Source organism: Mesorhizobium sp. B4-1-1, from assembly GCF_006439375.1.
GTDB lineage: Bacteria > Pseudomonadota > Alphaproteobacteria > Rhizobiales > Rhizobiaceae > Mesorhizobium.
The window spans coordinates 1-109,118 of sequence record NZ_VFTH01000014.1 but is presented as its reverse complement, the minus strand read 5'-3'; the positions used below and the strand labels follow the sequence as shown (position 1 = coordinate 109,118).

Here is a 109,118-nt window from a genome sequence, read left to right as displayed (position 1 = left end):
GGCGACGGCGCTGAGGTCGTATTGGCCCTCGGCCTGGGCGATGAAGCGGATCGCCTCGCCGAGCGGCCTCGAATGGAAGATCGGATCGGCCTGGCCCCGGCCCAGGCTGCGAACGCCCGAAATGCTTGCAGGTACATGCCGCATCCGAAAGACGGATGCCATGGCAGGTCTGTCCATGCCGCTCTCCGCGATTCCCCAAGGGAATGATCCCATAAGCTCCGGCTAATGACCAGCCCGGGGACAACCGCCCACAGCAAGAGAGCGACCAAGAGCGGCAAGACACAATTTCGAAACGAAAAGAGCTGGAAAGAAAAGGCCGGGCGCAGTGGCCCGGCCTTTCTTTCTGCGCGGCCGTCGCAAGCAGCCTGGCTCACTACTTTGGACGGTCGCGGCTGGGGTGCAGCCGGACCGGAAATGTCTACCTGTGCCAGCGATGCAGCCAGTCCGGCTCGGGGTCGGAATTCCTGCTGATTGCCATGCCGGCCAGCAAGCCGACCAGCCCGCCGATCAACATCGCGGTCGAGAAGGTGCCGGGGTTCTGCTGCACCGTTTCTGAAACGCTATGCGCCTGGCTGCGCAACTGGCTTGCGGCGCGCGACGCGCGGTCGGAGGCGCCGCTGTAGAGGTTCGAAGCGCGGTCGGCCGCGCCTCGGTACCAGCCATGCGCGGTCTCGGCGGCCTCCTCGGCCTGTTCGGAAAGCGCGCGGTTCAGACGGCTCACCTCGCGCTTCAACTCGGCGATCTGCTTCTTCATCGCGTCGTCCGATGCACGCGTGGCTCGCGCGCTGCTACGTGACGCGGGACGGTTGCGCGCGGCGGTGGCTTTCGCGTTGCCGTTGGCTGAATTGGTGGTGCTGGTGTCATTGTCTGCCATTCGGTCTCTCCTTTTTGCATCCTGGAACGGCCATGACGCCTCATTGTTCCCGCGAGCGCGCCGCGCGGCCAAAACACCGGGGCCGCGGAGCGTGCTCCACGGCCCCGTGCCGCAAGCCCGATGCCCTTACTTGCCGCAGTTCTTGTCGTTCACGTTCGGCTGCATCGTGCCGGCGGTGCTGTTGTTGGCATCGCCCACCGCGCCTTGCGGACTGTCCGGGCAGTTCTTGTCGGCGTTTGAATTCATGTCGCCGCCGGTAACGCTGCCGGTCGTGCCGGTATCGGGCGCGGCCTGGTCGGGCGGCGGGCTGCCCGGCGTCTTCGGGTCGACGGTGATCGTCTGACCGCTGCCGCCACCCTCATTTCCGGCGGTGCCGGCGGTCTGGGCCATCGCCGCCGTGGCGAGGCCGATGGTCAGGGCCGAAGCCGCAAGAATCCTCGTAAGCATGATTTTCTCCTCTTTTAGAGACGGTCGTCTGTCGCGTTGCGACTAAGGGTGGAACCCATCGGACCAAGGTTGGTTCCGGCAAAAATTTGCTATGCCCTGGCCCGGCGTTTCAATTTATGAGTGTGGCGCGCCGGGCGCTGCGGTTTTGAGGAATGTAGGAAAATATACCTATAAGCTATTGCCCGGTGAAGGCAGCTATGCTACTATTTTGTCCATGGTGCTGATTTGCGCCAACGACCCGCCGCCCGGCGGGTTTTTTTCTCACCGTCCATTCTTTCGAAGCGCTAGCGGGGCGGCGCTCCTCTCTCCTGCGGCGCTTTCAACATTCTGCTCGAGGCCCAGATGCCACGCTATGCCACCATCGTCACCGCCGATGACGGCGCCGAGATCGTCAGCGCGATCGGCGAATTCGAGGGCTCGAGCCTGCCGCGCAACTCGGGCCGCGTCGAGCAGGTCGCGCCGGGCGTGCGCATCGGGATGGTGCGTGGCGGGCCGATCGACGCCGTCGCCGGTTTCGGCTTTCCGGGCCACGGCCTCGGCCCGTCCTCAGTCCGCGCCGCGACGGCGAAGCTGAAAGCAATGGCCGCACCTGCCGCCGATGCCCGGGCCGCCAAGCAGGCCAGCGCCAAGCCACGCAGGAAACCGGCGCGCAAGGTCCGCAAGGTCAAGGCGGCGAAAGCCGCGCCATCGCAAGCGGCCATCCATGGCTGACGAAAGCAGGCGCCGCGCCGGCGCGAAGCGGGCAAGCCGAAAGCCGAAGGGCCCCCAAGCCGGGGCCGCTCTGGCCACTCGCCCGAAGCGCCCGCGAAAAACGCTCGTCGACGATTTCGCGGCAGCCCTTCGCGCCGACTTCCGCGCCCATGGCGCCGGCGTCATCGCCGCGGTGCGGGCCGAAAAACCGGAGCAGTATCTGAAGGTCGTGCTGACGATGCTGCCCAAGGATTTTTCGGCCAAGGAATTCTCGGACGGTGTCGATGCCAATCAAAACAGTCTCGGGCAGTTGAGCGATGAGGAGATCCGCAAGCGCATCCGCGGCCTCGAAGCGAACATCCGCCCGCTCCTTGAAGGCGTTACAGACCTATCTGGCCTTGCTGGAGGAACTGGACCGCAGGCGTCGTCGTAATCGCCTTGCGTCCTATGCGCCGTACGAGCGGCAGGCTGATTTTCACGCGGCAGGGGCAACGAACCGCGAGCGCCTGTTCATGGCCGGCAACCAGCTCGGCAAGACCAGGGCAGGGGGCGCGGAATGGGCCATGCATCTCACCGGCCGCTATCCGGACTGGTGGGCAGGCAAGGTGTTCGACCAGCCTGTCAGGCTCTGGGCCGCCGGCGTCACCGGCGAAGGCACGCGCGACAATCCGCAGCGCGTGCTGGTCGGCCCGCCGCAGCAACAGGCCGAATGGGGCACCGGCATGATCCCGGCCGATGCCATCACCGATACGGTGATGGGGCGCGGCGCGCCGGGAGCGCTGGACAGCGTCGTCGTGCGCTGGGGCGGTGGCGGCGACGTGCAGGCCGGCGAAAGCGTGCTCTCGTTCAAGAGTTACGAAAAAGGTCGCGAGAAATGGCAGGGCGAGACGCTGCACGGCGTGTGGTTCGACGAGGAACCGCCGCTGGACATTTATTCGGAGGGCCTCACCCGCACCAACGCGACCGACGGCATAACGATCGTGACGTTCACGCCGCTGTTGGGGATGAGCGATGTGGTGCTCAGGTTTTTGAGCGCGGAGGCGGTTCAAGGCTTGGGTTCCTCGCCCCCGCAAGGCGGGGGAGAGGTGGCCGCGCAGCGGCCGGAGAGGGGGACTTCGTAGGGCGACAGGCCTTGCGAGTTGCTGTCCGCTCCTTCACCAAAGCCGGCGCTGCCCCCTCTCCGTCACAGCTTCGCCGCACCACCTCTCCCCCACTCACGTGGGGGCGAGGAACTGGAGCTTTCAAAACGATTTCCACCGCTTATGGTGCGCGAATGCGCGGTCGCGGGATTTGCATGCCGTAAGGGATTTCAGGAATGTATGTAGGCCGTTCTTACCGGTTGCTGGACTTCGCGCTCTGGTCGCGGCGCAGCGTCATCTACATGGTCGTGGTGAGCGGGCTGGCGATCGCCGCCTACCGCCTTCCGGCGACAGCTGGGTTCTCGGTGCCATGGTCGGTCGTGCTGGTGCTCGGCACCACGGTGTCGTTGGTCGCCGGGTTCAAGAATTCGCAGGTCTTCACCCGCGCCAACGAGGCCCTGCAAGCCTTTTCACAGATCACCGCCAGCAGCCGGATGCTGTCCGGCTTCTGCCGCGATTTCATGGATGCTGCCGCCGCCCGGCAGCTGATCTATCGCCATCTTGCCTGGCTGACGGCGCTGCGCTTTTCGCTGCGGCGGCCCATGCCTTGGGAATCGCTGGCGAAAGCAGCCAACATCGAGTTCCGGCGGCGCCGCTATCACATCCAGGAGGATAAGACGTCGCTTGCCGAGGAACTGCGTAGGCTGCTGGGCGAGGAAGCCGAAAGCGTGCTGAAATCGCCGCACCCGGCGATAGAACTCCTCGATTTGCAATTGGCCGAGGTCAACGGCTTGCTGAAGAGTTCAGCCGTTCCGACGCAGGTCTACTCCGAACTGGTCAAGCTGATACGCGACTTTCAGGACCAGCAGGCCCGTTGCGATCGCATCAAGAACAATCCCTATCCCCGGCAATACGCGATCGTGAGCTCGATGTTCATGATCATCTTCTGCACCTTGCTGCCCTTCGGGGTCGTTCCGGTCTTTGCCGATATGGCCAAGCTGGGCGGCGTGCTCGGCTGGATTTCGATCTGGCTGACCATCCCTTTCAGCGCGCTGCTGGGCTGGGTCTACATGTCGCTCGACCTGGTCGGCGAAAGCAGCGCCAATCCGTTCGAAGGCAACGCCAACGACGTGCCGATCTCGCAAATCTGCCGCGACATCGAGATCGAGCTGCGCCGGGGGCTTGGCGAGACCGCGCTTCCAGCGCCGCTGGCGCCGGTGAACAACATCGCGACGTGATGGCTCCAGTTCCTCGCCCCGCGAGAGCGGGGAGAGGTGGCCGCGCAGCGGCCGGAGAGGGGCCTTCGTAGGGCGTTTAGCCTCCCGTTCTTCTGTCGAAAGCCGGCGCCGTCCCCTCTCCGTCGCGGCTTCGCCGCGCCACCTCTCCCCGCTCTCGCGGGGCGAGGAAGTGGAGTTGCCATGTCCCAACACGTCACCTTCATGACCATCGATGATGCCGGGCACTACAGCCCAGAGCAGCGCGCTGCGATCGTCGCCGCCTATCCCGAGCATGAGCGAGTGGCCCGCGCGAAAGGCATTCCAGTGCTGGGCTCCGGTCGCATCTTTCCTGTGCCGGAGGAGATGATCGCCTGCGAGCCTTTCAAGTTGCCGCGCTGGTGGCCACGGATCGGCGCGCTCGATTTCGGCTGGGACCATCCTTCCGCCGCGGTCGAGCTCGCCTGGGATACCGAGGCCGATGTCGTCTACGTCACGAACGCGAACCCGTGCGCCTGGCGACGACCGCGAACATCAGCCTTTACGGCCTGCAGACCATCGACAGCGTGCTGACGGAAGTCGGCGTCCGCGTGCTGGTCAAGGACCAGGCCGACCCGACCGAGAACGGCATCTACACCGCAAGCGAGGGCCAGTGGTTCCGCGCCGCCGATGCCCGCACCGCGCGCACGATGCAAAAGGGCACGACCGTGCATGTGCAGGAGGGTGCCGTCTCGGCCGATCGCGTCTATGCCTTCGAGACGCAGGATCCAGCGATCGGCGCCGACCCGATTGTGCTTAGCTTCTATCTCTCGCAGGACACGCTCGGCGACGCCGTGAATGCCGCCAATGCCGCCGCCGCGAGCGCGGCCGCAGCACTGACTTCCAAGAATGCCGCCGCCACCAGCGCCACCAATGCGGCAGGCTCGGCGACCGGGGCGGCCGGCTCCGCCACCGCCGCGTCCACTTCCGCCACCAATGCCGCGACCAGCGCCACCAATGCCGGCAATTCGGCGACGGCGGCGGCCGGCTCCGCTTCCGCGGCCTCAGGTTCGTCCACCAGCGCCGGCACATCGGCAAGCGCAGCTGCCGGCTCGGCTTCCGCCGCATCGAGCTCCGCCACCGCCGCTTCCGGATCCGCCACCAGCGCCGCGACGTCGGCCACCAACGCGGCGGCGAGCGCCGTTGCGGCGGCCAATGCGGTGGCGGCTTTTGGCTACACCTTTTCCACCAGCACCGCCGACGCCGATCCCGGCAACGGCACGCTGCGGCTGAACAACGCCAGCGCCGCCTCCGCCACTGCGGCCTATATTGACAACCTGGACTCCGGCGGCGCCACGGTGAGCGGCGTGGTCGACGGCTTCGACGACAGCACCAACGTCATCAAGGGCCAACTGACGCTGCGCTCAAAAGCGTCAGCCGCCATCGCCTACGTCTACAACGTCACCGGCTCGGTGGTGGATGGGACGGGCTATCGAAAACTGACCCTGGCCTATGTCAGCGGCGCCGGCACCTTGCCGACGACCACCGACGGCATCTGGCTGATTTTCGCCCGCGCCGGCGACAAGGGCGCGGACGGCCTGGGCAGCGGTGACTTCACCGGCCCGGCCTCCTCGGCGACTGACAATATCGTGACCTTCGCCGGTACCACGGGCAAGACCGGAAAGGATAGCGGTGTTGCGGTGGCAAGCCTGGTCGTCGGGCCGGCCTCGGCCGCGACCGACAACATCGCCACGTTCAACGGCACGACCGGGAAGGTGGTGAAGGACAGCGGCGTGGCGGTGGCTAGCCTGGCGCCGAAGGCCAATGCATCCTTCACCGGCACATTTAGCCCGCCAACCAATGCCATTGCATTGAACACCCTCGCTGATAGCACCGCTGTGTCGGTCCTTGGTCGTTCGGCCAATTCGATCGGCGCACGGGCGGACATCGCGGCTGGCTCCGATGACACGATCCTGCGGCGCGTGTCCTCGGCACTCGGCTTTGGGCAGCTCACCGCCGGCATGGTGCCGGCCGGGCTGGTGACCTATGCCATGCTCGCGTCCGGTGCCATCGCATCCAACAGCGAGTTCCAGCTTGGAACGGCAAGCAAGCTTCTGACGGCGGCCGCATTAAAGTCGGCCGTAGCCTATCAGACGCTTACGTCCGGCGCATCCGTCTCTTGGGATATGTCGCTCGGCAACAATGCTTCGTTGGCGGCTGGCACGAACGTGACGATCGGCAATCCGACAAATGCGGTGCCGCAGTTCGGCTTCGTGCTCAAGATCACCGCGGTGACGTCCGCTCGCACCGTGAGCCTGAGCGCGAATCTCGTGCCCGCTGCGGGCGTCGAGAGCTTTCCGATCACCATCCAGACAACGGAAACCGTCTTCCTGGCCGGCTTTGTCGATACGACGAGCCGCCTTGTCATCACCAGTGTTTTAAGAACCTAACAGGAGAACTCGATGTCCATTCTCGTCCGCAAGATCAATGACGTTTGGCAGGAGTGGCACGGCTCCTCGATCGTGACCCAGACGGTCGGCACCTACACTGCTGTCTATGGTGACGGCCGGCAGGTGGAGACGCCATGCGATCCCTATCCTGTCGAAATCCAGATGAACGGCGACAGCCTGCGCGGCTTCTACGACCAGGGCCTTTGGACGATCGACGAAGTCGAGGCGGTGGGCGGCAGGATTGCTGTGCCCTTCGAAGCGCCGGAAGGAAAACAGGTCGTCGGCGCACCGTCCTATGTGGAAACCGGTGAAGTGATCCAACAGGTCTATCAGGTCGAGGATACCCCGCCGCCACCGGAACCGCCGACGGCAGAGGAGAAGGTCGGTGCTATGCTGGCTGGCTACGATCTTTCGATCAGCGAATTGAAGTCGATCCTCGGGCTGGGCATCTAATGTATCCCGGTATCATCCCAAAGATCGTCGCGCCGCCGCAGAAGAAGGCGACCATGCTTCTGCATTTCGACGGGGCCAACGGCTCGCAGGTTTTTGTCGATAGCTCGCTCAACAATCTCGCCATGGGGTTTGGAGGTAACGTGCAAATCGACACGTCTACGTCGGTCTTCGGAGGAAGTTGCTGCACCTTTGATGGGGTTGGCGACTACCTTTACTGCGACCATCCGACGGCACTCAAATTGCCGGGGGATTTCACGTGTGAGGGTCGCATGCGATGCACTGCGGAAACTACAAACTCGCGCCCGGTATTCGATATGCGAGGCGGCACGAACAATGCCGGGTTCTTCGTCAATCTCAATCCGAGTGAGCAGTTAGATATCTACATTGATGCAAATGATGGCGCCGGTGGCGTCAAGCGCGCCACGTCCGGCACGCTCACCGCTGGCACTTGGTATCATTGGGCAATCTGCCGCGCCTCGGGTGTGATCCGCTGCTTTCTCAACGGCACGCAATTTGGAAGCAATTTCTCCACCTCGGTTGCCTGGGATAGCACGTCGCTGAACATCGGAACTTTCGTCGGTGAGCGGGACATCGGCGGGCCGGATCACAAATACAAAGGGAATATGGACGAGATTCGGATCTCGAACAATCTTGCCCGCTACACCGCCAACTTCACACCGGGCGGTTCTGCATTTGATCGCTACGACTAATTGTTCATCTGGACATCTGGCATCGGCCGCGCGTACTAACGTCGGCGGTTTGCGCGGGACATAATCAGAATGGGATTTGCTACGGGCGACAGACAGCGTTTGTTGGCGCTCGATGGCCTTCGCGCCTACGCGGCAATCGCGGTCATCTTCTATCACGGTATCCTTCATTTTGATGAGGGGTTGATCCAGCGCGCTTTGTTCAAGACGTTCTGGGAGGTAACTGCAACGGACCAGTGGCCCAAGCTCTGGCTCTCGATTTTCAACGGCACGGCGGCGGTCGAGTTGTTCTTCCTCCTAAGTGGTTGCGTCTTGATCCGTTCCCTTTCTGACATTGGTAATCCGTGGCGTGCTGGCGCATCGTTTGCTGTGAAGCGCGTGTTTCGCATCTATCCAGGGCTCATAGCCTGTGTGCTGGCCGCGGCATTGCTTCAGGCATGGCCTATCTCGTGGTCGGAAGCCTGTGCGAACATGGCCCTGTGGTCCTATGCAGTCATCCAACCAAGTTGGACACTGCAGGTGGAAATGCTCGCCGTCCCACTGATGTTGCTGGCTGGAGTGTTTACGCTTCGGTGGGGCATGTGGGGCACTCTTGCAGTGCTCGTTTACACATGCATCGCTCGGAAAAATCCCGAACTGCTCGGAGTACAATTGCTCTCAGATTACGGGTATCTGTTCATCTTTGGTGCCTTGGTGCCGAGCGGGCTGGGTGCCTTTGCTGCCAAGTTGGCAAGGCCGATAGGATGGGCGCTACTTCTCGTCGCTTTCCTGTTGCTTAGGCAATTCGTGCACGGCCTTGAGCTTCTGACGGCAGCGTTAGGTTTTGTGCTGCTCGCGCTGTTGTACCACGATGACAGGGTGGCTTCGTCACCGGTCTTAGTTTCGCCTCTTCCCGCATTTCTCGGGCGTGTGAGCTTCGGCCTCTACCTGTGGAATGTCCTCTTTCTCAACGCACTTCACAATGTGCCGCCAAGTTGGCTTCCGTCGGATGCAGTGCTGGCGGGCATTCTGGTATCTCTCGTCATTATCCCCCCGAGCGTCTTCTTGGCAGCCGTCAGCTACCGATTGATTGAGCTGCCCGGAATTGCGCTCGGGCGAAAACTCTCTCGCGCCATAGTTAAAGGCGCACCGCGTTTAGAAGCCGCGTAGTTCTCGCCACTGCACCTTTAGTTTTGGTCGCTGACCGGAGTGCGCGAGCGCTTCGTCTCGCCGCATGTTCCTTCGCACCCCTGAATCCTCAAGAATCTGCCCCCCCGGGCGGAAAGGAACACCCATGGACCGCAACTTCGCGCGTGCCCTTTCGCTCGTCCTCTCGTCCGAAGGCGGCTGGTCGGACAATCCCGCCGATCCGGGCGGCGCGACCATGAAGGGCGTCACGCTCGCCAATTTCCGCCGCTACGTCAAAGCCGACGCCACCAAGGCCGATCTTCGCAAGATCAGTGATGATCAGGTGGCCACGGTTTACCGTCGTTTCTATTGGGATGCGGTCGTCGGCGCCGGCCTTCCTGCCGGCGTCGACTATGCCGTCTTCGACTTTGCCGTGAACAGTGGGCCGGGCAGGGCGGCGAAATATCTTCAAGCTGTTCTCGGCGTTGCCCAGGACGGCCGCATCGGCCCGGCCACGCTCGCCGCGGCAAGGGGAAAACCCGCCGGTGTCGTCATCGACGCGCTCTGCGATGCGCGGCTTGCCTTCCTCGAAAGGCTGCCGACGTGGCCGAGCTTCGGCCGGGGCTGGAGCGCGCGTGTCGCCTCGGTGCGCCGGCAGGCGCTGCTGATGTCGGCCACGCCGCTGACGACGACGATATCCGTGCCGACGGCGCCAGCATCCGCCGATGGTGCGGGGCCAACCGCGGCGCCCGCGCACGCAGGGTCGCATGCCGGCGGTGAGGCGCCCGCCGCGCCACCCAAATCCGCATCGCCCACCAAAGCAACCGGCATCCTTGCGCTGATCGCGCTGGCGTTCGGCGCCCTGGCTGCCTGGGCCATGCATCTTCTCTGCAATCTCTTCGGAGTGCTCTGCCAATGATTGCCGTCATCATCCGCATCGCCCTGCGCTATGGCGCGGGCGTGCTTGTCGCCCGCGGCCTTCTGGGAGCCGACGAAGCCTCGGCGTTCTCCGCCGATCCCGACATTCAGATGGCGCTGGAGACCGGTCTCGGTCTTGCCATCGCCGCCGCGGCCGAATGGTGGCACCTGCTCGCGCGCCGGTGCGGCTGGGAGCACTGATAATGGAAAATCTCAAGTCTGTCCTCGCCCAACTGCTCGAGCAGACGAGGTCGTATGTGATCGTCGGCGCCATCTGCTTCGTCGCCGGTCTTCTCATCGGAGCGCTGCTATGAGTGCGCTGCTGGCATGGCTTCTCACTAACCCGACAATCCTGGCCATCGGCGCCGGCCTTGTCGGCGCCCTCGGCTGGGGCTTCCACCAGCGCCTCGCCGGCGCGCGGGCCGAGCGCGGCAAGCAGGCTGAAGCCGAGGTCGCGGCCCGCAATGTCGCCGACCAGGTCGACAACGATATCGGCGCTTTGCCGGCTGAGGCGGTCAGAAAGGAGCTGAAGTCATGGGCAAGGGACTGATCGTCGCCGCCATCGCCGCCGCGCTTGCCGGCTGCACGACGGCCAGGGGCGGCTTCTGCGTCGTCGCCTCGCCGATGCGCCTCTCCGCGAGCGCGGTCGACAGCCTGTCTGACCAGGAGGCGAGGGCGCTGCTCGCCCACAACCGCAAGGGCGAAGAACTCTGCGGCTGGAGGCCGTGATGCACGACATTTTCGATCTTCTGGGCATCAAAGGCCAGGTCGTGGCGGCGGGGCTCGCCGGCGGCGTGCTGCGGGCGCTGTCGCGCCATCGCTATAAGCTGCGCGAAATGGTTGCCTCGCCGATCTGCGGCGCCCTGGCCGCCGCCTATCTGACATTGCCTGTCGTCGCCTGGGTCCGGGCAAGCAGCCTGCCGATACCCGATACAGCCGATGACACCACCACGCTTGCCGCCGCTTTCCTCATCGGCGTTTGTGCGATGTGAATTTCGGATATCGTCTTCGAGGTGGTGGTGCGGAGATTCAGGCAAACGCCGGATTCGTGATCGCGACAGCGTCGAAGCCGTGCAAGCATATATTTTCGAAACAGACAGGGGCAGACCGTCCACGCCGGATACTTCGATGCCGGTGTCAGCGATTAGCCGCTCGAACCGCTGGAAGAACCCGGCCGCAACGCCTATCTATGGAGCAATCCAAAGGAGGTGTGACATGGCTTCTTCCACCGAACGCGCGGTCCTTGCGGGCGGCTGCTTCTGGGGCATGCAGGATCTGATCCGGCGCCTGCCCGGCGTGATCTCAACGCGAGTGGGCTACAGCGGCGGCGATGTACCGAACGCCACCTACCGCAACCACGGCACCCACGCCGAGGCGATCGAGATCAACTTCGATCCGGCCAGGACAAGCTTTCGCACATTGCTCGAATTCTTCTTCCAGATCCACGATCCGACGACAAGGAACCGCCAGGGCAACGATATCGGCATGAGCTACCGCTCGGCAATTTTCTACACCAGCGATGAACAGAAGCGGATCGCCGAGGACACGATAGCCGACGTCGACGCGTCCGGCCTGTGGCCTGGCAAGGTCGTCACCGAACTCGCCCCGGTCGGGCCTTTCTGGGAAGCAGAGCCCGAGCATCAGGACTATCTCGAGCGCTATCCCAACGGCTACACCTGCCATTTCGCGCGGCCGGGCTGGAAGCTTCCGGCCCGCCAACAGGCGGTCGCGTCATAGTCAGAGGCCAGGCTGTTTCATACAGTCTTTACGCGCTTTGATCCGCCCGCCGTGCCGGAAGGCATGGCGGGCTTTTTTGCGTTCCGGCCGCCGTCCCGGGCGGGCAACCTCAGCCCTTGGCGCGGCGGCCTTCGTGTTCGTGGCTGCCGATCCAGTGGGCGCGGATGCGGTCACTGGCTTCGAGATAAGCCATGTCGATCAGATAGGTCAGAAGCTTCTCGCCATCGGCCTCCGCCTTCTGGCGAAGTTCTCGCAAGATCCCCTGCGCAAACTGCAGGTTTTCCATTTTGCTAGGCTGGTCCATGGATGCCCCCAATGTCTGTGCGGTAAGTTTGGCTCACTATGCTTGTACGAACATTGTCACCACGCTCGCGGCGAAGCTGTACTCGGTTGCACTGATGCCCGATCAACGAACCTGTTGGACAGTGCGCGGAAATGTCGATATTTTACGCGCCCAATCGGATGGCGACCATGCACGAAGACGAGGGCAGCACTGCTGATAAGTTGCAAGCCATGCTTGACGTGATTGCCAGGAGCGAGCCCTCGAGCGAGAGCGGGCAGGCGGATTTCGGCCGGTTGAGGGCGGACGCCGCCAAGGCCGCCGGCGTGCTGATCGAATTTTACGGCGATGCGGCCCTGGAACGGGCCAAGCTCATCGAGCGCCGATCGCCCCAGTCGCATTTCGCGCGTATGGTCGCGGCTGAAGTCGGCAGGCGCGGCAAGCGGCCTGGAAGCTAGCCCGGAAACGATCGGCGAAAGCCTCTTCAGGATGATCTTCGCCTCCTCAGCCTTGCACCGAGCCGCTGCTCCACCTCTTCCTCGATGTTGTCCAGAAGATAGGACAGCATATCGTGTCCGATCGATCGCGCTATGTCCTTGGCTTGCCCAACATGGTTTTGGATATCGCGCAACGCCTGCTCCTCGCATGCGGCATCCTTCGTCAAGTCGACGAACCAGCCAGGATAAAGCGCCGCCTCGCCCACCCCGTCGACGTGACATTGGCCGACGGCCAGGATCTTGCGCAACCCCATCTTTTCGGAATGGACCCTATAGACCTCCCTGAAGCCGGCCCTGCGCTCCACGGCCTTGCGGATAGCCAGCCGAACCCTTGAGCGGTCGTCCTGATCGATGCTTTGCATGCATCGTTCAAACGAGGCGCCGTGGCAGAACTCATCAAGTGTCAGGCCGAAATAATCTGAAAGATTGGCATCGCCATAGACGCGGTCGCGCTTGATGTCCCAGGTCCAGAACCCGTCGATCGGTGGATACCGCATATGCATGTTGCGGCCGTGTTCAATCGCCGACGTCATGAAAACCGCCCCGTCCGGTTTCAAGATTCGCCGGCACTATGTAGCAAAAACCGAAAGAAACAAAGATGGCCTTTTGTACAAGGCCGGAAGTCATAAGGCCTGTTATCAATGGCATTTCGGGATGTCATATTTGATATACCAGAAAGAGGGTGCGAAGAAAATTTCTTGAGCCGAAGGAATTTTCACTTTGGTATTGCAACTGGAGTTTGGTATTTTACGTGGTAAGCGCGGCGGACAGGCGGGAAAAACAATCCCGGAGGTTGTATTTCCGCAAGAAGCATGGCTGAAAATTCTTATATTTTGTAAAACGATAAAACTCTTTGCGTGCTGCTGGAGCCCGGTCGGCTTACGGCCTCATGTTCGCCGCCTAGCAGAATGCTGACGCTGATTGGCCGGCAAACCGACCGGTGGTTGAAAATGCGAAACTTCCAGAAAAGCCGCGCATATCAGTCCAAGGCCGGGCGTTTTCCGAACGCGCCGGAGGCACCGTTGGACTGAAGATCGTCGTTCCGACTAAAGTCCTCCAAGAACCTGGGCCGACCTTTGCAGTGGCTCCGGGCCGGCTTCAGCGCCTGCCGCTGGATCATCGGCGATCCGGTCATGCTCGAACTGGCGCGCCGCGGGGAGGGCCTGCAACCAGGGCTCGCGGCGTCCGATCCACAGCTCGTAGCTCGGCGCCAGCCCTTCGGTTGGCGCAACGTCCAAGCTACCGATCGTGACCTCGGCCTCGTCATCGCCGATGAACGGAACGCGGCTTCCGCAGGTGGGGCAAAAACTCCGAGCGCCATACTTGCTGGTGATGCCCGTGGTTTCGAACGCTCTTAGCGGCCATACGGCGTAGGCATGGAAGGCCGATCCGCTTGTCTTGCGGCAGTCCTTACAGTGACAGAGGCCGACTCGAAGCGGCTCGCCGGTGACGCGGAACTGCACACCGCCACACAGGCAACTGCCGCTGCGCACGATTTCAGCCATTGCCGTTCCTCCCGCGGTGGTGCACGGAGCCGCGTTTCTCTCGCGCCCGGCAAGTCCCGCTGCCGGCTGCTAAAACCCGCAGGAGCTGGCAATGGTTCCGCCGGCGCGCAAGAAGCATCGGTCAGTCGGGAAGGTTGATCGGCTCCTCGCACCGATAGACGCGGCACTCGCCATCTTTGGCCGGAACCGTCGTCGAGACAGGCACTTCCGGCCAGTCGCACTCATTGCCGAATTGCCGAACGAACCTGTCATAGGTGTTCGGGCCCGTGGTCAAGACCACGGCATGGTCGCTTTTGATCAGCGCCTGCGTCCGCGCGCAAGTCATGGCGCGCGTATCTGGCCGGGCATAGGCAACGCTCGCGGCGCACAACATTGTGCCGGCCAACAATATCTTGCCTGCGGCAAGTGCGATCGACCGGGTTCTCATGGGACACCGGGTTTTTGACGTTTCCGGGTGCCGAATATGGATCGCGGCTAGAACACCGCAAGATATTTGAGCAGCGAGATGATGCCGATGATGATGACGATGATCTGCGCGATTTGCCGCGCGCGGGCATCGAGCGGCAGCCGTTGCACGAGGTAGAGCACCAGGATCACCACCAGGAAGGTGATCAATATGCCGACAAGAACCGACGCGCCCATATGCCTGCCTCCGTTTTATCCCAAGGTTGCCCAGATCGGGCTGCCTCAAACGTTGCGGACGGGAGAATGGTTCCACGAAGGTCAAGTGGAACAGGAGACTTGGCGGAGACGTTGTTCAGCATCTTTGAATATTAAGGATGAGAACATGAAAGACGTATTCTGCACCGCTACCGTTATCGCTTCGATCGCGATCGCCGTCGCGCTTATGCTTTTGGTTCCCATCAAACTTGAGGCCAACCCCGGGCAGCCTATGGTGTCGGCTCACTCGGCCAGGTCCGAATAGCATCGGCCCAGAGGTGAGCGGAACATGCGTGCCGCTTGCGAGTTGACTTGGTCATAACGGCGCTGGGTTCGAGCTTCAGAGAGAGGAAAAGTCCATGGGTCTCGGCACAATTCTTATCATCATTCTTATCCTTGCCCTGCTTGGCGGCTTCAGCGGCTTGGGCGGCGGGCCGTTCTACGGCACGGGCTACTATGGCGGCGGTGGTCTGGGCCTGGTTCTTGTAATTGTTATCATTCTGGTTGTGCTCGGACGGATCTGATAGCCGCCCAGCAATCAAGCCAGCGCATCCTTCAGCTTTGCCGCCAGTTGTTCCAGCGTGAACGGCTTGGCGATGAAGTGCACATCATGGTCGAGCACGCCATTGTGCACGACCGCGTTGCGGGTGAAGCCGGTCATGAACACCACTTTCAGCGATTGGGAATGCTTGCGTGCCTGTTCGGCCAACTGGCGGCCGTTCATGCCCGGCATAACGATATCCGTCAGCATCAGTGCGATGGCCGCATTCTCGCCGAGATTGCGCAGCGCCTCCTCACCGCTGGCAGCCTCGACGACCGTGTAGCCGAGCTCCAGCAGCGCGGCGGCCGTCGAAAAGCGCACGCGAGCGTCATCCTCGACGAGCAGGACGGTTTCGGTTGCCGGAGTATCGCTCCGGCTGCCTACCTTTGCCGGCATCGTCGCTTCTTCTGAACCGGTGAAACGTGGAAGATAGATCTTGACCGTCGTGCCTTCGCCGGGCTCCGAATAGATTTTGACGTGACCGCCGGATTGCTTGACGAAGCCGAACACCTGGCTGAGCCCCAGCCCTGTGCCTTTGGCCGCGGGCTTGGTGGTGAAGAACGGCTCGAAAGCCTTGGTCATGATATCGGGTGACATGCCAGCGCCGGTGTCGGTCACCGCGATCATCACATACTGGCCAGCCTTCACCTCCGGATGCGCCACCGCATAGGCTTCATCGAGATAGCAATTGGCCGTCTCGATGGTGAGCTTGCCCTTTTCGTCCATCGCGTCGCGCGCGTTGACCGCCAGGTTGATGATCGCGTTCTCGACCTGGCTCGGGTCGGCATGCGTTTTCCAGAGTCCGCCCGCCAGCACCGTTTCGATCTCGACCGCATGGCCGAGCGCTCGGTGCAAAAGGTCCGACATGCCAGCGACGAGGCGATTGGCGTCGACGATCTGCGGCGCCAGTGGCTGCTGCCTGGAAAAGGCAAGCAGCCTGGCCGTGAGATTGGCGGCGCGCGCCGCGGCGTCGGCGGCAGCCTCGACGAAGCTCTGCACGTCATGCTCGCCGCGGGCGAGCTTGCGCTGCGCGAGGTTCATGGCGCTGGTAATGACGGCCAGCATATTGTTGAAATCATGCGCAATGCCGCCCGTGAGCTGGCCAACCGCTTCCATCTTCTGCACTTGGCGAAGTTGCGACTCCGCCTTTTCACGCGTCTCGATTTCGTTGAGCAGCGCAGCGTTCTTCGCCCTCAAGGCGTCTTGCGCCGTAGCCACCTCGTGGAAGCGGCGGCTGGATTGGCGGATCGTGTAGATGCCGAGCAGGAAGATGCCCAGCAGCGCGGCGAACGAGCCGGCGCGCAACCAGCCTTCGATTTGCTCCATGCGCTCCGCGCGGGAAGCGAGGTTTGCGCCGTCGATGCGCCGGATCGCGTCGATATTGGCGCGGATCTGCTCCATATCCAGCTTGCCCCGGCCGCCGCGCACGATGTCCAGGGCCTTGGCCGTGTTGCCCGTGTCGTAGAGCCTGATCGTCTCCGCGAGTTCGGCCTGCTTGCGGGTAATCGCATCCTTGATGCCGACGACCTGCTGCGCCCTGTCGCTACCGGCCGGAAACATCTCGTCGATGCGCCTGAGCAACGCCGGCAGCGCATCGACCGCATGCTGATATGGCAGTAGGTAACTCTTCTCGCCCGTCAGCAGATAGCCACGCTGGCCGGTCTCGGTGTCCTGGGCGAGCGATAGCAGGCTCGAGAGCAATTGCTGGGCTTCGATCGCTTCGCGGCTGGCGTCGCGGTCTGCAATCTGCGCCTCGGCGAGGATGGCGCGCAAGACGATGATCAGCGCGACGACCGCAAAGCCGGCAAGGAGCGGAAGCGCTTGCCATCGCAGGGCGCGTCGCAGTCGGACAATCATTGCTTTGCAGGCCTGAGGAAATCATGAAATTCGCCAAGTCGTAGGCGGCGGCAAAGCGCAAGGCAATAGCCAGGTCCATAAGGTAATGATTGCAGCAGGCAAGGCAGGCCTGGCTATGTTAAACTTTAATGAAAGCGGCCCCGGCCGATGCCATTAAATGGAATTCCGCGGCGTTGCGGTCGACCGGCGGCAGATGCTTGAATCCCGCTAGCTCTCGCGCCCATTGCATTGGAGGCAGACGATGCTGTGTCCCGGACAGTTCAGCCGGTGCGTGCCCCCTGGGCAGCAATGGCCGTTCGAGCTCAGCCAGCGCGCGCAAACGAAAACCTTCTTGGCTCCGTGACAGCGGGAGCATTCCTGCGGACGCATCAATTCCTCCCCTGACGGGACACGATGTTCCGCTTCAACGACCGTGTTCATCCGTTTAGTCCCCACCGCCTGGATTATCGGTCATATATGTTAATTCACTATTCTTTACATTAGGGTTTATGAATGTGAAAGGCATGAAAGCGAACTAAGGCTTTCACGCGCTTGCGCGCTTTCCCTTTGCGCTGGCCTTGTTAAATGTGGTGCCGCCCGATGCGTCGACGGATTCTGGCGGGGACAGGGCAGGCAACGGGAACCTTCTTGCAATGACTTGGACTGGCGCCGGCGCGCTTTTCATCCTCGTGCTCACCTATGCCGGCGTCGCTGTCGGCCGTGTCCCGGGCCTGCGCCTCGACCGCGCCGGCATTGCGCTGCTGGGCGGCGCCGCCATGATCGCCATCGGCGCGATCGGCATTGAGGATGCCTACAAAGCCATCAATTTCGACACCATCACATTGCTGCTCGGCATGATGATCGTCGTGGCGCATCTGAAGGTCTCGGGCGCGTTTCGGGCGCTCGGCGGCTTTGCCATCGAGCATGCCCATGCACCCTTCATGCTTTTGGTGATGGTGACGCTGTTGACCGGCTTGCTCTCGGCCTTCCTGGTCAACGACGCGATCTGCCTGGTGATGGCGCCGATCGTCGTCCACGTCACACGGGTCATCAACCGCAACCCGGTGCCCTACCTCATCGCCACTTGCACGGCCTCGAACTGCGGCAGCGTCGGCACTATCACCGGCAATCCGCAGAACATGGTGATCGGCGCGCTGTCCGGCATTTCCTATCCGGCTTTCACGCTGGCGCTCGCGCCGGTGGCGCTGTTCGGCCTGCTCTGCGTCATCGTCATCGTGCGCATCGTCTACCGCACCGAATTCTCCCGCCCCGCCGAACTCAGCCCGGAAGTCTATCGCGGCCGCATGCTGCCCGGGCAGGTGTTGAAGGCCACCATCGTCTGCGTGTTGCTGGCGCTCGCCTTCTTTGCCGGCGTTCCCGTTGCCAAGGCAGCACTGATTGCCGGCGCCTTCCTGCTGGTCACCCGGGCAATCAAGCCGCGGCGCATCTACCGCGAGATCGACGGGCCGCTGCTCTTCATGTTCGCCGGCCTGTTCGTGGTGGTGGCCGGAGCCGAGCGCACGTTGCTCACGCCCGATATGATCGCTTGGGCGAAGAGCATCGGCCTCGACGATGTCTGGCGGCTCTCCGGCTTCACCGCGGTGCTTTCCAACATCATGAGCAATGTGCCGGCGGTGCTGGCGCTCCGGCCCTTCATCCCCGGGTTGGAAAACCCGGAGCGAGCCTGGCTGGTCGTGGCGATGAGCTCGACGCTTGCCGGTAATTTCACGTTACTCGGCTCGGTCGCCAATCTGATTGTCGCCGAGCAGGCAAAGGCGGCCGGCAAGGAGCTTTCCTTCTCCGCTTTCTTCAAGGTCGGCCTGCCGCTGACGTTGGTGACGCTCCTGGTCGGCACGGCCTGGCTGGCCTGGGCCTGAGGTCCCTTCGGAGCGCCTTATCCGGCCGCAGGGAGCGCTAAAGTCCGGCTTAGCCTTTGCCCGTCATCCTTACCCGTATCAGCGTCGCGGCGGCATGACCGGCGGCAGCGATGTAGTCGGGATTGTGATGGATCAGCATGCTGGAAAAGGCGCCGTCTATCAAAAGCACGATCTCGCGCGCCAGCATTTTCGCCTCGGCGACATCGTGGCCTGAAAGCGCGCTTGCCAGCCACTTTTCGAAATTGGTCTTGTGGCGTGCTCCAGCTTTCACAGCCGGATGTCCGGGTGTCGCCGCCAGCTCGGCGGCCGTGCGCAGGAAGCCACAGCCCTTCCATTTGGGATGGCGGGCCACCCGCGCCAGGTTGGTGAAGATCGCCTCGACCTTTTTATCCGTGCCGCCCTCCGCCGCTTCGAACCAGCCGGCCATCTGCTCGAGATTGGGCTGGTCGCGGCCGTCGAGATAGGCCGCGATCAGGTCGTCCTTGCTCTTGAAATGGTAGTAGAGCGTGCGCTTGGTAAGCCCCGCTTTTTCGGCCACTGCGTCGACGCTTACGCGGCCGATGCCTTCGGCATAGAACAGCTTGGTAGCCGCGTCGACAAGGCGTTTTCGAGTAGGGTTGGCTTCTTCGCTCATCGCGTAAGTATACCGACTAGTGAATATACAAGCAATCGAAAGCCTGCTCCTTATCCCGCCGAACCGCCGGAAAGGAAAAGCCATGACCGAACTTGTGCTGAGCGAGACGCGCGACCGTGTCGCCATCCTCACCCTCAACCGTCCCGACAAGCTGAACGCGCTGAATTACGCGCTGATCGACCGCCTGCTTTCGCTTCTCGATCTGATCGAGACGGACGATGGCGTGCGCGCCGTCATCCTTACCGGGGCAGGGGAGCGCGCCTTCTCCGCCGGCGCCGATATCCACGAATTCTCGTTGAGCGTGGCCGAAGGCACCGATGTCGCGCTGCGCGATTTCGTGACGCGCGGCCAGCGCCTGACGGCGCGGCTGGAGGCATTTCGCAAGCCGGTCATCGCCGCCGTCAACGGTGTGGCCTTTGGTGGCGGCTGCGAAATCACCGAAGCGGTGCCGCTGGCGATTGCCAGTGATCGCGCCCTGTTTGCAAAGCCCGAGATAAAACTCGCCATGCCGCCGACGTTCGGCGGCACGCAGCGCTTGCCGAGACTGGCCGGCCGCAAGCGCGCGCTGGAGCTGCTGCTCACCGGTGATGCGTTCTCACCCACCCGGGCACTAGAGCTCGGCCTCGTCAACCAGGTTGTGCCGCACGGTCAGTTGATGCCGGCCGCGCTCGACCTCGCACGGCGCATCGTCAGCCACTCGCGCGCGGCAGTGGCGAGCATCCTCACCGCTGTCGCGCGCGGCCTCGATCACAGCATTGCCGAAGGCCTGCTCGTCGAGGCCGAGCAGTTCGCGCGCATGGCTCCCACGGCCGATCTGCGCGAAGGCATGAGTGCCTGGATGGAGCGACGCAAGCCGATCTATGACGGCACATGGATGCATATCACCCGGCCGGCCGGGGCAAGACGAGCGGCGCGGTAACGCGATCGAACGGTGAGCGGGAGGCATGCCAGGTGATTGGTCCAGCGCTATGCCACCGCTTTGAACTGCGCCGGCGCCTGTACGCGTGCTGCCGCAGCCAGGAGGTCGGTCTGGGTGATCAGCCCTAGTATATGGCGGCTGCTATCGACGATCACCACGGCATGGCTGCGCCCGTCGGTCAGCACGGGCAGCAAGCTCATCGCCGGCGTCTCGGGTGAGGCGGTGCCGGCCTTCGACATCACCCCTTTCACCGTATCGGTGGCTCTCGTCAGCTCGCGCAGGCCTACCGCGCCAGTGAGCCTGCCGTCCGTGTCGACCACCGGCAGAGTGCGGATGTTGTGATCGATCAGCTGTTTGCGTGCTTCGTCGGCCAAGGCGGTTTCCGGCACGGAGATCACATCGCGGGACATGATATCTTTGCACAGCAGCGTGCGCTGCGAGCGCACCATCGCCTGCAACTCGACCTGGCGCAGCAGGCGTTCCAGGTCGTCGCGGTCGATGTCGAAAGTCTCGTCCAGCGCGGACAGCGCCGCATCGACATCCTCGGGCCGGAAACCGACACGCTCGGCCGGCGGCCGGTCGGCGGTGCCGTGGCCGGCCGCGGGTTGATGCACGTGCGGATAGCTGCGTCGTGACAGCTTGTGGAACAGAAAACCGAGCGTCACCAATATGATTGAGTTCAGCGCCACCGGCACAAAAGGAAACAGGAAGCCGGCGGCGGCAACGGCCGGCCCCCCGAGTACACCGGTAAGCGCTGCCGCGCCGCCCGGCGGATGCAATGAGCGCGAGAATGACATGGCGGCGATTGCCAGCGCCACCGCAAGGCCAGAGGCGATCACCGTGTCGTGCACAAAATGCGCCACCGTCACGCCGACCAGCGCCGAGATCGTGTTGCCGCCGATGATCGACCAGGGCTGCGCCAGCGGGCTCGAGGGAACGGCAAAGAGCAACACCGCCGAAGCACCCATCGGTGCCACCAGCATTGCTACATCCGCGCCCTTGCCCATCGCAAGCCCGCTGATCACGCCGGTCAGCGCGATGCCGATCACGGCACCGATGCAGGCGATCAACCGTTCGCGCAACGTGGCGCCAGCTAGGATCGGAACAAAGAGGCGGAACGCCATGGCAGGTCCTGGATCGATTGGGGTGGAATTGCGTTGCTCGCAATGCCGTTGAAACCACGGATTTGGAAGCCAAGCCAATCCGTATATTCGCAGCCTGGGAGAATATTATTGCGCCGCCAACTGCATAGGACATGTCGCCAGCGGCCTCGGCTTTCTCAATCGCGCCAAGGCGTTACGGCCGTTTGCGGAATCGGCCCGGCAATCGCCGGCCACGCAAAGGGCGGCCGCGGCGTCGTTGCGCACGACGCCGCGCGCGATGCGAGGCTTGTCTGCCGTTCGGAATCTTGCGCCGATCAGCCTGTCATCCGGCTGCAGCCGCCGCGGCCAGCCCGCGCAGAATATCGGCCTTGAGGTCTCCGACATCCTCGAGCCCGACCTGCAGGCGGATCAGCGAGCCGGCGTACGAACCTTTGGCAAGCATGCGGTCGCCGAGAAAGACCGGAACGGCGAGGCTCTCATAGCCGCCCCAGGAATAGCCGAGGCCGAAGGTCTTGAGCGCATCGAGGAAGGCGTGCTGCGCCTTTTGCCCACCGCCCTTGAGCACGATCGAGAAGACGCCGGTCGAGCCGCAGAAATCGCGCTTCCAAAGCGCGTGGTCGGGATGGCTTTCCAGAGCCGGGTGCAGCACCTGGGCGACGCCCGGCTGCTCCTCAAGCCACCGCGCGATATCGAGCGCGCTCTTGCGGTGATGCTCAAGGCGCACTCCCATGGTGCGCAGGCCGCGCAGCACCTGATAGATGTCGTCGGGTCCCGAACAACAGCCCAGCGTGCAGAAGCCCTCGTAGAGCTGTTTCCAATGGGTCTCGTTGGCCGAAACCAGGCCGAGCAGCACGTCGGAGTGGCCGGCCGGATACTTCGTCGCCGCGTGGATCGAGATGTCGACGCCATGGTCGAGCGGCTTGAAATAGAGCGGGGTCGCCCAGGTGTTGTCCATCATCACGATGGCGTTCGCCGCATGTGCAGCCTTCGCGATCGCCGGGATGTCCTGCACCTCATAGGTGTTCGATCCCGGCGATTCGGTGAACACTACCTTTGTGTTTGGTTTGATCAGCGACGCGATGCCGGCGCCGACGCGCGGCTCGTAATATTCGACCTTGACGCCGAGCCGCTTCAGCATCGTGTCGGCGAAGTGGCGCGTCGGGTGGTAGACGCTGTCGACGATCAACAGGTGATCGCCAGCGGCAAGGAAGGTGAGCAGCGGCACCGTCACCGCCGCCAGCCCGGAAGGCACCGCGATCGTGCCGGCCGAACCTTCCAGCGCATCGACGGCGAGCGTCAGCGCGTCCATCGTCGGCGTGCCGCGCGTGCCGTAAGTGTATTTCTGGCTGCGCCCTGCCATCGAAGCGGCGTCCGGATAGAGCACCGTCGAGGCATGCACGACTGGCGGGTTGACGAAGCCGAAATAGTCGCGTGGGTTGTTGCCGGAATGGGCAAGCAGCGTGTTGATGCCCATTTCGATGCCGTCTCTAGCCATGGTTGGTCGCCCGTCGAAGGATGTCAGGGGACCAGCCATAAAGCGGCGGCAATGCCGACGCAACCGCGCCGGGCCCACCAAAAGCCGATCTTCCGCTGGGCCAATGCAAAGGCGCGCAAGCCCAGTAAAGCACCGCTATCGCCGCTGCGGATTCTGGCGCCGGACCACGGATTCGCGGCGGCGCAACTTGGCTGATTTGTTCGCATCGCCTGCCGGTTTCATGTGCTCTTGTCCGCAATTCAGGCATTTGCGGCAATTGCTTTTCAAACCTCTCTGGAATCGGTCATTTCCCTTGACCTCACAGGAATAATCGCCTTCGATGCGTTTCGTGAATGGGAGGCAGCGCATCGGCAACCGATGCGGGTCCGGGAGTGGGCCTTGAAGTGGGAGCTGCATTCACAAACGAAAAAAGATCAAGCGTCGCCTGGCGATAGGGGCGCCTGTAACAGAAAAGGGTCTGTGGGTCATGAAACACATTGCAATCGGCATTCTTGGCGCCGCCGCGCTCGGGTTCATGGCGTCCGCCGCTTCGGCCGGCACGCTCGATACCGTGAAGCAGAAGGGCTTTATCCAGTGCGGCGTCTCGACCGGCCTCGCTGGCTTCTCGGCGCCGGACGACAAGGGTGACTGGAAGGGCATCGACGCGGACTTCTGTCGCGCCGTTGCGGCCGCCGTCTTCGGTGACGGCTCCAAGGTCAAGTTCACGCCGCTCAGTGCCAAGGAGCGTTTCACCGCCCTGCAGTCGGGCGAGATCGACATCCTGTCGCGCAACACCACCTGGACCAGCAACCGCGACAGCGCGCTCGGCCTAGATTTCGTCGGCGTCACCTACTATGACGGTCAGGGCTTCATGATCAACGCCAAGAAGCTGCCCGGCGTGAACTCCGCGCTGCAGCTTTCGGGCGCCGCCGTCTGCGTGCAGAGCGGCACCACCACCGAGCTCAACCTCGCCGACTACTTCAAGAAGAACAAGATGGAGTACAACCCCGTCGTGTTCGAGAAACTGGAAGAGGTCAACGCCGCCTATGATGCAGGCCGCTGCGACGCCTATACCACCGACCAGTCCGGCCTCTATGGCATCCGTCTGACGCTCTCCTCGCCGGCCGACCATGTCGTGCTGCCCGAGATCATCTCCAAGGAGCCGCTCGGCCCGGCCGTGCGCCAGGGCGACGACCAGTGGGCGCATATCGCGCGCTGGACGTATTTCGCGCTGCTCAATGCCGAGGAAGCCGGCATCACGCAGGCCAATGTCGACGAGATGAAGACGTCGACCGACCCGAACATCCAGCGCCTCCTCGGCACTGAACCCGACGGCAAGTACGGCGCCGATCTCGGCCTCTCCAACGACTTCGTTGTCAACATCGTCAAGGCTGTCGGCAACTACGGTGAAATGTTCGAGCGCAATGTCGGCTCGGGCAGCCCGCTCAAGATCGCGCGCGGCATCAACGCGCTGTGGACCAAGGGCGGCCTGCAATACGGTCCGCCGATCCGCTGATTGAAACGTGATCCGGGAGGCAGGTCGTCTGCCTCCCGGTTTCTCTTTCCAGGGGACGGTCCATGGCTTCGCAGGAAATTCTTCGCGGGGAGCCGAGTCGCGGCTCCTTCATCAATGACCCGAGAATACGCAGCCTGTTCTTTCAGACGCTGGTCGTGATCCTCCTCTTTGGCTCGATCTGGTGGATCGTCGACAACGTCATCGAGAACCTTCAGCGCCTCCACATCGCTTCAGGCTTCCAATTCCTCAGAAGCAGGGCCGGCTTCGACATTTCCGACACGCCGATCGCCTATACGTCGGACTCGACCTATTTCCGCGCGCTGGTCGTCGGTTTGCTCAACACGATCATCGTTGCCGTCGCCGGCATCGTGCTTGCGACCATCGTGGGCTTCGCCATCGGCATCGGCCGCCTGTCGCAGAACTGGCTGATCCGCAAGATCTGCACCGTCTATGTCGAGATATTCCGCAACATCCCGCCGCTGCTGGTCATCTTCTTCTGGTATTCCGGCGTGCTGGCCGTGCTGCCGCCGCCACGCGAGAGCATCCATCTGCCTTTCGGCTCCTTCCTCAACCAGCGCGGCTTCTATTTTCCGCGCGCCGTTTGGGGGGATGGCTCCTGGCTGATCGGCGTCGCACTGCTGCTCGCCATTGCAATGGCCTGGTTCGTCGCCCACAGGGCGCGACAGCGGCAGAAGGCGACCGGTCAGCAATTTCCGGTCTTCTGGACATCGGTCACGCTTATCGTCGGCCTGCCGGTGCTGGCCTACCTGCTTAGCGGCATGCCGCTCACCTTCGATTTTCCGAAGCAGTCGACCTTCAACCTGACCGGTGGCTTCTGGGTCAAGCCGGAATTCCTGTCGCTCTTGCTGGCGCTCTCCTTCTACACGGCGGCCTTCATCGCCGAGATCGTGCGCGCCGGCATCAGGGGCGTCAGCAAAGGCCAGAGCGAAGCAGCGGCGGCACTCGGCCTCCGCTCCGGTCCGATCCTGCGGCTTGTGGTCATCCCGCAGGCGATGCGCATAGTCATCCCGCCGCTCACCAGCCAGTATCTCAACCTGACCAAGAACTCCTCGCTGGCGATCGCCATCGGCTATCCGGACCTTACCGCGACCGCCGGCACGGTCCTCAACCAGACCGGCCAGGCGGTGGAGGGCGTGTTCATCATGATGATCGCCTATCTGGTGCTGAGCCTGGTGACGTCCTTTGTCATGAACATCGTCAACGCCAGAATGGCGCTGGTGGAGAGGTAGGGCCATGCAGGAACACGACATGTCCTGGGTGCGCACCGAGATGGCGCTTGCGCAGCCGGCCCCGCCTACCGAACGCGGCGCCTATGCCTGGGTGCGCAAGAACCTGGTCGGTTCGGTCGGCGACACCGTCCTCACAATTCTCGGTATTGCCATCGTGCTCTGGGTCCTGCCGCAGGTGATCAACTGGGCTTTCCTCAATGCCCAGTGGACCGGGCCCGACCGCACGGTCTGCACCACCGTCACGCAAGGCGGCATCCAGCCCGACGGTTGGACCGGCGCCTGCTGGGCTTTCGTCAACGCCAAGTTCGGCCAGTTCATGTTCGGCACCTATCCGATCGAGGAGCGCTGGCGGCCGATCCTGGTCGCCATCCTGTTCGTGGCGCTGTTGGTGCCGATGCTGATCCCGCGCGTGCCGGGCAAAAGACTGAACGCGATCCTGCTTTTCGCGGGATTGCCGGTCGTCGCCTTCTTCCTGCTGCTCGGCGGTGTGTTCGGCCTGCCGGCTGTCGAGACTGCGCGCTGGGGTGGGTTGCTGGTCACGCTCAGCCTTTCTTTTGTCGGCATTGCGGTGTCGTTGCCGCTCGGTGTGATCCTGGCGCTCGGCCGGCGCTCGAAGATGCCGATCATCAAGGTGCTTAGTGTCATATTTATCGAGACGGTGCGTGGCATCCCGTTGATCGTGGTGCTGTTCTTCGCCAGCGTCATGCTGCCGCTGTTCCTGCCCGTGGGCGTCACCTTCGACAAATATCTGCGTGCGTTGATCGGCGTGTCGCTGTTTGCCGCCGCCTATATGGCCGAAGTGATTCGTGGTGGCCTGCAGGCGATCCCGAAGGGCCAGTATGAGGGTGCCGACTCGCTCGGCCTCGGCTACTGGCAGAAAATGGGCCTGATCGTGCTGCCGCAGGCGCTGAAGCTGGTCATCCCCGGCATCGTCAACACCTTCATCGGCATGTTCAAGGACACCAGCCTGGTGCTGATCATCTCGATGTTCGACCTGCTCGGCGTGGTGAAGCAGAATTTCGCCGATGCCAACTGGGCGACCCCGCAGACCGCGAAGTCCGGCCTGATCTTTGCCGCCTTCGTTTTCTGGCTGTTCTGCTTCGGCATGTCGCGCTATTCAATGTACACCGAACGCCGGCTCGATACCGGTTATAAACGATAAAAAGGGAACAGGTTATGGCCACCGAAAACGCCGTCAGCGCGGAAGAAATCAAGGTCAACGCCGCCAAGATGCACATCTCCACCACCGATGTCGCCATCGACATCGTCGGGATGCACAAATGGTATGGCGAGTTCCATGTGCTGAAGGACATCAACCTCAAGGTGATGCGCGGCGAGCGCATCGTCATCTGCGGTCCGTCCGGTTCCGGCAAGTCGACCATGATCCGCTGCATCAATCGGCTGGAGGAGCACCAGAAGGGCAAGATCATCGTCGACGGCAAAGAACTCACCAACGATCTGAAGAAGATCGACGAGGTGCGCCGCGAGGTCGGCATGGTGTTCCAGCATTTCAACCTGTTCCCGCATCTCACCATCCTCGAGAACTGCACGCTGGCGCCGATCTGGGTGCGCAAAATGCCGAAGAAGCAGGCCGAGGAGATTGCCATGCATTTCCTCAAGCGCGTCAAGATCCCGGAGCAGGCCAACAAATATCCGGGCCAGCTCTCGGGCGGTCAGCAGCAGCGCGTGGCGATCGCGCGCTCGCTGTGCATGAACCCGCGCATCATGCTCTTCGACGAACCGACCTCGGCGCTCGATCCGGAGATGATCAAGGAAGTGCTGGAGACGATGGTGGGGCTGGCGGAAGAGGGCATGACCATGCTCTGCGTCACCCACGAGATGGGCTTTGCCCGCAAGGTCGCCAATCGCGTGATCTTCATGGATCAGGGCCAGATCGTCGAGCAGAACACGCCGGCCGAGTTCTTCGACCATCCGCGCCATGAGCGCACGAAGCTCTTCCTCAGCCAGATCCTGCACTGAGGCGGAGCCCGGTAACAGGTTGCTCGGAGGTTGCTCGAACCACCCCTCGGCTTCGTCATTCTAGGGCGAAGCAAGGAGCGAAGCGACGCGGCGCAGACCCTAGAATCCATGCCGTGACATCGAGGTGTTGCTGCGGTTCAGAATTCTGCACCGTCGCGCCCTCCGGCAGAGGGCACGGCATGGACTCTCGGGTCAAGCCCGAGGATGACGAAGTCACGAACGGGTTCGGCCAATCTCGAGAGCTGCGACAAATGCGGCCAGCTTACCGCGCCTGATGCGAAAATTCCTGCGATATCTGGCAATGCTCGTCGCAGCGGTGGTGCTTGCCGCCGCGCTCGGCACGCTGGTGCCGCGCCCGCTCTGGCCAGCCGCCGCCCGAGGCGAGGGGACGCGGCACATATTGGTGCTGAGGAACCCGATCCACACCGACATCGCTGTGCCCCTCGATGATGGCGTACGCCGGCGCTTCGACTTCCTGGCCGATGCCGGCCTGCCGATCGAAGCGCCGGAGGCGCGCTACATCGTCTTCGGCTGGGGCGGCCGCGCCTTCTATCTGCAGACGCCGACATGGTCGCAGGTGAAGGCCGCGCCGGTGTTGAAAGCGCTCACCATCGACGCTTCGGTGATGCATGTCGATGTCGCCGGCGCGATCAAGGAGCCGCATCCCGCCGTCGCCGGCTTCGACATCGACGAAGCGCATTTTGCGGCGCTGCTCGACCATATCGCGGCGAGTTTTCGGCAGGGGCCGGGTGGCCCGATGGCGATCGAGAATGCTGGGTATTCAACCTACGACCGCTTCTACGACGCCAACGGCCATTTCAACGCCCTGGTCGGCTGCAATACTTGGACGGCAGCTGCGCTGCGCGCCGCAGGTCTGCGCACGGGATGGTGGAACCCGCTGCCGGTGACGCTGTGGTGGTCGTTGCGGTTGTATGATTAATGCATGTCGCGCAAAAGTGTGCAGCGGTTTTGCGATAACGACATGCATGGAAACAAAGGCTAAAGCGCGTCGCCTGAATCCGCTTCAGCGCGACGCGCTTTAGTAGCAATTGGCGAGCGCCTCGTTCCTTCGCGCCAGCCTATCCGGTCGTCCGCCTCCTACCGCCTGACCACCTTCCGCTCCTCCCAGCCATACAGCCAGTCCAAGTCCGCGGCGAGCCGCTCAGCCGGCCGGGTCGCCAGCACCAGGTTGCGGGCGATCGCCACCGGTCCGCTGGCATGCCAGGCCAGGCGATTGAGCGCGCCGCGTTTCAGCACCTTTTCGACGCGCGGCCGTCTGAGATCCTCCCAAACCGTCAGGCCCTGCTTCGGATCGCCGGGAAAATGGGCGACCAGATTGGCGAGCATCGAGGCGTCCTCAATCCCCATCGCCGCGCCCTGGGCCGCGAACGGCGTCATGGCATGCGCGGCGTCACCGATCAGCGCGACGCCGTCCGGCGTCGTCCAGCGGCGCTGCTCGACCGTGTGGATGGGGAACGCCGTCCAGGGGCCGGCGAGCGCCACCAGGTTCGACAGCGTTGCCGCCGTGCCGCGCATGGCATCGGAAAGAAGGGCGGGGTCTGCATGACCGGACCAGCCTTCGGCGATGCGCTCGCCCTTGGTGAAGGCCGCAAGGTTGAAGGCGCGGCCCTTGCTCACCGGATAGGCGACCATGTGGAAGCCGGGATGCAGGAAGGTGGTGACGCTGTCGGTAGCGCCGATTTGCGCGAAGGCCTTGCCGGCCGCGCTTTCCGCAGGAACCGTCGCGCGCCAGGCGAGCTCGCCCGAAAAGCGGCTCGCCACAAAGCCGGCCGTCCTGGCAAGCCCCGCGCGAAGCGAAGACCAAACACCGTCCGCTCCGATAAGCAGGCCGCCTGTGACACTTGTCGCTTTGCCGTCGATCTCGACCGCTGCGGCAACACTTTGCGGGTCGAGGGCGATGCCGGTCACGCGCGCCCCGGTGACAAGCTCTATATCTGGCCGGTCCGCCGCCGTGGCCATCAGCGCTGCCTGCAGGTCGGCGCGGTGCGCCACCAGATAGGGCGCGCCCCAGCGCCTTTCTCCGGCTTCCCCAAGCGGCACGCGCGCCAGCTCGCGCAGGCTTCTTGCGTCCTTCAGCACCACCGCTTGCGGCCGGATCGCGTTTGGCAGCAGGCGGTCGAGCACGCCGAGCCGGCGCAGGATGCGGGTCGCGTTGGGGGAAAGCTGGAGGCCGGCGCCGGCCGCTTCGAGTTGCTTTGCCTGCTCGAACAACTTTACCGGGAAACCGCGCTCGGCAAAGGCAAGCGCCGCCGTCAGTCCGGCAATGCCAGCCCCGGCGATGACGATTTGCCGGGACCGTGTTTCAGCCATGATCTAGCAGTCATTCATGATCTGCAGGGTCAGGCGGCCTGGTCGATATAGAGGCAGCCGGCCGGCTGCGTCTCCGTCGCCTTCAGCGACGGCGAATAGCGATAGAGCGTCGAGCAGTAGGGGCAGACCTTTTCATTGTCGTCGCCCATGTCGAGGAACACATGCGGATGGTCGAAAGGCGGATTGGCGCCGGTGCACATGAATTCCCTGACGCCGATCTCGATGACCGGATGGCCCGCGTCGTTCTGGAAATGGGGAATGCTACCGCCTGCCATCGTCGTCTCCAATTGGGTTCGGCCAGTGGGTGTGACCCGTCTGCATCTGGAGCATAACAGGCCAGTTTGCAAGATCGATGAAATCAAACTGTCGCAAAAGGCTGGCAGAGGATAAGTTGAGCCGGTTAAGCGCATGGGACTGGCACGGATCGATTCCGTGACGATCATGCGTCACAAAGACGTGTTAGAGCGTCGCCTGACGGCAATATGCGGCGTTCCGTGGGACGGTTGCGGGCAAGAGCGGGAAACCATGAACGAATTGAAGCCTGTGCAGAGCGAGTTCATCACCGTCGAGGCGGCCAGCCCGGACGGCGGCAATCCCGACCGTTTCGTCAACCGCGAGTTCTCCTGGCTGCAATTCAACCGCCGCGTGCTGGAGGAATCGCTGAACGAGCACCACCCGCTGCTCGAACGCGTCCGCTTCCTGTCGATCTCGGCCGCCAATCTCGACGAGTTCTTCATGGTCCGCGTCGCCGGCCTTGCCGGCCAGGTGCGCGAGGGCATCGCCTTGAAAAGCCCGGACGGCCGCACGCCCGAGCAGCAGCTCGAGCAATTGCTGCGCGAGGTCGAGCGCCTGCAGGAGGACCAGCAGAAGAGCCTCTCGGCGCTGATGGTCCTGCTCAACAAGGAAGGCATCGAAAGCATCACCCGCGATGCGCTCACCAAGGACGAGAAGGCCTGGCTGGAAGAGCATTTCCAGGAGCAGGTTTTCCCGGTGCTGACGCCGCTGTCGATCGACCCGGCGCATCCGTTTCCGTTCATTCCCAATCTGGGCTTCTCGATCGCGCTGCAACTGCGCCATCGCAAGAACGGCGAGGAGATGAGCGCGCTGCTTCGCCTGCCGGTGGCGCTCAGGCGGTTCATCCGCCTGCCCGACCGCAAGAACCATGTCCGCTTCATTCCGCTGGAGGAAGTGGTCGGCATTTATATCGGCAAGCTTTTCCCCGGCTACGAGGTCAAGGGCTCCGGCACGTTCCGCATCATCCGCGACAGCGACATCGAGGTCGAGGAAGAGTCGGAAGACCTGGTGCGCCTGTTCGAAACGGCGCTGAAGCGGCGCCGCCGCGGCTCGGTGATCCGCATCGAGTTCGACACGCTGATGCCGGCCGCGTTGCGGGACTTCGTCGCCGGCGAGCTCGGCGTCTCGTCGAGCCGCATCAGCGTGCTCACCGGTCCGCTGGCGCTCAACCAGATCTCCGAGATCGTCGCCATTCCGCGCGACGATCTCAAATTCACGCCCTACAATCCGCGCTTTCCCGAGCGCATCCGCGAGCATGGCGGCGACTGCTTCGCCGCCATCCGCGAGAAGGACATCGTCGTCCATCACCCATACGAGTCCTTCGACGTGGTGGTGCAGTTCCTGCGCCAGGCCGCCGCCGACCCGGAAGTGGTGGCGATCAAGCAGACGCTCTACCGCACCTCCAACGACAGCCCGATCGTGCGCGCTCTGATCGATGCCGCCGAGGCCGGCAAGTCGGTCACGGCACTGGTCGAGCTCAAGGCGCGTTTCGACGAAGAGGCCAACATCCGCTGGGCGCGCGACCTCGAGCGCGCCGGCGTCCAGGTCGTGTTCGGCTTCCTGGAGCTGAAGACACACGCCAAGATGTCGCTGGTGGTGCGCCGCGAGGACGGCAAACTGCGCAACTATGTGCATCTCGGCACCGGCAACTACCACCCGGTTACCGCCCGCATCTATACTGACCTGTCCTTCTTCACCACCGACCCGACGATTGCGCGCGATGTCGCGCAGCTCTTCAACTTCATCACCGGCTATGCCGAGCCCGCCGAGGAGATGCGCCTTGCCGTATCGCCCTTCACGCTGCGCAACCGCATCCTGAAACACATCTCGGACGAGATCGTCCATGCCCGCGAAGGACGGCCGGCGCGCATTTGGATGAAGATGAACGCGCTGGTCGATCCGACCATCATCGACGCGCTTTACGACGCCAGCCGCGCCGGCGTCGAGGTCGACCTCGTCGTGCGCGGCATCTGTTGTCTGCGGCCGCAGGTGCCGGGTCTTTCCGAGAATATCAGGGTGAAATCGATCGTCGGCCGCTTCCTCGAGCACAGCCGCATCTTCTGCTTCGGCAACGGCCACGGTCTGCCGTCGGACGAGGCGGTCGTCTACATCTCGTCGGCCGACATGATGCCGCGCAATCTCGACCGCCGCGTCGAGACCCTGGTGCCGATCACCAATCCAACTGTGCATGAACAGGTGCTTGGTCAGATCATGCTGGGCAATATCATGGACAACCAGCAAAGTTTCGACGTATTGGCTGACGGCACCTCCCGGCGCGTTGTGCTGGAGGAAGGCGAAGAACCGTTCAACGCGCAGGAATATTTCATGACCAATCCGAGCCTCTCCGGACGGGGCGACGCGCTGAAATCGCATGCGCCCAAACGCATCGCTCAGTTCAAGCGCCGCAAGAAGAACGGCGCCGCGTGATTGCAGTTTCCCAGGGCCGGCTTCAGGACCGGCGACCGCTGTCGATCATCGACATCGGATCGAACTCGATCCGCCTCGTCGTCTATGAGGGGCTGGCACGCTCGCCCACGCTTCTGTTCAACGAAAAGATGCTGGCCGGCCTCGGCCGCGGCATCGTTTCGACGGGCAAGCTCGACCCCGAGGCGGTGACGCGGTCGATGGAGGAATTCCGCCGTTTTCGCGCGCTTTCGGATCAAGCTGGAGCCGAGCATATGTATGTGCTGGCCACCGCGGCGGCGCGCGAGGCAGGCAACGGCCCCGATTTCATCCATCGCGCCGAGGACGTTCTGAAGACCGAGATCCGTGTGCTCACCGGTCGTCAGGAAGCCTATTATTCGGCGCTCGGCGTAATTTCCGGCTTCCATCCGGCCAACGGTATCGCCGGTGACCTTGGCGGCGGCAGCCTCGAACTGATCGACATCAATCGCGAAACGATCGGCGAGGGCATCACGCTGCCGCTCGGCGGCCTGCGCCTGCAGGATATGGCCAGGAACTCGCTCGTCCAGGCGCAGAAGATCGCGCGCCAGGAACTGGCGCGGGCAAAGCTGCTCAAGGGCGGGCAGGGTAGGGTCTTCTACGCCGTCGGCGGCACCTGGCGAAACCTCGCCAGGCTGCACATGGAGATGACCAACTACCCGCTTGGCGTCATGCACCACTACGAGATTTCGGCCGACAGCGCGCAGGCTTTCCTGAAGCAGGTGGCCAAGGGCGAGGTCGAGAAGGTGAGGGGCATCGAGGGCGTCTCCAAGAACCGCCGCTCGCTGCTGCCCTACGGCGCGGTCGTGCTGCAGGAGATCATGACGGCGATGCAGCCCTCGAAGATCATCGTCTCGGCGCAAGGCGTGCGCGAAGGGTTCCTCTATTCGCTGCTCGACGCCGAGGAGCAGAAATCCGATCCGCTAATCTCGGCCGCGGAGGAACTGGCGCTTTTGCGCTCGCGCTCGGTGCACCATGCGCATGACCTGGTCGAATGGACCGGCAAGGCGTTCAAGGCCTTCGGCATCGACGAGACCGAGGACGAGGCGCGCTACCGCCATGCTGCCTGCCTGCTAGCCGATATCGGCTGGCGTGCGCATCCCGAATATCGCGGCAGGCAGTCGCTCAACATCATCGCGCACGCTTCCTTCATCGGCGTCGACCATCCCGGCCGCGCCTATCTGGCCCTGGCCAACGCCTATCGCCATGACGGCATCTTCAACGACGGCATCGCGCCGGAGATCAAAGCACTGGCGCCGCCCAGGCTGCTCGAGCGCGCCCGCGTCCTGGCGGCGATGATGCGCGTGGTCTATCTGCTCACCGCGGCGATGCCCGGCGTGATGCCGCGGCTGAAGTGGGAAAGCCGCGGCAACGGCGCGCTGGCCCTGGTGTTGCCGGCCTCGCTTTCCGATCTCTATGGCGAGCGCCCGGCCGGCCGGCTGGCGCAACTGGCACGTATCACCAACCGCCGGCTCATGCTGGCGGTCGAGGGCGGGCCGAGCGTTTCCGTGAAGTAACAGATCAGGTGACGTCGGCGCCGATCCCGAACCCACGCCCGTCAGCCGACCATGCGCCGGCGCCGGCCATGGCGAGCGCCAGGAAGCCGCCGGCAATGGCGATATCCTTCATCAGCATCTGCTGGTGCAGGAAGGCGAGGGTCGCATCTTCACTGCCTTGGCCGTAATGGCCGATGAAACCTGCAACCACACAGAAGGCCGCAAGCAAAAGCGCCACGATCCGCGTCTGAAAACCGACAAGGATCAAAAGCCCGGCAATCAGCTCGAACAGGCCTGTGCCCCAGGCTGCTAAAGTCGGCAGCGGCAGGCCGAGTCCCATGAAATAGTTGATCGTGCCGCCGATATTGGTGAGCGCCTGGAAGCCCGACGGCACGAAGAGCGCGGCCAACAGGAGCCGTGAGACCAGAAGCAATGCGTTGCGAAACATGGTCAAACCTCCCTTGCCGGCGCATGACGCCGGCCGCCGCTGCAGTCTACGCCTGCAACGAAAAAGCGGCGCGGAAAATTCCGCGCCGCTTGCATTTAAGGCTTGGGAGGGGAGCAATTCCAGGAAAAGTGTGATGCGGTCAGGCGCGGCGACTTCGCCGTCGCCTTCCCTCTGGAATTGCGTCAAACAACAGTGCTTCAGGCGCGCTTGGCGTCGATCGAATAGGCGCCGGCGCCGGACGAGGCGAGCAGGACGAAGCCGCCGGTGATGGCCAGGTTCTTGAGGAACTGGATCATCTGCATCTGGTCGGCCCAGCCGGTGTGGGCGACGAGGCCAGTGGCAATCGTGAAGATCGCGAGCACCCAGGCGGCGATCCGGGTCTGGAAGCCGATGAGGATGGCAAGGCCGCCAAGCAGCTCGATCAGGCCGACGACAACGGCCGTCACGGTCGGCACGGGCAAGCCGAGGGCGCCGAAGTATCCAGCGGTGCCTGAAATGGCGGTCAACTTGCCGAAGCCGGAAAGCAAGAAAATGACCGCGAGCAGGATGCGGCCGAGCAGGATCGTGGTGGAGCTGTTGGACGCGGTGCCGGCGTTAGCGGTGGAAGTGTTGATTGACATGGCGAGTCTCCGAATGGGTTGAATGCCCAGTCAGATAGACGATGGATATTGTTCACCAAAGCCGCTTATGTGGCGACACATTGTTCACAGAACCTATATTTTCGCGATTGCGCAAGCAGCGCAAAATTGATGTCGTCAGATCTGGCGGCAAGAGCAATTTGTCCCGCCGCCAAATATCAGCCCGGGTGCGTCATGTCCTCCGGCCGGACCAGCCGATCGTAATCGGCTTCGCTGACCAAGCCGGTGGCCAAGGCTTCTTCGCGTAGCGTGGTGCCGTTCTTGTGCGCGGTCTTGGCGATCTTGGCGGCGTTGTCGTAGCCGATGGTCGGCGCCAGCGCCGTCACGAGCATCAGCGAGCGCTCGAGTGCTGCCTTGATGTTGTCCTCGCGTGCCTCGATGCCGATCACGCAATTGTCGGTGAACGAGACGGAAGCGTCGGCCAGCAGCTGCACCGACTGCAGGAAGTTGTAGGCCATCAGCGGATTGTAGACATTGAGCTCGAAATGGCCCTGGCTGCCGGCGAAGGTGAGCGCTGCATTGTTGCCGAACACCTGCACGCAGACCTGTGTCAGCGCCTCGCACTGGGTCGGGTTGACCTTGCCGGGCATGATCGAGGAACCCGGCTCGTTTTCCGGTAGCGACAGCTCGCCGAGGCCCGAGCGCGGTCCGGAGCCGAGCAGGCGGATGTCGTTGGCGATCTTGAACAGCGCCGCCGCCGCCGCGTTGATCGCGCCATGCGAGAACACCATGGAATCGTGTGCTGCGAGCGCCTCGAACTTGTTCGGCGCGGTCACGAAGGCGATGCCGGTGATCGAAGCGATGCGGTCCGCCACCTTTTCCGCGAAGCCGACCGGCGCGTTGAGGCCGGTGCCGACGGCGGTGCCGCCCTGCGCCAGTTCCTGCAGCCCGGGCAGCGTCTGCTCGATGCGCTTGATCGAGGAGGCGACCTGCGCGGCATAGCCGGAAAATTCCTGGCCAAGGGTCAGCGGCGTGGCGTCCTGCGTGTGCGTGCGGCCGATCTTGATGATGTGATTGAAGGCGCGGGCCTTGGCGTCGAGCGCCTTGTGCAGATGATGCAGCGCAGGGATCAGGTGATGCGCGACCCGCTCGGCGCAGGCGATGTGCATGGCCGTCGGATAGGTGTCGTTGGACGACTGGCTCATGTTGACGTGGTCGTTGGGGTGCACCGGCTTCTTCGAACCCATGACACCGCCGAGCATCTCGATCGCCCGGTTGGAGATCACCTCATTGGCGTTCATGTTGGATTGCGTGCCCGAGCCGGTCTGCCAGACAACCAGCGGGAAATGATCGTTGAGCTTGCCGTCGATGACTTCCTGCGCCGCGTCGACGATCGCCTTGCCGATGGCCGGATCGAGCCGCTTCATCTCCATGTTCACTTCCGCCGCGGCACGCTTGACGATGCCGAGCGCGCGCACGATCGAGGCCGGCTGCTTCTCCCAGCCGATCTTGAAATTGCCCAGCGAACGCTGTGCCTGCGCGCCCCAATAGCGGTCGGCCGCCACCTCGACGGGGCCGAACGTATCGGTTTCGGTTCTGGTCTTTTCAGCGCTCACGGCAAGTCTCCGTCTGTCGATTTGGGCAAGGGCGTATCGCGTTGCACAAACCGCATCAAGCGGAGATTGCGGGCGGGGAAGATGCAAATCGGTTGAAGGGCGCGCCTCTTCCTTCTCGCTCTGGGCGAGACGGCGGTGACGGCCAATCTCCCCTCGTGGGAGATGCCCGGCAGGTCAGAGGGGGGCGCGAAGGATCACGGCGTTTGGAAATCCTTCGGACTGTTTCGAACAGGAGCGAAAGGCTGGCGGGACAGCGCCCTCTCTGGCCTGCCGGCCATCTCCCCCACAAGGGGGGAGATCAGCACCCCAGCAGCGGCCCGACAATATCGATGCCGTTCTCGGCGCACAGGCTCGTCAACACCTCAATCATCTCCGGCGTCGGCGCTGCCGCCGGCGGCAGTTCGGCTCGCTCCGCAGGGCGACTAGCCTTGCGCACCATCGTCTCGAAATCCGAACCGCGCGTGACGGTGAGCGTATGGGCGCCTTCGAGAGACTCGACCTTGTAAGTGTGCGGCAGGCCTTTCGGAGCGAGCACCGTTTCGCCGGCGCCGGCAAGCCGCTCGCGGCCGTCGACGACAAAACGTATCCGGCCTTCAAGGATATGAAACACCTCGTCCTCATTGCGGTGCACGTGCAGCGGCGCGGAATCGCCGTAGGGCTGGCGGTGCTCGATGATGCAGATGCCGTCCTCGCCGTCGGCCGACGAAACCTGGATGGCAACGAGCGTGTTGTTGAACCAGAGGAGTTCCTTGCCTGCGATCGTCGTGTTGATCATTGTCATCATTGCTCTCCCTTGTTGAGTGCCGACAAAGCGGCTTCGACGGCGACCTAAGCAAGGACGAGCCGGCGATGGAAATCGAATGATCGTATGGGGCGGATTGATGCGATGAATTTGAACGCGCTCGACCTCAATCTGGTGAGGGTGCTCGACGCGCTGCTGCGCGAGAAGAGCGTGACGCGCGCCGGCGAGCAGATCGGCCTCAGCCAGCCGGCTGTGAGCGCCGCGCTCAACCGCCTGCGCCATGCGCTCAACGACCAGCTCTTCGTGCGCCGCGGCAACGACATGGTGCCGACGCCTCGCGCCGAAAGCCTGGCGGAGCCGGTGCGCGCGGCGCTGCGCGAGATCGAGCGCGCCTTTCAGCCGGCGACCGATTTCGATCCGGCAAGGCTGGAACGGACATTCACCTTCATGGGGGCGGATTTCTTCTCAATGCTGCTTATGCCGCCCTTCGCCGCGCGCATTGCGGCGGTGGCGCCCGGCGTATCGTTCCGTTTCCTCGACAGCGCCATCGGCGACGTCTCGAAGCTGTTGCAGGACGATCGGGTCGACCTTGCGCTGGAGCGCCCGCTGGAGGTCGCGGAGTGGGTCTCAAGCGTGGCGCTGTTCGGCTCGCCCTTCGCCATTGTCGCGGCGAAGGACAATGCGGCGCTCGGCCAGGCCGGCATCGCCGAGGGCGAAGAGGTGCCACTCGACCTGTTCTGCGCGCTGCCGCATGCGCTGCGCTCCATCGATGGATCGATGTCGGGCTTCACCGATGATGCGCTGGGCAGAATGGGCCGGGCGCGTCGCGTCATGCTTGCTTTGCCGCACTTCCAGGCCGTCGCGCTGGCCGTGGCGAGCGGGCCTTATCTGGCTGCGGTTCCAACGCAGTTCGCTGTAGCGGCGGCAAAATCCCTGCCGATCGGCATCTATCGGGCGCCGATCCCGATACCATCGCCGGCGGTCAGAATGTACTGGCACGCCCGCCGCGATGATGAGCCACCGCATCGCTGGATCCGCGAGCAGATACTCGATGAGGTGGGAACGCTCGGCTTCAAGGACTGGGACGGCACCGCTAGTGCTCTCCCGGGGGTATGAACCTTATCCGGCTGAGGCTAACCCGACCGGCGCGGGCTGGCGCAGGCCCAGCCGCCCCGCGACGAAATCCTTGACCTGGCGCACCGCCTGCTCGCGCGTGACGCTGCCCGGCTGCAGGCCGAGCCTGAGCCACAACCCGTCGATCAAAGCGGTGACGCCGAGCACGATCTCGTCGGCCACTTCCGGCGCAGCGAGGCCGCGCAGGCCGGATAAGAGGTTTGAGCGCATGCGGGCGTGGATGACCTTCTGGATGCGCGCCAATTTCTCGTCGCGCGGCACCTCGGCGCAGAGTGACAGCCAGGCATGGCAGAGCGGCGGCAGGAACAAATGCTCCTCGAAATTGCCTTCGATCACCGCATCCAGCCGTTCCATCGGCGTCCGCGCCCGCTGAAGCCTGGCGACCACCGCGTGACAGAGCACGGCGTTGGCCTCGCGCATGGCGTGCTCGAACAGCTCCTGCTTGTTGCGGAAATAATGCAGCACGATGCCCTTCGACGCGCCGGCCTGGGCGGCGACCTTTTCCAGCGTCGCGCCGGCGATGCCTTCGCGCTCCAGAACGGCGAAGGCCGCCTGCCGCAGCTCCTTGCGGCGTATGTCGCTGAGGCGCGTGAGTTTCACGGGACCGATCCATGCATGACGAATCCATGTTGACATTTTCGTCCGCTCAGATCAACAATTGACCAATGGGACAATAATATGACCAAATGGTCAATAACCGATATGAGGAGAACCGGAATGTTGCGCATGCTTGCGAATGGCGTCTGTGTCGCGGCCCTGATGCTGGCTTCCCAGGCGGCCCGGGCCGCCGAGGCCGAGAGCTGCAAAACGGTCCGCATGGCCGAGCCCGGCTGGAACGATCTCGCCTTCACCACCGGCGTGGCCAAGGTGCTGCTCCAGGCGCTCGGCTACGAGCCGCAGAGCGAAGTGCTCGGCATCAACGTCATCTACGAGGGGATTAAGAACAAGGACCTCGACCTGTTCCTCGGCTACTGGGATCCGGCGATGGTCACCTATTACGAGCCCTACAAGAAGGACGGCTCGATCGAGAATGTGCGCGTCAACCTGGTCGGCGCCAAATACACCTTCGCCGTGCCGACTTATGTCTGGGACGCCGGCGTCAAGGACCTGTCGGACCTGCACAAATTCGCCGACAAGTTCGGCAGGAAGATGTACGGCATCGAGCCCGGATCCAATCAGCTCATGATGGATGCCATTGCCGATCCGCAATATGGTCTGGATGGCTGGCAAGTAGTGGAGTCGAGCGAAGCCGGCATGCTCTCGGAGGTCGGCTACGAGATCAAGGAGAAGCAGTTCATCGTCTTCCAGGGTTGGGCGCCGCATCCGATGAACACGATGTACGACTTCAAGTACCTGACCGGCGGCGACAAGTTCTTCGGCCCGAATTTCGGCGCCGCCACCGTGACCACCCAGGTGCGCAAGGGTTTCCTGCAGGAATGCTCCAACGTCGCAAAGTTTCTGAAGAACCTTGCCTTCGACATCGACATGGAAAATGTCGGCATGGGCTATCTCATCAATGACGGCATGAAGCCGGAGGACGGGGCTCTGAAGTCGATCGACCAGCACAAGGATCGTCTCGATGCGTGGCTTGCCGGCGTCACCACCTTCGATGGCAAGCCCGGCCTTGCCGCGGTCAAGGAAAAGCTCGGACTGTGAGGCCGGCGCTATCGGAGTCTGAGGAGCAGGAGGTAGAGCAGGCCGCCTGGGTCGACCGCAAGCGTATCGCCGAGGTCGGCGGTCTCGATCTTGCCTATGTCGAGGTCGCCGGTTCGGAGCCGCCGCTTGTCCTCGTGCATGGCTTCACCGACACCAGCCGCAGCTTCTCTTTGTTGGCGCCGCATCTTCCCGGCCGCCGGCTGATCATGCCGGACTTGCGTGGCCACGGTGGCTCGCAGGCGGTTGAGGGTTTTGGCATCGCCGGTTTCGCCGACGATATGGCCGGGCTGGTTCGGCGCCTGCGGCTCGACCGGCCGGTCGTCGTCGGGCATTCGCTGGGCGGCATGGTGTCGATCGCGCTGGCCGCACGGCATCCGGAACTGGCCGGTGGGCTGGTGATCGTGGCCAGCACGCTGAGGCCCGATTTCGGATCGCATCACCAACTGATCGATGGCGTGGCAGCGCTTCGTGATCCGATCTCGCCGTCCGATCCTTTCTATGACTGGTGGCATGCCTGCCGGCCGGGTGTGCCGCGGGCCTTTCTCGCCGGCCTCGCGCAGGACGCGTCCGCGATTCCCGCGGCGCGCTGGCGCGCCATTCTCGAAGAGGTCCGCCGCACCGATCTGACCGCCGCGGCGCGGGCCGTTCATGTTCCAACGCTGATCATCGCCGGCGGGCGCGATCCACTTTTTGGTGAAGCGCACCAGCGGTCGATGGCAGGGGCGCTGGCTGGATCGCGTCTCGTATGGGCGAGGGACTGCGGCCACAACCCGCATTGGGAAGACCCGGCCTTTGTCGCCAAGGCAATAGCGGGCATGTTGCCGGCCGCGTGACTATTGCAAAAGCGATCGGCTCGTAGGCGCCAGACGCAACGTCTCTGCCGGCTTTGTGGAAGCGGCTTGCAAGGCTTCATGGATCGCCCGCCATGCCGGCGAAGCGGCGAGGGCGGCCCGACGGCCGGCGTGGGAATCGCCATCGTCGAACCCTGTGACGATGACGAAGACGTTTTCAGCAGCACGCACCGGCAAACGCGGAAAGGTGTTTTCGGCATGCTCGCTGACGAAGGCGCCTAGCAGCCGAGCGCCGTTTGCCGCGAGCAGCGGAACCGCCTCCGTCCGGAAGCGCTCGGCAAAACCGGCCTCGGTGCCTGGTTGCAAATGATGAATCGAAATCTCAACAAAATCAGGCAAACGCCTTCCGCTGTTCATACTTTCAGCTTCGGCGGCTGTCGGCCGCTGTAAGTCTGAGACGTCGAACGCCGCACCCCGCCACGCCGGTTTGAGCAACAACACGTTGTCGGAATCGATCATCGTCGCATTGGCGGCATCCCGATGCGCCGCCCAGATGGGGCCGCCATAGAAGGCGCTCAGCGCGTCCTTTCTCGCGTCCATATCCCCGAAACCGCGCAGCCAGACGAACATGTCGGGGCGGTCGAGGTCGCGGAACTGGCCGATGACGGTCATGCCTGTCGCTTCCTGCGTCTCGACGAACTCCCTGTCGAATAGCGCGATCAGCGTTTCGCGCTGCTTTGGCTTCAGCGTGTATTGCCGGAGCTCGACGACGGGTGAGGCGAGGCGGGAAGGTCGGTTCATGGTCAGAATCTCAAAACAGGGCGATCATCCTGTTTTATAAACAGACCGGTTGTCCTGTTTTGTCAATCTGGTATCGTGGTTTTTCCCATCTCCCGTTGCGGGAGAAGGTGGATCGGCGTGCCGCGCCGAGACGGATGAAGGGTGTTCCAGCGGAGTGAGACGCTGGCTTTCCCGGGAGCACCCCTTATCCGCCCTCACTTCGTTCAGGTATCGTCTCCAACAAGCGGAGATGGGGAGATCGCCATGGCCCCGCGCAAGAAGCGCACCAACGACCCGGAAGGCATGCGCCGGCGCGTCCTCGACGTGGCGGAGGACTCCTTCCAGGCGCGCGGCTATCACGCCTCGAGCCTCGGCGATCTGATGGCCGCGGCCGGCGTCACCGGCGGCGCGCTGCATCACCATTTCCCGACCAAGAAGGCGCTGGCGCTGGCGGTGATCGAGGAACGGGTGGCGGCTGCGGTCCAGGAGACGTGGATCGACCCGGTGCTGGCTGCGTCCTCGGCCCGCGAAGGCGTGCGGGCCGTGTTCGAGGCGGTGGCTGAGGAGCTTGAGCAACAGGGCTATGTGCGCGGCTGCCCGCTCAACAACCTCGCGCATGAACTGTCGCTGGCCGACGATGAATTCCGCATGGCGCTCGCCAGGATCTTCGCCGGCTGGCGAAAGGCGATCGCCGATAAGATCCGGGCCGACCAACTGGACGGCGGAAAGGGCGTGATCGATCCCGACCACTTCGCAGCGCTTGCGGTGGCTGCTTATTCCGGCGCCATGTCGATGGCCAAGACGTCACAGGATGCAGGGGTGCTGCGGGAGTGTTTGAGGGGATTGGAAGGTTTCGAGCCATCGCAGAACGGGTTGACGGCAAAGCGGCGGCGTCGCGTGTTGCCGCGGCGGATGATCGGTTGATGCCGTCCGGGCACCGGCGTGAAGGGTCGTGTCGTTTGATAATTACGCCTCACTCCCTCAACGGCTTGATCGTCTCGAATCCCACCTCGCTCTGCGCGCTCGTCCCCTCATCATACCGCCGTGCCAGTACCGCCTGTAGTTCCGGCGAATAAAGCGCGGTGAAGGTGTCGATGACATTGCCGTTATCGCCGGTGATCGTTTCGCCGACCACGAGCACGTTGTATTTGCAGTCGCCCAGCTTGTAGGTGTCCTTGCCCTCGACGGCCAAAGCCAGTGTCTCGGTGCCCTTCGGCGCTTTCTTCGAAGACAGCCGCACGAAATCGGTCTTGCTCTTGGCGCCCGCTTTCAGCGGGAACAGCTTTTTCAAGTCGCCGAGCGGGATCATCGACAGCCGTCCGGTGTCGCTGTCGCGGAACACTTCGATCAGCCCGGCATAGAGATACTGCGTCTGCGGCGAGTCCGATTCATACTTGTTGGCGACCGCGACCATGCCGCCGGGCGCCGGCCGGAATTCGCTGCGGATGCCGGCCTTTTCCAGAACGAAGCCGGCTTTGGCGGTTTTGGCGTCCACGCAGTCCGCGGCCTGCGCGGCTCCGGCGAGCATGGCGAACGCCATGCCGGTTGTCAGGGTTTTCATGCCTTCCTCCCCTGGATGCATGTGCCAAAGCAATGACAGACCCCCGCCGCGCTGTCGACCCAAGCGCTTTTCATGCCTTGGCATGAAAAGTCTCCGGGCGCTGGCCGGCATTGAGCTGGACGAGGCGGTTCGAGGGTGTTTAATCGGGTGACGATGAATCGCACTTCGCAAACAACCGTTTCGCGCCGCATCTTCATGGCTCGGTTGGGCGGCCTCGCCGCAGCCGGCGTCTTTCCGCGCGTGGCGTCCGGCCAGACGGGCCGGCGAATCCAGCCGATCGACGCCACCTTCCTCTTCATCGCCGATATCCATGCCTGCCGCATGGCAAGCGGGCTCAGTCCCAACTGCCTGCAGGAAGGCAAGACCGATGCAGCGCTTCTGCGCAGCGTCGCGGCCCTGAACGCGATTGCGGACAAGAGGTGGCCGGCCGAGATCGACGGCGTTTCCACCGGCCTGCATTCGGCCGGGACCCGCATAGGCACGCCGCTCGGCCTCGTCACCGGCGGCGACATTACCGACGATGGCGGAGGCCAGGTCACCGAGCCCAGCGAAGGCACGCAGCTTTTGCAGTTCTCCCAGCGCTATCAGGAAGGCGTCGGGCCGGACCGCGTCCACATTCCGGTCTATGTCGGACTGGGCAACCACGATCTCGACCAGAACGGTTCGCCGCCGCATGTCGACTGGTATCGCCGCGAGCTGCGCGACTATGTCGAGGTCAACCATCGCCCCGGCGTGTTCTTCAAGCCGCCGGTGCCGGCGACCGAATATGACGTCGACACCGACTGCTATTCCTGGGACTGGGCGGCCTGCATCTTATCCAGACGCACCGCTTCGCCGGCGACACCGGCCATGGCGCGCCGAGCAGCCTGCCTTGGCTGAAGCAGGACCTCGCCACCTATGCCGGCGACGGCCGTCCCGTCGTCCTCTTCCAGCACTATGGCTGGGACAGTTTCTCGACCGAGCGCTGGGATCCGGTGAAACGCACCTATGATGACGACGGCTCCGGCCGTCCGCACTGGTGGGGCGAGGCCGACCGCCATGCGCTGCTGGCCGCGATCAAGGGCTACAATGTGATTGCCGTCTTCCACGGCCACCAGCACGAAGTGCCGATGATCTACCAGCGCGACGGGCTCGATATCGTCAAGCCGAAGGCGGCCTATATGGGAGGCTTCGCGCTGGCGCGCGTGACGGCCGACAACCTGGACGTGGTGCTGGGCGAAGCGGCCGGCGACCACGGCGAGATCGTCTTCACCAACGCCTTGGCCAGGCAATTCCAGACATGAAAAGGCCGCCTCGCGGCGATCTCCATAGCCCTGTCATCAAGGCAAACGGCTGAGAGGTCAGAACGCCTTTTTGACCTTGTCTTTCACGTCGCCATAGGCCTTCTGCACCTTGCCGGCGAGCTTGTCCGCAGCGCCTTCGACCTGGGTCCGCCGGTTGCCGGTGGCCTTGCCGGCCGCCTGTTTGACCGAACCCTTCATTTGCTTGGCAAGACCGGCGACCTGATCCCTGTTCACCATGCGCGCATCTCCTGGGTCTGGATGGAGCCTGGATGCGAGAACCGCATCTCGCGTCCAAACGGACGCGGAGTTTTTTGGTTCCGCAAACCGGCGGCGCGACAATGACTTTCGGCTCGAAGGTGAAGCGGTTAGGTTTGCGCCGCAACCAGCATCAAGAGAGGTCAATCTTGGCGGAATTCACGCTTTACATCGGCAACAAGTGCTTTTCCTCCTGGTCGCTCAGGCCATGGGTGGCGATGAAGCAGCTGGAGATACCTTTCGAGGAGGGCTTCGTGCGGCTGCGCACGCCGCAGACGGCAGCCAACCTCGCCAAGGTGTCGCCGACCGGCCTGGTGCCGGTCTTGAATCATAAGGGAAGGATCGTCTGGGAAACGCTTGCTATCCTTGAATATCTTGCTGACCTCTATCCTGGGAAAAAGCTCTGGCCGGAAGACCTCGGCGCGCGTCAACTGGCACGCTCGGTGGCGACCGAGATGCATTCCGGCTTCCGCGAGGTGCGCTACGGCTGGCCGATGAATCTGCGCCGGCCGAAATCCCACAAGCCGCTCGATGCCGAGGGCGAGGCGCAGCGGGCGAGGATCGAAGCGATCTGGCGTCGGTGTCGCGAGCAATACGGTGACGGCGGCCCCTTCCTGTTCGGTCATTTCAGCGCGGCCGATGCGATGTATGCGCCGGTGGTGACGCGCTTCGATACCTATGGCGGTGAGTTGGCGCCCGTCACCCGCGCCTATGTCGATGCGGTGTTGGCGACGCCCGCGATGCGTCGCTGGTATGCGGAAGCCGCCAGCGAGTCCTGGCCGGAGCCGGAACCGCACGAGCAGGATTAGAGCGCGGGCCGGATCCGCAAATTGCGTCGACTGCTCTGATGGGGACTTCAAGCCTTGGCGGCGCGGCCTATGTGAAGGGGCGGGCCGGACTCCTGGAGATTTCTCATGACCACCGCAAATTCAATACTCACAGGCAAGGTCGCGCTTGTCACCGGCGCTTCGTCCGGCATCGGCGAGGCCACCGCTGCGGCCCTTGCCGCGGCCGGCGTGCAAGTCGCGGTCGCTGCCCGTCGTACCGACCGCCTCGAGGCACTGGTTGCGCGCATCGAACAGGCGGGCGGCAAGGCACTCGCCATCGAAGCCGACATCGCCAAGGCCGGCGACATCACGGCGATGGTCGACAAGGTCGTATCCGAATGGGGACGCTTCGACATCCTCGTCAACAATGCCGGCGTCATGCTGCTTGCCCCCGCGGCCGAAGCCGATCTCGATGACTGGCGGCAAATGATCGAGCTCAACCTGATCGGGCTGATGGCGACCACCAAGGCGGCGCTGCCGCATTTGAAGGCTTCGAAGGGCCATATCGTCAATGTCTCCTCGGTGGCCGGTCGTGTCGCCAACCCGGGCGCGGCCGGTTACGCGGCGACCAAGTTCGGGGTGGTGGCTTTTTCGGAATCGCTGCGCCGGGAGGTCTATGCCGACAAGGTGCGCGTCACCGTCATCGAGCCGGGGCTGGTGCGTACCGAACTCGGCGATCACATCACCAACGCGCAATCCAAGGCCGGCCTCGAACACCGTCTCGCCACGATGGAAGCGCTGACCGCCGAGGATATTGCGAACGCCATTTTCTATGCCGTCAGCCAGCCGCCAAGGGTCAACGTCAATGAGATACTTATTCGTCCGACCGACCAGGAACGCTGAGCAACAGAAAACGCCTCTCGCGCTTGTTACGGCGCGGGAGGCGCTTTTGCCGTCAACCGTTCTCGATTGCTCTTGAATTGCTGACGACTAGAGTGGAAACGGCTTGCCATGACATTGGTTCCGCAGCCGACGAATTTTTTTGTCCTTTTTGCGGATAGCCCCAAACGCCCGCCACGATGTGATAAGAATGCAGCAAGGCCAGGGATGCGGGCGTCCGCAATTTAATCTGACGCCATGTTGCTTTATGCGTGGTCATGGCCGAAAGACGCTCTGCCATTTCGGCATCAGCCTCCGGGCAGGAGAAGATTTTGACCGCTAGCTCGAATGAACCATGTGGGCAGACCTTGCCGAAACCGGCAGGCACACGCTGATGGCCGCCAAACGCGTGCCATCAACGCCGATCGCCGCCGATGCGACCATCGCCGACATGGTCGGCACCCTTGACAAGCCGGTCGAATATGTTCGCCGAGTGCTGGAAAGGCTCGAACGCTGCAAGCGCGCGCATGGCGATGCCCAGGTGCGCGTTGGCGTGCGCGGCCGCGCCGAGGCCCCGAACTATCTGATCGAGTATGTGCGGGAAGACGCCAAGACCCGTCAGCGCACCAGCTATCAGGATGCCGCCTACAGCGGCAGCACGCATCGTGAACTGGCGCCGCATCACATCGAGGACGCCAGGAACTGGTCGCCCGAGGAGATGAACATCACGGCGGTCTCGGCGCTGATCGGCCGCTTGCGCAACCCGAATGCGCCATCATCGCGCTTTTCTGACGAGGACTGACATGGCCATAAAATTCTCCGCCAAGGACCAGCCGGCAGTTCCGCCCGCCACTGCCAGGCCAGCCAAGCCGGCGGCGAAGCCGAATGCGCCCGCAGACGTTGCGACCGATCTGTTCAAGTCGCCGGCCGAAGCGCCGGCGCGCAAGACCAGGAAGAAGTAGCGCCCTTGCCGCAGGACGCCGGTCGCACAGCTGGGCCGCTCGGGCTGCCCGGTCAGTCCTTTGTGTCTGTCGACGAGGATGCCGGTGCGGTCGCCGTGTTCGATTGCCAGAGCTGCGGCGCCTGCTGCTCCTATTCGGCCGACTGGCCGCGTTTTTCGACCGAGGATGACGAACAGCTCGACCGCATTCCGGCCGGGCTGGTAGCCGCGGACCAGTCCGGCATGCGCTGCGAGGGCGGCCGGTGTTCGGCGCTCACCGGCGAGGTGGGCAAGCACACGGCCTGCGGCATCTATGATCTCCGCCCCGATGTCTGCCGCGCCTGCATGCCGGGCGGTGACGACTGCCTGATGGCGAGGGCGGCGCACGGGCTCGAACTGCCTATCTCCCCTTTGCAGGGGGTTGAGGACTGGTCCGCGTAGCGGACGCGAAGCCAATTGCTTGGCTTTGCGAAGGACGAAAGCCCGGCAAGGCAGAGGGAGGCGCTGTCCCGCCGGCGTCTCAGCCGAGCTTCGATCGGACATCCGAATAGATTTCAAAGAAAAGCGACTGAGCGGCCGTGTTCCTTCGCGCCTGGCCTGCCGGCCATCTTCCCCACATTGGAGGAGATCGAGCTCTCCGCCGCTTGCCGACACCCATTCGTCCCGGTACCTTCCCGCCGGGCAGGGCTGCGGAGGAAATCCATGAGCATCGAATTCCTGTTGACGTCGCTGATCATCGTGGCTTCGCCTGGCACCGGCGTCCTTTACACGCTGAGCGCCGGCCTCGCGCGCGGCGCGCGCGCTTCAATTATCGCCGCCTTCGCCTGCACGCTGGGCATCATCCCGCATATGGCGGCCGCCATCACCGGGCTCGCAGCGGTGCTGCACACAAGCGCCATCGCCTTCGAGACGCTGAAATATCTCGGCGTCGCCTATCTGCTCTACATGGCCTGGAACACGTTGAAGGAAAAAGGCGGCCTCAGCATCGACGAGGATGCCGCGCCGCGCTCGACCGCCAGGACCATCACCTCCGGCGTCCTGGTCAACATCCTCAACCCGAAACTGTCGATCTTCTTCTTCGCCTTCCTGCCGCAATTCGTCAGCACCACCGAGCCGCATGCGCTGCCCAAGATGCTGGAGCTCTCCGGCGTCTTCATGCTGATGACCTTCGTCGTCTTCGCCATCTACGGCGTGTTCGCGGCATCGGTGCGCAGCCAGATCGTGTCGCGGCCGAAAGTGCTGACCTGGATGCGCCGCAGTTTTGCCGCCGCCTTCGTCATGCTCGGCGCCAAGCTGGCGCTGGCCGATCGCTAACGGACGGTCAGCCCTCGGTTTCGGAAGCCTCGTCGCTTCCGGAACCGGCCCCGGTCCGAACGCCGAGGCGCCAGGCCGAAGGCGGAACGCCGATCATCTTCTTGAAGGCACGGCTGAACGCGGCTTCGGATTCATAGCCTATCTCCGCAGCGACGCTGGCGACGTTGCTGTTGCCGGCGCTGAGCAGTTGCGAGGCGATCTGCATGCGCCATTTGGCAAGATAGTGCATCGGCGGCATTCCGACGATTTTGGTGAAGCGCTCCGCCAGCACGGTGCGTGACAGGGCGGACTCCCTCGCCAGCGCCTCCACTGTCCAATTGTAAGCCGGCCGGTCGTGGATCAGCGCCAGCGCCTTGCCCAGATGCGGATCACGCAGGCCCGCCAGCCAGCCGGTCTGTTGCGGCGGCAGCGATTCCACATAGCGGCGCAGCACGTCGACGAACATCAGCTCGCTGAGCTTGGTGAGCACTGTTTCGCTGCCGGCCCGCTTCTCAGCCACCTCCGAGACCGCCAGCCTGATGAACTGGCCGAGCCAGCCACCATCGCTCCTGGCGTCGCCGGCCTTGATGGCGGGGGGCAGCGCTTCGAGCAGCGGATTGAAGGGCAGGGCATCGCAGGCGAGATAGCCGCAGACCAGCCTGACCGAGCGCGAGCCGCCGCCGGCGCAGTTGATGTAGAAAGGCATTCGCCCTGCAGTCGCTATGTCGAGCACGTCGGTCGTCGGCGGGTCGGCGCGCAAGTCGGGATGACTCGACATGATGTGCGGGTCGCTTCTGGTGAAGACCACGACTTCGCCGGCTTCCATCGGGATCGGCTCGTCGCCGATGATCCGCGCGAAGCAGTGGCCGGCCGTTACCACATGATAGGAAATCAGGTGATCTGCGCCGGGAAGTACCTTGGGCAATATCGAGGCTGGCGCGGGTGAATGGACGGCCCACGGGTCGTGGCCTTCGATGTCGAAAAACGTCGCGCCGGTGAGGCGCACCGTTTTCAAAAGGTCAGACAGGGCATCCCCGGCCATTCCACCATGTTCCGCAGGCCGCGCAGCAACCCGGCGCGACATCCCTTTCCAGTTCCGGACGCGCTGTCAAGTAAGGCGGACGCCCCGTCATTCCGTTCAATGCCGGAAGCATTAAACCCGACAGAGCTGTGCGGTGCCGTCTCAACCGGCGCTGAGCAGAGTCGAACCAAAACCTGGATAAGGATCGAAAGTCATGACGGTACATAAGGGCCGGTGTTTTTGCGGCGCCGTGGAAATCGAAGTCCACGGAACCGCCGAGGCAATGGGCTATTGCCATTGCAGTTCCTGCCGATCGTGGTCGGCGTCTCCCGTGAACGCCTTCACGCTATGGAAGCCTGGGAACGTCAAGGTCACCAAGGGCGCGGAGTTTCTATCCGGCTTCAAGAAGTCCGAGATGAGCGACCGCCAGTTCTGCACGAAATGCGGCGGTCATCTGATGACGGATCATCCGCCGCTCGGACTGGTCGACGTCTATGCCGCCACCATACCGACGGTGGAATTCACGCCGGGAGTCCACGTCAACTACGCCGAGACGGTCCTGCCGATGAAGGACGGGCTGCCGAAGCTGAAGGATTTTCCCGCCGAGCTCGGCGGCTCCGGCATCGCTGTCTCGGAATAGGCCCGGACGATGGCCGACGATTTCAGACAACCGCAATTCGCGGCACAATTCGCGACAGGAGAACAGCAATGGATATCGCGACGTTTCGCGCCACGCAGGAGCCGATCAAGGATCTTTATCGCAAGGACGCGCGGGCGGCACTTCTTACCTTGAAGGCTAGGGGCAATGCCGACGACTCGAAGGTGACCTGCAAGGTTGAGACCGGACGCGGTCTTGCCTTGGCGGGCATCCATCCGAAGGCCGGTGGCAGCGGGCGGGAGCTTTGCTCCGGCGACATGCTGCTGGAGGCGCTGATCGCCTGCGCCGGCGTCTCGATGCGGGCGGCCGCGGCCGTGCTGGAGATTCCGATCAAGTCGGCGGAGATTTCCGCCGAGGGCGACGTCGATCTTCGCGGTACGCTCGGCGTCACCGAAGGTGTGCCGGTCGGCTTCAAGGAAATCCGCCTGCGCTTCGACATCGAGTCGGATGTCGAGCAAGGCCGGCTGACCCAGCTCATGGAACTCACCGATCGCTACTGCGTGATCTTCCAGACCATCCAGCGCAGCCCGAAGACCTTCGTAAAACTCAACCGGGTTGTCTCGTAGGTCGCGGCTTGCCCGGGATCCAGATCCTGGCGGGGACGGATTCCGGACTGGGCCTGAGCGCGGCTCTTCCGCGCCAGGCCCTATCCTTTCACATAGCCCATCGCCTCGACGATTTGCCCATCCGCGACACGCATCAGGTTGACGCCGCGCAGCGACCCGCCATCGGCCATCCAGAAGCGCCAGCGGATCGTGGCGCGGTCGCCGGCGACGAACGTCTCTTCGATATCGAAGCGAGTGCCGGGTCCGGTGGCGATCGCCGACCACAATTCGACGCAGGCGGCCTTGCCGATGCGGCGGGCGCCGTCCGGCGCCGGCGTGGTGTTCTCGATCACGCAATCCTGCGCCACCAGTTCGTCAAGTGCCGACGGATCGTGACGCTGGAAGACGTCGTTGTAGCGCCGCATGATTTCCGCCGTCTCGGCGGAGCGCTTGGCCGCGGCGATGTCGATGATCAATTCCTGGGTCATTGGATTTTCCTCGTTCCGTTTCAGTGGTCTGCAAGGTTCGCCTTGAGCGTGATCGAGGCGACGCCGGCCAGTGCCCGCGAGACGAGGCAGGCTGCCTTGGCCTTTTGCGCCAGCCGCTCGAAGTCCTCGGCCGAGATGCCGGCGATGCTCGCCTCGGTATCGAGCTCGATGCGGGTAATCGTCGGCCCGGCCGTGGTCGCGCCGAGATGCACCTTGGCAATGGTGTGGATGCTCTTGGCCGTGTGGCCTTCGCTGCCGAGTATGGCGGTAAGCGCCATCGAGAAGCAGCCGGCATGCGCGGCCGCTATCAGCTCTTCCGGATTGGTGCCCGGGCCGTTCTCGAAGCGCGACGGGAAGGAATAGGCGCCTTCGAACACGCCGCTGCCCAACCGCAGTCGGCCGGATCCTTCCTTGAGCGTGCCCTGCCACTGGGCCGAGGCTTCACGGATTGTCATGGCTGGTCTCCTCTCTGTTTGTGGGAAAATGTGGTGGTCACGCGCCGTCGATGACGACCTTGCCGAAGACGTCGCCCCGCTGGAAATGACGGTAGGCCTCGTGCGCCTCGGCGAAGGGGAAGACCTTGTCGAGGACAGGTTTCAGCCGGTGCGTGGCGACAGCGACAAGCATCGCCTCCAGCCCGTTGCGGCTGCCGACGAACAGCCGGCCGATGGTGACGAGGCTGCGCTGGTAGACGGCGCCCGGGATCTCGACCGATTTGCCGTTGTGATCCTGCACGGTGAGCAGCACGATGCGTCCATAAAGCGCGCTGGCGATCAGCGATTGCGTAAAAGTCGCCGGGCCGCCGGTCTCGACGACGAGATCGATCCCGCCGGTCGCCTCGCGCAATTTCACGCCCCATTCCGGCGTTCCGGCTGCTGCGATGACGAGGTCGGTGCCGAGCGCCCGCAGCCTTTCGGCTTTCTCGGCGCGCGAGGTGACGGCGGCCACGCGGCAACCCATGAGCTTGGCGAACTGCAGCGCAAACAGCGCGACGCCACCTGAGCCAATGGTGAGAACCCATTGTCCGGGCTTCGGAATCTGGGCGCCCGTCAGCGCGCTCCAGGCGGTCAGCCCGGCGCAGGTGAAGGTCGCCGCCTCTTGCCAGGAGAGGTGGTCGGGCAGCCGCACGGCCCATTGCTCGTCGAGCAGCGCGTATTCGCAGAGCATGCCGTCCAGCGTGCAGCCGAGCTGATCGACGATGCCGGGATGCACGTGGCCGTCGATCCAGCGCGCGAAATAGCTGCCGGTGACGCGGTCGCCGATGGCAAAGCGGGTCGTACCGTCGCCGACCGCGACGACTTCGCCGGCGCCGTCGCTCAGCGGCACGATGCCGGCGCGGGGTGCCAGAGGATAGGTGCCGTTGAGGATCATCGTGTCGCGGCGATTGAGCGAGGTGGCGCGCACCCGCACGACGATCTGGCGCGGACCTGGGTGCGGCATCGCCTCCTCGCGCAACGCCAGTTTCTCGATGCTGCCTTGCCCCTCGAGCCGATAGGTTTGCATTGTTGTCTCTCAAATATGTAGACCGATTTACATATTATGTAGACCGATTGTCATATTATGGGCAAGCCCTATAATGCGGGCTCCTGACAGAGGTTGACATTCAGAGGTCGACGTGGCGACGGACACACGCACCCGCATGATCGAGGCGACCGGGCTGCTCATTCGGCAGCGCGGCTATCACGGCACGTCGCTCAACGACATTTTGAGCGCCAGCGGCGCGCCCCGCGGGTCGCTCTATTTCCATTTCCCGGGCGGCAAGGACCAACTGGTCATCGAAGTGACGCGCGCCAGCGTCGCCGATGTGACCGAGCGGCTTGGCGCCGCGCTGTTGGAGGAAAGCGACCCAGCCGTTGCCGTGCACCACATCTACCAGTCGGTGGCCCGCATGCTGGAAGAAAACGAATTCTCGCTCGGCTGCCCGGTCGCGCCGTTGGTGCTCGACGCTCCGAACAATGTGCCGGACCTGGCTGAAATCTGCCGGTCGGCCTTCGAGCAGTGGATCGGACTGCTGCGCCAGGCTTTCGTCAGGGCAGGGGTGCCGGAGCGGCGCGCGCAGGCGCTGGCCCTGCTGGTCGAATCTTCGCTGGAAGGCCTTATGGTGATCGCCCGCGCCACCCGCGACCGCACGCCGGTCTTGGCTGTCGCCGACGAAGTGGCCGCGCTGGTCGAGCAAGCGGTGCTTGCCGGCAAGGTAGCCCGGGAGGCGGACGCTACCGCCTGAGGGTAAAGGGCTTTGCCGGCTCCGGAAATATCGGCTTAACTCCCCACGTCTTGCCGCGACGGGGCGGCCGGCGATGCGGTTTCGGGCGCAGGCGTTGAGGCGCAGACAGTCAGATTAGGCGGTTCGCGGACCGCTATTTGCCAGGAATCTCGACTGGAACCGCGCATTTCAAGTACAACGCCTCCGCCGAGGTGGCGCTTTCCGGCTCGGGGGAGGTGCCTGCCGGCGGCGTTGACTGGACGCCGCTGCTTTCGCGCCGGCCGCTGCAACCGGATACGCGCCATGTTTTCGCGTGGCGGAAACGAGCGGGCCGGTTTCCTGCGTCAGGCTAGATGCCTGTCCCGATGGCGGCATCTCGCGGGTGAGACTGTGGGGCAAGGTCGACCCCGCCGCGCGTCGGGCCGCTGGGCTATCGCTGGTTCAACGCACTGCCGGCGGACAGGCAGGGCAAGTGCTAGTCGAGCAAGGTATTTCGGTCGACCTCGCGGAAAGCTGATCGCTGCGCGGCCTCTAACGAATGGGCCGTCGCTTCCTTCGTTGGTGTCGACCTGGAAGGGGTGGAGGCCATGCTGGACGGACCGGGCAATGAAGGCTGAGGGAAAGCTCGCGGCCGGCCTGAAGGCGTTGCGGCGACTTATCTTCACGGCGAAGCGATTTCGTTTCGGAATGCCGATCAAACGTTGATCGCCCCGATAATCCTCGCAAAACAAGAAAGGGCGCCTCTCGGCGCCCTTTCCATATTAGCTTGGTAGCCTGGATTAGAAGTCCATGCCGCCACTCAAGCCCGTTTGCGGGCTTGAGCAATGTTAGTTTGATGGGCGTGCTTTATGGACTTCTTAGAAGTCCATGCCGCCACTCAAGCCCGTTTACGGGCTTGAGCAATGTTAGTTGATGGGCGTGCTTATGGACTTCTTAGAAGTCCATGCCGCCCATGCCACCCATGCCGCCGCCAGGCATACCGCCGGGCATGCCGCCAGCCGACTCCTTCTTCGGAGCCTCGGCGATCATGGCTTCGGTGGTGACCAGCAGGCCGGCGACCGAGGCCGCGTCCTGGAGAGCGGTGCGCACGACCTTGACCGGATCGACGATGCCCATGGCGATCATGTCGCCATATTCGCCGGTCTGGGCGTTGTAGCCGAAGGTCGCGCCCTTGTTCTCAAGGATCTTGCCGGCAACGATCGATGCTTCCGCACCGGCGTTGGACGCGATCTGACGGGCCGGAGCCTGCAGGGCGCGACGAACGATGTTGATGCCAGCGGTCTGGTCGGAGTTGGCGCCGGTTGCCTTGATGCTCAGCGAAGCGCGCAGAAGCGCGACGCCGCCGCCGGGAACGATGCCTTCTTCGACGGCCGCGCGGGTCGCGTTGAGGGCGTCATCGACGCGGTCCTTCTTTTCCTTGACTTCGATCTCGGTCGCACCGCCGACGCGGATGACGGCAACGCCGCCGGCCAGCTTGGCGAGACGTTCCTGCAGCTTCTCCTTGTCGTAGTCCGAGGTGGTCTCCTCGATCTGCTGCTTGATCTGGGCAACGCGGCCCTGGATCTCGGCCTTCTTGCCGGCGCCGTCGACAATGGTGGTGTTCTCCTTGGAGATCGACACCTTCTTGGCGCGGCCGAGCATGTTGAGGCCGACATTCTCGAGCTTGATGCCGAGGTCTTCGGAAATGACCTGGCCGCCGGTGAGGATGGCGATGTCTTCCAGCATGGCCTTGCGGCGGTCACCGAAGCCCGGCGCCTTGACGGCGGCGATCTTCAGGCCGCCACGCAGCTTGTTGACGACCAGCGTGGCCAGAGCCTCGCCTTCGACGTCTTCCGAGATGATGACCAGCGGCTTCGAGGTCTGCACGACAGCCTCGAGGATCGGCAGCATGGCCTGCAGGTTGGAGAGCTTCTTCTCGTGGAGAAGGATGTAGGCGTCCTCGAGATCGGCGACCATCTTGTCGGCGTTGGTGACGAAGTAGGGCGAGAGGTAACCGCGGTCGAACTGCATGCCTTCGACGACTTCGAGCTCGGTCTCGGCGGTCTTTGCCTCCTCGACGGTGATGACGCCTTCATTGCCGACCTTCTGCATCGCTTCGGCGATCATCGAGCCGACCGAGGCATCGCCATTGCCGGCAATGGTGCCGACCTGGGCAACTTCTTCCGAGGTCTTGATCTTCTTGGCGTTCTTGATCAGCGTGCCGACGACATCGGACACGGCGAGGTCGATGCCGCGCTTCAAGTCCATCGGGTTCATGCCGGCGGCAACCGCCTTGTGGCCTTCCTGGACGATCGACTGCGCCAGAACGGTCGCGGTCGTGGTGCCGTCGCCGGCGATGTCGTTGGTCTTCGAAGCGACTTCGCGGACCATCTGCGCGCCCATGTTCTCGAACTTGTCCTCAAGCTCGATTTCCTTGGCGACGGTGACGCCGTCCTTGGTGATGCGCGGGGCGCCGAACGACTTGTCGATGACGACGTTGCGGCCCTTGGGGCCGAGGGTGACCTTCACCGCGTCGGCGAGGATGTTGACACCGCGCAGCATGCGCTCGCGGGCGTCACGGGAGAATTTTACGTCTTTGGCAGCCATGTTTTAGCTCCTGGCAGGGGCTCGGGAAGAGCCCGAAGATGAAGATTCAGGTGAGGCCGATGATCAGCCGATGATACCCATGATGTCGGATTCCTTCATGATCAGAAGGTCTTCGCCATTGAGCTTGACTTCAGTGCCCGACCACTTGCCGAACAGGATGCGGTCGCCGGCCTTGACGTCCAGCGGCACGAGCTTGCCTGCTTCGTCGCGGGCGCCGGAACCGACGGCGATGATCTCGCCTTCCTGCGGCTTCTCCTTCGCCGTATCCGGGATGATGATCCCGCCGGCGGTCTTGGATTCGGATTCGACCCGGCGAACGACCACGCGGTCATGAAGCGGGCGGAACTTGGACTTTGCCATGTTTTCTTCCTCGAATGAGAACGGTGAGAACTGTTCCTCCATCCGGCGAGGCCGGATATGGGTTAGCACTCACCAAAGGCGAGTGCTAACGTGGCGCTGAGATAGGCCGGCGCCTTGCGAGAGTCAAGCCGCGCGCAAGGGGGAGGCGACGCGAAATTTTTCTCATGCGGAACGCCGGCCCGAAAAGCGCCGGGCGTCGCGAGGCGCCGACGAGCAATCTCGTCCGTTAGTCCCGGCCCTTCGGCGACCGCAGCACCATCAGCGGGCAGCGTTCAGCGAGCCCGTATGTGCCGGTCGAGGCAATGCCGACATCGCCGAAATACGCCTCGGCCTCTTCGACGATAGCCGCCACGGGCGCAAAACTATAGATGACGGACGAGTTCCGGTAGACGTCGATGGTTCGGATGACCGGCAGTTCCCATCCGGTTCGAGCCGACAGCTCCTCGCGGTCGGGAAACATCCTGTCGAAGTGTTCGAGGATGTCCCTCACCGGTATCGTGTAGTCAGGCGCGCCGCAGATAGCGGTCATGGCCACGCGCCATTTGAGGTCGTGGAAGGTCGAGGCGCCGCCGCTCAGCGCCAGGGCGCGGACATCCTTCGGGTCGTCTGGAGTTCCGGGGGAAGCATAAAGCCTGATGCCGGCGCGGCCGTCGGCCTTCAGCGCACGCGCGATCGACGCAAACAGTGTGCGCCTGAGGTCCGCGGCGCCGATGACTGAGAGACATCCATCGCCGATCAGCGCCTCGATGCTGGCGCCGGGAAACGGCAGATCGAACCAGTCGCCTTGCACCGCCTTGCGCATGTCCGTGTCGCCCGGCCAGATGCCGGCAATCATGTCGGCGGATTCGTCGACCGACGTCATCGTGGCGCCAAGTCCGGCGAGCTCGGGTGTCACGCCGAGCATGACGACATGCGACCGGGCAAGGTCGAGCTCGCGGTCGTAAGTTTCGACCACCTCCGCCCGCGGCCGCAGAGGTGAGCCGAGCAACTGCCAATGTTTACGAATTGCATTCCAATGCTCTGTCATGCAAACCCCAGCCCAGCAGCGCGTTGTATTCGATCAAATAATCGACGACGCTTGATAAGCCAAGTGAGGGGCGGGCATGGCGCGCATCGTGGTGATCACGCACGAGTTCGACCGCTTCCAGAGCCGGCGCGGGCTGCTGATGCGCCGCGATAGCCCATATATGCTCTTCGACCTGCTGGAAGAGCTGAAGCGCCGCGGCCATTCGGTCCAGATATTGAGAGGCACCTCGGCGAAGCCGGCCGCCGACATCGCGGTGTTGCATCTCGACGTGACCGTGACGCCGCCCGACTATGTCGATTATGCGCGGCGCTTTCCCTTCTGCCTCAACCTTGGGGCCGCCGACATTTCGAAACGCCGCATCAGCGGCGCGGTGATTGGCCAAGGCGACGACTGGCAGGGACAGGTCATCGTCAAGAGCAGCCTCAACCATTGGGGAACGCCGGAACAGCAACTGAACCAGCGCGCGCGGCGCGCCGGCAGGCCGGAGCCGTTTCCCGGCGTCGAACCTTTCGACAAATACGAGGTCCATGCCTCGCTAGCCGACGTTCCGGCCGAAGTCTTCGAACACCGGGATCTGGTCGTCGAGAAATTCATTCCCGAGCCGGAGCCGGACGGTTTTGGCGCACGCTTCTGGCTGTTCTGCGGCGAGCGCGAGCGCTGCACCCGCCATGTCTCGCCGCAGAGCCTCGTCAAGGGCGACGACACCATCCGCCGCGAGGCGGTTCCGGTGCCGGATGAGCTTCGCGCGCTAAGACGCAAGCTCGGCTTCGATTACGGAAAATTCGACTTCGTCATGCACGAGGGCAAGGCGGTGCTGCTCGATGCCAACAAGACACCCGGTCGCGCCCGCAACCTGTCGAGCTTCATCGCCGCCGGCAATGCCAACCTTGCCGACGGCTTCGAGGGACTGATCCGCCAGGTCACCTAGATGTTCATGCCGCCTGACACTTCGATCCGCTGGGCGTTGACCCAGCGATTGTCGTCCGACAGCAGCGAGGCGATCATCGGGCCGATGTCGTCGGCAACGCCGGCGCGGCCGAGCGCGGTCACGCCGGCCACCATGCGGTTGATCTCGGCGTTGTCGCGTACATGGCCGCCATTGAAGTCGGTCGCGATCGCGCCGGGCGCCACGGTGTTGGCGGTGATGCCGCGCGCGCCAAGCTCCTTGGCGAGGTAGCGCGTGAACACCTCGATGCCGCCCTTCATCATCGCGTAGGCCGACGATCCGGGCGCGGCGAAACGGGCCAGGCCGCTCGAGATGTTGATGATGCGGCCGCCATCGTTGATCAGCGGCAGCAGCGCCTGGGTGAGGAAGAACACGCCCTTGAGATGGATGTTCATCAGCGTGTCGAATTCCTCTTCCGTCGTCTCGGCGATCATCTTGCGCAGGCCGGTGCCGGCATTGTTGACGAGATAGTCGAAGCGGTCGCGCTGCCAGGTTTCGTGAAGCGTCTTCTTCAACGCCGCGACGAAAGCCGGGAAGCTGGCGATGGCGCCGGTATCGAGCTCAAGCGCTGCGGCCCGGCCCCCGGCGTCCTCGATCTCGGCGATTGCCGTCTTCGCTTCATCGGCGCGAGAGCGATAGGTGACGATGACGTCGACACCCCGGCGGGCGAGGTTGAGCGCGGTATTGCGGCCGAGGCCGCGGCTGCCGCCGGTGATGAGGGCGATGGGACGAGTGGTCATGGCGAAATCTCCTTCTTCTGGGATGGAGATGCATATACTCGCTTGATCGCCCGATATAATCGGGCATGGATTGGCAACACTATTCAGTCTATGCGAACAATTGGCGATGGATCGGTTTGACAGCATGCGGCTCTTCACCCGCGTCGTGGAACGCCACAGCTTTACCGCGGCTGCCGCCGATCTCGGCCTGCCGCGCTCCAGCGCCACCGCCGCGATCAAGCAGCTTGAGGAGCGGCTCGGCGTGCAACTGCTCAGCCGCACCACGCGCCACGTCACCACGACGCTCGACGGCGAGGCCTATTACCAGCGCTGCCTCGGCATCCTCGCCGACATCGAGGACGCCGAGGGCACCTTTGGCGCGCATGAAGTGCGCGGGCGGCTCAGCATCGACGTCAACGGCCATTTGGCCCGCACCCTGGTCATCCCGGAACTGCCGGCGCTGCTCGCGCGCCATCCCCGGCTCAGCGTGCATATCGGCGAAGGCGATCGCTTCGTCGACCTGGTGCGCGAGGGCGTCGACTGCGTGGTGCGTGCCGGAACACTGCCCGACAGCGACATGATCGCGCGCCGCATCGGCATGGCGCGCGAAGCGACACTCGCCAGCGCCGCCTATATCGAGCGTCACGGCCTGCCGCGCACCCTGGACGAGCTCGCTGTGCATATGATGATCGGCTTCGTCTCGTCGCGCACCGGCCAGGTGATGCCGCTGGAGTTCACCGTCCACGGCAAAATCCGCGAGATCCTGCTGCCATCGCGCGTCACGGTCTCCAATTCCGACACCGCCGCCACGCTGGTGCGCCAGGGTTTTGGCCTCTATCAGGCGCCGCGCCGCCGCTTCGCCGCCGACATCGAGGCCGGCCGGCTGGTCGAGGTGCTGCCCGGCAACCCGCCGACGCCGACGCCGATCTCGGTGCTCTATCCGCGCAGCCGACAATTGTCGCCCAGGGTAAGGGTGTTCGTCGACTGGCTGGTGGAGATTTTGGGGCCGAAGCTGGATGTGTCTTAGGAGATCTTCGCAATGCTGGCGGGACAGCGCCCCCTCTGGCCTGCCGGCCATCTCTCCCACGAGGGGGGAGATCAGCTGTCGCGCCGGCTTTCGCTACTCTCCGACGTTGAAGAAAGGGCGCCGCCGGCGAAGCTGCCAATCTCCCCACCTGTGGGAGAGATGTCCGGCAGGACAGAGGGGGGCGCGAAGGAACTCCACGGTTCCATTCTTCAGCAAGCCGAGACCTACAGAAACAACCGCAACTGCGTGTGAATGATCGACCGATAGTCGTCGATCGTGCGCCGGCCTTCTTCCTTGTCCTGCGTCAGCGCCAGCCGCACGACGCCGCCGGCAAGCTGGAAGATGAGGAACACGACGCGCCCGAACGCCTCGCGCCGCTCCGGCTCGATCATCGGACCGACATGGTCGCAGAACATCTTCGCCTGGTGCCGCGTCTCGGCGATGTCGAGATGTTGCAGCGCCTTGTCGGCCTGGATGGCGTTCTGCAGGTCCTGGATGGCCGGGTCGGCAGCGACGCGGGCATAATAGTCGTCGAGTAGGCGGTCGGCCGCCGCGGTCACGTCGCCCAGCCCGCCTATCTCGGCGATGGTGGCGCCGAATCGCGCCCGGCTTTCCTCGGAAAACCGCTCATAGAGCATCGCCAGGATCGCCGACTTCGACGGGAAATAGTGATAGACGGTGGCGATCGGCCCGCCGGCCAGCGCGCCGACTTCCTTCATCGTCACCGCGTCGATGCCCTTTTCGCCGATCAGCCGCATGGTGGTGGCGAGGATCGCGTCGATGCGCTCGCGGCTGCGCTCCTGCTTCGGCCTGCGCCGCGGTTCCGTCGCCCTTCGCCTGATCTGCGTCATGCACCAAATCTCGTGAAAGCCGCGAATTCGTGGTTGACAAGAAACATGATCAAGTATCAGTTTCGTGAAATACTGACAACTTGTCAGTTTTTCGATCGAGCTGCAAGGGAGGGGCACTCGTGACCGCATCGCAAGCCGCGCAGGCGGAAAATGACGACTGGCTTGTCGGCAATCCGACCGGACTGCAGCTCGCCTCGGCGCTGTGGCTCGGCTCGGTCGGCCTGCTCATCCTCGGCCTTCAGCCGGTGCTGCTCGGCGCGCTCTACACCGAAGGGCATGTCACCGGCGACGAGCTCGCGCTGGTGGCCACCGCCGAGATGATCGCGATCGCCATCGGCTCGGGCGTAGTGGCGATGCTTCTCCCTGCCAGGAACATGCGCTGGAAGAGCGCGGTGCTGCTCGTGCTGCTCGCGCTCGCCAATTTCTGGACCGCTTATGCCGGTACTCCCAATACGCTGATCGGCGCTCGCACGCTGGCCGGGCTGGCAGAGGGAGGGCTGGTCGCGGTGGCCACCGAATTGATCGCCCGCTCGCGTCGAGCCGAGCGCATCGGCGGCTATTTCGTGACGCTGCAGACCTTGGCGCAATGCGCGCTGGCGCTGATCCTCGCGCTCTATGCCGTGCCGCGAGCCGGCTCGGCCGGCGGCTTCATCGCGCTCGGCATCGTCTGCCTGCTGTCGCTGGTCGTGGCCTGGACCGTGCCGGACGACTATGCCGACCTGCCCAAGGAAGAGCAGTTCGCCAACGTGGCGACCGTGCCGGCGATCACCGCGCTCTTGTCGATCTTCTGCTATTTCATGTTCTTCGGCGCCGTCTGGGCTTTCCTCGAGCCCATCGGCGCGCAGTTCGGCATTGATGGCCGCACCGTCGGCTTGATGGTTTCGGCGAGCCTTGCCGCGCAGGTGATCGGCGCCATGACCGCGACAATCTTCGAGGCGCGCATCGACTATCGTTTTGCCATCACCGCCATCGGGGTCATCGCGGCGATCAGCTCGGTGCTGCTTGCCTCCGGCCCGGGGCTTTCGACGTTCTGGGCCGTGGTGCTGGTGATGGGCTTCATCCTGCTCTTCATCGTGCCCTACCAGATCCGCCTCGCCATCACCGCCGACGAGACGCGCACCGCGGCACTCCTGGTGCCGGCCGCGCAACTCTTCGGCCTCGCCATCGGCCCGATTGCCGCCTCGCTGCTGATTGATGGCGAAAATTTCCGGCCCGTGCCCGAATTCGCCGCCGCCACCGCCCTGGCCAGCGTGCTTTTGCTCGGCGTCTTCGTGCTGGTCGCGCGCCGGCGCGGCCGGGCCTGAGCGGGAGGATTAGGATGGCAGCCGCCTGGAGCAACTGGTCGGGCTTCGTCACGGCTTCCCCGCAATTGATCGCGACCCCGGCCGATGCCGGGGAACTGGTCGAGCTGGTGCGCTCGGCGCCCGGACCGCTGCGCGTGGCCGGCGCCGGCCATTCCTTCACGCCGCTGGTGCAGTCGGACGGCACCATCGTCTCGCTGGAGAAGATCGAAGGGCTGGTCTCGCATGAGGCGGCGGTCAACCGGGCGCGGGTGAGGGCAGGCACGCGGCTCGGCGCCCTGATGCAAATCCTGCAGGACATCGGCCAGGGTCTGCCGAACATGGGCGACATCGACCGCCAGGCGATCGGCGGCGCGCTGGGCACGGCAACGCACGGCTCGGGCTCCTCGCTCGGCGCCTATCATACGCAGCTCGAGGCGCTGCAGCTGGTGGATGGGCAAGGCAAGCTGCGCGAATACAGCCGGGCAGACGACCTTGACATGATCCACGCCACCGGCGTCGCGCTGGGCAGCTTCGGCGTGCTGACCGAAGTGACGATGAACAACATCGCTACCTATCGGCTGCGCCGCCGCAAATGGGTCCTGCCGGTCGGCGACATGCTGCGCGATTTCGAAACGATGATGGCCGCGCATCGCTCGGCCGAGTTCTATTACATCCCCTTCGCCGACTATGTGCAGTTCATTGCCAGCGATCTCAGTGACGCGCCGCCGACGCCGCGGCCGACCGAGGACGACGAGGAAGGGCTGGCGACGCTGCGCAAGCTGCGCACCACTTTGCGCTGGCTGCCGTTGCTGCGCCGCGCGCTGATCAGGGGCGCGGTGAAGAAAATGCCCTCCGAGGACTATGTGCAGGACTGGCTCAACGTCTACGCCAGCGACCGTCGCACCAAATTCAACGAGATGGAGTACCACCTGCCTTACGAGGAAGGTCCCAAGGCGTTGGCCGAGATCATCGCGCTGACGGAGAAGCACTTCCCGGAAGTCTATTTCCCGATGGAGGTGCGTTCGGTGGCGCCCGACGAATTCTGGCTTTCGCCTTTCTACAAACGGCTGACCTGCTCGATCGCCATCCACCACGATGCGGCGAACGACCCGCTGCCCTTCATGCGCGCCGCCGAGCCGATCTTCCGCAAGTATGGCGGCAGGCCGCATTGGGGAAAGATGCACGGCCTGAAGGCGGCGGACTTCAGGAAACTCTATCCGCGCTGGGATGACGCCATGGCGGTGCGCCGCGACATCGACCCCAAAAACCGTTTCGTGTCGCCCTACATGGCCGGCCTGTTCGGCATCGAACCCAGCCCTTTTGGCATCCGACGATGAGCGCCTATTTCACTGCCCTGTCCGACGCTTTGCGGGCCGCCGAGATTTTCCGGCCCTGCCTGGTGCTCGACCGCGACCGGCTGGACGGCAACATCGCGCTGGTGAAGGAGAGGCTGGCGCCGGGCTTGGCGGTGCGACTGGTCGACAAGTCGCTGCCTTGCATGCCGCTGCTCTCGCACATCGCGCGAGCACTCGAAACCAACCGCTTCATGACCTTCCATCCGCCGGTGACGCAGGCCGTGCTCGACGCTTTTCCCGAGGGCGACCTGCTCTATGGCAAGCCGATGCCGGTGCGCGCCGCCCGGGCCGCGCTGACGAGAGGCGGCGCCGGCTGGTGGTCGCGCGTCTGCTGGCTGATCGATACGCAGGAGCGGCTGGCGGAATATGGCGCGCTCGCTGCCGCGCTCGACACCGAATTGCGCTTCGCTTTCGAGGTGGACGTCGGCCTGCATCGCGGCGGTTTTTCCAGTCCTGCCGAGATTAACGCGCTCACGATTCCAAAAGGTCTGCGCTGCGAAGGCATCATGGCCTATGAGGCGCATGCGCCGGAGATACCTGGCCTGTTTGGCGGTGCGGCCAAGGCGCTGAAGCGGGCCTCTGCCAAGGCCGCCGAGTTCGCCGGCGCCCTCGACCCGGACCAGCGCCGCATCCTCAACATCGGCGGCTCGAAGACAGCGCTGCTGCACGGCTCGGGCGCCGCTAACGAAGTGTCGATCGGCTCGGCTTTCGTGCTGCCCAAGGATTTCGACACGCCCGGCCTGGGAGGCTTCCAGCCGGCGGCATTTATCGTGACGCCGATCCTCAAGGCGCTCGATCCGATGCTGCCCGGTCCACCGGCGGTGTCGCGCACGTTGCGGGCGCTCGGCCTCTTCCCGCGCAAGGGCTGCTATCTCTATGGCGGCAAGTGGATGGCCGAGCCGGTGTTTCCCGAAGGCATGAAGCCGAACGGCTTGATCGGTCTGTCCTCCAACCAGCAGTTCATGGGGCTGCCCGCGGGCGCGGACGTGAAGCCCGGCGACTACGCCTTGCTGCGGCCGACACAGAGCGAGGCGGTCCTGCAGCATTTCGGGGCGATCGGGGTGTTTTCGGCCGGGCGAATCGTGGAGTTCTGGCCGGTGCTGCCGATGGGGTGAGGGCGCGTCTCCATGCCTCGAAAGCAGGCGGCACTATCCGACTGCAGCCTCTCTGTCATCCCTTGGCCAAATGGTACGGATGGATCAGTATCTCCGCCGGAATATGCCATTCGCGATTGAGCTTGAATGCCATTTCCAGGGTGAGCGGGCGCTTGCGGCTCAGGATTTCGGAGGCGCGCGAAGCGGAACCCAGCAATTGCACGAGTGCCCCTCGATTGAGGTTGGCCATTTCCATATGGGCGACAATGGCGTCCACGGGGTCGGGCTCCTCGATAGGGTAGTGCTTGGCTTCGTAAGCCTCGACAAGAGCGGCCAGGACATCGAACCGATCGGCCTCAGGGCTGCCAATGGCGGGCTCATTGTCAAAATAGTGAGTGATCTCGGCAATCGCCCAATCGTAATCGGCCTCGGTCTTAATGGGTCGAATGTTTTCCATTACACCTTCTCCACGTCTATCTTGTCGTACTCGGCATGGGTCCCGACGAATTTGATCAGCAGCCTTTTGAATGTGTAGCTGACATGCACAACCAGCCGGTATTTGTTGCCGGCGATGTCGAATACGACGCGGTTGTCGGCTACGAAGTCCACACTCGCGCCAAACTGCGCCTTGACGTCAGCCGATGTTTTCCACTCGATCTTGCTCGAAGCGTTGAACCAAGCGGTAAGCGGCGCCTTGGCCTGTGGGTGTTTCGTCCAGAATGCCACTAGCGTTTTATTGCTGACGATTTGCATGGCCACATATAGACTTTTCCCATATTGGGAACAAGTGCTATTTACCAAAATGGGAAATCTACGGCGCCGCCCCTCGCGACATCGTAAGGTCTGACCTATTCATTGACTCAGTCAACTAAATAATTGATCCTGTCCAAGACAGGAGGAAATCCCCATGACGATCCACGACCGCCCCGGCAAGGAGCGCATCGACACGGTCCGGTCCTTCAACCGATTCTACACCCGCCAGATCGGCCTGCTCGACGAGGGCCTGTTGAGGAGCCCGTTCTCGCTGACCGAGGCGCGGGTGCTCTATGAGCTTGCGCATCGCGACGGGCTCGTCGCCAGCGACCTGATCCGCGAGCTTGGCCTCGACCCCGGCTATGTCAGCCGTCTTCTCAAGAAATTCGAGGAGCGCGGCCTGGTCGAGCGCGAAGCCACCGAGGCGGATGCGCGCCGCGCCTCGATCGCGCTGACGCCCGCGGGCAGGCAGGCCTTCGCGCCGCTCAACCAGGATTCGCACGACCAGGTGCGGGCGCTGCTCGATCGCTTGGCGCCTGTCGACCAGGAGCGGCTGGTCAAGGCCATGCGCACCGTACAGGAGCTGCTCGGCGACAAACCCGAACCGACGGAAGCCTACATCCTGCGGCCGCTGCAGGTCGGCGACATCGGTTGGATCACGCGCCGCCAGGGCATGCTCTACACGCAGGAGTATGGTTGGGACGGGACCTTCGAGGCGCTGGTCGCCGAGATCCTTGGCGAATTCGTCAAGAAGTTCGATCCGAAGTGGGAGCGTGCCTGGATCGCCGAGCGCGCGGGCGAGGTTGTCGGTTCCGTCTTCGTCGTGCGCAAGTCGCCGGAGGTGGCGAAGCTCAGGCTGCTCTATGTCGAGCCATCGGCGCGCGGCCTTGGCATCGGTGCGCGCCTGGTCGACGAAAGCATCGCCTTCGCGCGCGCCAAGGGCTACAAGACGCTGACCTTATGGACCAATGACATACTGGGCGCGGCCCGCCGCATCTATCAAGCAGTGGGTTTCAAGCTGGTCGACGAGGAACGCCACCATTCGTTCGGCAAGGACCTTGTCGGGCAGACGTGGGATCTGGAACTTTAGCTCTTTGCCTTCTCCCACAAGGTGAGGGGAAGGCGCTCACCCCTTCACCGGCAACCAGATCTCCAACCCGCCATTGCCGGTGCGCGCGTCGAATTCGGGTCCATAGCGCTCGAATTCCGGCGCGTCGGCGATTTCGTGGCCGGATGGCGGCAGCCAGCTGTTCCAGATCGTGTTGATGGTCCGGCGGATGGCCGAGATGTGCTCGCGATGCGAGAACACCGCGTATTTCCGCGCCGGCACACGCACGCGATAGAAATCCTTCGGCAGATCGGAGAAATCCGTCACCTCGACCCCGACGACATAGTCGAAATTGCCGGCATCGTCGCCATTCGTGCACACGCCGTAGAAGACGCCAGGCACTTCGCCTGGAACGTTGCCGATATAGGGTGCGAAGCGCTGCCATTGCATTGGAATGCCGGCGCTGGTCTCGCAGCTGTAGCGCTCGCCGAGACCGGCGATGAGGAAGGGGCGGCTGGTCTCGAAGCGCGGCGGCTCGAGAGTGGTGAGAAGCGAACTGTCCATCAGAATGGGCTCCACGAGGTCGAGGTTTTGGGTCGAGCCTTGCGCGCGCACCAATTCCGGCGTGGTGCCGAACGCCTCGCGAAAGGCCCGCGTGAAAGCCTCATGCGAGCCGTAGCCGGCATCGAGCGCGACCGAAAGAATATCGGGCGCGCCGCCGGCCAGCTTGCGCGCCGCTTCGCTCAAGCGGCGCGCTCGCATATAACCCATGACCGATCGTCCCGTGGCGGCGCCGAAGGCGCGCGTCACATGGAAGCGCGACACGCCGCTGCTTGCCGCTATTTCGTCGAGGCTGATCGCGTCCGGCAGATGGCTTTCGACAAACCACAGCGCTTTCTCGGTCGGGTTCATGTTTCCTCGCATCTGGCGGGGCGACACTAGTCCCCGCACCGGCGGCCAGTTTGATCGAAATTGCGCTTCGAGCGAAGTCGAATGACGTTGACAAGCCAAGGCAGCGTATTCTATTTGGTAATGTTATTACATATCAAAACGAAGCAAGCGACTTGCGGCACCGACACGAGGATCCCGCCATGTCTTTCGCGCCATGGGCGGACAGAAGCCGTTGCGACTCGCACGCGGACAACCTACGATGGCTGCGTCATGGTCCCCGAGCCGCAAGGCGAGGGGTGAAAAGGGAACACGGTGAGATCCGGTCTGGATTGAACCCGTGGCTGCCCCCGCAACTGTGAGCGGCGAGTTCCATCCGAAACGCCACTGGCCGGCAAGGCTGGGAAGGCGGATGGCGCAACGACCCGCGAGCCAGGAGACCTGCCATCGACATGAGTTGACCGGACGGGGTGTGCCGGGAGGAGACGCGGGCGCCGGTCTTGTCGGCCGGCTCGTCCAGCATCCTTCCGTCGCCATTTTGGAAAGTGACGGAAATGTTGGACGCCTCGAGAACAATTCCAGGAAAAGTGTGTAGCGGTTTTCCGTCTGGAATTGCGTCAAAACAAAGAGATAGAGCGGTTCGCCGTTTCCGTGAAACGGTGAAACGCTCGAGCCATCGCATCATCGTCTGTTCTCTGTGTCGCGATACCGTGACCGGGCTGAGGTCCGGCGAGGGTTTGTGCGCCGACCTGCGTTCCAGGCTTTCCTTGCAACCGGCGCCTTCTTTTGCCGTCGAGACCATCGACTGCATGGCGGGTTGCGCGCGGCCGCTCACCGTGGCCTTCAAGGCGCAAGGCAAAGCCACCTATCTCTTCGGTTCCATCGACAGGGGCACCGACGCCGGCGCGCTGGTGGAATTTGCCAGGCTCTATGCCTCGCTGCCCGACGGCTGGTGCAATTCCGGCCAGCGCCCGGCAAGGCTCGCCGGCAAGATACTGGCGCGCATCCCCGCCGCGGGTAAGGCCAGGGAGCAAGTCCGGTGAGCGCGCCCCTGCTTGAAGCCCGCGATCTGGGCGCCACGGCAAACGGCCGGACGCTGGTCGAGGATGTCAGCCTGTCGCTGGCGGCGGGTGAGCGCCTCGCCATCATCGGCCCGAACGGCGCCGGCAAGACGACTCTGCTGCGCATGTTGTGCGGGGCGTTGTCGCCGAGCCACGGCGAGGTTCGCCTGGCCGGGCGCCGGCTGGATAGGATCACCGCCGCCGAGCGGGCGCTCAGCATCGCCGTCGTCGGCCAGACGGACCAGCCGGATCCACGGCTGGCGCTCATCGACTATGTCGAGCTTGGCCGCGTCCCGCATGCCGGCCTGAGGCGCCGGCACGACGACCGCGACATCGTCGTCGAAGCACTGCGCCGGACCGGGCTCTTGCCACTGCTCGCGCGCAGCATCGGCTCGCTCTCCGGCGGCGAGCGCCAGCGCGCGCAGCTCGCCCGTGCCATCGCGCAAGAGCCGAAGATCCTGTTCCTCGACGAGCCGACCAACCACCTTGATCCGCGCGCCCGCGCAGAACTGCTCGAACTGGTGGCCGAATTCAGCATGACCGTGGTCGCCGTGCTGCACGATCTCGCCTTGGTGGCGCCCTTCGCCACCAACGTCGCGGTGATGAGCAACGCCCGGCTGCACGCGCTGGCGCCGCCCCGCGAGGCGCTGGCGCAGCCGCATATCCGCGAGGTTTTCGGCATCGACGTGCTGCGCCTGCGGCACCCGACCGAGGACCGCGAGCTCACCGTCTTCGAACTGCCCACGCGCGCTTCCTCGTCATCCTGAGCCTGCCCAACCCAAACAAGGAGCACCACCCCGTGAAACGCCTCGCTTTGTCGTTTGCCTTCTCGCTTCTCGCCTCGGCCGCCTTCGCCTTCCCGGTCACCGTCGACAGCTGCGGCAAGCCGCTCACCTTCGATGCACCGCCAGAACGCGCCGTCATCCAGGACCTCAACATGGCCGAGATGGCCTTCGCGCTGAAGCTGCAGCCGTCGATCGTCGGGCTTACCGGCATCACCGGCTGGTACAAGGTCGGCCCCGAGTTCAAGGCGGAGCAGGGCTCCATCCCGGAGCTGGCGCCAAAATATCCGACGCTGGAAAACCTCGTTGCCGTGCAGCCGGATTTCTTCTTCGCCGGCTGGTACTACGGCATGAAACCGGGCGGCGAGGTCACGCCCGACACGCTCGCCCCGCACGGCATCAAGACGCTGGTGCTGACCGAAAGCTGCGTCCATCTCGACAAGAACCGGCCCGCCGCCTCGATGGACTTGCTCTATGGCGACGTCGAGAAGCTCGGCAAGATCTTCGGCAAGGAGACGGAGGCCGAAAAGCTGGTCGCCGGCTGGAAGGCCGAGCTTGCCGATATCACCGCCAAGGTCGGCGACCGCAAGGGCACGCGCGTGTTCCTCTACGATTCCGGCGAGGACAAGCCCTTCACCGCCGGCAAGTTCGCCATTCCCAACGCCATGATCGCAGCCGCCGGCGGCGAAAACATCATGGCCGACATGGAGACGAGCTGGGGCAACACCGACTGGGAGACGGTCGCCTCGCGCAATCCGCAGTTCCTTATCCTGCTCGATTACCAGGATGGCGGCGGCTACAGGAAGCTGCTCGATTTCCTTAAAGTCCATCCGGCCATGAAGGAGACCGACGCTGTCAGGAACGAGCGCTTCGTCGCTCTGCGCTACGCCGAGCTGACGCCCGGACCCGCCAATATCGAGGCGATCGGCAAGATCGCCAGGGCCATGCATCCGGAAGCGTTTTAGGTCTGGGGTTCTGAAGGGGTGGGGATGGCTTCATTGACGGATCGTGTGCCTGTGAATCGACCGCTTTGGAGATTGGCCAAAACACTCGCGACTTCGTCATCCACGGGCGGAGCAAGGAGCGAAGCGAGGCGGCGCAGACCCAAGGATCCATTCCGTGACGCCGAGGCGTTGCCGCTGCTCAGAATTCCGCACCGTGGCACTTCTCGTGCCAGGTCACGGCATCTACGCGACGGAGCTTCGCGCCTGCTTCGCCCCGGAATGATGGGTGGACGGCCCCTTGCGGCATCGACGAAGTCGCGGATGCCTCGGCTAATCCCGAACGCCGGTATCGCGGCGGCAGGTCCCACGCCGTGAATCTGCGCCGCCGATCGTTCGCTTTGGCCATGATGCTTGGCGCGACGCTGCTGGTCGCGCTCGGGCTGCTTTCGATCGCCTATGGCTCGACGCTGATACCTCTGCGCCAGGTCGTTGGCGCACTGGCGCATGCGGCCGGACTGGGCAGCCAGAGCCCATCCGGCCCGGTCGGCAGCATCGTCGTCGACCTGAGGCTGCCGCGCACGTTGCTGGCGATCGCCGTCGGCGCCGGCCTTGGCGTGGTCGGCGCGCTGCTACAGACGGTCACTCGCAACGACCTCGCCGATCCGTTCCTGTTTGGCCTCTCCTCGGGCGCGGCGGCGGGCGCGGTCTCCGTCATCACCGTATTCGGCGACACGTTCGGCGTCTGGACGCTGCCGCTTGCCGCCTTCACCGGCGGCGTGCTGGCGGCGGCGATTGTGCTTCTGCTGGTGTCGCGGGTGAAGGGGCAGGGGCCCGAGCGGCTGATCCTGGCCGGCCTCGCCGTCTCATTTCTATTCACTGCCTTGACCAACTATCTCGTGTTCGCCGGCGACCAGCGCGCCGCCCACTCGGTGTTGTTCTGGACCATGGGCGGGCTCGGTCTTGCCCGCTGGGACAATATCGGCCTGGCGGCGCTTGGCGCTGGCATCATCCTCGCCTATGGCCTGTGGAACCACCGCCGCTTCGATGCTTTCCTCGCCGGCGAAAGCGCCGCCGAGAGCCTTGGCGTGTCGGTGGCGAGGATGCGCCGCGCGACATTCCTCGTCGCCGCCCTGGCGACCGCCATTCTCGTTGCCGTGGCCGGCGTCATCGGCTTCGTCGGCCTGATGATCCCGCATCTCAGCCGGCCGCTCTCCGGCCCCTTGCATCGCAATCTGGTCATCGCCTGCGCGCTGTTCGGCGCCATCCTGCTGTTGGCGAGCGATCTGCTGGCCCGCACGCTTTTGCCACCGCAGGAACTGCCGATCGGCATCATCACCAGCTCGCTCGGCGCGTTCTTCGTCGTCATCTTGCTGATGCGTAACCGGCTCTGACCGGTTATTAAACCGTCCAGAAATGGTGCACGATGTGGAATAAGATCGGCGCAGCGAAGACCAAGCTGTCGGTGCGGTCGAGCATGCCGCCATGACCTTCGATCAGGTGGCCCCAATCCTTGACGCCCTGGTCGCGCTTGATCGCCGAGGCGACGAGTCCGCCGAGAAATCCCATCGTGCAGGCGACGAAGGCATCGGAGCTATCTTCACCGGACGCTAACCATCGACGCATCGGATCCCTGATATCTCGATTTGCCGGCTTCTTGCACAAAGCATCCACTTGAATAGTAAGCACGCTTATTATATGTATCGCTCATGGTTTCAGATGGTATCGACAGATTGGGGTTTTTGATCCACGACGTGCAGCGCCTGATGCGCAAGCGTTTCGAGGTGCGTGCCAGTGGGTTGGGCCTTTCCTCGGCGCAATGGCGGCTGATGGTGCGCGTTGCCAAGGAAGAAGGCATCACCCAGGCGCGGCTGGCCGAGCTGCTCGAAATCGAGCCGATCAGCGTCTCGCGCCTCGTCGACCGCATGGAGGAGGGCGGCTGGATCGAGCGCCGCCAGGACGCCACCGACCGGCGCGTGCGCATGATCTTCCCGACCGACAAGGCGAGCGCCGCTTACGCCGATGTCAAAAGCCTTGCCGGCGAGGTCTATGAGGAGTCGTTGACCGGTGTTTCGCCCGAAGAGCGGCGCATCCTGATCCGGGTGTTGGACACCATCGTGCGGAACCTGACGGACGGCGAGGCATCGTCCCTCGAAAAGATAAAGAGCAGGGAAGGGGCAGCGGCATGAGCGCGGTAGCCAAGCGGGAAGACGACAACGTCACGAAGCTGAGTGCGCCGGCGCAGCCGGTCGCTGAGGCGCCCGCACAGCCGGCGGCCACTCCTGTCGCGGTGGCGCCTGCGCCGCAGCCGGCCCCGGTCGCGCCGACGAAGAAGCGCCGCCCCGGTCGCTTCCTGTTGATGGTCGCGCTGCCGCTGGCCCTGCTCGCCGGCGGCGCGTATGTCTGGGTGACGGGTGGGCGCTATCAGGAAACCGAGAACGCCAATCTGCAGCAGGCCAGGATTTCGGTCGCCTCCGACACGGCCGGTCGTATCGTCCAGGTCGGCATTGCCGACAACCAGATGGTCAAGCAGGGCGACCTTCTCTTCGTCATCGATCCCGAGCCTTACAGGATCGCGCTGGCCCAGGCCGATGCGGCGGTCGCCGCCGCGCGCCTCAACGTCGAGCAGCTGCGCGCCGCCTACAGCCAGGCGACGGCGCAGGAAAAATCCGCCTCCAGCGAAGTCGACTATGCGCAGTCGCAATATGGCCGCGCCGCCGATCTCGCGCAGAAGGGCATTAACGCCAAGTCCTCGCTCGACCAGGCCCGCAACGACCTCGACAAGGCCAAGCAGCAGCTGGCCGTCGCGGAGCAGGGCATCGTCAGCGCCAAGGCGGCGCTCGGCGGCAATCCGGACATCGAGACCGACAAGCATCCGACCGTGATGGCGGCCTTGGCCACGCGCGACAAGGCCGCCTACGATCTGGCGCAGACGACGGTGAAGGCGCCGGCCGACGGCGTCATCTACCAGGCCGCGTCCTTCAAGGTCGGCCAGTATGTCTCCGTCGGCACGCCGCTGTTCGCGCTGGTCGAGACCGGCGACACCTGGATCGACGCCAATTTCAAGGAAACCCAGCTCACCAACATGAAGCCGGGCCAGAAGGCCGAGATCGTCGTCGACACCTATCCGGGCCGCACCTTCGAGGCGATCGTCACGGCGATCGGCGCCGGCACCGGCGCGGAGTTTTCGCTGCTGCCCGCGCAAAACGCCACCGGCAACTGGGTCAAGGTCACGCAGCGCATTCCCGTGCGGCTGGAACTGACCGATCCCGATGCCAAGATGGCGCTGCGCACCGGCATGAGCGCCACCGTCACCGTCGACACCGGCGTGGCGCGCGGCCTGCCGTCGATCTTCGGCCACGCCGCGGCAGGGGAGCACGCGCAGTAACGACAGCGAGGCCCGTCGCGACGCGGCGGGCATTGAGGGGATTGGTCTGATGGGAGGAGTGACAAGGATCAGCGAGGCAAGCCGCATCGCGGCTGGTCCGAAAGCCGAGGCCTCGTCGCGGACCCGTCGGTCCTCAGGTTTCCGGGCGGCAGCAATCCGCTCTGCCAGAGACTTTCAGTCGATGTAACCCCCACATCGATAGTCGCGTCCCACCGCGATGAAGGTCTCTCAACGGAAGGCTTTGCCGCCCGGAAACCTAGAGCCGGATGATTTCAGGTCTGTTCGACCTGAAATCTGAATCCGCCTCTAAATCAAAGAGATAGAGCATGATGTCGTCCGAAAACCGCTTCACACTTTTCGGCATCATGCTCTAGTCTACACGTTTTTGTTACCTGCTGGAAGTTCAGCACCATGAGCACGCCCGAAGCCTTCAAGGAAGTGCCGCATCGCGGACTGATCACGGTCGCGCTGATGCTGGCGACGATCATGCAGGCGCTCGACACCACGATCGCCAATGTCGCGCTGCCGACCATGACCGGCGACCTCGGCGCGTCGCCCGACAACATCAACTGGGTGCTGACCTCCTATATCGTGGCCGCGGCGATCATGACGCCGGTTACCGGCTGGCTTGCCGACCGGCTTGGCCGCAAGGAGCTGTTCCTCGCCTCCGTTGTCGGCTTCACCATCTTCTCCATGCTCTGCGGCCTTGCCTGGAGTCTCGAGACGATGGTGCTCTTCCGGCTGCTGCAGGGCGTGTTCGGCGCGGCCATCGTGCCGCTGTCGCAGACCTTCCTGCTCGATATCAACCCGAAGGAGCGCCATGGCCAGGCGATGGCGATCTGGGGCGCCGGCATCATGCTTGGGCCGATCCTGGGGCCGACGCTCGGCGGCTGGCTGACGGAAAACTTCAACTGGCGCTGGGTGTTCTTCATCAACCTGCCGGTCGGCATCCTCGCCTTCCTCGGCATGGCCGCCTATCTGCCCGTCGTCGCCAAGCGCATGCGCGGCTTCGACTTCTTCGGCTTCGCCATGCTGTCGATCGGCGTCGGCGCACTGCAGCTTCTGCTCGACCGCGGCGGCGAGGTCGACTGGTTCAACTCGGCCGAGATCTGGATCGAGCTCGCTCTGTCGCTCACCGGCTTCTGGGTGTTCATTATCCACACGGTGACGTCAGAGCATCCCTTCATCGATCCAAAAATCTTCCTCGACCGCAATTTCGTGACCGGGCTGGGCTTCATCTTCATCATGGGCGTGCTGATCCTGGCTTCGATGTCGCTGTTGCCGCCGATGCTTGCCAATATCTTCGGCTACCCGACCGTGACCATCGGCGTCGTGCTGGGTCCGCGCGGCATCGGCACGATGATTTCGATGCTGGTCGTCGGCCGCATCATGCACAGGATCGATGCCAGGATCCTCGTCGCCATCGGCTTCCTGCTCACCGCGCAGTCGCTCTATACGATGGCGAGCTTCACGCCGCAGATGGACAATTGGCTGATCATCTCTTCGGGTGTCGTCCAGGGTCTCGGCATGGGCATGGTGTTCGTGCCGCTGTCGACGGTCGCCTTCGCCACGCTCGACGCGCGCTACCGCACCGACGCCACCTCGCTGTTCAGCCTGGTGCGCAATCTGGGCTCGTCCATCGGCGTATCGGTGGTCGCGGCGCTGATGGTGCGCAACACCCAGATCAACCACACCGAGCTTTCGGCCTTCATCAACCCGTACAACCCGAACCTGTGGGCCGCGTCTCCGGCGGCGGCCGCCGGCGATCCCGCAGCGCTTTCGCAGGTCGACCGTGCCGTGAATGTCCAGGCGATGATGATCTCCTACATCAACGACTTCAAAATCCTGATGGTGATGACGCTGGTCGCGATTCCATTCGTCATCCTGCTGCGCAAGCCGAAAGCGGCGCCGGCGGGTGGGGCGCCCGCAGCCCATATGGACTAGGACCGCCACGCCGGCTGGTCCTAGATCACAGCCGGCACAGACTGCACCGTTCGGGCATTGAGCGGTTGGATGAGCGCGATGCAAAACCCGTCATTTCCCGTATTCGATCTCGGACGATTTGAGGCCGCGAGCGCCACGCAGAAAAAGGCGCTCGGCCGCGAGGTCGACCACATCTGTCGCGGCACCGGCTTCCTGGCGGTCACGAACCACGGCGTTCCGCAGGCTGTGATCGACGCCGCATGGTCGAAGGCGAAGGCCTTCTTCGACCTGCCACCTGAGGAAAAGCAGCGCTCGAAGGCGCCGTACAAGGGTTATCCGTATGGATATCTCGGCCCCGAGCTCGAGGCATTGGCGAAATCCCGCAACGTCGACACACCGCCAGACTTGAAGGAGAGCTTCAACGGCGGGCCTCTCAGCGTCCCTCCGGGCATCGAGGACCCGGAGGCGCTGGCCTTCTGCTATGCCGAGACGATCTGGCCGGCCGAGCCCGCCGGCTTCGTCGAAGCCTGGAAAGCCTATTACGCGGCTCTGGAAGATCTGGCGCTGCGCATCATGCGGGTCTTCGCCACCGCGCTCGGCCTGCCGGAAACCTATTTCGATCCCTTCCTCGATGCGCCGATCAGCGCGCTGAGGGCGCTGAACTATCCCGAGCAGCATGTCGCGCCGAAGCCCGGCCAAATCCGCGCCGGCGCTCATACCGACTATGGCAGCCTCACCATCCTGCTGCCGCAGCCAGGGTCGCGCGGACTTCAGATCGTCACGCCGGACGGCGAATGGGCGGAGGTGCCGCCGATCCCCGGCGCCTTCGTCATCAACATCGGCGACCTGATGGCGCGCTGGACCAACGACCGCTGGGTGTCGACCGTGCATCGCGTCGTCAACCCGCCGGCGCAGCAGGGCGGCAAGGATCGCCGGCAGTCCATGGCCTTCTTCCACCAGCCGAACTGGAACGCCGAGATCACGGTTCTGGGCGCATGCCTGGCCGAGGGCGAGGCGCCGAAATACGGGCCGGTGCGCTCCGGTCCCTACCTGATGGGCAAGTTCAAGGCGACGACGAAGTGAAGTAATGCATGCCGCCCAAAAGTGCGTAGCGGTTTTGGGATAACGATATGCGCCAAACAAGAAGGCCGGCGGTTAGCGGCCCAGCACCAACGCCCAATAGCGCAGCGCCGGATCTCGGCCGTCGCGCACGTAAGCCAGCCCGAAACGGCTGAAGTCCGGATCGAGCATGTTGCGACGGTGGCCGGTCGAGTGCATCCAGATGTCGAACAATTTTTGCTGATCGAAGCGGCCTTCGGCGATGTTTTCGGCCGCGGCACCCCGCACGCCATTGTCCTTCATGCGCGAGGCGAAATCCTTGCCCCAGCCGGTGGTGTGGCTCATGCGCTCGCGCGAGGCCATGTAACCGGCCTGCTGCAGCGCCGCCTGCTCGAGCTGCGTGTCAGGGGTCAGCGCCGGCAGCCCGGCCGAGGCGCGAAGACCGGCCAGTGTCGCCGTGGCGGACGAAGAGACGCCGGCGCCTTCGCCTGTCGGCACCGTGACGGTGCTGCAGGCGGCGATGCCGGCAAGCGCAGCCAGGCCGGCGGCTGCGAGCAACGTGCGGCGGTTGAGATCGGGGAAGGCTGTGATCGAGGTGTTCATCCGGCCTCTGATAAGGGCGATCGTGGCTTTTGCCGGGCAGCCGATGAAAATCGCGTGAAGCGGCGACTTTTCCCGGAAGATCGACTATGATGCGGTCGTTCTTGAAGTGGCAGCCACGGGCGGCCACCGCAGGCGGTGACCGACCCGCGTTGATCTGGCGCATGATTGCTTTGGCGAGAACCTTCCGGTTTTCGAGGGCTCATGCACTGACAAACGGAGGACGGTTATGGCCGGTTTTCATGTCATGGCGGACGCGTACGGGATGCATGCGCAGCCCACGGTGCGCCATATCTCCACCTCGGACCTCTGGGATGCGCTGAAGCTCGGCGCCGAGGATTTCTGGGCCAAGCCCTCGCATTATGTGTTCCTGTGCCTGGTCTATCCGATCGTCGGCTTGATCCTGACGCAATGGACCTCGGGCTCGAACGCCATCCAACTCGTCTATCCGTTGATGTCGGGTTTCGCGCTGATCGGCCCGTTCGCGGCCATCGGCCTTTATGAGATCAGCCGCCGGCGCGAGCTCGGCATGAACACCCATTGGCGGCACGCGCTCGATGTCCGCCATTCGCCGGCGCTGCCGTCGATCGCGGTCATCGGCGTCCTGCTCTTCGCGCTGTTCCTTTTGTGGCTGTTCACCGCGCAGTCGCTCTACACCAGCCTGTTCGGCGCCGAGCCGCCCGCCTCAGTCGGCGCCTTTGTGCGCGACGTGCTGACGACCGGCAAGGGCTGGACGCTGATCCTCGTCGGCAACGCCGTCGGTTTCGTTTTCGCCGTTGTCGTTTTGGCCACCACCGTCATTGCCTTTCCGCTGCTGCTTGACCGCGACGTCGGCGCCGTCTCGGCGATCGAAACCTCGGCCCGCGCGGTGATGGCAAATCCGCTGACGATGGCGCTCTGGGGCCTGACGGTCGCCGTGTTGCTGGTGGTCGGCTCGATCCCGCTGTTTGCCGGGCTTGCCGTCGTCATGCCGATCCTCGGCCACGCGACCTGGCATCTCTACCGCAAGGTGGTCGAGCCGGAGCAGATCCGGCCTGTGCGGCGGCCGATGTAAGTTCAGGCTGTGTTGAGATTCAGGTCAGGCCGGCCTCACCTGAATATCAATGCTACCCTATCTTTGCGCTTCGGTCGCCATCCTCAAGGCCAGCGCCGTCAGCACCGTGCCCATCATCCAGCGCTGCACGACCAGCCAGAACGGCCGACCGGCGAGGAAGGTGGCGATCGAGCCGGCCGTCACCGCGATGATGGCGTTGACGGTGAGGCTGATCGAAATCTGCGTCACGCCGAGCACCAGAAGCTGCGACAGGACATGGCCCTTGGCCGGATTGATGAACTGCGGCAGCAACGACAGATAGAGCACGGCTACTTTCGGATTGAGCAGGTTGGTCATCAGCCCCATGACGAAAAGCTTGCGCGGCCTGTCTCTCGGCAACTCGCGGACCTGGAAGGGCGAGCGCCCGCCGGGCTTCAGCGCCTGCCAGGCGAGCCACAAGAGATAGAGCGCGCCGGCGAAGCGAAGCGCGTCGTAAGCGTAAGGCACGGCGAAGATGAGCGCGGTGATGCCGAAGGCCGCCGACACCACGTAGAACAGGAAGCCCAGCGCCACGCCGCCGAGCGAGATCAGCCCGGCTTTTGGCCCTTGCGACAGCGAGCGCGAGATCAGGTAGATCATGTTCGGCCCCGGCGTGAGCACCATGCCGAGGCAGATCAGCGCGAAAGTGAGGTGATTGGCGGCGTCGGGCATCGCAGTCTCCGGAAAGTGCCCGAGATGTGCGCCGCTTCGCGGGAACTCGCAAGGGGTTGGCGGCTGGTACCGTTGCGCCAGCGCGCCTTATCCGACCACGCGCAGGTTCGACAATTCGTTGGCGATTTCCTTGAAATTGTCGGAGAGCGTTGCGCCGGTGGCGTTCCAGAACAGCTTGGCCGGTTTGCTGGGGTCGGCCGGATCCTTGCGGAAGCGGGAATCGGAAGAGCAGGCCTTCAGCGCGGCCATCGCCTTCTGGTCGGTTGAACTGGTCGACGACATGTCTAGCGCCACCGTCATCACCATGATCTTGGCCGCCTTGGCGTTGTCGCACAGCTTCGCCATCTGCTCGTTCATCGCCGCGGTGTAGTTGCTCGACGAGTAGTTGAACTGGCCGATGGCGCTCGACGTGCCGCCGAACAGGCGGGTGACCGAGGTGCCGTTATAGCCGACGCCGGTATAGCCGTAGGCGGCATAGGTCGACTTGTTGCCGGCCGGGTCGGAATTGACCGTCGAATAGGTGTTCTCGCCGTCGGTGAGAACGATGACGACCTTATCGTTGCCGCGCTCGGATTCCGGACGGCCTTCGGTAAAGGGTTCGGCGCTCGATACGGTGCGCCAGCCCCAGGCCGTGCCTTCGGGCACATTGGTGTTGCCGTTGGGTTGCATCAGGTCGATCGCCGCCTTGATGGCCGCAAGCCCGTCCGCATTGGTGACGTCGGTGAGCGGCGTGATCGGCGTGGTGGTGCAGCTGTAGTTCGGGCCGGCGCCCTTCGACAGCACCGGGGTATTGATCGGCCGGGGCATGAAATACTTGGCCATGTTCGACTGCCTGGCCTTGCCGGTGGTGCTCGACGGGTCGTCGTTCCACCAGCTGTTGGCCGCGCCATAGGTTACCGGCCTCGGCTCATCCGGGTCCTGCGTCACGTACCAGTGATTGCCGGGTTCGTCCGGAGCGAACATCGGCACGAACATCGTCGCGGGATCTCCGACGCCAATGCCGGTGTTGTTAGGGCCGCCGGATGCCGATGTGTCGTCGACATTGTAAGGATAAGGCCGGACCTCGACGCAGCCCTGCCAACTGGCGAACGGCCCGTAAGTGTCGACATAGTCATATTCGTCGTGGCTGTGCTTGCACGTGTGGTTGTCGCGATATTCGTCGCAGACGACGCGCTTGCTGCCAGCGATACGTTCGTGGCTGGTGACGACCTTCATGTCCCGATAGAGCTCGAAGCGGGTCAATATCTGGCCTTCCTCCGTGCCCCAGCCGGTACCCTTTTTATACCACATCCCGTTGGTTTTCTGGGCGTACTTGTCCGGCGCATTCAGCGTCGACCAGTCGAAATTCTCATTGGCGACCGGCGACAGCCCGTAGGTGTCCATCCACGCGGCGTTGTCGTTGTTCGGCCCGACATTGACGGACGCCGCGAAGGGCACGAGACTGAACTGGACCGGCTTGTCGATCTGCTTGATCTGCGATGCCTGCTGCGCCAGCGTGTCGACAAGCTGCTTGGCGGCCTGCTTGAGCAGGTCGATGCGCTTCTGTCCCGTGCCTGTGCCGGGCGTTGTCATGGAGCCCGAATTGTCGAGCACCATCGCCACTTCCAGCGTGTTCTTCAACCGCACCTGGGAGTCCATGTCGAGGTTGATCGACTTGTTCGCATCGACCGTGGATGCGCCGACGAGCAGCGAGGAGGACGGATAAAAATAAGGGTGGTAGTTCAGCGTCGCGCTCATGGTGAGCAGGCCGCCGCCGGCCTGGCTGGTGGGCAGCGTGATATTGAGCGAGATGTTGGCGGGATCGATGTTGTTCAGGTTGGCGTTGAAGAAGTCGACCGCGTAGGCTCTGATCTGATCGTCCGTGGCGCCTTCGGCAAGCCGCCGCGCCGCAGCGAAATTGGCGGCGTCGAGCGCGTTCAACACCATCTGCTTCTGGCGGTTGAGCTCACTGAAGTCGACCGCCATCGCCACCGCCCCCATCAGCGGCACCATGGCGATTGCCGTCATGAGCGCATAGTTTCCGCGCCGGTCGCGGCAGAAGTGACGCCAGAATTCAAGCATTTCAGGTGAGCGGCCCCCGCGCCGACGGATTTTCTGTCGGGCCACACTTCCACAAAACGCTGAAGGACCGGTTTGGTAAACCACTCGATTGCTTAACGGCGACTTCACTTACCGCTAACCAAACCGGTTGCCATGGTATGGCCCCACGAAGAAAAACGCCCGCCTCGCGGCGGGCGTCGTCGATCGTCTGCCGTGCCGTTTAGCTGACGATACGCAGGTTCGACAGCTCGTTGCCGATGGCCTTGAAATCGTCCGACAGCGTAGCGCCGGTCGAGTTCCAGAACAGCTTCGCCGGCTTGGTCGGGTCGGTCGGATCCTTCCTGAAACGCGAGTCCGACGAGCAGGTCTTCAGGGCTGCCATCTGTGCCGCCTCGGCCGTGTTGCTGGAATCGAGGTCGAGCGCGATGGTCATGACGATGATATTGGCCGCCTTGGCGTTGTCGCACAGCGTGGCGAAATGCTCGCTCATCGCCTTGGTGTAGTTGGCGTTCGAATAATCGGTCTTGCTGACATTGGTGCTGGTGCCGAGGAATGGTCGGCCATAGGTGTAGGTGCTCCCGAACGGCTTGGTCTGGCTGCCATATGCAAGATAGCCTAGGGAGGAATAGATGGCCTTGTTGCCGGCAAGGTCGTTGCCGCCGCTGTTGTAGTTCGAGCCTGAATAGCTCTGCGCGATCACCGATGTCGGCGTGTAATAGGTATTAGCGCCGTCGGTGAGCACGATTAGCACCTTGTCGTTGCCTTTTTCCGTCTCCGCTCGGCCTTCGGTGAAGGGCGCGGTGCTGGAAAGCGTGCGCCAGCCCCAGGCCATGCCTTCCGGGACGTTGGTAGCGCCGACATCGACCATGGCGTCGATCGCGTTCTTGACCGTGGTGGCGCCGGTCGAGGTCGAAACATCGGTCAGCGGCGTGATCGCGGTCGTGCTGCAACTGGTGTTGGGGCCGGCATTGGTGCCATAGGCAGGGGTGACCTTGGTGCCGTAGTTGAAATATTTCGGCATGTATTTCTGGCGCGTCGGGTTGTCGGTGCTCGGCGTGACGTCGAGGTGCCAGTTGTTGTTTGCCGGCCGGGAGTTGCTGTCGGTATTGTCGGTTTCGTCAGGCGCGAACATCGGCACGAACAGTGTCGCCGGCGTCGAGGTCGAGGCGGCCGTATCCTGGATGTTATAAGGATAGGGACGGGACTCGACGCAGCCGCCCCAAGTCGCTATCGGGGCGTAGGTTATGTTGGACGTGCAAACGTTGTTCCAGTCTTTGGTGCACGCCGAAATCCGCTGCATCCATTTGTAAAGCGAGAAACGCGTCAGCGCCCTGTCTTTCTGGGAGACGTCCCAATCGGTGCCGCGCGCATACCAGATGCTGCCGACCTTCTCGACGTATCTCTGTGGCCAGGGCGAATTCGCCTGGGTCATCGTCGTCCAGTCGAAATTTTCGTGCTGGATGGGCGAGATGCCGTCCTGGTCCATCCAGATCGCACCGGCGTTCGCCGAACCGATATTGACCGAGGCAGCGAACGGAACCAGGCTGAACTGAACCGGCTTGGAAACCTGCTTCATCAGCTGCGCCTGGCCGGCCAGCTGATCGACCAGCTGCTTGGCGGCACTCTTCAGGAGGTCGAACCGCACCTGGCTCGAGCCGTGGCCGAGCTCGGTCATCGAGCCCGAATTGTCGAGCACCAGCGACACCTCCAACGTGTTCTTGAGGCGGATTTCGGACCTGGCCGAGAAGTTGAGGTCCGTCTGGCCCAGGGTTCCGCCAAGCAACGCGACCGCGGCCGGCAGGAAATAGGGCTTGTATTTCAGGGCGGCCTCGAGCACCAGCGTGCCGCCGCCCGCATTGTTGTTCGGCAGGGTAACCGTCAGTGTCGTGTTCGCCGGAAGGACGTGCCTGAGATTGGCCTCGAAGAAGGTCTTGGCATAGGCCTTGGCGTCGCTATCGCTGGCGCCGCCGACGATCTGCTGTGCCGTCGCGATACCGGCGGCGTCCAGCGCGTTCAGCGTCTCCTGCCGTTCCCGCACCAGTTCGGCATAGTCGATGGCAACGGCGACGCCGCCCATCAGCGGTATCATCGTGATGGCCGTCATCAAGGCGTAGTTTCCTCGCCTGTCGTGAAAAAAATCGCGGATCATTGTGCTTACCCTCGCCAAGGATCCATGTTGGAGTACGACCATGGTCGCAGTTGGTATGGTACTATGGTCATAAATCGTTAAATTTCAGCTTTCGCGAAACTATCAAGAACGCGGCCCTCTTTGACTGCGCGTTAACCCTGTGCAACCGGCGGTCCGCCCATGGCGGATATCCGGTGCCCGTCCGCGCTTGACGGAAGGGCAGGTCGGGAAAGCTGGTGACAGGATGAGGCGCTTCGGCTATGCGGGACCGACCGCGGCGGCCTTCAGCGCGACGCGGTTCATGATCGAAATCAGGGACACGGCATGGCGGATTCGCCTGACATCATCGCTTCGCTCGACGATCTGGCGGGGCGCTACGCCGCCATCCTGTGCGACGTATGGGGCGTCGTGCACAACGGCGAATGGCATTTTCCGGCTGCTGCCGCCGCGCTTGCAAGGGCGCGCGCGGCCGATGTGCCAGTCGTGCTCATCACCAATTCGCCGCGTCGCAGCGCCGACGTCGTCGCCCAGATGAAGGTGATCGGCGTCCCTGACGATGCCTGCGACCGGGTCGTCACGTCCGGCGACGTGACCCGCGACCTGATCGCCGATGGGCCAAGGAAGATCTTTCATATCGGCCCCGAGCGCGATTTCACGCTCTATGACGGGCTCGATGTCGATCTGGTCGAGGAATTCGAGGCCTCGGGCATTGTCTGCACGGGCCTCTATGACGACGAGGTCGAGAAGCCCGCCGACTATGCCGAACTGCTGCGGCGGCTGCGTGCCCGCAATCTGCCGTTCATTTGCGCCAATCCGGATATCCTGGTGGAGCGCGGCGAGCGAACCATCTGGTGCGCCGGCGCGCTCGCGCGGGATTACGCGCAATTGGGCGGGCGCACGCTGATTGCCGGCAAGCCCTTCGCGCCGATCTACGATGTCGCCATGAAGGAGGTCGCCGGCCTTCTCGGCCGCGCCGTCGAGCGCAGCGAGGTTCTCGCCATCGGCGACGGCATGATGACCGATGTCAAGGGCGCGGCCGACAACGGCTTCGACGTGCTCTATGTCTCCGGCGGCATCCACGCTCGCGACTATGGCGATCCGCTCCGCCCCGACCCCGCAAGGCTGGCTGGCTTCCTTGAAAAGCACGGCTACCGGCCGGTCGCCGTCATTCCGCGTCTGCAATAGGTTGGTGGTCTGGCCATGGCGGACGCCTCGACATGAAGCAAGCTTTCGAACGTCTTTCCGCGGTCGCGCCGCTGCCCGCGCATCTGCGCGGCGGCGTCGTGGCGATCGGTAATTTCGACGGTGTCCACCGCGGCCACCAGTCCGTCCTGGAGCGCGCGCTGACCGAAGCCCGCCGCAACGGCGTGCCCGCTCTGGTGCTCACCTTCGAGCCGCATCCGCGCAAGGTGTTCCGGCCACAGGTGCCGCTCTTCGTGCTGACGCCGCCGCCGATGAAGGCACGGCTGCTTGCCGGGCTTGGCTTTGCCGCTTTGGTCGAGCAGCCGTTCACGCGCGATTTCGCCTCGCTGTCGCCCGAGGCTTTCGTGACCGACGTGCTGGAGAAGAACCTCGGCATCCGCCACGCCATCACCGGTTTCGACTTTCATTTCGGCAAGGACCGCCAGGGTGGCCCGGCCTTTCTGATGGCTGCCGGAGAACGGCATGGCTTCGGCGTGACGCTGGTTGACGCCTTCCGCGATGAAGGCGCTGAGGTGGTTTCGTCGAGCCGCATCCGGGGACTGCTCGCCGAGGGTAAGGTGGAGGAGGCCGCCGGCCTGCTCGGCTACCGTTTCACCGTCGAAGCCAAGGTGATCGGCGGCCAGCAGCTTGGCCGCACCCTCGGCTTCCCGACCGCCAATATGCGGCTTTCGCCGGAAGCGGCCTTGAAGGAAGGGATTTATGCCGTCCGCTTCCGTCGCGCCGACGGCACGCTCCATGATGGCGTCGCCAGCTTCGGCCGGCGTCCGACCGTCGACGACAATGGCGCGCCGCTGCTCGAAACCTACGTCTTCGATTTTTCCGGCGATCTCTACGGAGAGACCTGCGAGGTGTCGTTCTTCGGCTTCCTGCGGCCGGAGCTCAAATTCGACGGCCTCGATGCGCTGGTGGCGCAGATGAAAAAGGACGAGGCCGAGGCGAGGGCGCTGCTGGCGGGCGTGCGCCCGCTCTCGCAACTGGACGCCGAGATCGCGTTCTAGTCTAGGGCGCCGCTACCGCTTCAGCGCCAGGCCGATGGCGATGAAGCTCCATCCCTGGAAGACCAGGTCGATCGCCAGGAAGATGCCAAGCACCCAAAGGCTGTTCACCGGCCAGCCCATGGCGATCATCAGGCCGAGCAGAACGGTGATGATGCCGGCCGCGAGCAGCCATCCCCAGCCTTGCTGCGGCCGGTGATTGAAGGCCACCCAGGACCGCAGAAGCCCCGAAGCGACCAGCGCGATGGCCAACAGCAGCGTCAGCACCGCCGAGGCGAGCAGCGGGTTGTCGAAGGCGAAGAAGCCGGCGACGGCGTAGAGCAGGCCGCTCAGCAGCCAGTAGAAGAAACGTCCCCAGGTCCTGACCCCGAAGGCGTGGATGATCTCGATGACGCCTGCCATCAGCATCAGCCAGCCGACGACGTAGACCGAGGCGACGGTGGCGATGAACAGATTGCCGAAGGCGATGCCGCCGAAGATCAGCAGCAGCACGCCGAGCGCCACGAACCATCCCCATTTGTCCCGCGTCTGGCCGATCGCGTCCTTCAGGGCGTCGCTTGGCAAAGTCATGGTCTCATCTCCCTCGAAATTCACCACCGGTCGTGCGGCGAAAGGAAGCTAAACCCAATGGCATTGTCCGTCCAGCAACACGGGCCGAACCCGCGGGCGGCCGGCTGTGCATGACCTTCCGCCGCGCTCGAGAATCGCGACGATTTGATAGCCACAGGGCGGGCGGCGCGAGTGCATGCGCTTTCCGTCAAGCGCCGGGGTGAGATCGGCCGCTGCATCGTCGACGAAACCCTGAGCCGATTCCGGAATACCGGGCGGCAAGCCGCGTATACCGGCAACCATTATTGTTGCGACGGCCGGACTTCGTCCGGGAACGGCGCAAGCGTCGCCTCCAGCGTCTCACGGCCGGCCTGCTCCCAGCCTCGCGCCACGAATTCTGCGGCCTTCACTTCGTATGGAGCGCGGGCCGCGGGCGAGGTGATCCACTCACGCATGGCGTTTTCCCATCCCTCGACGTCGCGCGGATCAAGGCAGAGTCCCGACGAGCCGACCACTTCGGCGATGGCTCCGCCCGTGGAGGCGATCAGCGCCTTCCCATAGGCCAGTGCCTCCACGGGCGGCAGCCCATATCCTTCATAAAGCGACGGATAAACGCAGAACGCACTGTTGCGGTAAAGGCGGGACAACGTTGCGTCATCGACGTTGTCGAGATGGACAAGGCTCTTGCCGTAGTCGGGATGACTGTGAAGCTTCGCCAGGACCGCATCGACCATCCAGCCGCTGCGGCCGACGAAAACCAGCTTCATGCCGTTGCGCGCGACCGTTCCATCCAGGACGATGCGCCTCCAGACATCCATGAGCAGCGAATGGTTCTTGCGTGGCTCGATGGTGGAAACGAACAGGATATAGCGATCGGTCTCGATCCCGTCCGGCAGGCGGCCGTCCGCCGTCGATTCGCGGGCGCTGTCGCAGCCGAGGGGGACCTGCTTCAGTTCCGGCAGATGGACGCCGAGCTTGGCCGCATAGTCCTCGACATCGATGGTGACGCGCCTCGACGTCAGGATGAAGCGGTCTGCCAGCCCGACCGCCAGGTTCACGTAATCGGTGAATCTCTTGACGTCGTGCGGCTTGTACCATTCGGGAAACTGGATCGGAATGATGTCGTTCAAGAGCACGATCAGCTTTGCGCCGGCCAAGCGCGCCTCGCGAGAAATGACCTCGATATCGGTATGCGCCCAGTCGTTGTTCATCAACAGCAGATGGTCGCCGGGCGAAAGATCGTATTTGTCGCCGGCCACAGTCCTGAGCGGGACGATACGAGCGCGTGAACCTTCCTCGCGAGCGACCTGCCGCCGCTCGGTTTCCTTCATCAGCCGGTTTTCGATCCGCTCGAGGAAACGCAGAAAAGGGCTGCCGGGATGGCGCCAGCCGAACGCACCGATTTCCGTTATCAGGATTCGGCGCGGTCTTATGATCGCCATCAGCAACCGCCGCGCCCAACTCGGCCAGCGATCGTAAAACCTTATCTTGATGCGGGCCGGGTCTGGGTAAAAGCTCATGTCGCACGAAATGTCGCCGGCGATGATTTCCGCAGCCATGCCAGGCGAAACCTTTCTAAGGACCCGATCGATCGGGTCGAACACGGTGAACGCCACATCGGAAGCCTTGAATGCGGCCGCCGCGGCGGCGTAGTGGCGTTGCACGCGGACCAGGCCGACCGGAGGGCCGAGCCAACGCACCATGCTCGAGAGATCGACGACGAGACGCATCATTCGGGCCGCATCAGTTGAGCCGCGCTCTTGCGGGACGCGCGATCATCCTGCGCCAGGCCAGTCGAGGTCCCAGCGCGAGCGTCCTGAAGGAGGGCGCCCCGACAGCCGCGAGGAACAGCAGCTTTAGAGTGAGGGCCAGGGGTATGTCCGCGGTCCGCAACAGCAACTCGATGTCGCGTCTTTCCGGGCGGGAAATGCCGACCCCCGTGGCGGCGCGCGACGCCAGAAAGCTTGCGATGGCCTGCGCGGCTTGGCCGTTCGCGTCGAACGGCTCGGCGCGATGGCGACGCAGCAGCGCCGACTGCCTGGCCAGGGCCGCGGCCGCCCTTTGCTGATCTTCCTTCATGCGCGATACCTGCCCCGGATGCGATCTCAGCTTCACGAGCCGCGCATCCATGTTGGCCAGTTTTCCCGTTTCGGAAAGCCGCAGCCATAGATCGTAGTCTTCCGCATGGGTGAACGCGCGGCGGTAGCCTCCGGCGCGCCGGACGGCCTCGGTCCGGAACATCACTGTCGGATGAAGCATGGGATTGTATCTGGCAAGCGCGTCGCGCAACGGGTCGCCACCGGCGGGGACGTCAAGCGGCCTCAACGGATTTCCGTCCCGGTCGATCTGCAACCCCGCCGTACCGAGCAGTTGCAGATCGGCATCAGCGTCGAAACACGCCACCTGCAGGCGCAACCTGCCGGGCAGCGAGACATCGTCGCAATCCATCCGCGCCGCAAGAGGAGCCCGCGCGAGCGAAAGCCCCATGTTCAGCGCATCGACGATCCCCTTGCCGCGGTTGGCGACAAGCCTGACGCGGCTGTCGCGGTCGCTGATCGACATCGCGATCGCGGCGCTGTCGTCCCGAGATCCATCGTCGACGACGATGACTTCGATATCCGCCAGATCCTGGTCCAGGATGCTCTGCAGGGCCTCGCCGACATATTGCGCGCCGTCTCGCACCGGAATGATCACGCTCACTGTCGGCAATGGGACTTTCCTTGCGATAATCGGTCGTGACCGAATGGCCGTTGAATTGTCGAATGTCGGCGGCCTGGTTTCAAAAATTCCAATTCCAAAGTTTCGTCGGTCTGTCGACTGTCAATCTCTTTGTCCGGCCGATCCGAGCGCGATCTCAAGAGCGGGGGCGAGCAGTCGCAGGACCGCCTCGCGCTTTCTCGCCTTCAAGGAAAGGTCGCCGTCGAGGCCGACCTCATGAAGCCAGCTTCCCCGCCATTCGCAATAGGCCTGTCTGAGCTCAATTCCCGGCAAGGCGGCGAATGCGGTTATCGGCCGTTGCGGTACCGTGTTCGGGTCCACATCCCGATAGAGCACCTCCCAATTGGCGCCGCCGGTGTCGAGCCCGGCGAACCAGTCGAGCCCGAAGTCGAGAGGCTCGCGGCCGACGGCATCAAATCGAAAGAAACAATAGCCGGCCCACAAATACCATCGCGCGCCTGCCCAGCGCAGATCGCCGTAAAACGCCGCGTCTTCGAGAGGTTCGAAGGGGTCGCATGGCTGCGTCGGGAAAAGGTCCTGGTCGAGGAATCCGAACGCGGCCGGTGCGCCAGGCTTCAGGATATTGTGCCACATCCAATTGAGCGCCGCGCCGTGGGACCGGCTCGGGCTCCTTACGGTCCATGGATTGGCCGGCAGCCTGACATAGGCGGCGCCATGAGCCGCGCATACCTGCCTGTTCTTGCCCGCGCAAGCTTCGCCGACGCTGTTGTCGGCCACGATGTGGAGATCGTGGCGAACAAGTCCGCTCGTCAGCCGCAACTGCAGATCCAGGCATTGAGCGTCGCCGAAGGCAACGGTCAGCAGGACATGGCGACCCCGGGCGGCCGCGCGAATGCCCTGGATGTCGCCGTCCTTGGCCGGCTGACGCAGAAGCCTCCGGTCGATTTTCCGGTAGCGGGCAGTTTTGACGGCGTGCAGCAGCGGCTGCAGCCTCAGCCATTGCCGCCAGTCATATTCGCGCAGGGCCCTTGGCACGGCTGTGGCGGCTTTCAGTCGAACCCGGCTTCGCAGCCGCGATCGCCCCGCGGAATTTTCATGAGCGCGCTCCGGTTGGTTTTGGGGGAGAGAGGTAGAACGCGACAGCATCCAAGTCTCTTGATAACCGACTATATACAGCATATTCGTGTTTTCAACACGGCTAACATTTAGGCGCCCGGCCGTGTTTGTTTGATTGGGGAAGTCTGGGGCGCACCCGGAGTCTCTCTCCGTCGATCCGACTTGGGGGATAAGGCGGCGCTCCGGAAAATGCGATGAGAATCTGCTGCGCAATCTCTGCCCTCTTCATGAATGGAGGGCTGCAAAGGGATTGTCTCAACATCAGCGACCGACTGGTCCGGCGCGGCCATAGCGTGACGATCCTGACGACCCGCCAGGTCGGTCATGTCGAGAGCTCGGCTGCGATAAAAATCCAGCCGGCACGGGTTCTCTCGAATCCTGGCACCGAATACGCGCTGGGTAGGACCGTGCTGACGGCCAGGCGGGACTTCGACTGCGTGGTCGGTTTCAACAAGATGGCGGGCCTGGATATCTACTATGCCGGCGACCCGCCCTATTTTGCGTCGAAGCTCGGGTGGTGGCGGCCGTTTTCGCCCCGCTTCATGCGCCAGCAGAAGCTCGAATCGATGATCTTTGCCCCTGGCAACGCCGTGCAGATCATTGCGCTCAGCGAACACCAGGCAACGCTTTACCGCGACTTCTGGCGGACGGAGGAACCCCGCATTCATGTCGTCGGACCGACGCTCGATCCGAAACGCCGCAGACCGGAACTGCTGAATGTCGACCGCAATGAAATCCGCGATCGTTTTGGGCTTCCGCGCGAAACGGTCATCGCCCTGACCATCGCCAACAGGTTGAAAGTGAAGGGTCTCGACCGGGCGATAAAAGCGCTTCAGCCGTTCCCGGAGATCCATTGGCTGGTCGCCGGCCTTCGAAAAAACAGCGAGGAGGAAACGCGGCTTCTCGGCCTGATTGCCAAATCCGGCATATCGGGAAGGGTCACTCTGCTGGGCATCCAGGAGGACATCCCGGCGATCGTGGTCGCGAGCGACTTCATGCTGCACCCGGCTCGCCTGGAAAATACGGGCACGGTTATTCTCGAGGCGCTCGCAAACGGCCTGCCGGTCATCGCATCGGACGCCTGCGGATATGCAAAATATGTCGGAGCCAGCGGGGCGGGACTGGTTGTGGCCAATCGCGACGACCCCGAAATCTGGCGGCAGGCAATCCTGAAAGCCGGCAACCCGGCGGTCCGGGACCAATGGCGCGAGGCGGCTCTTGCCTACGGCGCGTCGAACCCGCTTACCGGCGGACTGGAAGCAGCCTGCGATCTGATAGGGACGTTGCGCCGCAACCGGCGTGTCGGCTGAGACGTTTCCAGATTCGGATCAGGCCGGCATCCTGAATATCGACGCGATTTAGTTCGCCTGCCGGTTCTGATGTTACCGATTTTAAGTCAAATTTTACCGAATGCGCGGCATGGCTTGAGCGCCGGCAGGTGGTGCTGCCGGCGCGTTTCGCGTAAGGGGTGACGATGCGTATTGTCGGGACGATTCCGCTGGCCGTCGCCATGGCCCTGCTCGGTGCACCTGTCGCCCAGGCGGGCGGGGGCAGTTGGATATCTGGCGACTGGTACCTGACGCTCGGCGCCACCGCGCTGGTCGCGCCGAATTTCGAAGGCGGCAAGAAATACATGCTCAGCGCCCAACCGATCATCTCGCTCGGCAAGGTCGGTCCGGAGGCGCGCTTCACCTCGCGCAACGACAACATCTCGCTGGCGCTGATCGATGACGGATCCGTCCGCGCCGGCTTGACCGGCAAGTTCATATTCTCGCGCGACAGCAAGGACGAGCTCAAGGGCCTCGATCCCGTGCGCTGGGGCGGTGAGGCGGGCGGCTTCTTCGAATTCTATCCGCTGGATTGGCTAAGGGCGCGCGCCGAGCTCAGGCACGGCATCCGCTCCCATAACGGCTTCGTCGCGGACATCGCCGCGGACGCCTTCTATGACATCACGCCGACCGTGCGCATTTCCGGCGGTCCGCGCGTTTCGTTCGCGTCGTCCGACTATTTCGACGCCTATTACGGCGTCAACGCCAAGGAAGCGGTCGCTTCGGGCCTGAGCGAGTACCATCCGGGCGGCGGGCTGAAGTCGACGGGGCTGGGTGGCGCGATCACCTGGAAAGTGACCGAGCCGATGACGGCGAGCGTCTTTACCGAATATTCGCGCCTGATGGAGCCGGCGGCCGATTCCAGCCTGGTGAAGGAACGCGGCGACCGCAATCAGTGGACCTTCGGTGTCTCGACCACTTACCGCTTCAATTTCACCATGTAGGCCGTGAAAGCGGCTTCATGCCTTGAAATCCGCGCTTTATTCCTGCCGCGCCATCCGCTAAAAGCCACGCCATGACGAGCTTTTCGCGCCTTTTCGCGATCGCGATACGAATTACGGGCCCGGTGTTCCGGGCGGCCTGAGCGCCGCTGGAGCCGCCGGGAGTTTTCGCGCGCGCCCCTCGCGCTTTTTCAAGAAAATGCTGGTTCAACGCCCGGGCTTTCCGCCGCCGGGCAACGCAGATGGCAGATCAATGACCGACACCGTTGAAACGATCGACTATTCCAAAACGCTCTATTTGCCGCAGACGGACTTCCCGATGCGTGCCGGCCTGCCCGAGAAGGAGCCTGGCCTGGTCAAGCGCTGGCAGGACATGGACCTTTACAAGAAGCTGCGCGAGGAGGCCGCCGGCCGCGAGAAATTCGTGCTGCATGACGGGCCGCCCTACGCCAACGGCAACATCCATATCGGCCATGCGCTGAACAAGATCCTCAAGGACGTCATCAACCGCTCCTTCCAGATGCGCGGCTATGACGCCAATTACGTGCCGGGTTGGGACTGCCACGGCCTGCCGATCGAATGGAAGATCGAGGAGCAGTATCGCGCCAAGGGCAAGAACAAGGATGAGGTGCCGGTCAACGAGTTCCGCAGGGAATGCCGGGATTTCGCCCAGCACTGGATCAAGGTGCAGGGCGAGGAGTTCCAGCGTCTCGGCGTCATCGGCGATTTCGACAATCCCTATACGACCATGGCGTATCATGCCGAGTCGCGCATCGCCGGCGAACTGTTGAAATTCGCCTTGTCCGGCCAGCTCTACCGCGGCTCGAAGCCGGTGATGTGGAGCGTGGTCGAGCGGACCGCGCTCGCCGAGGCCGAGGTCGAGTATCAGGACTACGAGAGCGACACGGTCTGGGTGAAGTTCCCGGTCGCGAGCCTCGCCCAGCCGGTCGCCGGCGCCGCGCCGGCGCTGGACGAGGCAGCGCTCGACCTCGTCGAGGCGCATGTCGTCATCTGGACGACCACGCCCTGGACCATCCCCGGCAACCGCGCCGTGAGCTATTCGCCGCGCATCGCCTATGGCCTCTATGAGGTCACGGCGGCCGAGAACGCCTTCGGCCCGCAGCCCGGCGAGAAGCTGATCTTTGCCGACGCGCTGGCGCAAGAGTGCGCCGCCAAGGCCAAGGTCGCACTGAACCGGCTTCACAGCGTCTCGGCCGAACAGCTTGGGAAGCTTACGCTTTCTCATCCTTTCAAGGGCCTCGGCGGCGGCTACGAATTCCCTGTGCCGATGGTTGCGGGCGAGCATGTCACCGACGATGCCGGCACCGGCTTCGTGCACACCGCGCCCGGCCACGGCCGCGAGGACTTCGACGCCTGGATGGAGGCCGCGAGCGAGCTGCGGGCGCGCGGCGTCGATACCACGATCCCCTTCACGGTCGACGATGCCGGCTTCTTCACCAAGGACGCGCCTGGCTTCGGCCCGGGGCGCGAAGGTGGCGCGGCGCGCGTCATCGACGACAACGGCAAGAAGGGCAATGCCAATCAGGCCGTCATCGACGAACTGATCAAGCGCAACGCGCTCTTCGCGCGCGGCCGGCTGAAGCACAGCTATCCGCACTCCTGGCGCTCCAAGAAGCCGGTCATCTTCCGCAACACGCCGCAATGGTTCGTCTATATGGACAAGGACCTCGGCGACGGCACGACGTTGCGCAGCCGCGCGCTGAAGGCGATCGACGACACCCGTTTCGTTCCGGCGGCGGGCCAGAACCGCATCCGCGCCATGATCGAGGAGCGCCCCGACTGGGTGCTGTCGCGCCAGCGCGCCTGGGGCGTGCCGATCGCGGTCTTCGCCGACGAGGACGGCAATGTGCTGAAGGACGAGGCCGTCAACCAGCGCATCATGGACGCTTTCGAGAAGGAAGGCGCCGACGCCTGGTTCGCCGAGGGCGCGAAGGCGCGCTTCCTCGGCAATCACGACGCCTCGAAATGGCACCAGGTGATGGACATCCTCGACGTCTGGTTCGATTCCGGTTCGACGCATGTCTTCACGCTGGAAGACCGTCCGGATCTCAAATGGCCGGCCGACGTCTATCTCGAAGGCTCGGACCAGCATCGCGGCTGGTTCCATTCCTCGCTGCTCGAAAGCTGCGGCACCAGGGGCAGGGCGCCTTACGACACGGTCGTCACCCATGGCTTCACCATGGACGAGGAAGGCCGCAAGATGTCGAAGTCGCTCGGCAACACCGTCGTGCCGCAGGACGTCATCAAGCAATCCGGCGCCGATATCCTGCGGCTTTGGGTGGTCACGACCGATTATTGGGAAGACCAGCGGCTCGGCAAGAACGTGCTGCAGACCAACATCGACGCCTACCGCAAGCTCAGGAACACCATCCGCTGGATGCTGGGCACGCTCGCCCATGACGACGGCCGGGACGTACCGGTCGAGACGATGCCGGAACTGGAGCGGCTGATGCTGCACCGGTTGTCCGAGTTGGACGAAATGGTGCGCCAGGGCTACGACGCCTTCGAGTTCAAGCGCATCACCCGCACGCTGCTCGACTTCATGGTGGTGGAGCTTTCGGCCTTCTATTTCGACATCCGCAAGGACGCGCTTTACTGCGACGGGCCGTCGAGCCTGCGCCGCAGGGCGGCCGTGCAGGTGGTGCGCCACCTCTTCGAATGCCTGGTGAAGTGGCTGGCGCCGATGCTGCCCTTCACCACGGAAGAAGCCTGGCTCGACCGCCACCCGCAAGCCGTGTCGGTGCATCTCGGCCAGTTCCCCGCGATCCCGCAGGACTGGCGCAACGAGGCGCTGGCCGAGAAATGGCGCAAGGTGAGGCAGGTGCGCCGCGTCGTCACCGGCGCGCTGGAGATCGCGCGAGCCGAGAAGCTGATCGGCTCTTCGCTCGAGGCGGTGCCGGTGGTGACGCTCGACGACGCGGCGCTGGAGGCTGCGATCGCCGATGTCGATATGGCCGAAATGGCGATCACCAGCGATCTCGTCGTCAGGCACGGCAAAGCCCCGGAAGGCGCCTTCACGCTCGACGACGTCAAGGGCGTGGCGGTGGTGGTGGAGAAAGCCGAGGATCGCGGTCTGGTCAAATGCGCGCGCTCCTGGCGCTACACCGCCGATGTCGGGCAGGATCTGGAATTTCCGGATGTCTCGGCCCGCGATGCCGCGGTGTTGCATGAGCTGAAGGCCCTTGGGCGGCTGTAGTCCTGTCGATAAGCCGGTGCACAAATGCCACGCCGGGCGGCCTGAAACCGCCCGCGCGTTGCCCTTAACAAGTGGTTGAGGTAAACACGCGACACTCCGGCAGACAAATTGTCGCCGGATTTCCATCGCAAATGCGGGGAAGAAGGGGACCGTGCCCTTGGCCGGTGGCGACTGAAAGGCTGTTAGAGTGGGACTTTTTGGCATGACCGACAGAACGTTCGCGCGCGCCGCGCTGATGGCGCCGCTTGTGGTATCGGCCATCGCCCTGTCAGGCTGCGTGGGTTCGCCGACCTACGGAACCGATAAGACGGCAGCCGCGCAGCTCTTCGACGATGTCTCCGCGGCTGCCTCGATCACGCCGAAGCGCAAAGATCCGATCGACTACAAGCCGCGTCCTGATCTGGTGAAGCCCGCTCCCGGGCAGAAGGAAAGCCTACCGCCGCCGCAGCAGAGCATCGCGACGGCGAGCGCCGACTGGCCCGAATCGCCGGAGGCGCGCCGCGCCCGCATCCGCGCCGATGCCACCGCGCACCAGAACGATCCGAATTACCAGCCGGAAGCCGTTGAGGATATCCAGACCAATCCCGAGGCGGTGAAGAAGGCATTGGCCGAATCGGGCTCCAGCCACCCGCCGGCCTGGTCGCCGGATGACAACTCGGCCGCCCGCCGTGCGCAGATTCAGCGCAGCCTTGCTGAACAGAAGCAGGGCGATCCGACCGTTCGCAAATATCTGAGCGAGCCGCCGCTTGCCTATCGCCAAGCTGCCGGCACCGCGCCGCAGAACGAGCTCGGCGAGGACGAATACAAGAAGGAGCGCCGCCTCAAGGCGCAGGCCGAAGGCAAGAAGGGCGGCTGGTTCGACTGGCTCGGTCTGTGAATAGTGAATAGTGAATAGTGAATAGTGAATAGTGAATAGTGAATAGTGAATAGTGAATAGTGAATAGTGAATAGTGAAAATGCTGCCTCACTGCTCACTGCTCACTGCTCACTAACCACTACTCACTTCACCATTCACCGCCATTCCGTCTTTCGCGAAAGAAGTCCCTGAGGATGAGGGCGGCGTCGCTCTCGCCGATCCCCGGATAGACATCCGGCGTATGGTGGCAGATGGCTGAGGCGAAGAAGCGCACGCCATTGACCACCGCGCCGCCTTTCTCGTCGGCGGCGCCGAAATAGAGCCGCCGCAGCCGGGCGAAGGAGATCGCGCCGGCGCACATCGCGCAGGGCTCCAGCGTCACATAGAGATCATGGCCGGTGAGACGTTCGCTGGCCAGCTTCCGGCAGGCCTCGCGGATCGCCAGCATCTCGGCATGCGCGGTCGGGTCCGAGAGCTCGCGCGTGCGGTTGCCGGCTTTCGCGACCACCGTGCCGCCATTGGCGATCACAGCGCCGACCGGCACTTCGCCGCGGCTGGCGGCCGCCTCGGCCTCTTCAAGCGCCAGGGCCATGAAATCCGGTCGTTTCAAGCGGTTTCCATTCCGATTACTTCTCGCCAGCCGAGAGTGATCCTGTTATTTAGCGCGAGACCCTGAAAACCGGAATCGGTTTTTGCCGCGCCGCTGGATGCGCAAAATCAAGATGACACTGCCTGCGTTGGGCGTCCGCAAGGGCGCGCGGCGCTGTAGCAGGTGCTGTAGCAGGTGAAGACGAGCAATGTAATGGACGACGACAAGAAATCTCCACGCGGGCCGCGCAAGGGCTACTCCAGACCGACGGGCAGGCGTGACGGAAAACCGGCCCACGGCGCCAAGAAGCCGTTCGCCAAGCGCGAGCGACCGATGGCTGCCGAAGGCGAGCGCCGCGATGTCGTTGGCGGACGCCGCGACGTCGACGGCGGACGCCGCGACTTCAAGCGCAGTCACAAGCCACGCGAGACGGGCGAGGGCGCTGGGCGCGCCGAAAAGCCGTTCCGCAAAGGTCCGCGCCCCGAAGGCAAGCCCTTCGAGAAGCGCGAGGGCCGCAAGCCTTACACGCCGCGCGGCGACCGGCCGATGGCCGCGGCGGGTGAGCGCCCTGCGCGCGATTTCAAGCGCAGCTACAAGCCGCGTGAGATGGGGCCGCGTGAGATGGGGCCGCGTGAAATGGGTGAAGGCGGGGAGCGTGGCGACAGGCCGTTCCGCAAAGGTCCGCCGCGCGATGGCAAGCCTTTCGAGAAGCGTGAGGATCGCAAGCCTTACGCACCGCGTGGCGACCGACCGGCGGCTGCCGAAGGCGATCGGGGCGAACGACGTTTCGACCGCCCCAAGCGTGCATTCGACGACCGTCCCAAACGCGATTTCGCCGACCGGCCGAAGCGAGACTTCAGCGATCGTCCACGCGGAGCTGGCGGAAAACCGGAAGGCGGCTTCAAGCCACGGCCGCGTCCCTCGGAAGCCGCGCCCGAAAGCGGCGAGCGCATCGCCAAGCGGCTGGCGCGCGCCGGCATCGCCTCGCGCCGCGACGCCGAGGAACTGATCGCGGCCGGTCGCGTCAAGGTCAACGGCAAGGTGCTGGACTCGCCAGCCTTCAATGTCGGCGCCAACGACATCATCCATCTCGACGGCACCGAGATCCCGCCGATCGAGCGCACGCGCCTTTTCCTGTTCCACAAGCCGGCGGGCGTCGTCACCACCAACCGCGATCCGGAAGGCCGCAAGACCGTCTTTGACGTGCTGCCGTCCGACCTGCCGCGGCTGATGACGATCGGCCGGCTCGACATCAACACCGAGGGCCTGCTGCTTTTGACCAATGACGGCGGGCTGTCGCGCGTGCTCGAATTGCCGGCCACCGGCTGGCTGCGGCGCTACCGCGCGCGCGTCCACGGCAAGGTCGAAGAGAGCGCGCTCGCCGGCCTGCGCGAAGGCATCGCCGTCGACGGCGTCTTCTACGGCTCGATCGAAGCCTCGCTCGACCGCGAGCAGGGCACCAATGCGTGGCTGACCCTGGGCCTGCGCGAAGGCAAGAACCGCGAGGTGAAGAACATCCTCGGCGCGCTTGGCCTCGACGTGACGCGGCTGATCCGCATCTCCTACGGACCGTTCCAGCTCGAGGATCTCCCCGAGGGCCATGTGCTGGAGATCAAGGGCCGCGTGCTGCGCGAACAGCTCGGCGAACGGCTGATCGAGGAGTCCGGCGCCAATTTCGATGCCGAGATCCAAAAGCCGTTTTCCAACAAGCCGGTGCGCGGCGGCGGGCCTCGCCGCGAAGAGGCCGACCGACCGAAATTCACGCGCGACGGCGACCACCGGCCGATCGGCGAGGGCGGCCTGATCAAGGCGCGCAAGCGCCGCGAAGGCAGCCGCGACGAGGCGCTGAGCAAGCTCTCGACAAAGCCGGACAGGGCATTTGGGCCTGACAGGGCGTTCGGCGAGCGCGGCCCTAAATCCGACCGTGGCGTCTTCGGCGAAAAGCCGCGCGGTGGGTTCGGCGACAAGCCCCGTTTCGGCGGCAAGAAATCCGAGCGCGAGCAGCGGCCGATCGAACCGCCGGGCCAGCGCAAGGCCAATGTCTGGATGGCGCCGGGCGCTCGGCCGATCGGCAAGGGCAGGGCGGAAGCCGATGCTGCCAAGGCCGCCGAAGCGAAGGCGCGCAAGGCGTCCTACAAGCCGGGCGGCAAGGGCAAGCCGGGCGCGAAACCGTTCGGCAAGCCCCGCGGCGAGCGCCCCGAAGGCGATGGCGGCGACAGGCCGCGCGGTCCGAAGAGGGGCGGCAATGCGGATCGTCGGCGGTGAGTTCCGCGGGCGACCGCTGGCGACGCCGAAAAGCAATGCCATCCGCCCAACCACCGACCGCACCCGCGAGGCGGTGTTCAATGTGCTCGCGCATCGCTATGCCGAAAAGCTCGAGGGCGGCCGCGTGCTCGATCTTTTCGCCGGCACGGGCGCGCTCGGACTTGAGGCCCTGTCGCGCGGCGCCGCCTACTGCGTCTTCATCGAGGAATCGACGGAGGGGCGAGGTCTGATCCGCGAAAACGTCGAGGCCTATGGTCTCACCGGCCGCACCAAGATTTTTCGTCGCGACGCCGCTCATTTGGGTGAGGCCGGCACGCTCTCGCCCTTCGGCCTGATCTTCGCCGACCCGCCCTATGGCAAAGGGCTTGGCGAACGCGCGCTGCGCTCGGCCAAGGCCGGCGGCTGGCTGTTGCCCGGCGCGTTGTTCGTGGTCGAGGAGGCGGCCTCGGCGCCGTTCGAGGCAGGCCCGGGTTTTTCCGTGGTGGACGAGCGGGGCTATGGCGAAACGGTCATTCGCTTCATCGAGGTTGGTTAGCGCCGCCTCGAAAATGACTCACAATTCACTTTGCCTCGCCAACAACCTTGCCTATCGTCGCGCAACCGCGACCGGAGAACTTGATGAGACGAACAGGAATTGGGCTGCGCGCAGCGCTTCTGGCCGGCGCGCTGACGCTTGCGGCGGCCGCTCCGGCCCGCGCGGCCGATGACGGCGAGGTCAAGGATTTCCTGCTCGACAACGGCATGGAAGTGGTCGTCATCCCCGACCACCGCGCCCCGATCGTCACCCACATGGTCTGGTACAAGATCGGCAGCGCCGACGAGCCTCCCGGCAAATCCGGCATCGCGCATTTCTTCGAGCACCTGATGTTCAAGGCCACGACCAACCACGCCGCCGGCGAGTTCGATCGCGCCGTGTCCGAGATCGGCGGCTCCAACAATGCCTTCACCTCCTACGACTACACCGCCTTCCACGAGACGGTGCCGCCTTCCGCCCTCGAACAGATGATGGGCTTCGAGGCCGATCGCATGCGCAACCTCATCCTGACCGACGATGTCATCAAGACCGAGCGCGACGTGATCCTGGAGGAGCGCCGTTCGCGCATCGACAGCAATCCGCAGGCGGTGCTCGACGAGGAGGTCGACGCGACGCTCTGGCAGAACCAGCCCTACCGCATTCCGGTGATCGGCTGGATGCAGGAGATGCAGCAGTTGAACCGCCCGGACGCGAAAGCCTTCTACGACGCCTACTACCGGCCGAACAACGCGGTGCTGGTGGTGGCCGGCGACGTCGATCCCGACGCGGTGAAGGCGATGGCCGGGCGCACCTACGGCAAGGTCGCCCGCGGCCCGGACCTGCGGCCGCGCATCCGCCCCGTGGAGCCCGAGCAGAACACGAAGCGCACAGTGACGCTTACCGACGCGCGCGTCTCGGTGCCGAGCTTTTCGACGCAGTGGGTCGTGCCGTCCTATCACACGGCCAAGCCTGGCGAAGCCGAGGCGCTCGACCTGCTTGCCGAGATCCTCGGCGGCGACAACCGAAGCAGGTTGTACCAGCAGCTCGTCGTCAAGCAGGGTATCGCTTCCGAGACCGGCGCCTACTTCCAGGGCACCATGCTCGACGCCACCAACTTCACCGTCTATGGCGCCCCGCGCGGCGACGCCAGGCTTGCCGATGTCGAGGCGGCGGTCGATGCCGAAATCGCCCGCATCGTCAAGGACGGCGTGAGCGACGATGAGCTGGAGCGGGCCAAGACCCGCTATGTGCGCTCCATGATCTTTGCGCGCGACAAGCAGGACGACATGGCCAACATGTATGGCTCGACGCTTGCCACGGGCGGCAATGTCAAGGACGTCCAGGAATGGCCGGACCGGATCCGCAAGGTGACTGCCGATGAGGTCAAGGCGGCCGCCACCCGCTATCTGGTGCTCGATCGCTCCACCACCGGCTATCTCTTGCCGCAGCAGCAGGCGGGGAACTGATAATGAGCATGGTTCTTGGCCATACGATCGCTTCTCCTTCTCCGGCGAGCGAGGAAGGCAAGCTCTATCGCGCCGTCGCCACCCTTTGCTTCGCCCTGTTCTTCCTGCTTTTGCCGGTGCTTGCCGCCCGCGCCGAAATGAACATCCAGGAGGTGAAGTCGAAGAAGGGCGTCACCGCCTGGCTGGTGGAAGACCATTCGGTCCCGCTGGTTGCGATCCGTTTCGTCTTCGACGGCGGCACGGCGCAGGACCCCGCCGGCAAGGACGGCCTGGTCAACCTGATGACCGGCCTGTTCGACGAGGGCGCCGGCGACCTCGACAGCGAGGCCTTCCAGTCGAAGCTCGACGATGCCGGCGCGGAGATGAGTTTTCAGGCGGCGCGCGATGGCACCTATGGCTCGATGCGCATGCTGTCCGACCAGAAGGACGAGGCTTTTGGCCTGCTGAAGCTGGCGGTGAACAGCCCGCGCTTCGATCAGGCGCCGATCGACCGCATCCGCGCCCAGACACTCTCCGGCATCCTCGCCAATGAGCGGGATCCCAATACGATCGCCCAGCAGCGCTGGCTGCGCGCGATCTATGGCCAGCATCCCTACGCGCGGCCGGACGAGGGCAACAAAGACAGTCTCGCCACCATCACTGCCAACGACCTCAAGGCCTTCCACAAGGCGAATTTCGCTCGCGGCGGGCTGCATGTGGCGGTGGTGGGCGATATCGACGCCGCCACGTTGAGCGGCAGGCTTGACGAGGTGTTTGGCGACCTGCCGGACAAGCAGGCGCTGGCGCCGGTTGCCGACGTCACGCCCAAGCTCGGCCAGCAGCTCGAAGTGAATTACGATCTGCCGCAGACCTCCCTGCAGCTTGCCTGGCCGGGCGTGAAGCGGAGCGATCCCGATTTCTACGCCGCCGTGCTGATGAACGAGATTCTCGGCGGCTCGACTTTCACGTCGCGCTTGTATGAGCAGGTGCGCGAGAAACGCGGCCTTGCCTATAGCGTCAGCTCCGATCTCGTCGATCACGAGCACTCCAACGCGCTGCTCGTGACGACGGCGACGCGTTCCGACCGCGCCGCGGAAACGCTTTCGATCGTGCGCCAGGTGGTGAAGGACATGGCCGAGAACGGCCCCACCGAGGAGGAACTCGCGGCGATCAAGAAATACATGGTCGGCGCCTACGCCATCAGCAATCTGGATTCGTCCAGCTCCATCGCCGCGACGCTCGTGGAGCTGCAGATCGATGATCTCGGCATCGATTATATCAAGCGGCGCGCGGCTCTCATCAACGCGGTGACGCTGGCCGACGCGAAGGCGGCGGCGAAGAAGCTCCTGTCGTCCGACCCCGCGGTGATGGTCATCGGGCCGCCGCTGGTTCAGGTGGCGGGAGGCCGCAAGGGATGAGCCCGACCTTCGGGGTGGCCTTCGGCGGCGGCGGCGCGCGCGGTCTCGCGCATATCCATATCATCGAGGCTCTCGACGAGATTGGCATCAAGCCGGTGGCGATTGCCGGCTCGTCGATCGGCGCCATCATGGGCGCCGGCATGGCGTCGGGGATGAAGGGTGCCGAGATTCACGATTATGCCCGATCGATCCTCGGCAGCCGGGCCGAAGTGGCGGCGCGCATGTGGCGCTCGCGGCCGGGCACGATCGCTGAGGCCATGCAGGGCGGCATCCGCGTCAGCCAGTTCAACATCGAGCGCATTCTGAAGGCTTTCCTGCCCGAGGCGATCCCGCAGACGTTCGAGGCGCTGAAGGTGCCGCTCAAGGTTACCGCGACCGACTATTTCGGCCACAGCCTTGCGGTGTTCGCCGAAGGCGACCTGCATTCGGCGCTTGCCGCATCGGCGGCCATCCCGGCGGTCTTCCGCCCGGTGACGCGCGAAGGCCGCGTGCTGATCGATGGCGGTATCTACAACCCCGTGCCTTTCGACCTCATCGAGAAGGACGCCGACATCATTATCGCCGTCGATGTCGTCGGCGCGCCGAGCGAGGCCGAGCGCAAGCACCCGACCACCGTCGACCTGATGTATGGCGCCACCCAGTTGATGATGCAGTCGATCATCGCCAACAAGCTCAGGCAGCACCGGCCGGACATTCTGATCCGGCCGAACGTCTCGAAATACCGCGTCCTCGAATTCCTCAAGATCGAGACGCTGATGGCCGAGACGGTCGAGATCAAGGACGAATTGAAGCGCGCCGTCGAGAGGGCCGTGGAAGCGCATGGCGGCAGGCGGGGCAAGAACAAGGTGGTCTGAGCCCTTCCGATCACATCCCTTCAGGCGCATGCGGTGGCGACCGAGGTCCGACAACTGAAGTCCGATCGGTCAGCGCAATGGTCTTTGGTTAAGATGGACCTAAGAATAACGCGAAGTATTCTTTATGCTGACCGGCCCAGGTCCTGCATAAGTTTGCGGCTTGTCACAAACTCTTCATTGAATTTCCCGTTGACGCACGCTCCGGTAGAGTTAATAATCTCCTAATATAAGGTAGCGTAAATAATCTCCCGACCGGCAACAACGAGTTACAGCGCTACTGGGGTAGGGAGGACGTTGGGCGGCTTCTACAGTCGCCTTAGCCATCACCACTGCGTCACCGCCTTTCCGTGAGCCGACATTGGGCCGGCTGTTCATGGGCCGGCTTGTTCGGGGCGTGCCTGGTTGGGTGGCATTATGACCTTGCTCCCTCAAAATTGGGCGCGAACGCTTTCGGCATGGGTAGCCAGCCGCCTTGCGCGGCCGATAGGCCTGCCGCAGCAGCAGCTGATGCGTTCGGGAATTTGAAAGGCGTGCCGTGGCTGTGGGGTTCAGTAACGCGTCGCTCAGGTTGATGGGCAAAACCTTTGGTTCGGCGCAGGCAAAGGTGAGGCTTGTCGGCCTGGCGCTCGTTGCGTGTGTCGCCGGATTTCTTCTCTTCTCCGGCCGCCATGCATCGATCGGCCCGATGTTCATCGCCGTGGCGATGGGCGCTTTCGGCTGCCTGGCCATGTTCCGCGCCCGCGGCGACGTGGCGCAAAGTGCCGTCGACGCCGCACAGCCTCGCATTGTGACACTCAGCAAGCCGTCGGTGAGACCAGCCGGCCGGCGGCCGGCCGGCTCCGTCCGCTCGGAGCTCTCCGCGGCGCTTGCCAACTGCCGGTCGGCCTTCCTTGCGGTCGGCTTGTTCAGCGGCATGCTCAATTTGCTGATGCTCGCAGGCTCGCTCTACATGCTCGAGGTCTATGACCGCGTGCTGCCGAGCCGCAGCCTGCCGACGCTCGTCGGCATTTCGATACTGCTCATCATCCTTTACTGCGGGCAGGGCTTTCTCGATTTCGTGCGCGCGCGGGTTCTGGTCAGGATCGGCGGCGCCCTCGACGAGGCTCTTGGTCACCGCGTGTACACATCGATGCTGAGATTGCCGCTGAAGGCCAGGCGCGAGGGCGACAGCCTGCAGCCGATGCGCGATCTCGACAGCGTGCGCGGCTTCCTGTCCGGCATGGGTCCAACGGCGCTGTTCGACCTGCCATGGATGCCGATCTATCTGATCATCATCTTCATGTTTCACTGGGTGCTCGGCGTGACGGCGCTGTTCGGGGCGGTCGTTCTGATCGTGCTGACCGTGCTTGCCGAGCGGTTGACGCGACAACCGGTATCAGCCGCCACCTTGAGCGGGAACCGGCGCGGCGGGCTTATCGCTGCCGGCACTCGCAATGCGGAAGTCGTTGCCGCCATGGGCATGGCTGGCGGGCTGGCGTCGCGCTGGGAAGGTGCCAACCTCGAATTCATTGCCGACCAGCGCAAGGTGAGCGACGTTGCCGGCAGCTTCGGCGCGGTATCGAAAGTGCTGCGCATGCTGCTGCAATCGTCCATGCTCGGCATCGGCGCCTGGCTGGTTATCGAGCAGGAGGCTACGGCAGGCGTCATCATCGCTGCTTCCATCCTCAGCGGCCGCGCGCTGGCGCCGGTCGATCTCGCGATCGCCAACTGGAAAGGTTTCGTGAGCGCGCGCCAGGGCTGGCAACGGTTGACCAGGGTGCTGGCGGCCATCCCTGCCGAGACCGAACCCATGCTGTTGCCGGCGCCCAGCGCCAATGTCGTGATGCAGAATGCCGCCATCGCGGCTCCAGGGTTGCAACGGCTGCTGGTCCAGGATGCCAGCTTCGCCATGGAAGCCGGTCACGGGTTGGGAATCATCGGCCCGAGCGGCTCGGGAAAGTCCACCCTGGTGCGGGCTCTCGTCGGGGCTTGGCAGCCCGTAAGCGGCCGCGTCAAGCTTGACGGCGCCGATCTCGACCAATGGTCGTCACAAGAGCGTGGCCGCCACATCGGCTACCTGCCGCAGGATGTGGAGCTGTTTGCCGGCACGGTCGCCGAAAACATCGCCCGCTTCGAGCCGGAAGCCGACCCGGACGCAATCATCGCCGCGGCCAAGGCCGCGGGCGCGCACGAGCTGATCGTGGGTTTCCGCCAGGGCTACGAGACCGAGATCGGCGAACATGGCGAAGCGCTTTCGGCCGGCCAGCGCCAGCGCATTGCGCTCGCCCGAGCGCTCTATCGCGATCCATTCCTCGTGGTGCTGGACGAGCCGAACTCCAACCTCGACATGGACGGCGAGCAGGCATTGATCCGCGCGATGCTCGGCGTTCGCGAGCGCGGCGGCGTGGTTGTCATCGTCGCCCATCGTCCGAACGTGCTGACCGCTGTCGATTTCGTCTTGGCGATGAACCAGGGGCGCATCCATGACTTCGGAGCGAAGGACGAGGTTTTCGCCAAGATGTTCCCGACGCTGCGGACGGTCCCGGCAACCAGTCCAGCGCTGAGGGTGACCACGGAATCCGGCGCCCCGGCTCTCGCCAACGGAACCGAGGGAGGGAACTGACATGGCTGCGTCGGGCGCTTCGCATGCGTCGATCCGCTTCTACATAAGGCTTGGGCTCGGAGCCGTGCTGCTGCTTGGCGGAGGTGTCGGCGGCTGGGCTTCGGTCACCGAGATTGCCGGCGCGGTCATCGCCCCCGGCACGCTCGTCGTCGATTCCCACGTCAAGAATGTGCAGCATGCGACCGGCGGTATCGTTGCCGAGATCGATGCCCGCGACGGCGACCGCGTCAAGGCCGGCGACCTTTTGCTGCGCCTCGACCGCACCGTGCCGGCCGCCAATCTCGCGGTGGTGAGCAAGGCGCTCGACCAACTCACGGCGCGCAAGGCCCGTCTCGATTCGGAGCGCCGCGGCAGCGACGCTATCATCTTCCCCAATGAACTTCTGGACCGCGTCGCCGATCCCGACGTCGCCGAGGCGGTGGCTGGCGAGAAGCAGCATTTCGAGACCCGGCGCATCTCCCGCGCCGGCCAGAAGAGCCAGCTCGGGGAACGCATCGCCCAGCTCGAGAAGGAGATCGCCGGCGACGTCGCACAGGCGGAGGCCAACAACAAGGAGATCGAACTGGAGCAAAAGGAACTCGCGTCCGTGCGCGCGCTTTGGGCCAAGAAGCTCATCTCCATCGACCGGCTGACCCAGACCGAGCGCGAAGCCACGCGCCTCGACGGCGAACGCGGCCAGCTCGTTGCCGCCCAGGCGCAGGCCGAGGGGAAGATCGCCGAGATCAAGCTGCAGATCATCCAGATCGATCTCGACCTGAGCACCGAAGTGAACAAGGACCTGCGCGACGTCGATGGCCAGATGGGCGAGCTTCTGGAGCGCAAGGTCGCCGCGGAGGACCAACTGAAGCGGGTCGACATCCGCGCGCCGCAGGACGGCGTCCTGCAGCAGTCGATCGCCTATACGATCGGCGGCGTGGTGAAACCAGGCGAGACGATCATGCAGGTCGTGCCGGACAATGACAGCCTTGCCGTGGAAGCCAGGATCGCGCCCAGCGACATCGACAAGCTGTGGGTCGGCCAGTCGGCCTCACTGCGCTTTTCGGCATTCAACACGCGCACCACGCCGCAGATCGACGGCGTGGTCGAGCGGACCTCGCCCGACATCACCACCGATCAGCGCACCGGCGCCAGCTACTATACCGTGCGCATCAAGGCGGTCGCCGCCCAGGTTGCACGGTTCGGCGAGGTCAAGCTGGTGCCCGGCATGCCGGTGGAATCCTTCATCAAGACCGAAGACCGTTCGGTGATGTCCTACCTGGTGAAGCCGTTACAGGACCAGATCACACGCGCCTTCAGACAGTGAGCCCGCCTCCGGCGGAAAAATGAAAATAGAAACGACGATAACCGCACACGACGGTGCCGCATTCAAAGTTAAGGGGAATGTCATGACCTCTAGCGATATCACCGACAATCTGACGACCGATCAACTCGCGACAACGGACACCACCACAACCGGAAGCACCGACCCTGTTCCGCCGCTTGCAATCTCGCTCGACCAGGCGGATGCGGACTACGCGCCCGGCGAGACGGTCGGGATTACTGCCACCGAAGTCGCTGATGGTGGCACGCTCACGTTCCAGGTCGCCCACCTCGGCGCCGGCGCCGACGGCGTCCTCGGCACCGCGGACGATGTGCTCACCTACGATCTTACCGGCACCGGTACGCCCTGGACCGTCACCGACGGCGGCGCCAGCGATCTGGACGGCGTTGTCAACGGCTCGATCCAGACGTCGTGGTACGTCAACGGTGACGCGGCGGGCCAGGCATTTGTGCTCACGGCGACGGATCAAGCAAGCGGCCAGGTCGCGACGGCGAACTTTACCGATGCGCCGCCACCGCCCGACGCCTCAGGTGCGGCAGCCGACTTGACGGTCCGAAATGCCACGACGACTGCCGGTATCAATATCGGCGACGCGAAATTCCAAGTCTATCAGGTCAAAACGGATTTCGGACAATCGTCAGGCACGGGCACTTTCGATGCCTTCGTGCAAGTTCAGGGCCCGAACACACCCGCCACAGAGCAGGGCTACAATTATGACCGCGGCGGCACCTACGGTGATGTCCTCAGTCCACAGTACAACGAGAATACCAGCGCACAGCACAACAAGGCGCTGCTTTTGAGCGACATTCCGCTCGTTGTGATCGACGGCGTCGCCTACCGGGAGTTTCTGCTCGACTCCAACGAAGCCAATGGCGGCAACAACGAATTCATTTCGTTGGACAGCTTGCAGATTTACCAGGAGACGTCAGGGAATCTGGGTACTGGGCATGTGCCAGTTTCCGAGAACACCCCATACACGCCCGGCAGCGGTTTCGGCGTAACCGGCGAGCACCTCGTCTACAATCTAGATGCGAACGGCAACGTCTGGGTTGCGCTGAATTCCACCCTCTCCTCTGGCAGCGGCGACAGCGACATCCGCGTTCTGGTCAAGGATAGTGACTTCCTCCACGACGCCGATTACCAGTACATCTATGTCTATTCGGCGTTCGGCGGCCAGGCCGGTGACTGGCAGACAAATTCGGGCTTTGAGGAGTGGGGCACGAATCCTAACAACCTGATCACGTTTGGGATCTCGGGTACGAAGTACCTCGACGCCAATGGCGACGGCCAGACAACCGGTGATGCCGGCCTCGGCGGCGTCACTATCTTCATCGACAAGGACAAAAGTGGCACGTTGACCGCTGGCGATGCCACGACCACGACAGCCGCCAACGGCAGCTGGTCGTTCACCGGCCTGGACTCCAGCTTTGACGGGCTGAAGGTCTTCGAACAGCTGCCAAACGGCTATGTGCAGACGTTGGGGGCGGCTGGTTACACGATCAATGGCCTGTCGGGCCAGGATCAGTCGGGCATGAACTTCGCCAACTTCAAGCTGTTCTCGATCTCGGGCACGAAGTACACCGACACCAATGGCGACGGCCAGACGACTGGCGACAGCGGTCTCGACGGCGTCACGATCTACATCGAGAAGGACGGGCAGGCCGGTCTCACCGCGGGCGACATCTCGACGGTGAC

General features: G+C 63.8%; 112 protein-coding genes, 2 pseudogenes and 1 riboswitch (1 of these 115 running past the window's edge). Of the genes and pseudogenes, 69 read left to right on the top strand and 45 right to left on the bottom strand.

Translation table 11 applies throughout. The features are described 5' to 3' along the window. The 3 genes from FJW10_RS19945 to FJW10_RS19935 form a co-directional block, all read right to left on the bottom strand. Positions 1-177, bottom strand: the 5' portion of a protein-coding gene (locus FJW10_RS19945; RefSeq protein WP_140901337.1) for a hypothetical protein. It extends 93 nt beyond the left edge of the window; the window shows 177 of its 270 coding nt (coding positions 1-177); its start codon is at positions 175-177; its stop codon lies off the left edge, out of view. Positions 178-418: 241 nt separating this feature from the next. Next, the gene (locus FJW10_RS19940; RefSeq protein ID WP_246674323.1) at positions 419-874 is read right to left on the bottom strand and encodes a hypothetical protein; all 456 of its coding nucleotides are present in this window, start codon (positions 872-874) and stop codon (positions 419-421) included. A 126-nt stretch (positions 875-1,000) separates the two neighbouring features. Further along, a complete protein-coding gene (locus tag FJW10_RS19935) occupies positions 1,001-1,321 on the bottom strand; it encodes a hypothetical protein (RefSeq protein WP_140901336.1) in 321 nt (106 codons plus the stop codon). Positions 1,322-1,663: 342 nt separating this feature from the next. On the opposite strand from FJW10_RS19935, the gene FJW10_RS19930 reads away from it, so the two are divergent. From FJW10_RS19930 to msrA, 15 genes are all read left to right on the top strand, one after another. Then, positions 1,664-2,032 (top strand): hypothetical protein, encoded by a 369-nt coding sequence (locus FJW10_RS19930; RefSeq protein ID WP_140901335.1) that lies wholly within the window; start codon positions 1,664-1,666, stop codon positions 2,030-2,032. Further along, positions 2,025-2,444, top strand: coding sequence for a hypothetical protein (locus FJW10_RS19925; protein ID WP_140901334.1), 420 nt, complete (start codon positions 2,025-2,027; stop codon positions 2,442-2,444). The genes FJW10_RS19930 and FJW10_RS19925 overlap by 8 nt, the downstream gene beginning before the upstream one ends. 79 nt (positions 2,445-2,523) lie before the next feature. Continuing rightward, positions 2,524-3,132, top strand: a complete 609-nt coding sequence (locus FJW10_RS19920; RefSeq protein WP_246674322.1) for a terminase family protein — start codon at positions 2,524-2,526, stop codon at positions 3,130-3,132. Positions 3,133-3,326: 194 nt separating this feature from the next. Further along, complete coding sequence (locus FJW10_RS19915) at positions 3,327-4,328, top strand: bestrophin family ion channel (protein WP_140901332.1); 1,002 nt, start codon at positions 3,327-3,329, stop codon at positions 4,326-4,328. Between the two features lie 180 nt (positions 4,329-4,508). Next, positions 4,509-4,877 (top strand): terminase family protein, encoded by a 369-nt coding sequence (locus tag FJW10_RS19910; protein ID WP_348639762.1) that lies wholly within the window; start codon positions 4,509-4,511, stop codon positions 4,875-4,877. After that, positions 4,814-6,733 carry a hypothetical protein gene (locus FJW10_RS19905; RefSeq protein ID WP_140901331.1) on the top strand — a complete coding sequence of 640 codons (1,920 nt, stop codon included), beginning with the start codon at positions 4,814-4,816 and terminating at the stop codon, positions 6,731-6,733. The genes FJW10_RS19910 and FJW10_RS19905 overlap by 64 nt, the downstream gene beginning before the upstream one ends. 12 nt (positions 6,734-6,745) lie before the next feature. Beyond that, positions 6,746-7,186, top strand: coding sequence for a hypothetical protein (locus tag FJW10_RS19900; protein ID WP_140868924.1), 441 nt, complete (start codon positions 6,746-6,748; stop codon positions 7,184-7,186). Next, positions 7,186-7,896 (top strand): LamG domain-containing protein, encoded by a 711-nt coding sequence (locus FJW10_RS19895; RefSeq protein ID WP_140901330.1) that lies wholly within the window; start codon positions 7,186-7,188, stop codon positions 7,894-7,896. The genes FJW10_RS19900 and FJW10_RS19895 overlap by 1 nt, the downstream gene beginning before the upstream one ends. 69 nt (positions 7,897-7,965) lie before the next feature. Beyond that, positions 7,966-9,042 carry an acyltransferase gene (locus tag FJW10_RS19890; protein WP_140901329.1) on the top strand — a complete coding sequence of 359 codons (1,077 nt, stop codon included), beginning with the start codon at positions 7,966-7,968 and terminating at the stop codon, positions 9,040-9,042. Positions 9,043-9,166: 124 nt separating this feature from the next. Continuing rightward, the gene (locus FJW10_RS19885) at positions 9,167-9,919 is read left to right on the top strand and encodes a glycoside hydrolase family 108 protein (RefSeq protein WP_210239810.1); all 753 of its coding nucleotides are present in this window, start codon (positions 9,167-9,169) and stop codon (positions 9,917-9,919) included. Beyond that, positions 9,916-10,119 (top strand): hypothetical protein, encoded by a 204-nt coding sequence (locus FJW10_RS19880; protein ID WP_140901328.1) that lies wholly within the window; start codon positions 9,916-9,918, stop codon positions 10,117-10,119. The genes FJW10_RS19885 and FJW10_RS19880 overlap by 4 nt, the downstream gene beginning before the upstream one ends. A 109-nt stretch (positions 10,120-10,228) precedes the next feature. After that, positions 10,229-10,468, top strand: a complete 240-nt coding sequence (locus FJW10_RS19875) for an ABC transporter permease (RefSeq protein ID WP_140901327.1) — start codon at positions 10,229-10,231, stop codon at positions 10,466-10,468. Further along, a complete protein-coding gene (locus FJW10_RS19870) occupies positions 10,453-10,647 on the top strand; it encodes a hypothetical protein (RefSeq protein ID WP_140901326.1) in 195 nt (64 codons plus the stop codon). The genes FJW10_RS19875 and FJW10_RS19870 overlap by 16 nt, the downstream gene beginning before the upstream one ends. Continuing rightward, the gene (locus FJW10_RS19865; RefSeq protein WP_140901325.1) at positions 10,647-10,910 is read left to right on the top strand and encodes a hypothetical protein; all 264 of its coding nucleotides are present in this window, start codon (positions 10,647-10,649) and stop codon (positions 10,908-10,910) included. The genes FJW10_RS19870 and FJW10_RS19865 overlap by 1 nt, the downstream gene beginning before the upstream one ends. Before the next feature lie 223 nt (positions 10,911-11,133). After that, entirely contained in the window at positions 11,134-11,655 is a 522-nt protein-coding gene (gene msrA / locus FJW10_RS19860; RefSeq protein WP_140901324.1) for a peptide-methionine (S)-S-oxide reductase MsrA, read from the top strand. Positions 11,656-11,764: 109 nt separating this feature from the next. Here the strand turns inward: msrA and FJW10_RS30510 are convergent, their stop codons facing one another. Further along, entirely contained in the window at positions 11,765-11,959 is a 195-nt protein-coding gene (locus FJW10_RS30510) for a hypothetical protein (protein WP_127235553.1), read from the bottom strand. A gap of 167 nt (positions 11,960-12,126) precedes the next feature. On the opposite strand from FJW10_RS30510, the gene FJW10_RS19855 reads away from it, so the two are divergent. After that, positions 12,127-12,393, top strand: coding sequence for a hypothetical protein (locus FJW10_RS19855; RefSeq protein WP_140835889.1), 267 nt, complete (start codon positions 12,127-12,129; stop codon positions 12,391-12,393). 26 nt (positions 12,394-12,419) lie between these two features. Here FJW10_RS19855 and FJW10_RS19850 read toward each other — a convergent pair whose 3' ends face one another. The 4 genes from FJW10_RS19850 to FJW10_RS19835 all read right to left on the bottom strand — a co-directional run bounded on the left by FJW10_RS19850 (position 12,420) and on the right by FJW10_RS19835 (position 14,579). Continuing rightward, on the bottom strand, positions 12,420-12,965 hold the full coding sequence (locus tag FJW10_RS19850; protein WP_140901323.1) for a hypothetical protein: 546 nt from the start codon (positions 12,963-12,965) through the stop codon (positions 12,420-12,422). 513 nt (positions 12,966-13,478) lie between these two features. Next, positions 13,479-13,937 (bottom strand): GFA family protein, encoded by a 459-nt coding sequence (locus tag FJW10_RS19845; protein ID WP_140901322.1) that lies wholly within the window; start codon positions 13,935-13,937, stop codon positions 13,479-13,481. 121 nt (positions 13,938-14,058) lie between these two features. Beyond that, complete coding sequence (locus FJW10_RS19840) at positions 14,059-14,364, bottom strand: hypothetical protein (RefSeq protein ID WP_140901321.1); 306 nt, start codon at positions 14,362-14,364, stop codon at positions 14,059-14,061. 47 nt (positions 14,365-14,411) lie between these two features. Continuing rightward, positions 14,412-14,579 carry a Thivi_2564 family membrane protein gene (locus FJW10_RS19835; RefSeq protein ID WP_140835886.1) on the bottom strand — a complete coding sequence of 56 codons (168 nt, stop codon included), beginning with the start codon at positions 14,577-14,579 and terminating at the stop codon, positions 14,412-14,414. Positions 14,580-14,956: 377 nt separating this feature from the next. Between FJW10_RS19835 and FJW10_RS19830 the strand changes: the two genes are divergently transcribed. After that, positions 14,957-15,121 (top strand): DUF3309 family protein, encoded by a 165-nt coding sequence (locus tag FJW10_RS19830; protein ID WP_082048942.1) that lies wholly within the window; start codon positions 14,957-14,959, stop codon positions 15,119-15,121. Between the two features lie 14 nt (positions 15,122-15,135). On the opposite strand, the gene FJW10_RS19825 is transcribed toward FJW10_RS19830, so the two are convergent. Continuing rightward, the gene (locus tag FJW10_RS19825) at positions 15,136-16,995 is read right to left on the bottom strand and encodes a CHASE3 domain-containing protein (protein WP_246674321.1); all 1,860 of its coding nucleotides are present in this window, start codon (positions 16,993-16,995) and stop codon (positions 15,136-15,138) included. A gap of 632 nt (positions 16,996-17,627) precedes the next feature. On the opposite strand from FJW10_RS19825, the gene FJW10_RS19820 reads away from it, so the two are divergent. Then, positions 17,628-18,851: an anion transporter gene (locus FJW10_RS19820; protein ID WP_140901320.1), complete on the top strand. Its 1,224-nt coding sequence runs from the start codon at positions 17,628-17,630 to the stop codon at positions 18,849-18,851. A gap of 49 nt (positions 18,852-18,900) precedes the next feature. Here FJW10_RS19820 and FJW10_RS19815 read toward each other — a convergent pair whose 3' ends face one another. Further along, positions 18,901-19,485, bottom strand: coding sequence for a TetR/AcrR family transcriptional regulator (locus tag FJW10_RS19815; RefSeq protein WP_140901319.1), 585 nt, complete (start codon positions 19,483-19,485; stop codon positions 18,901-18,903). Positions 19,486-19,567: 82 nt separating this feature from the next. On the opposite strand from FJW10_RS19815, the gene FJW10_RS19810 reads away from it, so the two are divergent. Continuing rightward, positions 19,568-20,404: a crotonase/enoyl-CoA hydratase family protein gene (locus FJW10_RS19810; RefSeq protein WP_140901318.1), complete on the top strand. Its 837-nt coding sequence runs from the start codon at positions 19,568-19,570 to the stop codon at positions 20,402-20,404. A 47-nt stretch (positions 20,405-20,451) separates the two neighbouring features. On the opposite strand, the gene FJW10_RS19805 is transcribed toward FJW10_RS19810, so the two are convergent. Beyond that, entirely contained in the window at positions 20,452-21,528 is a 1,077-nt protein-coding gene (locus FJW10_RS19805; protein ID WP_140835882.1) for an HPP family protein, read from the bottom strand. 301 nt (positions 21,529-21,829) lie between these two features. Next, on the bottom strand, positions 21,830-23,002 hold the full coding sequence (locus FJW10_RS19800) for a cystathionine beta-lyase (protein ID WP_140901317.1): 1,173 nt from the start codon (positions 23,000-23,002) through the stop codon (positions 21,830-21,832). A gap of 466 nt (positions 23,003-23,468) precedes the next feature. On the opposite strand from FJW10_RS19800, the gene FJW10_RS19795 reads away from it, so the two are divergent. From FJW10_RS19795 to FJW10_RS19775, 5 genes are all read left to right on the top strand, one after another. Next, positions 23,469-24,497, top strand: coding sequence for an amino acid ABC transporter substrate-binding protein (locus tag FJW10_RS19795; RefSeq protein ID WP_140835880.1), 1,029 nt, complete (start codon positions 23,469-23,471; stop codon positions 24,495-24,497). 62 nt (positions 24,498-24,559) lie between these two features. Beyond that, on the top strand, positions 24,560-25,747 hold the full coding sequence (locus tag FJW10_RS19790; RefSeq protein WP_140901316.1) for an amino acid ABC transporter permease: 1,188 nt from the start codon (positions 24,560-24,562) through the stop codon (positions 25,745-25,747). Between the two features lie 4 nt (positions 25,748-25,751). Beyond that, positions 25,752-26,909, top strand: coding sequence for an amino acid ABC transporter permease (locus FJW10_RS19785; RefSeq protein ID WP_140835878.1), 1,158 nt, complete (start codon positions 25,752-25,754; stop codon positions 26,907-26,909). A gap of 14 nt (positions 26,910-26,923) precedes the next feature. Beyond that, complete coding sequence (locus tag FJW10_RS19780) at positions 26,924-27,727, top strand: amino acid ABC transporter ATP-binding protein (RefSeq protein ID WP_095768430.1); 804 nt, start codon at positions 26,924-26,926, stop codon at positions 27,725-27,727. A gap of 274 nt (positions 27,728-28,001) precedes the next feature. Then, complete coding sequence (locus FJW10_RS19775; RefSeq protein WP_140901315.1) at positions 28,002-28,667, top strand: TIGR02117 family protein; 666 nt, start codon at positions 28,002-28,004, stop codon at positions 28,665-28,667. Positions 28,668-28,825: 158 nt separating this feature from the next. Here FJW10_RS19775 and FJW10_RS19765 read toward each other — a convergent pair whose 3' ends face one another. Beyond that, positions 28,826-30,058, bottom strand: coding sequence for an FAD-dependent monooxygenase (locus FJW10_RS19765; protein ID WP_140901314.1), 1,233 nt, complete (start codon positions 30,056-30,058; stop codon positions 28,826-28,828). 29 nt (positions 30,059-30,087) lie between these two features. Next, the gene (locus FJW10_RS19760; RefSeq protein WP_140835875.1) at positions 30,088-30,333 is read right to left on the bottom strand and encodes a zinc-finger domain-containing protein; all 246 of its coding nucleotides are present in this window, start codon (positions 30,331-30,333) and stop codon (positions 30,088-30,090) included. Between the two features lie 250 nt (positions 30,334-30,583). Here FJW10_RS19760 and FJW10_RS19755 point away from each other — a divergent pair, with 250 nt between their 5' ends. Both FJW10_RS19755 and ppx read left to right on the top strand, forming a co-directional pair. Beyond that, positions 30,584-32,779 carry an RNA degradosome polyphosphate kinase gene (locus FJW10_RS19755; RefSeq protein ID WP_140835874.1) on the top strand — a complete coding sequence of 732 codons (2,196 nt, stop codon included), beginning with the start codon at positions 30,584-30,586 and terminating at the stop codon, positions 32,777-32,779. Further along, on the top strand, positions 32,776-34,311 hold the full coding sequence (ppx, locus tag FJW10_RS19750; protein ID WP_140835873.1) for an exopolyphosphatase: 1,536 nt from the start codon (positions 32,776-32,778) through the stop codon (positions 34,309-34,311). Before FJW10_RS19755 ends, ppx begins: the two co-directional genes overlap by 4 nt. A 4-nt stretch (positions 34,312-34,315) precedes the next feature. On the opposite strand, the gene FJW10_RS19745 is transcribed toward ppx, so the two are convergent. From FJW10_RS19745 to FJW10_RS19730, 4 genes are all read right to left on the bottom strand, one after another. Next, positions 34,316-34,738 (bottom strand): DoxX family protein, encoded by a 423-nt coding sequence (locus FJW10_RS19745; RefSeq protein WP_140901313.1) that lies wholly within the window; start codon positions 34,736-34,738, stop codon positions 34,316-34,318. Positions 34,739-34,935: 197 nt separating this feature from the next. Then, the gene (locus tag FJW10_RS19740; RefSeq protein WP_140901312.1) at positions 34,936-35,358 is read right to left on the bottom strand and encodes a DoxX family protein; all 423 of its coding nucleotides are present in this window, start codon (positions 35,356-35,358) and stop codon (positions 34,936-34,938) included. Between the two features lie 176 nt (positions 35,359-35,534). Beyond that, complete coding sequence (gene fumC / locus FJW10_RS19735) at positions 35,535-36,932, bottom strand: class II fumarate hydratase (RefSeq protein ID WP_140901311.1); 1,398 nt, start codon at positions 36,930-36,932, stop codon at positions 35,535-35,537. 298 nt (positions 36,933-37,230) lie between these two features. After that, entirely contained in the window at positions 37,231-37,713 is a 483-nt protein-coding gene (locus tag FJW10_RS19730; RefSeq protein ID WP_140901310.1) for a cupin domain-containing protein, read from the bottom strand. Positions 37,714-37,818: 105 nt separating this feature from the next. Here FJW10_RS19730 and FJW10_RS19725 point away from each other — a divergent pair, with 105 nt between their 5' ends. Further along, the gene (locus tag FJW10_RS19725; protein ID WP_140901309.1) at positions 37,819-38,790 is read left to right on the top strand and encodes a LysR family transcriptional regulator; all 972 of its coding nucleotides are present in this window, start codon (positions 37,819-37,821) and stop codon (positions 38,788-38,790) included. A 3-nt stretch (positions 38,791-38,793) separates the two neighbouring features. Here the strand turns inward: FJW10_RS19725 and betI are convergent, their stop codons facing one another. Continuing rightward, positions 38,794-39,444 carry a transcriptional regulator BetI gene (gene betI / locus FJW10_RS19720; protein ID WP_140901308.1) on the bottom strand — a complete coding sequence of 217 codons (651 nt, stop codon included), beginning with the start codon at positions 39,442-39,444 and terminating at the stop codon, positions 38,794-38,796. A gap of 81 nt (positions 39,445-39,525) precedes the next feature. Here betI and choX point away from each other — a divergent pair, with 81 nt between their 5' ends. Continuing rightward, positions 39,526-40,464, top strand: a complete 939-nt coding sequence (gene choX, locus FJW10_RS19715; RefSeq protein WP_140901307.1) for a choline ABC transporter substrate-binding protein — start codon at positions 39,526-39,528, stop codon at positions 40,462-40,464. Then, positions 40,461-41,297, top strand: coding sequence for an alpha/beta hydrolase (locus FJW10_RS19710; protein WP_140901306.1), 837 nt, complete (start codon positions 40,461-40,463; stop codon positions 41,295-41,297). The genes choX and FJW10_RS19710 overlap by 4 nt, the downstream gene beginning before the upstream one ends. On the opposite strand, the gene FJW10_RS19705 is transcribed toward FJW10_RS19710, so the two are convergent. Beyond that, positions 41,298-42,056, bottom strand: coding sequence for an NIPSNAP family protein (locus tag FJW10_RS19705; protein WP_140901305.1), 759 nt, complete (start codon positions 42,054-42,056; stop codon positions 41,298-41,300). It lies immediately after the preceding gene. A 243-nt stretch (positions 42,057-42,299) separates the two neighbouring features. Here FJW10_RS19705 and FJW10_RS19700 point away from each other — a divergent pair, with 243 nt between their 5' ends. After that, positions 42,300-42,959, top strand: a complete 660-nt coding sequence (locus FJW10_RS19700) for a TetR/AcrR family transcriptional regulator (RefSeq protein WP_140901304.1) — start codon at positions 42,300-42,302, stop codon at positions 42,957-42,959. A gap of 49 nt (positions 42,960-43,008) precedes the next feature. Here FJW10_RS19700 and FJW10_RS19695 read toward each other — a convergent pair whose 3' ends face one another. Next, a complete protein-coding gene (locus FJW10_RS19695) occupies positions 43,009-43,596 on the bottom strand; it encodes a hypothetical protein (RefSeq protein WP_140901303.1) in 588 nt (195 codons plus the stop codon). Positions 43,597-43,749: 153 nt separating this feature from the next. Between FJW10_RS19695 and FJW10_RS19690 the strand changes: the two are divergent. Further along, positions 43,750-44,879: pseudogene (locus FJW10_RS19690) on the top strand (metallophosphoesterase). A gap of 57 nt (positions 44,880-44,936) precedes the next feature. Here the strand turns inward: FJW10_RS19690 and FJW10_RS19685 are convergent. After that, positions 44,937-45,116 carry a CsbD family protein gene (locus FJW10_RS19685; protein WP_140835861.1) on the bottom strand — a complete coding sequence of 60 codons (180 nt, stop codon included), beginning with the start codon at positions 45,114-45,116 and terminating at the stop codon, positions 44,937-44,939. 167 nt (positions 45,117-45,283) lie between these two features. Between FJW10_RS19685 and FJW10_RS19680 the strand changes: the two genes are divergently transcribed. Further along, positions 45,284-45,943 (top strand): glutathione S-transferase family protein, encoded by a 660-nt coding sequence (locus FJW10_RS19680; protein ID WP_181177599.1) that lies wholly within the window; start codon positions 45,284-45,286, stop codon positions 45,941-45,943. Between the two features lie 105 nt (positions 45,944-46,048). Beyond that, positions 46,049-46,804, top strand: a complete 756-nt coding sequence (locus FJW10_RS19675) for an SDR family NAD(P)-dependent oxidoreductase (RefSeq protein ID WP_140901301.1) — start codon at positions 46,049-46,051, stop codon at positions 46,802-46,804. A 52-nt stretch (positions 46,805-46,856) separates the two neighbouring features. Here the strand turns inward: FJW10_RS19675 and FJW10_RS19670 are convergent, their stop codons facing one another. After that, positions 46,857-47,081, bottom strand: a complete 225-nt coding sequence (locus FJW10_RS19670; RefSeq protein ID WP_140901300.1) for a hypothetical protein — start codon at positions 47,079-47,081, stop codon at positions 46,857-46,859. A gap of 93 nt (positions 47,082-47,174) precedes the next feature. On the opposite strand from FJW10_RS19670, the gene FJW10_RS19665 reads away from it, so the two are divergent. The 4 genes from FJW10_RS19665 to FJW10_RS19655 all read left to right on the top strand — a co-directional run bounded on the left by FJW10_RS19665 (position 47,175) and on the right by FJW10_RS19655 (position 49,034). After that, complete coding sequence (locus FJW10_RS19665) at positions 47,175-47,582, top strand: hypothetical protein (protein WP_140835965.1); 408 nt, start codon at positions 47,175-47,177, stop codon at positions 47,580-47,582. Between the two features lies 1 nt (position 47,583). Continuing rightward, a complete protein-coding gene (locus FJW10_RS30505) occupies positions 47,584-47,742 on the top strand; it encodes a hypothetical protein (RefSeq protein ID WP_181177598.1) in 159 nt (52 codons plus the stop codon). A gap of 62 nt (positions 47,743-47,804) precedes the next feature. After that, positions 47,805-48,161: a YkgJ family cysteine cluster protein gene (locus FJW10_RS19660; RefSeq protein WP_181177607.1), complete on the top strand. Its 357-nt coding sequence runs from the start codon at positions 47,805-47,807 to the stop codon at positions 48,159-48,161. A gap of 261 nt (positions 48,162-48,422) precedes the next feature. Then, the gene (locus FJW10_RS19655; RefSeq protein ID WP_140901299.1) at positions 48,423-49,034 is read left to right on the top strand and encodes a LysE family translocator; all 612 of its coding nucleotides are present in this window, start codon (positions 48,423-48,425) and stop codon (positions 49,032-49,034) included. A 7-nt stretch (positions 49,035-49,041) separates the two neighbouring features. On the opposite strand, the gene FJW10_RS19650 is transcribed toward FJW10_RS19655, so the two are convergent. After that, positions 49,042-50,055: an AraC family transcriptional regulator gene (locus FJW10_RS19650; RefSeq protein WP_140901298.1), complete on the bottom strand. Its 1,014-nt coding sequence runs from the start codon at positions 50,053-50,055 to the stop codon at positions 49,042-49,044. A 193-nt stretch (positions 50,056-50,248) separates the two neighbouring features. On the opposite strand from FJW10_RS19650, the gene FJW10_RS19645 reads away from it, so the two are divergent. Continuing rightward, on the top strand, positions 50,249-50,674 hold the full coding sequence (locus tag FJW10_RS19645) for a GFA family protein (RefSeq protein WP_140901297.1): 426 nt from the start codon (positions 50,249-50,251) through the stop codon (positions 50,672-50,674). 68 nt (positions 50,675-50,742) lie between these two features. Beyond that, the gene (locus FJW10_RS19640; protein WP_140901296.1) at positions 50,743-51,258 is read left to right on the top strand and encodes an OsmC family protein; all 516 of its coding nucleotides are present in this window, start codon (positions 50,743-50,745) and stop codon (positions 51,256-51,258) included. 80 nt (positions 51,259-51,338) lie between these two features. On the opposite strand, the gene FJW10_RS19635 is transcribed toward FJW10_RS19640, so the two are convergent. From FJW10_RS19635 to FJW10_RS19625, 3 genes are read right to left on the bottom strand one after another with little or no spacing between them, the layout of a single operon-like run. Next, the gene (locus FJW10_RS19635) at positions 51,339-51,725 is read right to left on the bottom strand and encodes a nuclear transport factor 2 family protein (RefSeq protein ID WP_140901295.1); all 387 of its coding nucleotides are present in this window, start codon (positions 51,723-51,725) and stop codon (positions 51,339-51,341) included. Positions 51,726-51,745: 20 nt separating this feature from the next. After that, entirely contained in the window at positions 51,746-52,180 is a 435-nt protein-coding gene (locus tag FJW10_RS19630) for an OsmC family protein (protein WP_140901294.1), read from the bottom strand. Positions 52,181-52,217: 37 nt separating this feature from the next. After that, positions 52,218-53,228, bottom strand: a complete 1,011-nt coding sequence (locus tag FJW10_RS19625; protein WP_140901293.1) for an NAD(P)-dependent alcohol dehydrogenase — start codon at positions 53,226-53,228, stop codon at positions 52,218-52,220. A 112-nt stretch (positions 53,229-53,340) separates the two neighbouring features. On the opposite strand from FJW10_RS19625, the gene FJW10_RS19620 reads away from it, so the two are divergent. Beyond that, positions 53,341-53,949 carry a TetR/AcrR family transcriptional regulator gene (locus tag FJW10_RS19620; protein WP_140835850.1) on the top strand — a complete coding sequence of 203 codons (609 nt, stop codon included), beginning with the start codon at positions 53,341-53,343 and terminating at the stop codon, positions 53,947-53,949. A 912-nt stretch (positions 53,950-54,861) separates the two neighbouring features. On the opposite strand, the gene groL is transcribed toward FJW10_RS19620, so the two are convergent. The 3 genes from groL to FJW10_RS19600 form a co-directional block, all read right to left on the bottom strand. Continuing rightward, a complete protein-coding gene (gene groL, locus FJW10_RS19610) occupies positions 54,862-56,514 on the bottom strand; it encodes a chaperonin GroEL (protein ID WP_140835849.1) in 1,653 nt (550 codons plus the stop codon). Between the two features lie 63 nt (positions 56,515-56,577). Continuing rightward, a complete protein-coding gene (gene groES / locus FJW10_RS19605) occupies positions 56,578-56,874 on the bottom strand; it encodes a co-chaperone GroES (RefSeq protein WP_006203049.1) in 297 nt (98 codons plus the stop codon). Positions 56,875-57,100: 226 nt separating this feature from the next. After that, positions 57,101-57,901: a class I SAM-dependent methyltransferase gene (locus FJW10_RS19600; protein WP_140901292.1), complete on the bottom strand. Its 801-nt coding sequence runs from the start codon at positions 57,899-57,901 to the stop codon at positions 57,101-57,103. Between the two features lie 76 nt (positions 57,902-57,977). Here FJW10_RS19600 and FJW10_RS19595 point away from each other — a divergent pair, with 76 nt between their 5' ends. Further along, positions 57,978-58,829 carry a hypothetical protein gene (locus FJW10_RS19595; protein WP_140901291.1) on the top strand — a complete coding sequence of 284 codons (852 nt, stop codon included), beginning with the start codon at positions 57,978-57,980 and terminating at the stop codon, positions 58,827-58,829. Here FJW10_RS19595 and FJW10_RS19590 read toward each other — a convergent pair. Then, complete coding sequence (locus FJW10_RS19590) at positions 58,826-59,587, bottom strand: SDR family oxidoreductase (protein WP_140901290.1); 762 nt, start codon at positions 59,585-59,587, stop codon at positions 58,826-58,828. The two genes, FJW10_RS19595 and FJW10_RS19590, sit on opposite strands and share 4 nt — an antisense overlap. 106 nt (positions 59,588-59,693) lie before the next feature. Here FJW10_RS19590 and FJW10_RS19585 point away from each other — a divergent pair, with 106 nt between their 5' ends. Beyond that, positions 59,694-60,593 carry a LysR family transcriptional regulator gene (locus tag FJW10_RS19585; RefSeq protein WP_140901289.1) on the top strand — a complete coding sequence of 300 codons (900 nt, stop codon included), beginning with the start codon at positions 59,694-59,696 and terminating at the stop codon, positions 60,591-60,593. A gap of 224 nt (positions 60,594-60,817) precedes the next feature. On the opposite strand, the gene FJW10_RS19575 is transcribed toward FJW10_RS19585, so the two are convergent. Continuing rightward, positions 60,818-61,444, bottom strand: coding sequence for a TetR/AcrR family transcriptional regulator (locus tag FJW10_RS19575; RefSeq protein WP_140901288.1), 627 nt, complete (start codon positions 61,442-61,444; stop codon positions 60,818-60,820). Between the two features lie 119 nt (positions 61,445-61,563). Between FJW10_RS19575 and FJW10_RS19570 the strand changes: the two genes are divergently transcribed. Genes FJW10_RS19570 through FJW10_RS19560 form a run of 3 tightly spaced genes read left to right on the top strand, consistent with a single transcriptional unit; the run spans position 61,564 to position 65,197 of the window. After that, entirely contained in the window at positions 61,564-62,748 is a 1,185-nt protein-coding gene (locus tag FJW10_RS19570) for an MFS transporter (RefSeq protein ID WP_140901287.1), read from the top strand. A 14-nt stretch (positions 62,749-62,762) separates the two neighbouring features. After that, complete coding sequence (locus FJW10_RS19565) at positions 62,763-64,064, top strand: D-arabinono-1,4-lactone oxidase (protein ID WP_140901286.1); 1,302 nt, start codon at positions 62,763-62,765, stop codon at positions 64,062-64,064. Then, the gene (locus FJW10_RS19560; protein WP_140901285.1) at positions 64,061-65,197 is read left to right on the top strand and encodes an alanine racemase; all 1,137 of its coding nucleotides are present in this window, start codon (positions 64,061-64,063) and stop codon (positions 65,195-65,197) included. The genes FJW10_RS19565 and FJW10_RS19560 overlap by 4 nt, the downstream gene beginning before the upstream one ends. 55 nt (positions 65,198-65,252) lie before the next feature. Here the strand turns inward: FJW10_RS19560 and FJW10_RS19555 are convergent, their stop codons facing one another. Then, positions 65,253-65,633, bottom strand: a complete 381-nt coding sequence (locus FJW10_RS19555; RefSeq protein ID WP_140835839.1) for an XRE family transcriptional regulator — start codon at positions 65,631-65,633, stop codon at positions 65,253-65,255. Then, complete coding sequence (locus FJW10_RS19550) at positions 65,633-65,929, bottom strand: type II toxin-antitoxin system HigB family toxin (RefSeq protein ID WP_140901383.1); 297 nt, start codon at positions 65,927-65,929, stop codon at positions 65,633-65,635. Before FJW10_RS19550 ends, FJW10_RS19555 begins: the two co-directional genes overlap by 1 nt. A 154-nt stretch (positions 65,930-66,083) precedes the next feature. Between FJW10_RS19550 and FJW10_RS19545 the strand changes: the two genes are divergently transcribed. Further along, positions 66,084-67,019, top strand: a complete 936-nt coding sequence (locus FJW10_RS19545; RefSeq protein WP_140901284.1) for a bifunctional helix-turn-helix transcriptional regulator/GNAT family N-acetyltransferase — start codon at positions 66,084-66,086, stop codon at positions 67,017-67,019. Positions 67,020-67,055: 36 nt separating this feature from the next. Here FJW10_RS19545 and FJW10_RS19540 read toward each other — a convergent pair whose 3' ends face one another. Continuing rightward, the gene (locus tag FJW10_RS19540) at positions 67,056-67,889 is read right to left on the bottom strand and encodes an AraC family transcriptional regulator (RefSeq protein WP_140901283.1); all 834 of its coding nucleotides are present in this window, start codon (positions 67,887-67,889) and stop codon (positions 67,056-67,058) included. 233 nt (positions 67,890-68,122) lie between these two features. Then, positions 68,123-68,329: riboswitch (cobalamin riboswitch) on the top strand. 195 nt (positions 68,330-68,524) lie between these two features. On the opposite strand from FJW10_RS19540, the gene FJW10_RS19535 reads away from it, so the two are divergent. The 4 genes from FJW10_RS19535 to FJW10_RS19520 all read left to right on the top strand — a co-directional run bounded on the left by FJW10_RS19535 (position 68,525) and on the right by FJW10_RS19520 (position 72,043). Further along, the gene (locus FJW10_RS19535) at positions 68,525-68,908 is read left to right on the top strand and encodes a DUF1636 family protein (protein WP_210242125.1); all 384 of its coding nucleotides are present in this window, start codon (positions 68,525-68,527) and stop codon (positions 68,906-68,908) included. Continuing rightward, positions 68,905-69,693: an ABC transporter ATP-binding protein gene (locus FJW10_RS19530; RefSeq protein ID WP_140711071.1), complete on the top strand. Its 789-nt coding sequence runs from the start codon at positions 68,905-68,907 to the stop codon at positions 69,691-69,693. Before FJW10_RS19535 ends, FJW10_RS19530 begins: the two co-directional genes overlap by 4 nt. 32 nt (positions 69,694-69,725) lie before the next feature. Next, entirely contained in the window at positions 69,726-70,673 is a 948-nt protein-coding gene (locus tag FJW10_RS19525; RefSeq protein WP_140901282.1) for an ABC transporter substrate-binding protein, read from the top strand. A gap of 383 nt (positions 70,674-71,056) precedes the next feature. Continuing rightward, positions 71,057-72,043 (top strand): iron ABC transporter permease, encoded by a 987-nt coding sequence (locus FJW10_RS19520; protein WP_140901381.1) that lies wholly within the window; start codon positions 71,057-71,059, stop codon positions 72,041-72,043. 7 nt (positions 72,044-72,050) lie between these two features. Here the strand turns inward: FJW10_RS19520 and FJW10_RS19515 are convergent. Further along, a pseudogene (locus FJW10_RS19515) lies at positions 72,051-72,227 on the bottom strand (phosphatidate cytidylyltransferase); the annotation flags it as partial. A 131-nt stretch (positions 72,228-72,358) separates the two neighbouring features. On the opposite strand from FJW10_RS19515, the gene FJW10_RS19510 reads away from it, so the two are divergent. The 4 genes from FJW10_RS19510 (at position 72,359) to FJW10_RS19495 (ending at position 77,043) form a co-directional block, all read left to right on the top strand. Continuing rightward, the gene (locus tag FJW10_RS19510) at positions 72,359-72,838 is read left to right on the top strand and encodes a MarR family transcriptional regulator (RefSeq protein ID WP_140835826.1); all 480 of its coding nucleotides are present in this window, start codon (positions 72,359-72,361) and stop codon (positions 72,836-72,838) included. After that, a complete protein-coding gene (locus FJW10_RS19505) occupies positions 72,835-74,037 on the top strand; it encodes an HlyD family secretion protein (RefSeq protein WP_140901281.1) in 1,203 nt (400 codons plus the stop codon). Before FJW10_RS19510 ends, FJW10_RS19505 begins: the two co-directional genes overlap by 4 nt. Before the next feature lie 411 nt (positions 74,038-74,448). Then, positions 74,449-75,981, top strand: a complete 1,533-nt coding sequence (locus FJW10_RS19500) for a DHA2 family efflux MFS transporter permease subunit (protein WP_140901280.1) — start codon at positions 74,449-74,451, stop codon at positions 75,979-75,981. Between the two features lie 69 nt (positions 75,982-76,050). Further along, positions 76,051-77,043, top strand: coding sequence for a 2-oxoglutarate and iron-dependent oxygenase domain-containing protein (locus FJW10_RS19495; RefSeq protein WP_246674318.1), 993 nt, complete (start codon positions 76,051-76,053; stop codon positions 77,041-77,043). Between the two features lie 72 nt (positions 77,044-77,115). Here the strand turns inward: FJW10_RS19495 and FJW10_RS19490 are convergent, their stop codons facing one another. After that, positions 77,116-77,622 (bottom strand): CAP domain-containing protein, encoded by a 507-nt coding sequence (locus FJW10_RS19490; RefSeq protein ID WP_140901279.1) that lies wholly within the window; start codon positions 77,620-77,622, stop codon positions 77,116-77,118. Positions 77,623-77,848: 226 nt separating this feature from the next. Between FJW10_RS19490 and FJW10_RS19485 the strand changes: the two genes are divergently transcribed. Continuing rightward, positions 77,849-78,673, top strand: a complete 825-nt coding sequence (locus FJW10_RS19485) for a DUF2189 domain-containing protein (RefSeq protein WP_140901278.1) — start codon at positions 77,849-77,851, stop codon at positions 78,671-78,673. A 57-nt stretch (positions 78,674-78,730) separates the two neighbouring features. On the opposite strand, the gene FJW10_RS19480 is transcribed toward FJW10_RS19485, so the two are convergent. The 3 genes from FJW10_RS19480 to FJW10_RS19470 all read right to left on the bottom strand — a co-directional run bounded on the left by FJW10_RS19480 (position 78,731) and on the right by FJW10_RS19470 (position 83,552). Then, positions 78,731-79,363, bottom strand: coding sequence for a LysE family translocator (locus FJW10_RS19480; protein ID WP_112097902.1), 633 nt, complete (start codon positions 79,361-79,363; stop codon positions 78,731-78,733). An 87-nt stretch (positions 79,364-79,450) separates the two neighbouring features. Beyond that, positions 79,451-81,424 carry a pilus assembly protein gene (locus tag FJW10_RS19475; protein WP_181177596.1) on the bottom strand — a complete coding sequence of 658 codons (1,974 nt, stop codon included), beginning with the start codon at positions 81,422-81,424 and terminating at the stop codon, positions 79,451-79,453. A gap of 199 nt (positions 81,425-81,623) precedes the next feature. After that, positions 81,624-83,552: a pilus assembly protein gene (locus FJW10_RS19470; RefSeq protein WP_140901276.1), complete on the bottom strand. Its 1,929-nt coding sequence runs from the start codon at positions 83,550-83,552 to the stop codon at positions 81,624-81,626. Between the two features lie 303 nt (positions 83,553-83,855). Between FJW10_RS19470 and FJW10_RS19465 the strand changes: the two genes are divergently transcribed. Next, a complete protein-coding gene (locus tag FJW10_RS19465; protein WP_140901275.1) occupies positions 83,856-84,716 on the top strand; it encodes a TIGR01459 family HAD-type hydrolase in 861 nt (286 codons plus the stop codon). Positions 84,717-84,748: 32 nt separating this feature from the next. Next, positions 84,749-85,732, top strand: a complete 984-nt coding sequence (locus tag FJW10_RS19460) for a bifunctional riboflavin kinase/FAD synthetase (protein ID WP_140901274.1) — start codon at positions 84,749-84,751, stop codon at positions 85,730-85,732. A 12-nt stretch (positions 85,733-85,744) separates the two neighbouring features. On the opposite strand, the gene FJW10_RS19455 is transcribed toward FJW10_RS19460, so the two are convergent. The 4 genes from FJW10_RS19455 to FJW10_RS19440 form a co-directional block, all read right to left on the bottom strand. Next, a complete protein-coding gene (locus FJW10_RS19455) occupies positions 85,745-86,299 on the bottom strand; it encodes an HdeD family acid-resistance protein (protein ID WP_140901273.1) in 555 nt (184 codons plus the stop codon). A gap of 281 nt (positions 86,300-86,580) precedes the next feature. Continuing rightward, positions 86,581-88,011 carry a glycosyltransferase family 1 protein gene (locus FJW10_RS19450; protein ID WP_140901272.1) on the bottom strand — a complete coding sequence of 477 codons (1,431 nt, stop codon included), beginning with the start codon at positions 88,009-88,011 and terminating at the stop codon, positions 86,581-86,583. A 10-nt stretch (positions 88,012-88,021) separates the two neighbouring features. After that, positions 88,022-88,972, bottom strand: a complete 951-nt coding sequence (locus tag FJW10_RS19445; RefSeq protein WP_181177595.1) for a glycosyltransferase — start codon at positions 88,970-88,972, stop codon at positions 88,022-88,024. A gap of 126 nt (positions 88,973-89,098) precedes the next feature. Beyond that, entirely contained in the window at positions 89,099-90,136 is a 1,038-nt protein-coding gene (locus FJW10_RS19440; RefSeq protein WP_140901270.1) for a hypothetical protein, read from the bottom strand. Between the two features lie 131 nt (positions 90,137-90,267). Here FJW10_RS19440 and FJW10_RS19435 point away from each other — a divergent pair, with 131 nt between their 5' ends. The 4 genes from FJW10_RS19435 (at position 90,268) to FJW10_RS19420 (ending at position 96,436) form a co-directional block, all read left to right on the top strand. Next, positions 90,268-91,383 carry a glycosyltransferase family 4 protein gene (locus tag FJW10_RS19435; protein WP_140901269.1) on the top strand — a complete coding sequence of 372 codons (1,116 nt, stop codon included), beginning with the start codon at positions 90,268-90,270 and terminating at the stop codon, positions 91,381-91,383. A 164-nt stretch (positions 91,384-91,547) separates the two neighbouring features. Then, positions 91,548-92,345 (top strand): MipA/OmpV family protein, encoded by a 798-nt coding sequence (locus FJW10_RS19430; protein WP_140901268.1) that lies wholly within the window; start codon positions 91,548-91,550, stop codon positions 92,343-92,345. 250 nt (positions 92,346-92,595) lie between these two features. After that, positions 92,596-95,559, top strand: a complete 2,964-nt coding sequence (ileS, locus tag FJW10_RS19425) for an isoleucine--tRNA ligase (RefSeq protein WP_140901267.1) — start codon at positions 92,596-92,598, stop codon at positions 95,557-95,559. A 202-nt stretch (positions 95,560-95,761) separates the two neighbouring features. Further along, positions 95,762-96,436, top strand: a complete 675-nt coding sequence (locus FJW10_RS19420; RefSeq protein ID WP_140835784.1) for a hypothetical protein — start codon at positions 95,762-95,764, stop codon at positions 96,434-96,436. A gap of 127 nt (positions 96,437-96,563) precedes the next feature. On the opposite strand, the gene FJW10_RS19415 is transcribed toward FJW10_RS19420, so the two are convergent. Then, entirely contained in the window at positions 96,564-97,025 is a 462-nt protein-coding gene (locus tag FJW10_RS19415; RefSeq protein ID WP_140901266.1) for a nucleoside deaminase, read from the bottom strand. Positions 97,026-97,217: 192 nt separating this feature from the next. Between FJW10_RS19415 and FJW10_RS19410 the strand changes: the two genes are divergently transcribed. The 8 genes from FJW10_RS19410 to FJW10_RS19375 all read left to right on the top strand — a co-directional run. Further along, positions 97,218-99,269, top strand: coding sequence for a pseudouridine synthase (locus FJW10_RS19410; protein WP_140901265.1), 2,052 nt, complete (start codon positions 97,218-97,220; stop codon positions 99,267-99,269). Then, entirely contained in the window at positions 99,250-99,804 is a 555-nt protein-coding gene (gene rsmD / locus FJW10_RS19405; RefSeq protein ID WP_140704269.1) for a 16S rRNA (guanine(966)-N(2))-methyltransferase RsmD, read from the top strand. Before FJW10_RS19410 ends, rsmD begins: the two co-directional genes overlap by 20 nt. Positions 99,805-99,887: 83 nt before the next feature. Beyond that, positions 99,888-101,249, top strand: coding sequence for a pitrilysin family protein (locus FJW10_RS19400; protein WP_140901264.1), 1,362 nt, complete (start codon positions 99,888-99,890; stop codon positions 101,247-101,249). A gap of 2 nt (positions 101,250-101,251) precedes the next feature. Beyond that, positions 101,252-102,646 carry a pitrilysin family protein gene (locus tag FJW10_RS19395; RefSeq protein WP_246674316.1) on the top strand — a complete coding sequence of 465 codons (1,395 nt, stop codon included), beginning with the start codon at positions 101,252-101,254 and terminating at the stop codon, positions 102,644-102,646. Continuing rightward, a complete protein-coding gene (locus tag FJW10_RS19390; protein ID WP_140901263.1) occupies positions 102,643-103,500 on the top strand; it encodes a patatin-like phospholipase family protein in 858 nt (285 codons plus the stop codon). Before FJW10_RS19395 ends, FJW10_RS19390 begins: the two co-directional genes overlap by 4 nt. Positions 103,501-104,071: 571 nt before the next feature. Further along, positions 104,072-106,102, top strand: a complete 2,031-nt coding sequence (locus FJW10_RS19385) for a type I secretion system permease/ATPase (protein ID WP_246674315.1) — start codon at positions 104,072-104,074, stop codon at positions 106,100-106,102. Between the two features lies 1 nt (position 106,103). Beyond that, positions 106,104-107,405 (top strand): HlyD family type I secretion periplasmic adaptor subunit, encoded by a 1,302-nt coding sequence (locus tag FJW10_RS19380; protein WP_140901262.1) that lies wholly within the window; start codon positions 106,104-106,106, stop codon positions 107,403-107,405. An 82-nt stretch (positions 107,406-107,487) separates the two neighbouring features. Next, positions 107,488-109,118, top strand: a 1,631-nt coding sequence (locus FJW10_RS19375) for a hypothetical protein (RefSeq protein ID WP_210239809.1), incomplete at its 3' end; no start/stop codon positions are given.

What these genes read in the sequence shown, in the direction of transcription:
- FJW10_RS19940 (WP_246674323.1), bottom strand. Translation starts at nt 874, where the DNA reads ATGGCAGACAATGACACCAGCACCACCAATTCAGCCAACGGCAACGCG.
- FJW10_RS19935 (WP_140901336.1), bottom strand. Translation starts at nt 1,321, where the DNA reads ATGCTTACGAGGATTCTTGCGGCTTCGGCCCTGACCATCGGCCTCGCC.
- FJW10_RS19930 (WP_140901335.1), top strand. Translation starts at nt 1,664, where the DNA reads ATGCCACGCTATGCCACCATCGTCACCGCCGATGACGGCGCCGAGATC.
- FJW10_RS19925 (WP_140901334.1), top strand. Translation starts at nt 2,025, where the DNA reads ATGGCTGACGAAAGCAGGCGCCGCGCCGGCGCGAAGCGGGCAAGCCGA.
- FJW10_RS19920 (WP_246674322.1), top strand. Translation starts at nt 2,524, where the DNA reads ATGGCCGGCAACCAGCTCGGCAAGACCAGGGCAGGGGGCGCGGAATGG.
- FJW10_RS19915 (WP_140901332.1), top strand. Translation starts at nt 3,327, where the DNA reads ATGTATGTAGGCCGTTCTTACCGGTTGCTGGACTTCGCGCTCTGGTCG.
- FJW10_RS19910 (WP_348639762.1), top strand. Translation starts at nt 4,509, where the DNA reads ATGTCCCAACACGTCACCTTCATGACCATCGATGATGCCGGGCACTAC.
- FJW10_RS19900 (WP_140868924.1), top strand. Translation starts at nt 6,746, where the DNA reads ATGTCCATTCTCGTCCGCAAGATCAATGACGTTTGGCAGGAGTGGCAC.
- FJW10_RS19895 (WP_140901330.1), top strand. Translation starts at nt 7,186, where the DNA reads ATGTATCCCGGTATCATCCCAAAGATCGTCGCGCCGCCGCAGAAGAAG.
- FJW10_RS19890 (WP_140901329.1), top strand. Translation starts at nt 7,966, where the DNA reads ATGGGATTTGCTACGGGCGACAGACAGCGTTTGTTGGCGCTCGATGGC.
- FJW10_RS19885 (WP_210239810.1), top strand. Translation starts at nt 9,167, where the DNA reads ATGGACCGCAACTTCGCGCGTGCCCTTTCGCTCGTCCTCTCGTCCGAA.
- FJW10_RS19880 (WP_140901328.1), top strand. Translation starts at nt 9,916, where the DNA reads ATGATTGCCGTCATCATCCGCATCGCCCTGCGCTATGGCGCGGGCGTG.
- FJW10_RS19875 (WP_140901327.1), top strand. Translation starts at nt 10,229, where the DNA reads ATGAGTGCGCTGCTGGCATGGCTTCTCACTAACCCGACAATCCTGGCC.
- FJW10_RS19870 (WP_140901326.1), top strand. Translation starts at nt 10,453, where the DNA reads ATGGGCAAGGGACTGATCGTCGCCGCCATCGCCGCCGCGCTTGCCGGC.
- FJW10_RS19865 (WP_140901325.1), top strand. Translation starts at nt 10,647, where the DNA reads ATGCACGACATTTTCGATCTTCTGGGCATCAAAGGCCAGGTCGTGGCG.
- msrA (WP_140901324.1), top strand. Translation starts at nt 11,134, where the DNA reads ATGGCTTCTTCCACCGAACGCGCGGTCCTTGCGGGCGGCTGCTTCTGG.
- FJW10_RS30510 (WP_127235553.1), bottom strand. Translation starts at nt 11,959, where the DNA reads ATGGACCAGCCTAGCAAAATGGAAAACCTGCAGTTTGCGCAGGGGATC.
- FJW10_RS19855 (WP_140835889.1), top strand. Translation starts at nt 12,127, where the DNA reads ATGCACGAAGACGAGGGCAGCACTGCTGATAAGTTGCAAGCCATGCTT.
- FJW10_RS19850 (WP_140901323.1), bottom strand. Translation starts at nt 12,965, where the DNA reads ATGACGTCGGCGATTGAACACGGCCGCAACATGCATATGCGGTATCCA.
- FJW10_RS19845 (WP_140901322.1), bottom strand. Translation starts at nt 13,937, where the DNA reads ATGGCTGAAATCGTGCGCAGCGGCAGTTGCCTGTGTGGCGGTGTGCAG.
- FJW10_RS19840 (WP_140901321.1), bottom strand. Translation starts at nt 14,364, where the DNA reads ATGAGAACCCGGTCGATCGCACTTGCCGCAGGCAAGATATTGTTGGCC.
- FJW10_RS19835 (WP_140835886.1), bottom strand. Translation starts at nt 14,579, where the DNA reads ATGGGCGCGTCGGTTCTTGTCGGCATATTGATCACCTTCCTGGTGGTG.
- FJW10_RS19830 (WP_082048942.1), top strand. Translation starts at nt 14,957, where the DNA reads ATGGGTCTCGGCACAATTCTTATCATCATTCTTATCCTTGCCCTGCTT.
- FJW10_RS19825 (WP_246674321.1), bottom strand. Translation starts at nt 16,995, where the DNA reads ATGATTGTCCGACTGCGACGCGCCCTGCGATGGCAAGCGCTTCCGCTC.
- FJW10_RS19820 (WP_140901320.1), top strand. Translation starts at nt 17,628, where the DNA reads ATGACTTGGACTGGCGCCGGCGCGCTTTTCATCCTCGTGCTCACCTAT.
- FJW10_RS19815 (WP_140901319.1), bottom strand. Translation starts at nt 19,485, where the DNA reads ATGAGCGAAGAAGCCAACCCTACTCGAAAACGCCTTGTCGACGCGGCT.
- FJW10_RS19810 (WP_140901318.1), top strand. Translation starts at nt 19,568, where the DNA reads ATGACCGAACTTGTGCTGAGCGAGACGCGCGACCGTGTCGCCATCCTC.
- FJW10_RS19805 (WP_140835882.1), bottom strand. Translation starts at nt 21,528, where the DNA reads ATGGCGTTCCGCCTCTTTGTTCCGATCCTAGCTGGCGCCACGTTGCGC.
- FJW10_RS19800 (WP_140901317.1), bottom strand. Translation starts at nt 23,002, where the DNA reads ATGGCTAGAGACGGCATCGAAATGGGCATCAACACGCTGCTTGCCCAT.
- FJW10_RS19795 (WP_140835880.1), top strand. Translation starts at nt 23,469, where the DNA reads ATGAAACACATTGCAATCGGCATTCTTGGCGCCGCCGCGCTCGGGTTC.
- FJW10_RS19790 (WP_140901316.1), top strand. Translation starts at nt 24,560, where the DNA reads ATGGCTTCGCAGGAAATTCTTCGCGGGGAGCCGAGTCGCGGCTCCTTC.
- FJW10_RS19785 (WP_140835878.1), top strand. Translation starts at nt 25,752, where the DNA reads ATGCAGGAACACGACATGTCCTGGGTGCGCACCGAGATGGCGCTTGCG.
- FJW10_RS19780 (WP_095768430.1), top strand. Translation starts at nt 26,924, where the DNA reads ATGGCCACCGAAAACGCCGTCAGCGCGGAAGAAATCAAGGTCAACGCC.
- FJW10_RS19775 (WP_140901315.1), top strand. Translation starts at nt 28,002, where the DNA reads ATGCGAAAATTCCTGCGATATCTGGCAATGCTCGTCGCAGCGGTGGTG.
- FJW10_RS19765 (WP_140901314.1), bottom strand. Translation starts at nt 30,058, where the DNA reads ATGGCTGAAACACGGTCCCGGCAAATCGTCATCGCCGGGGCTGGCATT.
- FJW10_RS19760 (WP_140835875.1), bottom strand. Translation starts at nt 30,333, where the DNA reads ATGGCAGGCGGTAGCATTCCCCATTTCCAGAACGACGCGGGCCATCCG.
- FJW10_RS19755 (WP_140835874.1), top strand. Translation starts at nt 30,584, where the DNA reads ATGAACGAATTGAAGCCTGTGCAGAGCGAGTTCATCACCGTCGAGGCG.
- FJW10_RS19745 (WP_140901313.1), bottom strand. Translation starts at nt 34,738, where the DNA reads ATGTTTCGCAACGCATTGCTTCTGGTCTCACGGCTCCTGTTGGCCGCG.
- FJW10_RS19740 (WP_140901312.1), bottom strand. Translation starts at nt 35,358, where the DNA reads ATGTCAATCAACACTTCCACCGCTAACGCCGGCACCGCGTCCAACAGC.
- FJW10_RS19730 (WP_140901310.1), bottom strand. Translation starts at nt 37,713, where the DNA reads ATGACAATGATCAACACGACGATCGCAGGCAAGGAACTCCTCTGGTTC.
- FJW10_RS19725 (WP_140901309.1), top strand. Translation starts at nt 37,819, where the DNA reads ATGAATTTGAACGCGCTCGACCTCAATCTGGTGAGGGTGCTCGACGCG.
- betI (WP_140901308.1), bottom strand. Translation starts at nt 39,444, where the DNA reads ATGTCAACATGGATTCGTCATGCATGGATCGGTCCCGTGAAACTCACG.
- choX (WP_140901307.1), top strand. Translation starts at nt 39,526, where the DNA reads ATGTTGCGCATGCTTGCGAATGGCGTCTGTGTCGCGGCCCTGATGCTG.
- FJW10_RS19705 (WP_140901305.1), bottom strand. Translation starts at nt 42,056, where the DNA reads ATGAACCGACCTTCCCGCCTCGCCTCACCCGTCGTCGAGCTCCGGCAA.
- FJW10_RS19700 (WP_140901304.1), top strand. Translation starts at nt 42,300, where the DNA reads ATGGCCCCGCGCAAGAAGCGCACCAACGACCCGGAAGGCATGCGCCGG.
- FJW10_RS19695 (WP_140901303.1), bottom strand. Translation starts at nt 43,596, where the DNA reads ATGAAAACCCTGACAACCGGCATGGCGTTCGCCATGCTCGCCGGAGCC.
- FJW10_RS19685 (WP_140835861.1), bottom strand. Translation starts at nt 45,116, where the DNA reads ATGGTGAACAGGGATCAGGTCGCCGGTCTTGCCAAGCAAATGAAGGGT.
- FJW10_RS19675 (WP_140901301.1), top strand. Translation starts at nt 46,049, where the DNA reads ATGACCACCGCAAATTCAATACTCACAGGCAAGGTCGCGCTTGTCACC.
- FJW10_RS19670 (WP_140901300.1), bottom strand. Translation starts at nt 47,081, where the DNA reads ATGGCAGAGCGTCTTTCGGCCATGACCACGCATAAAGCAACATGGCGT.
- FJW10_RS19665 (WP_140835965.1), top strand. Translation starts at nt 47,175, where the DNA reads ATGGCCGCCAAACGCGTGCCATCAACGCCGATCGCCGCCGATGCGACC.
- FJW10_RS30505 (WP_181177598.1), top strand. Translation starts at nt 47,584, where the DNA reads ATGGCCATAAAATTCTCCGCCAAGGACCAGCCGGCAGTTCCGCCCGCC.
- FJW10_RS19655 (WP_140901299.1), top strand. Translation starts at nt 48,423, where the DNA reads ATGAGCATCGAATTCCTGTTGACGTCGCTGATCATCGTGGCTTCGCCT.
- FJW10_RS19650 (WP_140901298.1), bottom strand. Translation starts at nt 50,055, where the DNA reads ATGGCCGGGGATGCCCTGTCTGACCTTTTGAAAACGGTGCGCCTCACC.
- FJW10_RS19645 (WP_140901297.1), top strand. Translation starts at nt 50,249, where the DNA reads ATGACGGTACATAAGGGCCGGTGTTTTTGCGGCGCCGTGGAAATCGAA.
- FJW10_RS19640 (WP_140901296.1), top strand. Translation starts at nt 50,743, where the DNA reads ATGGATATCGCGACGTTTCGCGCCACGCAGGAGCCGATCAAGGATCTT.
- FJW10_RS19635 (WP_140901295.1), bottom strand. Translation starts at nt 51,725, where the DNA reads ATGACCCAGGAATTGATCATCGACATCGCCGCGGCCAAGCGCTCCGCC.
- FJW10_RS19630 (WP_140901294.1), bottom strand. Translation starts at nt 52,180, where the DNA reads ATGACAATCCGTGAAGCCTCGGCCCAGTGGCAGGGCACGCTCAAGGAA.
- FJW10_RS19625 (WP_140901293.1), bottom strand. Translation starts at nt 53,228, where the DNA reads ATGCAAACCTATCGGCTCGAGGGGCAAGGCAGCATCGAGAAACTGGCG.
- groL (WP_140835849.1), bottom strand. Translation starts at nt 56,514, where the DNA reads ATGGCTGCCAAAGACGTAAAATTCTCCCGTGACGCCCGCGAGCGCATG.
- groES (WP_006203049.1), bottom strand. Translation starts at nt 56,874, where the DNA reads ATGGCAAAGTCCAAGTTCCGCCCGCTTCATGACCGCGTGGTCGTTCGC.
- FJW10_RS19600 (WP_140901292.1), bottom strand. Translation starts at nt 57,901, where the DNA reads ATGACAGAGCATTGGAATGCAATTCGTAAACATTGGCAGTTGCTCGGC.
- FJW10_RS19595 (WP_140901291.1), top strand. Translation starts at nt 57,978, where the DNA reads ATGGCGCGCATCGTGGTGATCACGCACGAGTTCGACCGCTTCCAGAGC.
- FJW10_RS19590 (WP_140901290.1), bottom strand. Translation starts at nt 59,587, where the DNA reads ATGACCACTCGTCCCATCGCCCTCATCACCGGCGGCAGCCGCGGCCTC.
- FJW10_RS19585 (WP_140901289.1), top strand. Translation starts at nt 59,694, where the DNA reads ATGGATCGGTTTGACAGCATGCGGCTCTTCACCCGCGTCGTGGAACGC.
- FJW10_RS19575 (WP_140901288.1), bottom strand. Translation starts at nt 61,444, where the DNA reads ATGACGCAGATCAGGCGAAGGGCGACGGAACCGCGGCGCAGGCCGAAG.
- FJW10_RS19565 (WP_140901286.1), top strand. Translation starts at nt 62,763, where the DNA reads ATGGCAGCCGCCTGGAGCAACTGGTCGGGCTTCGTCACGGCTTCCCCG.
- FJW10_RS19560 (WP_140901285.1), top strand. Translation starts at nt 64,061, where the DNA reads ATGAGCGCCTATTTCACTGCCCTGTCCGACGCTTTGCGGGCCGCCGAG.
- FJW10_RS19555 (WP_140835839.1), bottom strand. Translation starts at nt 65,633, where the DNA reads ATGGAAAACATTCGACCCATTAAGACCGAGGCCGATTACGATTGGGCG.
- FJW10_RS19550 (WP_140901383.1), bottom strand. Translation starts at nt 65,929, where the DNA reads ATGCAAATCGTCAGCAATAAAACGCTAGTGGCATTCTGGACGAAACAC.
- FJW10_RS19545 (WP_140901284.1), top strand. Translation starts at nt 66,084, where the DNA reads ATGACGATCCACGACCGCCCCGGCAAGGAGCGCATCGACACGGTCCGG.
- FJW10_RS19540 (WP_140901283.1), bottom strand. Translation starts at nt 67,889, where the DNA reads ATGAACCCGACCGAGAAAGCGCTGTGGTTTGTCGAAAGCCATCTGCCG.
- FJW10_RS19520 (WP_140901381.1), top strand. Translation starts at nt 71,057, where the DNA reads ATGATGCTTGGCGCGACGCTGCTGGTCGCGCTCGGGCTGCTTTCGATC.
- FJW10_RS19510 (WP_140835826.1), top strand. Translation starts at nt 72,359, where the DNA reads ATGGTTTCAGATGGTATCGACAGATTGGGGTTTTTGATCCACGACGTG.
- FJW10_RS19505 (WP_140901281.1), top strand. Translation starts at nt 72,835, where the DNA reads ATGAGCGCGGTAGCCAAGCGGGAAGACGACAACGTCACGAAGCTGAGT.
- FJW10_RS19500 (WP_140901280.1), top strand. Translation starts at nt 74,449, where the DNA reads ATGAGCACGCCCGAAGCCTTCAAGGAAGTGCCGCATCGCGGACTGATC.
- FJW10_RS19495 (WP_246674318.1), top strand. Translation starts at nt 76,051, where the DNA reads ATGAGCGCGATGCAAAACCCGTCATTTCCCGTATTCGATCTCGGACGA.
- FJW10_RS19490 (WP_140901279.1), bottom strand. Translation starts at nt 77,622, where the DNA reads ATGAACACCTCGATCACAGCCTTCCCCGATCTCAACCGCCGCACGTTG.
- FJW10_RS19485 (WP_140901278.1), top strand. Translation starts at nt 77,849, where the DNA reads ATGGCCGGTTTTCATGTCATGGCGGACGCGTACGGGATGCATGCGCAG.
- FJW10_RS19480 (WP_112097902.1), bottom strand. Translation starts at nt 79,363, where the DNA reads ATGCCCGACGCCGCCAATCACCTCACTTTCGCGCTGATCTGCCTCGGC.
- FJW10_RS19475 (WP_181177596.1), bottom strand. Translation starts at nt 81,424, where the DNA reads ATGCTTGAATTCTGGCGTCACTTCTGCCGCGACCGGCGCGGAAACTAT.
- FJW10_RS19470 (WP_140901276.1), bottom strand. Translation starts at nt 83,552, where the DNA reads ATGATCCGCGATTTTTTTCACGACAGGCGAGGAAACTACGCCTTGATG.
- FJW10_RS19465 (WP_140901275.1), top strand. Translation starts at nt 83,856, where the DNA reads ATGGCGGATTCGCCTGACATCATCGCTTCGCTCGACGATCTGGCGGGG.
- FJW10_RS19460 (WP_140901274.1), top strand. Translation starts at nt 84,749, where the DNA reads ATGAAGCAAGCTTTCGAACGTCTTTCCGCGGTCGCGCCGCTGCCCGCG.
- FJW10_RS19455 (WP_140901273.1), bottom strand. Translation starts at nt 86,299, where the DNA reads ATGACTTTGCCAAGCGACGCCCTGAAGGACGCGATCGGCCAGACGCGG.
- FJW10_RS19450 (WP_140901272.1), bottom strand. Translation starts at nt 88,011, where the DNA reads ATGATGCGTCTCGTCGTCGATCTCTCGAGCATGGTGCGTTGGCTCGGC.
- FJW10_RS19440 (WP_140901270.1), bottom strand. Translation starts at nt 90,136, where the DNA reads ATGCTGTATATAGTCGGTTATCAAGAGACTTGGATGCTGTCGCGTTCT.
- FJW10_RS19435 (WP_140901269.1), top strand. Translation starts at nt 90,268, where the DNA reads ATGAGAATCTGCTGCGCAATCTCTGCCCTCTTCATGAATGGAGGGCTG.
- FJW10_RS19430 (WP_140901268.1), top strand. Translation starts at nt 91,548, where the DNA reads ATGCGTATTGTCGGGACGATTCCGCTGGCCGTCGCCATGGCCCTGCTC.
- ileS (WP_140901267.1), top strand. Translation starts at nt 92,596, where the DNA reads ATGACCGACACCGTTGAAACGATCGACTATTCCAAAACGCTCTATTTG.
- FJW10_RS19420 (WP_140835784.1), top strand. Translation starts at nt 95,762, where the DNA reads ATGACCGACAGAACGTTCGCGCGCGCCGCGCTGATGGCGCCGCTTGTG.
- FJW10_RS19410 (WP_140901265.1), top strand. Translation starts at nt 97,218, where the DNA reads ATGGACGACGACAAGAAATCTCCACGCGGGCCGCGCAAGGGCTACTCC.
- rsmD (WP_140704269.1), top strand. Translation starts at nt 99,250, where the DNA reads ATGCGGATCGTCGGCGGTGAGTTCCGCGGGCGACCGCTGGCGACGCCG.
- FJW10_RS19400 (WP_140901264.1), top strand. Translation starts at nt 99,888, where the DNA reads ATGAGACGAACAGGAATTGGGCTGCGCGCAGCGCTTCTGGCCGGCGCG.
- FJW10_RS19395 (WP_246674316.1), top strand. Translation starts at nt 101,252, where the DNA reads ATGAGCATGGTTCTTGGCCATACGATCGCTTCTCCTTCTCCGGCGAGC.
- FJW10_RS19390 (WP_140901263.1), top strand. Translation starts at nt 102,643, where the DNA reads ATGAGCCCGACCTTCGGGGTGGCCTTCGGCGGCGGCGGCGCGCGCGGT.
- FJW10_RS19385 (WP_246674315.1), top strand. Translation starts at nt 104,072, where the DNA reads ATGGGCAAAACCTTTGGTTCGGCGCAGGCAAAGGTGAGGCTTGTCGGC.
- FJW10_RS19380 (WP_140901262.1), top strand. Translation starts at nt 106,104, where the DNA reads ATGGCTGCGTCGGGCGCTTCGCATGCGTCGATCCGCTTCTACATAAGG.